Source organism: Pseudomonas sp. GD03842, assembly GCF_029841165.1.
GTDB lineage: Bacteria > Pseudomonadota > Gammaproteobacteria > Pseudomonadales > Pseudomonadaceae > Aquipseudomonas.
In genome coordinates this window covers 57,672-148,386 of record NZ_JAOCEA010000016.1, presented here as the reverse complement: position 1 = coordinate 148,386, position 90,715 = coordinate 57,672, and the positions used below count along the sequence as shown (strand labels likewise).

Annotated in this window: 88 protein-coding genes (1 of these 88 running past the window's edge); 39 read left to right on the top strand and 49 right to left on the bottom strand. The window is 62.3% G+C overall.

Annotated features, from left to right (window positions below; translation table 11 throughout):
• Positions 1-216 precede the first annotated feature (216 nt).
• From pepN to N5D61_RS21475, 8 genes are all read right to left on the bottom strand, one after another.
• Positions 217-2,895, bottom strand: a complete 2,679-nt coding sequence (gene pepN, locus N5D61_RS21510) for an aminopeptidase N (RefSeq protein WP_279894168.1) — start codon at positions 2,893-2,895, stop codon at positions 217-219.
• A gap of 10 nt (positions 2,896-2,905) precedes the next feature.
• The gene (locus tag N5D61_RS21505) at positions 2,906-3,736 is read right to left on the bottom strand and encodes a DUF2797 domain-containing protein (RefSeq protein ID WP_279894167.1); all 831 of its coding nucleotides are present in this window, start codon (positions 3,734-3,736) and stop codon (positions 2,906-2,908) included.
• The gene (locus tag N5D61_RS21500) at positions 3,733-3,993 is read right to left on the bottom strand and encodes a DUF1315 family protein (protein ID WP_108238776.1); all 261 of its coding nucleotides are present in this window, start codon (positions 3,991-3,993) and stop codon (positions 3,733-3,735) included. Before N5D61_RS21500 ends, N5D61_RS21505 begins: the two co-directional genes overlap by 4 nt.
• A gap of 78 nt (positions 3,994-4,071) precedes the next feature.
• A complete protein-coding gene (locus N5D61_RS21495; protein ID WP_108238777.1) occupies positions 4,072-4,995 on the bottom strand; it encodes a tetratricopeptide repeat protein in 924 nt (307 codons plus the stop codon).
• Positions 4,995-5,483: a hypothetical protein gene (locus N5D61_RS21490; protein ID WP_177411084.1), complete on the bottom strand. Its 489-nt coding sequence runs from the start codon at positions 5,481-5,483 to the stop codon at positions 4,995-4,997. Before N5D61_RS21490 ends, N5D61_RS21495 begins: the two co-directional genes overlap by 1 nt.
• Positions 5,480-6,829, bottom strand: coding sequence for an ATP-binding protein (locus N5D61_RS21485; protein ID WP_279894164.1), 1,350 nt, complete (start codon positions 6,827-6,829; stop codon positions 5,480-5,482). The genes N5D61_RS21490 and N5D61_RS21485 overlap by 4 nt, the downstream gene beginning before the upstream one ends.
• Positions 6,830-6,871: 42 nt before the next feature.
• Positions 6,872-7,843: a metallophosphoesterase gene (locus N5D61_RS21480; RefSeq protein WP_108238780.1), complete on the bottom strand. Its 972-nt coding sequence runs from the start codon at positions 7,841-7,843 to the stop codon at positions 6,872-6,874.
• Positions 7,843-8,733: an NAD(+) kinase gene (locus N5D61_RS21475; RefSeq protein ID WP_108238781.1), complete on the bottom strand. Its 891-nt coding sequence runs from the start codon at positions 8,731-8,733 to the stop codon at positions 7,843-7,845. The genes N5D61_RS21480 and N5D61_RS21475 overlap by 1 nt, the downstream gene beginning before the upstream one ends.
• Before the next feature lie 153 nt (positions 8,734-8,886).
• Between N5D61_RS21475 and N5D61_RS21470 the strand changes: the two genes are divergently transcribed.
• Positions 8,887-9,870 carry a DUF1853 family protein gene (locus N5D61_RS21470; RefSeq protein ID WP_279894163.1) on the top strand — a complete coding sequence of 328 codons (984 nt, stop codon included), beginning with the start codon at positions 8,887-8,889 and terminating at the stop codon, positions 9,868-9,870.
• On the opposite strand, the gene N5D61_RS21465 is transcribed toward N5D61_RS21470, so the two are convergent.
• The 3 genes from N5D61_RS21465 to N5D61_RS21455 form a co-directional block, all read right to left on the bottom strand.
• On the bottom strand, positions 9,833-11,116 hold the full coding sequence (locus N5D61_RS21465; protein ID WP_279894162.1) for an arsenic transporter: 1,284 nt from the start codon (positions 11,114-11,116) through the stop codon (positions 9,833-9,835). The two genes, N5D61_RS21470 and N5D61_RS21465, sit on opposite strands and share 38 nt — an antisense overlap.
• Positions 11,116-12,321: an MFS transporter gene (locus N5D61_RS21460; RefSeq protein ID WP_279894161.1), complete on the bottom strand. Its 1,206-nt coding sequence runs from the start codon at positions 12,319-12,321 to the stop codon at positions 11,116-11,118. Before N5D61_RS21460 ends, N5D61_RS21465 begins: the two co-directional genes overlap by 1 nt.
• Before the next feature lie 245 nt (positions 12,322-12,566).
• On the bottom strand, positions 12,567-13,907 hold the full coding sequence (locus N5D61_RS21455; RefSeq protein WP_108238785.1) for an MFS transporter: 1,341 nt from the start codon (positions 13,905-13,907) through the stop codon (positions 12,567-12,569).
• A gap of 77 nt (positions 13,908-13,984) precedes the next feature.
• Between N5D61_RS21455 and N5D61_RS21450 the strand changes: the two genes are divergently transcribed.
• Entirely contained in the window at positions 13,985-14,137 is a 153-nt protein-coding gene (locus N5D61_RS21450; RefSeq protein WP_279894160.1) for a hypothetical protein, read from the top strand.
• Here the strand turns inward: N5D61_RS21450 and N5D61_RS21445 are convergent.
• The 7 genes from N5D61_RS21445 to N5D61_RS21415 all read right to left on the bottom strand — a co-directional run bounded on the left by N5D61_RS21445 (position 14,134) and on the right by N5D61_RS21415 (position 21,074).
• Positions 14,134-15,030, bottom strand: coding sequence for a pyridoxal-phosphate dependent enzyme (locus tag N5D61_RS21445; RefSeq protein ID WP_279894159.1), 897 nt, complete (start codon positions 15,028-15,030; stop codon positions 14,134-14,136). The two genes, N5D61_RS21450 and N5D61_RS21445, sit on opposite strands and share 4 nt — an antisense overlap.
• A 148-nt stretch (positions 15,031-15,178) precedes the next feature.
• A complete protein-coding gene (locus tag N5D61_RS21440; RefSeq protein WP_279894158.1) occupies positions 15,179-17,218 on the bottom strand; it encodes an NADPH-dependent 2,4-dienoyl-CoA reductase in 2,040 nt (679 codons plus the stop codon).
• 175 nt (positions 17,219-17,393) lie between these two features.
• Positions 17,394-18,143 (bottom strand): YkgJ family cysteine cluster protein, encoded by a 750-nt coding sequence (locus N5D61_RS21435; protein WP_279894157.1) that lies wholly within the window; start codon positions 18,141-18,143, stop codon positions 17,394-17,396.
• 153 nt (positions 18,144-18,296) lie between these two features.
• Entirely contained in the window at positions 18,297-18,668 is a 372-nt protein-coding gene (locus N5D61_RS21430; protein WP_279894156.1) for a response regulator, read from the bottom strand.
• 3 nt (positions 18,669-18,671) lie between these two features.
• Positions 18,672-19,133 carry an AraC family transcriptional regulator gene (locus tag N5D61_RS21425; RefSeq protein ID WP_279894155.1) on the bottom strand — a complete coding sequence of 154 codons (462 nt, stop codon included), beginning with the start codon at positions 19,131-19,133 and terminating at the stop codon, positions 18,672-18,674.
• Positions 19,134-19,149: 16 nt separating this feature from the next.
• Entirely contained in the window at positions 19,150-19,791 is a 642-nt protein-coding gene (locus N5D61_RS21420; RefSeq protein ID WP_279894154.1) for a response regulator, read from the bottom strand.
• A gap of 296 nt (positions 19,792-20,087) precedes the next feature.
• Positions 20,088-21,074 carry a GlxA family transcriptional regulator gene (locus tag N5D61_RS21415; protein ID WP_108238791.1) on the bottom strand — a complete coding sequence of 329 codons (987 nt, stop codon included), beginning with the start codon at positions 21,072-21,074 and terminating at the stop codon, positions 20,088-20,090.
• Between the two features lie 454 nt (positions 21,075-21,528).
• On the opposite strand from N5D61_RS21415, the gene N5D61_RS21410 reads away from it, so the two are divergent.
• The 4 genes from N5D61_RS21410 to N5D61_RS21395 all read left to right on the top strand — a co-directional run bounded on the left by N5D61_RS21410 (position 21,529) and on the right by N5D61_RS21395 (position 25,686).
• Complete coding sequence (locus N5D61_RS21410) at positions 21,529-22,569, top strand: alcohol dehydrogenase catalytic domain-containing protein (RefSeq protein ID WP_108238792.1); 1,041 nt, start codon at positions 21,529-21,531, stop codon at positions 22,567-22,569.
• Between the two features lie 98 nt (positions 22,570-22,667).
• On the top strand, positions 22,668-23,204 hold the full coding sequence (locus N5D61_RS21405) for a carboxymuconolactone decarboxylase family protein (protein WP_108238793.1): 537 nt from the start codon (positions 22,668-22,670) through the stop codon (positions 23,202-23,204).
• A gap of 25 nt (positions 23,205-23,229) precedes the next feature.
• Complete coding sequence (locus N5D61_RS21400) at positions 23,230-24,030, top strand: alpha/beta fold hydrolase (protein WP_279894152.1); 801 nt, start codon at positions 23,230-23,232, stop codon at positions 24,028-24,030.
• Positions 24,031-24,093: 63 nt separating this feature from the next.
• Positions 24,094-25,686, top strand: a complete 1,593-nt coding sequence (locus N5D61_RS21395; RefSeq protein ID WP_108238795.1) for an ATP-binding protein — start codon at positions 24,094-24,096, stop codon at positions 25,684-25,686.
• Positions 25,687-25,740: 54 nt separating this feature from the next.
• On the opposite strand, the gene N5D61_RS21390 is transcribed toward N5D61_RS21395, so the two are convergent.
• Positions 25,741-26,838 (bottom strand): GNAT family N-acetyltransferase/peptidase C39 family protein, encoded by a 1,098-nt coding sequence (locus tag N5D61_RS21390; RefSeq protein ID WP_279894150.1) that lies wholly within the window; start codon positions 26,836-26,838, stop codon positions 25,741-25,743.
• Between the two features lie 94 nt (positions 26,839-26,932).
• On the opposite strand from N5D61_RS21390, the gene N5D61_RS21385 reads away from it, so the two are divergent.
• Genes N5D61_RS21385 through N5D61_RS21375 form a run of 3 tightly spaced genes read left to right on the top strand, consistent with a single transcriptional unit; the run spans position 26,933 to position 29,611 of the window.
• Entirely contained in the window at positions 26,933-28,513 is a 1,581-nt protein-coding gene (locus tag N5D61_RS21385) for a RimK family protein (RefSeq protein ID WP_279894149.1), read from the top strand.
• Positions 28,514-28,516: 3 nt separating this feature from the next.
• Positions 28,517-29,428 carry a magnesium transporter CorA family protein gene (locus tag N5D61_RS21380; RefSeq protein WP_108238900.1) on the top strand — a complete coding sequence of 304 codons (912 nt, stop codon included), beginning with the start codon at positions 28,517-28,519 and terminating at the stop codon, positions 29,426-29,428.
• A gap of 45 nt (positions 29,429-29,473) precedes the next feature.
• On the top strand, positions 29,474-29,611 hold the full coding sequence (locus tag N5D61_RS21375; protein WP_177411083.1) for a hypothetical protein: 138 nt from the start codon (positions 29,474-29,476) through the stop codon (positions 29,609-29,611).
• 45 nt (positions 29,612-29,656) lie between these two features.
• Here N5D61_RS21375 and N5D61_RS21370 read toward each other — a convergent pair whose 3' ends face one another.
• Positions 29,657-30,553: a LysR family transcriptional regulator gene (locus N5D61_RS21370; RefSeq protein ID WP_279894148.1), complete on the bottom strand. Its 897-nt coding sequence runs from the start codon at positions 30,551-30,553 to the stop codon at positions 29,657-29,659.
• Positions 30,554-30,777: 224 nt separating this feature from the next.
• Here N5D61_RS21370 and N5D61_RS21365 point away from each other — a divergent pair, with 224 nt between their 5' ends.
• Positions 30,778-31,404, top strand: a complete 627-nt coding sequence (locus tag N5D61_RS21365) for a hydrolase (RefSeq protein WP_279894147.1) — start codon at positions 30,778-30,780, stop codon at positions 31,402-31,404.
• Positions 31,405-31,467: 63 nt separating this feature from the next.
• On the opposite strand, the gene N5D61_RS21360 is transcribed toward N5D61_RS21365, so the two are convergent.
• The 6 genes from N5D61_RS21360 to N5D61_RS21335 all read right to left on the bottom strand — a co-directional run bounded on the left by N5D61_RS21360 (position 31,468) and on the right by N5D61_RS21335 (position 38,234).
• Entirely contained in the window at positions 31,468-32,052 is a 585-nt protein-coding gene (locus N5D61_RS21360) for a TetR/AcrR family transcriptional regulator (protein WP_279894146.1), read from the bottom strand.
• 46 nt (positions 32,053-32,098) lie between these two features.
• On the bottom strand, positions 32,099-33,121 hold the full coding sequence (locus N5D61_RS21355) for an XdhC family protein (RefSeq protein WP_108238801.1): 1,023 nt from the start codon (positions 33,119-33,121) through the stop codon (positions 32,099-32,101).
• Between the two features lie 9 nt (positions 33,122-33,130).
• Complete coding sequence (locus N5D61_RS21350) at positions 33,131-34,483, bottom strand: cytochrome c (protein WP_279894171.1); 1,353 nt, start codon at positions 34,481-34,483, stop codon at positions 33,131-33,133.
• A gap of 28 nt (positions 34,484-34,511) precedes the next feature.
• Entirely contained in the window at positions 34,512-36,764 is a 2,253-nt protein-coding gene (locus N5D61_RS21345) for a molybdopterin cofactor-binding domain-containing protein (protein WP_279894145.1), read from the bottom strand.
• The gene (locus tag N5D61_RS21340; RefSeq protein ID WP_108238804.1) at positions 36,764-37,216 is read right to left on the bottom strand and encodes a (2Fe-2S)-binding protein; all 453 of its coding nucleotides are present in this window, start codon (positions 37,214-37,216) and stop codon (positions 36,764-36,766) included. Before N5D61_RS21340 ends, N5D61_RS21345 begins: the two co-directional genes overlap by 1 nt.
• 85 nt (positions 37,217-37,301) lie before the next feature.
• Positions 37,302-38,234 (bottom strand): AraC family transcriptional regulator, encoded by a 933-nt coding sequence (locus N5D61_RS21335; protein ID WP_279894144.1) that lies wholly within the window; start codon positions 38,232-38,234, stop codon positions 37,302-37,304.
• A 300-nt stretch (positions 38,235-38,534) separates the two neighbouring features.
• On the opposite strand from N5D61_RS21335, the gene N5D61_RS21330 reads away from it, so the two are divergent.
• Entirely contained in the window at positions 38,535-38,837 is a 303-nt protein-coding gene (locus N5D61_RS21330; protein ID WP_279894143.1) for an RcnB family protein, read from the top strand.
• A gap of 87 nt (positions 38,838-38,924) precedes the next feature.
• Here the strand turns inward: N5D61_RS21330 and N5D61_RS21325 are convergent, their stop codons facing one another.
• Positions 38,925-39,185 carry a DUF1652 domain-containing protein gene (locus N5D61_RS21325; protein ID WP_108238807.1) on the bottom strand — a complete coding sequence of 87 codons (261 nt, stop codon included), beginning with the start codon at positions 39,183-39,185 and terminating at the stop codon, positions 38,925-38,927.
• Positions 39,186-39,360: 175 nt separating this feature from the next.
• Complete coding sequence (locus tag N5D61_RS21320; RefSeq protein ID WP_279894142.1) at positions 39,361-39,576, bottom strand: hypothetical protein; 216 nt, start codon at positions 39,574-39,576, stop codon at positions 39,361-39,363.
• Positions 39,577-39,801: 225 nt separating this feature from the next.
• Here N5D61_RS21320 and xth point away from each other — a divergent pair, with 225 nt between their 5' ends.
• Positions 39,802-40,587, top strand: coding sequence for an exodeoxyribonuclease III (gene xth / locus N5D61_RS21315; RefSeq protein ID WP_108238809.1), 786 nt, complete (start codon positions 39,802-39,804; stop codon positions 40,585-40,587).
• 19 nt (positions 40,588-40,606) lie between these two features.
• Here xth and N5D61_RS21310 read toward each other — a convergent pair whose 3' ends face one another.
• Both N5D61_RS21310 and N5D61_RS21305 read right to left on the bottom strand, forming a co-directional pair.
• Entirely contained in the window at positions 40,607-40,798 is a 192-nt protein-coding gene (locus N5D61_RS21310; RefSeq protein WP_279894141.1) for a hypothetical protein, read from the bottom strand.
• A gap of 233 nt (positions 40,799-41,031) precedes the next feature.
• Entirely contained in the window at positions 41,032-42,171 is a 1,140-nt protein-coding gene (locus tag N5D61_RS21305) for a glutathione-independent formaldehyde dehydrogenase (RefSeq protein WP_279894140.1), read from the bottom strand.
• A 249-nt stretch (positions 42,172-42,420) separates the two neighbouring features.
• Between N5D61_RS21305 and N5D61_RS21300 the strand changes: the two genes are divergently transcribed.
• A complete protein-coding gene (locus N5D61_RS21300; protein WP_279894138.1) occupies positions 42,421-44,994 on the top strand; it encodes an ATP-binding protein in 2,574 nt (857 codons plus the stop codon).
• 85 nt (positions 44,995-45,079) lie between these two features.
• On the opposite strand, the gene N5D61_RS21295 is transcribed toward N5D61_RS21300, so the two are convergent.
• Positions 45,080-48,346 carry a CHAT domain-containing protein gene (locus N5D61_RS21295; RefSeq protein ID WP_279894136.1) on the bottom strand — a complete coding sequence of 1,089 codons (3,267 nt, stop codon included), beginning with the start codon at positions 48,344-48,346 and terminating at the stop codon, positions 45,080-45,082.
• 577 nt (positions 48,347-48,923) lie between these two features.
• Between N5D61_RS21295 and N5D61_RS21290 the strand changes: the two genes are divergently transcribed.
• Both N5D61_RS21290 and N5D61_RS21285 read left to right on the top strand, forming a co-directional pair.
• Positions 48,924-50,339 (top strand): MFS transporter, encoded by a 1,416-nt coding sequence (locus N5D61_RS21290; RefSeq protein ID WP_108238813.1) that lies wholly within the window; start codon positions 48,924-48,926, stop codon positions 50,337-50,339.
• Positions 50,340-50,425: 86 nt separating this feature from the next.
• The gene (locus N5D61_RS21285) at positions 50,426-50,857 is read left to right on the top strand and encodes a nuclear transport factor 2 family protein (RefSeq protein WP_108238814.1); all 432 of its coding nucleotides are present in this window, start codon (positions 50,426-50,428) and stop codon (positions 50,855-50,857) included.
• A 123-nt stretch (positions 50,858-50,980) separates the two neighbouring features.
• Here the strand turns inward: N5D61_RS21285 and N5D61_RS21280 are convergent, their stop codons facing one another.
• From N5D61_RS21280 to N5D61_RS21270, 3 genes are all read right to left on the bottom strand, one after another.
• Positions 50,981-51,223, bottom strand: coding sequence for a hypothetical protein (locus tag N5D61_RS21280; RefSeq protein WP_108238815.1), 243 nt, complete (start codon positions 51,221-51,223; stop codon positions 50,981-50,983).
• A gap of 84 nt (positions 51,224-51,307) precedes the next feature.
• Positions 51,308-51,565: a hypothetical protein gene (locus N5D61_RS21275; RefSeq protein ID WP_279894135.1), complete on the bottom strand. Its 258-nt coding sequence runs from the start codon at positions 51,563-51,565 to the stop codon at positions 51,308-51,310.
• 13 nt (positions 51,566-51,578) lie between these two features.
• Positions 51,579-51,878 (bottom strand): hypothetical protein, encoded by a 300-nt coding sequence (locus tag N5D61_RS21270; RefSeq protein ID WP_108238817.1) that lies wholly within the window; start codon positions 51,876-51,878, stop codon positions 51,579-51,581.
• Between the two features lie 101 nt (positions 51,879-51,979).
• On the opposite strand from N5D61_RS21270, the gene N5D61_RS21265 reads away from it, so the two are divergent.
• The 4 genes from N5D61_RS21265 (at position 51,980) to N5D61_RS21250 (ending at position 55,023) form a co-directional block, all read left to right on the top strand.
• Complete coding sequence (locus N5D61_RS21265; RefSeq protein ID WP_279894134.1) at positions 51,980-52,426, top strand: hypothetical protein; 447 nt, start codon at positions 51,980-51,982, stop codon at positions 52,424-52,426.
• A 73-nt stretch (positions 52,427-52,499) separates the two neighbouring features.
• Entirely contained in the window at positions 52,500-53,408 is a 909-nt protein-coding gene (gene glsB, locus N5D61_RS21260) for a glutaminase B (protein ID WP_279894132.1), read from the top strand.
• 183 nt (positions 53,409-53,591) lie between these two features.
• Positions 53,592-54,371, top strand: a complete 780-nt coding sequence (locus N5D61_RS21255; protein WP_108238820.1) for an EAL domain-containing protein — start codon at positions 53,592-53,594, stop codon at positions 54,369-54,371.
• 115 nt (positions 54,372-54,486) lie between these two features.
• Entirely contained in the window at positions 54,487-55,023 is a 537-nt protein-coding gene (locus N5D61_RS21250; RefSeq protein ID WP_279894131.1) for a sterol desaturase family protein, read from the top strand.
• Here the strand turns inward: N5D61_RS21250 and N5D61_RS21245 are convergent.
• The 5 genes from N5D61_RS21245 to fni are packed head-to-tail and all read right to left on the bottom strand — an operon-like array spanning position 54,905 to position 60,879.
• Positions 54,905-55,906: a phytoene/squalene synthase family protein gene (locus tag N5D61_RS21245; protein ID WP_279894130.1), complete on the bottom strand. Its 1,002-nt coding sequence runs from the start codon at positions 55,904-55,906 to the stop codon at positions 54,905-54,907. The genes N5D61_RS21250 and N5D61_RS21245 overlap by 119 nt on opposite strands.
• On the bottom strand, positions 55,903-57,393 hold the full coding sequence (locus N5D61_RS21240; RefSeq protein ID WP_279894129.1) for a phytoene desaturase: 1,491 nt from the start codon (positions 57,391-57,393) through the stop codon (positions 55,903-55,905). Before N5D61_RS21240 ends, N5D61_RS21245 begins: the two co-directional genes overlap by 4 nt.
• Positions 57,390-58,556, bottom strand: a complete 1,167-nt coding sequence (gene crtY, locus N5D61_RS21235) for a lycopene beta-cyclase CrtY (protein ID WP_279894128.1) — start codon at positions 58,554-58,556, stop codon at positions 57,390-57,392. The genes N5D61_RS21240 and crtY overlap by 4 nt, the downstream gene beginning before the upstream one ends.
• Positions 58,553-59,827, bottom strand: a complete 1,275-nt coding sequence (locus N5D61_RS21230) for a glycosyltransferase (RefSeq protein ID WP_279894127.1) — start codon at positions 59,825-59,827, stop codon at positions 58,553-58,555. Before N5D61_RS21230 ends, crtY begins: the two co-directional genes overlap by 4 nt.
• Entirely contained in the window at positions 59,824-60,879 is a 1,056-nt protein-coding gene (fni, locus tag N5D61_RS21225; RefSeq protein WP_279894125.1) for a type 2 isopentenyl-diphosphate Delta-isomerase, read from the bottom strand. The genes N5D61_RS21230 and fni overlap by 4 nt, the downstream gene beginning before the upstream one ends.
• 199 nt (positions 60,880-61,078) lie before the next feature.
• Between fni and N5D61_RS21220 the strand changes: the two genes are divergently transcribed.
• Entirely contained in the window at positions 61,079-61,975 is an 897-nt protein-coding gene (locus N5D61_RS21220) for a polyprenyl synthetase family protein (protein ID WP_279894123.1), read from the top strand.
• An 8-nt stretch (positions 61,976-61,983) separates the two neighbouring features.
• Here N5D61_RS21220 and N5D61_RS21215 read toward each other — a convergent pair whose 3' ends face one another.
• The gene (locus N5D61_RS21215) at positions 61,984-62,451 is read right to left on the bottom strand and encodes a hypothetical protein (RefSeq protein WP_279894121.1); all 468 of its coding nucleotides are present in this window, start codon (positions 62,449-62,451) and stop codon (positions 61,984-61,986) included.
• A 331-nt stretch (positions 62,452-62,782) separates the two neighbouring features.
• Here N5D61_RS21215 and N5D61_RS21210 point away from each other — a divergent pair, with 331 nt between their 5' ends.
• The gene (locus N5D61_RS21210; protein ID WP_279894120.1) at positions 62,783-64,135 is read left to right on the top strand and encodes an APC family permease; all 1,353 of its coding nucleotides are present in this window, start codon (positions 62,783-62,785) and stop codon (positions 64,133-64,135) included.
• Positions 64,132-64,920: an OBAP family protein gene (locus N5D61_RS21205; RefSeq protein ID WP_279894119.1), complete on the top strand. Its 789-nt coding sequence runs from the start codon at positions 64,132-64,134 to the stop codon at positions 64,918-64,920. Before N5D61_RS21210 ends, N5D61_RS21205 begins: the two co-directional genes overlap by 4 nt.
• A 53-nt stretch (positions 64,921-64,973) precedes the next feature.
• Here the strand turns inward: N5D61_RS21205 and N5D61_RS21200 are convergent, their stop codons facing one another.
• Entirely contained in the window at positions 64,974-65,660 is a 687-nt protein-coding gene (locus N5D61_RS21200) for an SDR family oxidoreductase (RefSeq protein WP_279894118.1), read from the bottom strand.
• A gap of 240 nt (positions 65,661-65,900) precedes the next feature.
• Here N5D61_RS21200 and N5D61_RS21195 point away from each other — a divergent pair, with 240 nt between their 5' ends.
• Complete coding sequence (locus N5D61_RS21195) at positions 65,901-67,154, top strand: MFS transporter (protein ID WP_279894117.1); 1,254 nt, start codon at positions 65,901-65,903, stop codon at positions 67,152-67,154.
• Positions 67,155-67,220: 66 nt separating this feature from the next.
• Here N5D61_RS21195 and N5D61_RS21190 read toward each other — a convergent pair whose 3' ends face one another.
• Positions 67,221-68,567 (bottom strand): cation:proton antiporter, encoded by a 1,347-nt coding sequence (locus N5D61_RS21190; RefSeq protein WP_279894116.1) that lies wholly within the window; start codon positions 68,565-68,567, stop codon positions 67,221-67,223.
• A 297-nt stretch (positions 68,568-68,864) separates the two neighbouring features.
• Between N5D61_RS21190 and N5D61_RS21185 the strand changes: the two genes are divergently transcribed.
• Genes N5D61_RS21185 through N5D61_RS21160 form a run of 6 tightly spaced genes read left to right on the top strand, consistent with a single transcriptional unit; the run spans position 68,865 to position 74,306 of the window.
• Entirely contained in the window at positions 68,865-69,719 is an 855-nt protein-coding gene (locus N5D61_RS21185) for an STAS domain-containing protein (RefSeq protein ID WP_108238833.1), read from the top strand.
• 3 nt (positions 69,720-69,722) lie between these two features.
• Positions 69,723-70,085, top strand: a complete 363-nt coding sequence (locus N5D61_RS21180) for an STAS domain-containing protein (RefSeq protein ID WP_279894115.1) — start codon at positions 69,723-69,725, stop codon at positions 70,083-70,085.
• On the top strand, positions 70,082-70,486 hold the full coding sequence (locus tag N5D61_RS21175; RefSeq protein ID WP_108238835.1) for an anti-sigma regulatory factor: 405 nt from the start codon (positions 70,082-70,084) through the stop codon (positions 70,484-70,486). Before N5D61_RS21180 ends, N5D61_RS21175 begins: the two co-directional genes overlap by 4 nt.
• Positions 70,483-71,496 carry an ATP-binding protein/SpoIIE family protein phosphatase gene (locus N5D61_RS21170; RefSeq protein WP_279894170.1) on the top strand — a complete coding sequence of 338 codons (1,014 nt, stop codon included), beginning with the start codon at positions 70,483-70,485 and terminating at the stop codon, positions 71,494-71,496. The genes N5D61_RS21175 and N5D61_RS21170 overlap by 4 nt, the downstream gene beginning before the upstream one ends.
• The gene (locus N5D61_RS21165; RefSeq protein ID WP_108238836.1) at positions 71,483-72,355 is read left to right on the top strand and encodes an ATP-binding protein; all 873 of its coding nucleotides are present in this window, start codon (positions 71,483-71,485) and stop codon (positions 72,353-72,355) included. The genes N5D61_RS21170 and N5D61_RS21165 overlap by 14 nt, the downstream gene beginning before the upstream one ends.
• Positions 72,348-74,306 (top strand): response regulator, encoded by a 1,959-nt coding sequence (locus tag N5D61_RS21160; RefSeq protein ID WP_108238837.1) that lies wholly within the window; start codon positions 72,348-72,350, stop codon positions 74,304-74,306. The genes N5D61_RS21165 and N5D61_RS21160 overlap by 8 nt, the downstream gene beginning before the upstream one ends.
• A gap of 91 nt (positions 74,307-74,397) precedes the next feature.
• Here the strand turns inward: N5D61_RS21160 and N5D61_RS21155 are convergent, their stop codons facing one another.
• On the bottom strand, positions 74,398-75,255 hold the full coding sequence (locus N5D61_RS21155; protein WP_279894114.1) for an SDR family oxidoreductase: 858 nt from the start codon (positions 75,253-75,255) through the stop codon (positions 74,398-74,400).
• A 362-nt stretch (positions 75,256-75,617) separates the two neighbouring features.
• On the opposite strand from N5D61_RS21155, the gene N5D61_RS21150 reads away from it, so the two are divergent.
• The 4 genes from N5D61_RS21150 to N5D61_RS21135 are packed head-to-tail and all read left to right on the top strand — an operon-like array spanning position 75,618 to position 78,703.
• The gene (locus N5D61_RS21150) at positions 75,618-76,289 is read left to right on the top strand and encodes a glycosyltransferase (RefSeq protein ID WP_279894113.1); all 672 of its coding nucleotides are present in this window, start codon (positions 75,618-75,620) and stop codon (positions 76,287-76,289) included.
• A complete protein-coding gene (locus N5D61_RS21145; protein WP_279894112.1) occupies positions 76,286-77,320 on the top strand; it encodes an acyl-CoA/acyl-ACP dehydrogenase in 1,035 nt (344 codons plus the stop codon). The genes N5D61_RS21150 and N5D61_RS21145 overlap by 4 nt, the downstream gene beginning before the upstream one ends.
• Complete coding sequence (locus N5D61_RS21140; protein ID WP_279894111.1) at positions 77,308-78,099, top strand: PIG-L family deacetylase; 792 nt, start codon at positions 77,308-77,310, stop codon at positions 78,097-78,099. The genes N5D61_RS21145 and N5D61_RS21140 overlap by 13 nt, the downstream gene beginning before the upstream one ends.
• Entirely contained in the window at positions 78,086-78,703 is a 618-nt protein-coding gene (locus tag N5D61_RS21135; RefSeq protein ID WP_279894110.1) for an SAM-dependent methyltransferase, read from the top strand. The genes N5D61_RS21140 and N5D61_RS21135 overlap by 14 nt, the downstream gene beginning before the upstream one ends.
• Before the next feature lie 32 nt (positions 78,704-78,735).
• Here N5D61_RS21135 and N5D61_RS21130 read toward each other — a convergent pair whose 3' ends face one another.
• Positions 78,736-79,143 carry a helix-turn-helix domain-containing protein gene (locus tag N5D61_RS21130; protein WP_108238843.1) on the bottom strand — a complete coding sequence of 136 codons (408 nt, stop codon included), beginning with the start codon at positions 79,141-79,143 and terminating at the stop codon, positions 78,736-78,738.
• An 87-nt stretch (positions 79,144-79,230) separates the two neighbouring features.
• On the opposite strand from N5D61_RS21130, the gene N5D61_RS21125 reads away from it, so the two are divergent.
• Positions 79,231-79,962: an SDR family oxidoreductase gene (locus tag N5D61_RS21125; RefSeq protein WP_279894109.1), complete on the top strand. Its 732-nt coding sequence runs from the start codon at positions 79,231-79,233 to the stop codon at positions 79,960-79,962.
• Between the two features lie 184 nt (positions 79,963-80,146).
• On the opposite strand, the gene N5D61_RS21120 is transcribed toward N5D61_RS21125, so the two are convergent.
• Complete coding sequence (locus N5D61_RS21120) at positions 80,147-80,830, bottom strand: lipopolysaccharide kinase InaA family protein (protein ID WP_108238845.1); 684 nt, start codon at positions 80,828-80,830, stop codon at positions 80,147-80,149.
• A 150-nt stretch (positions 80,831-80,980) separates the two neighbouring features.
• Between N5D61_RS21120 and N5D61_RS21115 the strand changes: the two genes are divergently transcribed.
• Positions 80,981-81,973 carry an alpha/beta hydrolase gene (locus N5D61_RS21115; protein ID WP_279894107.1) on the top strand — a complete coding sequence of 331 codons (993 nt, stop codon included), beginning with the start codon at positions 80,981-80,983 and terminating at the stop codon, positions 81,971-81,973.
• A 153-nt stretch (positions 81,974-82,126) separates the two neighbouring features.
• Positions 82,127-82,789: a hypothetical protein gene (locus N5D61_RS21110; protein ID WP_279894105.1), complete on the top strand. Its 663-nt coding sequence runs from the start codon at positions 82,127-82,129 to the stop codon at positions 82,787-82,789.
• Positions 82,790-82,811: 22 nt separating this feature from the next.
• Here the strand turns inward: N5D61_RS21110 and N5D61_RS21105 are convergent, their stop codons facing one another.
• Positions 82,812-84,113 (bottom strand): aspartate aminotransferase family protein, encoded by a 1,302-nt coding sequence (locus N5D61_RS21105; RefSeq protein WP_279894104.1) that lies wholly within the window; start codon positions 84,111-84,113, stop codon positions 82,812-82,814.
• 101 nt (positions 84,114-84,214) lie between these two features.
• Here N5D61_RS21105 and N5D61_RS21100 point away from each other — a divergent pair, with 101 nt between their 5' ends.
• Entirely contained in the window at positions 84,215-85,114 is a 900-nt protein-coding gene (locus N5D61_RS21100; RefSeq protein ID WP_279894103.1) for a LysR substrate-binding domain-containing protein, read from the top strand.
• A gap of 54 nt (positions 85,115-85,168) precedes the next feature.
• Here the strand turns inward: N5D61_RS21100 and N5D61_RS21095 are convergent, their stop codons facing one another.
• Positions 85,169-86,335, bottom strand: a complete 1,167-nt coding sequence (locus N5D61_RS21095) for an MFS transporter (protein WP_279894102.1) — start codon at positions 86,333-86,335, stop codon at positions 85,169-85,171.
• A 94-nt stretch (positions 86,336-86,429) separates the two neighbouring features.
• On the opposite strand from N5D61_RS21095, the gene N5D61_RS21090 reads away from it, so the two are divergent.
• Complete coding sequence (locus N5D61_RS21090; RefSeq protein ID WP_279894101.1) at positions 86,430-87,323, top strand: LysR family transcriptional regulator; 894 nt, start codon at positions 86,430-86,432, stop codon at positions 87,321-87,323.
• Between the two features lie 127 nt (positions 87,324-87,450).
• Here N5D61_RS21090 and N5D61_RS21085 read toward each other — a convergent pair whose 3' ends face one another.
• Together N5D61_RS21085 and N5D61_RS21080 are read right to left on the bottom strand one after the other, a co-directional pair.
• Positions 87,451-89,025, bottom strand: a complete 1,575-nt coding sequence (locus N5D61_RS21085; RefSeq protein ID WP_279894100.1) for a hypothetical protein — start codon at positions 89,023-89,025, stop codon at positions 87,451-87,453.
• Positions 89,026-89,390: 365 nt separating this feature from the next.
• The gene (locus tag N5D61_RS21080) at positions 89,391-90,254 is read right to left on the bottom strand and encodes a LysR substrate-binding domain-containing protein (protein ID WP_108238852.1); all 864 of its coding nucleotides are present in this window, start codon (positions 90,252-90,254) and stop codon (positions 89,391-89,393) included.
• A gap of 99 nt (positions 90,255-90,353) precedes the next feature.
• Here N5D61_RS21080 and N5D61_RS21075 point away from each other — a divergent pair, with 99 nt between their 5' ends.
• Positions 90,354-90,715 carry the beginning of a DMT family transporter gene (locus tag N5D61_RS21075; RefSeq protein ID WP_279894099.1) on the top strand. 598 nt of this gene lie beyond the right edge of the window, so 362 of the gene's 960 nt are visible here — the first part of the coding sequence; the start codon lies at positions 90,354-90,356; the stop codon falls past the right edge of the window.

Here is a 90,715-nt window from a genome sequence, read left to right as displayed (position 1 = left end):
TTGGAACCGGGGACAGATCCGTTTGCGTGTGGGCTGGGACCTCGGTTTCGCTCCTTACGAGCGACTCCATTTTGTCTTGGCAAAATGGAGCAAATGGCTTTGGTCACTTTCCCCGAAAGGAAAGTGACCCGCTGTAAAAGCGGAATGGTGAATCAGCATCACCCTCGCCAACCGATCAACCCGCCGTCATCCATACCAGCCAATCAAGGCTGGCCATCACGCCAAGCTCTTACTCACCACCTCATACACGTCCGGCGACAACTGCCCGGAAGCACGGATGCGCTCCAGTTCCTCTTTCATCAGCACTTGACGTTTCTCGTCGTACTTGCGCCAGCGAGTCAACGGCGCCAGCTGCCGAGAGGCGATCTGTGGGTTGAAACCGTCCAGTTCAATCACCAGATCCGCCAGGAAACGGTAGCCCGACCCGTCCGCCGCATGGAAGTTGATCAGGTTCTGCCCAGCAAATGCACCGATCAACGCCCGCACCTTGTTCGGGTTCTTCAGCGTGAATGCAGGGTGTTGCATCAGCGCTTTCACACGCTCCAGACCACCGGGCAGCGTGCTGCCCGCCTGCACACTGAACCACTGATCCATGACGAGCGCGTTATCCTTGAAGTTCTCGGCAAATACCGCCAAGGCCTGGGCCTTCTCGGCTTCGAATGGAGAATTGACCAGCACGGCCAGCGCGGTCAGACGCTCGGTCATGTTGTCGGCGTTATCGAACTGTTCGATGGCAGCCGCCAGCACGTCCGGTTTGCCGTTCAACATCAGGTAAGACAGCGCGATGTTCTGCAGCGCCCGACGCGCGAAGTGCTCGGATTCAGCCACGTAAGGCGTTGCCTTGGACACCTCGCGGTTCGCTTGGTAGCGCTTCCACAGTGCGTCGCTCAGGCCATCGGCCAACTGCTGACGGGCGAACTCGCGGGCCGCGTGAATGGCATCGACATCCGCCACTTCGCTGATTTCAGTGAGATACGCTTCACCCGGCAGCGAGAGCATTTCTGCGACCATCGCCTGATCGAGGCTCTCGTCCGCCAGCACGGTGCCCAGCGCGGTGAGCAGGCGTTGATCCAGTACCAGCGGCTCGCCTTTCTGATGCTGGCCGATCAGTTCCTGCAGCACTTGGACCGACAACTGCTGCCCGGCGTCCCACCGATTGAAGCCATCAGTGTCGTGCTGCATCAGGAACATCAATTGGTCGCGGCTGTAGGGGAAGCTCAGTTTTACCGGCGCCGAGAAACCGCGCAGCAACGACGGCAGCGGCCGCTCGGCGATGTCAACGAAGGTCACCGTCTGTTCGGCTTCGCTGATGGCGATGACGCGAGACGTCCCCGCCGCCGCGGACTCACCCTGCAACCGCAACGGGATTTCCTGCCCTTGGGTATCCAGCAGCCCCAATGAAACCGGGATCACGAACGGCTTTTTCGCATCGCCCGGTTGCCCAGGCGTCGTGGGCGCCGTCTGACGGAAAGTCAGGCTGTAGGTGTGGGCGGCGGCGTCATAAGACTCCGTCACCGCCAGGCGTGGCGTACCGGCCTGGGAGTACCAGCGCTTGAATTGGGTCAGGTCGACACCGTTGGCGTCTTCCATGGCCTTGACGAAGTCGTCGCAGGTCACCGCTTGGCCGTCGTGGCGTTCGAAGTAAAGGTCGCTGCCCTTGCGGAAGCCTTCGGCGCCGAGCAGGGTATGGATCATACCGACCACTTCCGAACCCTTTTCGTACACGGTCAGGGTGTAGAAGTTGGAAATTTCGATGAAGCTGTCCGGGCGCACCGCGTGTGCCATGGGGCCGGCGTCTTCCGCGAACTGGTGGGTGCGCAGGTATGCCACGTCCTGGATGCGCTTGACGGTCGCCGAGTGCATGTCGGCGGAGAAACCGGCATCACGGAAAACGGTAAAACCTTCCTTCAGCGACAACTGGAACCAGTCGCGGCAGGTTACACGGTTGCCGGACCAGTTATGGAAGTACTCATGGGCGACGATCGCTTCGACCCGCTGGTGCGCCGCGTCCGTCGCCGTTTCGGCACGGGCCAGCACGGCGCTGGAGTTGAAGATGTTGAGGCCCTTGTTCTCCATGGCGCCCATGTTGAAGTCGTTGACGGCAACGATCATGAAAATGTCGAGATCGTATTCGCGGCCGTAGACTTCCTCGTCCCAACGCATGGATCTTTTCAGGCTGTCCATGGCGTGCTGGCATTTATCGATGTTTTCCTTCTCGACATAGATGCGCAGCGTGACCTTGCGCTCGCTCATCGTGACGAAGGTGTCCTCGATGCACCACAGGTCACCGGCCACCAGTGCGAAAAGGTACGCCGGTTTCTTGAACGGGTCTTCCCAGGTGATCCAGTGACGTTGCTCGCCCTCGGGCCCAGCATCGACCGGATTACCGTTGGACAGCAGGATCGGATAATCCTGTTTACTGGCGATGACCGTCGTCGTGAAGGTGCTCATGACATCCGGGCGGTCGAGGTAATAGGTGATCTTGCGGAAGCCCTCGGCCTCGCACTGGGTGCAGAACATCCCGCTGGACTTGTACAGGCCCTCCAGCGCGGTATTGGTTTCTGGATGGATCTTGACGCTGGTATCGAGCGTGAAGGCTTCAGCGGTGGGATGGACGGTCAGGCTGTCCGGCGTCAGTTGGTAGTCTTCGGAGGTGAGGTCCACGTCGGCCAGTTTGACCGACAGCAGCTCCAGCAGTTGACCATCGAGCACCAGCGGCGGCAGAGCGCCCCCCGGCAAGAGCCGGGCACGCTCCGGGTTGCGGCGCATGACCAACTGCGCGTGGACCAAGGTGTGGTCCTCGAACAATTCGAAGGTCAGGTGCGTCTCGTCGATGAGGTACTCAGGCGCCTGATAATCCTTCAGGTAGATCATTTTTGGCTGTTCGGTGCGCATGATGCTGTCCTTAGTGATGCACGGCGAGTTGATACGCCGTGTATTTGCGAATGTTGATCACGCCGGTGTCGAAGATCAGGTACTGGCCCTTGACGCCCAGCAGCGTGCCTTCGGCGATCGGGTCTTTATCGAGATTGAAGCTGACCACCTTGGTCGGGTAAGCCTCCACCGGGTAGCGGATCTCGATCGGCTCGACGTCGTCGAGCACCTGAATGGCTTGCAGGCCGAAGCGCTGCTGGAGCGTGCGCAGGCCTTCGGCGCAGGATTCGAACAACTGCTGACGGATGGCGGCCAGGTCAACCGCTGGGGCATCGCCTTTGAGCAGCGCTCGCCAGTTGGTACGGTCCGCCACCTGAGTGCGAAACAGGTCCTCGACGAACCCGGACTGCTGGCGGGTGGCGACCCGCACGATCGGCAATGCCTGGCTGGCGCCCTGATCCAGCCAGCGGGTCGGCAGTTGCGTGGCGCGGGTGATGCCGACTTTGACGCCCGAGGAGTTGGCGAGATAGACCACGTGCTCGGTCATGCAGAACTGCTGGCCCCACGACGGATCCCGACAGGTGCCTTGATCGTGGTGGCATCTTTCCGGGCTGACGATGCAGACGTCGCATTGCGCCAGTTTCTGCATGCACGGGTAGCAATACCCTTGGCTGAAACTGGTCTTGGTGCGTCGGCCGCAGTGGCTGCAATGAATGGCGCCCAGGTATTCCAGGCGTACGGTCTTGCCGATCAGCGGGTTGACCGGAATCTGCGCGTCACCCAGACGAAACGCATAGTGCACCTGCTCCGCATCGAGCCGCGCGGACATTTTGTTGACGGAGCCTCGGCCAATCTCGATCAATGGATGGCATCCGACTTGAAGAGGATGTTTGGAATCGGCGCCGACTTGGAGGCACATTCCTGCGGGCCCATGTAGCCGATGCGCTGCTCTTCCGGCACATTGCGCACTTCCCACGCGATGAGTGCCTGAAGGGACAGCTCACGTTGCTCCTGGGTCAGTTTGCGGCCATCGGACCACTTGCCGATTTCCACCGCCAGCTTGAGGCTTTCGTAAATGTCCGGCGTGATGTTTTCGATCATTTCAGCAAAAGATGACATGTGAACAACCTCTGATAAACGTCGCTGGTTCAACCAGCGCAATTATGACCTTTCGACACTGGGCATGATGCCAGCTCGTCAGAATTCCTTGGACAGTTTTACCTGCACCAGCTCCTTTTCCAGCAAACGACGGAAAATCTGCGGCGCGGCGAAGGTGTAGGCAGCGAAGGCCAGCCACACCCAGTCGACCAGTTGGGCCACTTGGGGGTGGCCCTGCGCGGCGAGCGTGATCACCACCACGCGGTAGGTGACGAACATGAACAGCAAGAGAATGATGGCCCGGGTGGCACTGCGTTCGTTCATCCAACTGTTGAAGCGCCACCAGGCTCCCAGAAAAAGACTGCTTCGCGCCTTCACCGCCGTGAGCAGGTGCAGCGCGGCAACGTTGTTGGCATTTTCCTGCAACGCCCAGATGGCGTGGTCGCGGGCGCCGCCGATGTCGCCTTCGCGCAGCAGCAGATGCCCCAGCACAATGACCGCGCCGGGGTGGCCCGGGGACGCCTGCAAAGCCTGCCGAGCGAATTGATAGGCCTGCTCCCAGTGGCGGCTGGCGCGGTGAAACTCGGCCATCGCCACCAGATTGGCGGCGTCGTCCGGGCCCAGTTCCAGCGCTTTTTCCAGCGGCTCACGGCTCTGTTTCAGACGCCCCGTCAATTGATACAGCTCGGCCAGGCAACGATGGTTCAACGGGTTGAGCGGCTCCATGTCGAGCAACTGCGCAAGATGCTCTTCGGCCAGCTTGAATTTGCGCTGGGCAATGGCCACCTGTGCCGCCGCATAGTGGGCCAAAGGCAACTGAGCATCGGCGGCCAGGGCGAGTTGCACTTCACGGCGAGCAGCATGCACACGCCGCATGTTCATCAGACAGATGGCCAGTAACCCGTGCGCCTCGGCCGAATCCGGGTCATTGGCCAGCAATTGTCGAAGGGCATCGATGGCCCCGTCGTTGTGATCGGCCTGCAGGCGCTGATAAGCCAACTGCAGCAGGTAATCGGTATTCATCAGCTCACCACCAGGTACCAGAGGGTGTAGGGCAACAACTTCACGACCATGCCTTTGAGCACGAAACCGCCGATCAGCGCCAGCGGCAGACCGAAGCGGCTCAACTCACCGCCGTAGTACTGGTAAATCTCGATGGTCTGGTTCTGCTGCATGTACAGCAGGTATCCAATGGTCAGTTTCCACACCACCAGAACCAGCAACGCGTACTGGACTTGCGCCTGGGTTGCCAGGTACCCCGCGCCTGCCAATTGCATGAGTGCCAGGCCGATGGCCACACTGCCCACGAGCGCCACACCGGCCAGGCAGATTTCACGCACACGCGTCGGGCTGCCGACGGCAATCGAATTGAACACGAACCACGGCAGGCCCAGCCAGGCACCGCCGAGCATCATGCCCAGCAGCGGCCAGAACGGCGAAACGGCCCATTTCGCCAACGCACCCGGACGCGGCTCGTCCTCGATGCGGTATCCCCCATAGCGCGCCATCAACGACCCTTCCCGTGCTTGTCGAGGAACGCCAACACTTCATCGTATTGATTGCCCTCGTTGGCGTAGCGGGCGTAGTTGCGGGCGGTGGTCAGCCACTCGAGCGTGGTGGCTCGCACTTCTTTCAACGCGTCCTTGAAGTGCGCGTCACAGATCACGCGCTCGGTGCCGCTGCTGAGCGAATCTTCGATGGCCCCGTCTGCAGCGGTCTCCACCAGCTCGCCCAAATCAGCGCCGGAGAAGCCGGAAGTGCTTTTCGCCAGGAACGCGAAGTCGATGTCATCGGCCATCGGCCGGTCTTTCATCATCATGCGCAACATGCTTTCCCGGGCTTCGCGATCAGGCGGCGGAACAAACAGCACCCGGTCGAACCGGCCGGGACGACGGAACGCCGAATCCACCGACCACGGCACGTTGGTCGCGGCCAGGATCAGCACGCCCTTGTTGTCCTGAGTGAAGCCGTCCATTTCCGAAAGGAACTGGCTGACCAGTTTGGAGGACGTCGATTCGCGCGTGTTGGCGCGCTTGCCACCCAGGGCCTCGACTTCATCGAAGAACATCACCGCTGGCGCCTTTGCCCGAGCCTGCTCGAACAGCGCATGAAGTTTGCGTTCCGACTCGCCGATGTACATGTCCAGCACGTCGGAAATGGCGATGTTGAAAAACGTCGCGTTGCACTCCCCCGCCGTGGCCCTGGCCAGGAGGGTCTTGCCGCAACCGGGAGGACCGTACAGCAGCACGCCTCCGCCGACCTTCTTGCGAAAGCGCTGGAAAAGGCCGGGCTTCTGGTAAGGCAGGATGATTTTCTTGTGAATGGTTTTTTTCAGATCTTCCAGACCGCCAATGTCGCTGAAGGTCACGGTCTGGTTGTCCGGCTCAAGCAACCGCACCACTTCGCTCTGATCGGTGTCGTCGTTGGAGATCACACGCAACCGCGGGCGCCCGTCGGCACGAGGCACCTCGGCCACCGAGGCATTCAGACGACGCGAGAACACCACATCCTCCAACGCCGGGTTGGCTTCGATCGCCGCACGGTATTCGACCTGCGCGTCCTTGAGGCGGTCCAGGTCGGCCAGCACCCGCGCCTTGAACAGCCGCGTGTGGGCGTCAGGCTCCTCGGCCAGCCGCAGCGCTCGGCTGGCATCGCCTGCCGCCAGGCACAACTTCGCCGCCGCCAGTTTCAGCGCGGGGGCCGAAGGCCATTGCTCCAGGTCGTCGGGCAACAGTTTCAGACCACGCGCGTGCTCACCGCGCTGGACGCTGGCGTCGATCAGCATCGTGAGCAGCGCGACGTTGCCGGGGGCTGCTTGCAGCGCAGCCTCCAGCTGGTCGAACGTCGAATCATCCATGGGGGGTCCTCGCAATCAAAGGGTACGGTGCTGCCGTGCGCATCAAAGTCGCTCAACCGGCCGTTCGACATCGACCCAGACAAACTTGGCCGGGTCAATGACGGTTTCCTGGTCCAGACGGTAAGCCACCAATTTGCCGTACAGCACGGCGCTGTAGTCCAGGCACGCCAGATTCGGGCGAATCGGCGCGGGGATTCCACTGCGCCAGTAATGCCCAACGAACAGCAACGGCTGATCGGGGCCATAGCGCAGCAAGGCGTTCTTTTCGGAGTCGGAGAGCGGGCGCTTGGCCACAGGCTCGGGCAAAGCGTCAGGCTGGAACACCACATCGCCATAGGTCTGGGGATCGTCTTCCCAGAACTTGGTACGAAACGACGCACGCGTGAGGCCGTCTCCACCGGTCAACGTCATGCCATGGGGCAGCCGCATGTCGGTGCCACGCAGCAGGCGGTCGAAAACGGCGCTGGCAAAACTGCCGGGCACCGCCGAGGCCTGAACGAAATGCTGATCGACACGGCCATCGCCGTGCGCGCTGCGCAGGGGCTCGATCAGGCTGGCGTCCCAGCAGGCATGGACCAGGCGAAAGCGCTCGGCGTCGATGAACAGCGGCAGTTCATAGAACCACGTGAGGAAGTCATTCCAGTCACCGGGATGGCCCTCGAACTGCGCCAGGGTTTCGCCCAACAGCCGTGCGTGGCGCGGCGTATGTTCACGCACGAACTGTTTGCCGCTCTCCGGTGGCGCCGGAGTGGCCCAGCCCAACGCGTTGAATTCGTGGTTGCCCATGATGCAGAACGCCTGACCGGCGACCACCATGTCGTGGACGATGTGCAGCGCCTCGCGAATGCGTGGGCCGCGGTCGATGATGTCGCCCAGGAACAGGGCGATGCGCTCGGGATGGCGCCAGACGCCTGCCTGAAAGCGGTAACCGAGGGTGTCGAGCAAGTGCTCAAGGGTCTGGGCACAACCATGCACGTCACCGATCAGATCGTAGCCACGCGCGGGATCGAGCATCAGTCGCCCCCGCCGCCAAGCCGACTGCCCCAACCGAGTTTGGTCCGGCAGACTTCGTAATAGTTGTGGTCCAGCGGGTGAATCAGACGCAGTTTTTGCGGTTTCTTTTTCACGGTCACGGTGTCACCCGGCGCGCAGGTGAAGTGGTTTTGTCCATCGCAGGAGACCTGGGGGTAGATCGTCATGTCCTTTGAGACAACGATTTTCAGCTCGCTGTTTCCATCGACGACGATTGGCCGACCGGACAGGGTGTGCGGGTACATCGGCACGATGACGATGGCGTCCAGCTTGGGGTGCATGATCGGGCCACCCGCCGACAAGGCGTAGGCGGTGGAGCCGGTCGGCGTCGCCACGATCAGCCCGTCGGCCTTCTGGCTGCAGACGAATTGACCGTCGATGTAGATTTCGAATTCGATCATCCGCGTAGATTTGCCGGGGTGCAGGACCACGTCGTTCAGCGCGTCGCCCTGGCCGATGGCCTCGCCGTGGCGACGGACTTCGGCTTGCAACAGGAATCGGTTTTCCACCAGGTAATGGCCGTCCAGCACCTCGGCCACCTTCACTTCCAGCTCATCGGGGCGGATGTCGGTCAGAAAGCCCAGACTGCCCCGGTTGATCCCCAGTACCGGCACATGGTGCTTGGCCAGGGCACGGGCCGCGCCGAGCAGGCTGCCGTCGCCGCCCACCACGATGACCATGTCGCAGACCTCGCCCAGCAGCTTGCGTGATGACGTTTGCAGGCCATGGCCAGGCAAGACCTCGGCAATGGTGTCTTCAAGGATCACATGCAGGTGCCGAGACATCAGGAATTTCTTGAGCCGGCGGACGGTCTCCAGGACCTGAGAGCTGCCCAGGCGACCAATGATGCCGATATTGCGAAACTGCTCCATGGGGCTCCTGCGGTGTTCATGCCGGTAAAGAACGCGATTATGGGCGATGGGGTCGATAGCGGCAAACCGACAAACGCCAACGCAGCGCCGCGACGCGGTTTTCGTGCATGAAAGGTGACTGTGAGCCATCGACGGTCCTGCTATTCTGCCGCGATGACGCCATTTCCAACCCTCACCGCCCTGCCCCGCCAACTGCGCACTGCACAGGTACGCGACCTGGCGTGGGTGATGGTTTCACCGCCCATGCTGAGCCTGACCGAATGGCCGCAACGCCATCCATTGGCAGGCAGCGACTGGGTCGAGGACCCGCAGGCGCTAACGGACTTTCTGCATCGCCTGGACCGCGATCCCCAGCCTTTGAGCCAGTGGCTCTCGCGCCGTTCCATCCGCCGACTGGGCCTGTATTACGAGCACTTGTGGCAGTTTGCGATCGAGCATGCCCCAGGCGTGGAGCTGGTGGCCGCCAACCTGCCGATTCGGGTCGCCCATCATACGCTCGGCGAACTGGACATGCTGGTGCGTGACAAGGGCGGCGTACACCATATCGAACTGGCGATCAAATTCTATCTCGGGCCCCAGCAGGCCGATGGGATTGACCCGATGAACTGGCTCGGCCCGGGCTCCCATGACCGGTTGGGCGCAAAACTGGCGCACCTCAACCAACATCAGTTGCCGATGTCGGGACGCCCGGAAAGCCGCGAGGCGCTGGCCGCATTAAGGATCGAGGAATTCCAGACACACCTGTGGATGGGCGGCTATTTGCTGTACCCCTGGCAAGGCGAATGCCGGTCGCCCGTCGGCGCGCACCCGGCCCACTTACGCGGGCAGTGGCTGCACCAAAAGGACTGGCCGGCGTTCATCGAGCAACGCTCGCCGCAACGCTGGCAATGGGTGCCTCGCGCCGAGTGGCTGGCCCCGGCTCGCGTCGAGGCACCTTGGCAGGGGGAAACCGTGGCGGCGTGGCTCCCCGCGTCAGATCCCCAGGCCCATGCGCAACTGATGGCGCGCCTGGCCCCCACGCCTGAGGGGCATTGGGAAGAAGCCGAGCGCGTCTTTGTGGTTCCGGATCACTGGCCTCTGGCGGCCGAACCCGGGCAGCTCACAGGCTCAGCCGCACCACCAGCGCCGCCAGGGTGATCAGCAGCACTGGCAAGGTCAACACGATGCCGACGCGAAAATAATAGCCCCAACCGATGCTCACGCCCTTGCGCGCCAGCACGTGCAGCCAGAGCAAGGTCGCCAGGCTGCCAATGGGCGTGATTTTCGGCCCCAGGTCGCTGCCGATCACGTTGGCGTAGATCATCGCTTCCTGCAGCGGGCCCTGCGCCTGGCTGGCATCGATCGACAGCAGCCCGATCAGCACCGTCGGCAGGTTGTTCATCACCGATGACAACAGGGCGGTCAGTACCCCGGTGCCCATGGCTGCGCCCCACAGCCCATAATCGGCGAAGCGGTCAAGCCATCCGGCCAGGTACGAGGTCATGCCGGCGTTGCGCAGCCCGTAGACCACCAGGTACATGCCCAAAGAGAAAATCACGATCTGCCACGGCGCTTCTTTCATCACCTTTCGCGTGGCGATGGTGTGCCCTTTCGCCGCGATGCCCAGCAGGATCGCCGCACAGACGGCCGAGATCGCGCTGATAGGGATGCCCAACGGCTCTAGCGCAAAGCACCCGATCAGCAGAATGACCAACACCCACCACCCGGCGATGAAGGTCGCCCGGTCGTGAATGGCCGTGGTCGGGTCCGCCAATTGCGCGGTGTCGAATGTGTCCGGAACATCGCGGCGGAAGAACAGCATCAGCACCGCCAGGGTCGCGGCGACGCTCACCAGATTGACCGGCACCATCACCGATGCATAGCGGTTGAAGCCAATGCCGAAGTAGTCCGCTGAAACGATATTGACCAGGTTCGACACCACCAGCGGCAGGCTCGCGGTGTCCGCGATGAAGCCGGCAGCCATGACGAAGGCCAGCGTGGTCGCGGGTGAAAACCGCAGCGCCAGCAGCATCGACATGACGATGGGGGTGAGGATCAGTGCGGCGCCGTCATTGGCGAACAGTGCCGAGACCAGCGCACCGAGCAGCACGATGAAGGCGAACAGACGCCTGCCGCTGCCCCTTCCCCAGCGCGCCACATGCAAGGCGGCCCAGTTGAAAAAGCCGGCCTCGTCCAGCAGCAGGCTGATGATGATCAGCGCAATGAAGGTGCCGGTCGCGTTCCAGATGATGTGCCAGACCTGCGGAATGTCCGTCAGGTGAACGACCCCGAACAGCAGCGCCAGCACCGCGCCGAACGTCGCACTCCAGCCGACGCCCAGCCCCTTGGGTTGCCAGATCACCAGGGTAATGGTGGCCAGAAAGATAAGAACCGCTGTCAGCATCAGTGTGTCGTCTTCGGAAGCAAAATGGCCAATATGCCCAGCAGCGGGAGGTACGAACAGAGGGTGTAGACAAACACGATGCCGTGAAGATCCGCGAGGTGACCAAGAAGGGCAGCGCCGATGCCGCCGAAGCCGAACATCAGGCCGAAGAAGATCCCGGCGATCATCCCGACATTGCCCGGTACCAGCTCTTGGGCATAGACCACGATGGCCGAGAACGCCGAGGCCAGGATGAAGCCGATGATCACGCTCAGCACACTGGTCCAGAACAAATCGGCATACGGCAAGGCAATAGTGAACGGCGCCACGCCTAGAATCGAAAACCAGATGACCGCTTTACGGCCAATCTTGTCGCCGATCGGACCGCCGAAGAACGTGCCGGCTGCGACGGCCGCCAGAAACATGAACAGGTGCAATTGCGAGCTGGCCACGCTGAGCTGGAATTTGTCGATCAGAAAGAAGGTGAAGTAACTGGTGAAACTGGCCATGTAGAAATACTTCGAGAAAACCAGTAACGCCAGCACCACCAAGGCGCTGGTGACACGCGCCCTGGAAAGGCCATGGGTCGCCGCCGTGCCGGCCTTGAGCTTGAACAGTGCCAAGTGTTTCTTGTACCAGCGGCTGATGGCGTACAGCAGCCCCACTGAGAACAGCGCGACCAGACCGAAATAGGCGATGTGCCCTTGACCAAACGGAATGATGATCGCGGCCGCCAACAATGGCCCTATGGCCGAGCCGCTGTTGCCCCCCACCTGGAAACTCGACTGCGCCAGACCGAAGCGGCCGCCGGAGGCCAGGCGCGCAATGCGCGATGCCTCAGGGTGGAAGGTCGAGGAACCGATGCCGATCAACCCGGCGGCCAGCAGAATGAGCGGGAAACTGCCCACCGTCGCCAGCATCAGCACCCCAGCCAGAATGCACAGCGAGCCCACTGGCAGCACCAGCGGGTTGGGGTGGCGGTCCGTGTAATAACCGACCCAGGGCTGAAGCAGCGAAGCGGTCACTTGAAACGTCAGGGTGATCAGGCCGACCTGGGTGAAACTCAGCCCGTAGCTGGCTTTGAGCATCGGGTAGATCGACGGCAGGATCGACTGGATCAGGTCATTGAGCAGGTGGGCCAGCGCCACGGCGCCGATGATGCGCATGACCAGCGGGCTGGATTGAGGGCGTGCAGGCGTCGCGGTCATGGGGCTGGGAACGGCCATCCGGGTCTTCCATCGAGAGGGAGAGGCGCCGCCCGCTAATTGGTTACAGAAGATGTCGGCGGCACAAAGGAGGGCCAATGTGCCATTTTTTGGGGCAGCTTGACCATGCCCTGACACAAATTTGTGAACGGCCCTTTGATCGGCTGACCGCTCACGGGTGCCGTGGTCGGACGCCGCCATTGGCGTCCCTTCCAGGCAGCGGCGTCGCTCAAGACACCACCGCCTGCAAACCCACCCGGAGCCGATCACGCGGCGGGCTGCATCCGATGACGCTGACCCAATGTGCCGTCCACTTCGTCCAGCGAGACCTTGCAGGTTTCGCGCAAGGCCAGTCCGCCCACCAGCCCCAGCAGGGCGATGGCAATCAGGTAGAACGCCGGGGCCAGGTTGCTGCCCGTCAGGCCAATCAGCCAGGTGGCCATCAGCGGTGCGGTCCCGCCGAAAATCGTGTAGGCCATGTTGTAGGTGATCGCCGAAGCGGTGTAGCGGGTGCGGGTCGGAAAGGTTTCCGAAAGCAGCGCGGCCGTCACCACGTTGCACAACACCGCGCCGGTGGCCAAAAGCATCACGCCCACGATTGAACCGGCGAACGAACCGGAGCTGGCCATGAGAAACGATGGGTACACCATGACAGCCAGCAGCACACAGGCGGTGATCACCGTGTTACGCCGCCCGACCTTGTCGGAAAACGCCCCCGCGACCGGGCACATTGCGGCAGCGAACAACAGCGCGATCAGCGACACCAGCAACGCCGTGGCGCGGCTCAGCCCCCCCGCCACTTGCAGGTAGGTCGCGAAATACGTGGTGAACATGTAAAACGACAGGGCCGTCAGGGAAATGAAGGCGCCCAACGCCAGAATCGCACCTCCATGGTGGCGCAGGGTGTCCTTCAGCGGCGAGTGGGCGACGGCGTGCTCTTCTTCGACCGCTTGAAACGCCGGCGTCTCGTCCAGTTTCCAACGCAGGTACAAGCCGACCAGCCCCAAGGGCGCGGCCACCAGGAAAGGCAGGCGCCAGCCCCAACTGCTCATGGCTTCAGTCGACAGCGAGGCTTCGAGCGCATAGGCGAAAATGGCTGCCGAGGCGAACGCGGCAAAGGTCGAGACGGGCACGAAACTGCCGTACCACGCGCGCTTGCCCCTTGGAGCGTGCTCCATCAGGTACGCGCACGCGCCGGCATATTCGCCGCCTGCGGAAAAACCTTGCGCGCATCGAATGACCGTCAACAGGATGGGAGCGGTGACGCCGATGGCGGCGTAAGTGGGCAGCACGCCGATCAGCGTCGTGGCGCCCGCCATCAGCAAAATGGTGAATGCCAGCGTACGCTTGCGGCCGATCCTGTCGCCCAGCATGCCGAAAAACAGACCACCCAGCGGGCGGAAGGCGAACGCCACCGCGAAGACGGCGAACGTCTTGAGCAAGGCGGCACTGGCATCGCCGCTGGGAAAGAATTCCTGGGCAATGGTGGTGGCGAGAAATCCGTACACCGCGAAATCGAACCACTCGACAAAATTGCCGATACTGGCCGCAACGATGACTTTTCTCAAAGTGGCAGGATCGACCTGCTCAGGGGTGGGAGTGGTCATGCATACCTCGGCGCGGGTGAAAAGAATCGATTATCGAGACAGCGCGTGAGCGGACCGACTCCAGATGAGTCGCCGACATGCTCAGAACCGACCTGTCGTCGCGTCTGGTGCGCAGGATTCGTGCCACCCCAGGCTCGGACCAGAAAGGTGCGCCGGTGGCACTGGCCGTAACGGCTGCCGGGCCGGGCCGAGGCAGGACTCGAAAGCTCCTCGTCGAGCTGAGTGGCTAGAGGGCGGCGATGGCCCGTCTGCCCTGCAGGCCGCCCGTGTGCACCAAGATCAGTCGGGTGCCCGCCGCAAACCGGCCCGCCTCGACAGCCAGCTTCAATGCCAGCAACGCCTTGCCGGTGTACAGGGGCTCCAGCGGAACACCACTTTGAGCCTCGCTGGTGGCGATGAATTCGAGCAATTGAGCATCGACTTTCGCGAACCCGCCCCGGCTGGCGTCGAGCAATTCGTACCGATCATCGAATGCAGCGCCCAACAGGCCGCGGACATTCTCGGCGACGCCGTGTCCTTCGGGCACCGCCATCGCGCCGTAGACCTTGCGCGGCCGGTCTTCAGCCAAGGCCAGCCCCGCCAGGGTGGTGCCCGTTCCGCAGGCCAGCCACCAGCCTTGGTAATCGTTCCAGCCCAACGCTCCAAGCCGGGCACGGGCCTGGTGCACGATGGGCGCGCAGCCCAGCGCGCCGTCCCTGCCCCCTCCGCCTTCGGGAACGGGATACAACCTCGGATAACGGGCTTGCCAGGGCAGCCAGAAGTCCGCTTCATGTCGCGCGCGATACCCTGCATAGCCGAGCCAATGCAAGGCCATCCCGAACCCTTCGAGGTCGCGAACGGTCGGGGTTTGCACGGGATGGCCGCGCAGCAGGCCGACGGTGGAAAAGCCCAGGCGCTGCCCCGCCGCTGCCAACGCATGCAGATGGTTGGAATGAGCGCCGCCCAGGCTCATGAGCCCATTGGCCCCTGCAAGCTTGGCGGCGTCGAGATGATGGCTGAGCTTGAACCACTTGTTGCCGCTGATGAGGGGGTCGATGAGGTCCAGGCGCAGGATCGCAACGTCGACCGCGGCGCGAGTGAGCCACGGAAGGGTGAGCAGGTGGAGTGGAGCTGGAGCGAACATGGCCTTCACCGCACGACGGGGCGTGCGAGTTTAGCGGGCTGCAGGGCTACCTGGAAACGGCTCGCTCGGGACTGCGAAGGATCACGCTCATTGACGCGGGTGGACGTGCACGCGTGCGGCGTCCACCCGAACCACCAGGGCACCCCGCCTACAGGGCCGCTGCCAGCCGCGACCCCTGGTTGATGGCACGCTTGGCATCCAGCTCCGCAGCCACGTCGGCGCCCCCGATCAGGTGCACGCTCTGCCCCGCCGCTTGCAAGCCCTCGTACAGCTCGCGCAACGGGTCCTGCCCGGCGCAGATCACCACGTTGTCTACGGCCAGGACTCTTTCCTCGCCCTCGGCGCCGATCCGGATATGCAGGCCCGCGTCGTCGATCTTCAGGTACTCCACGCTGTTGAGCATCTGCACCTTCTTGTTTTTGAGCCCCGTACGATGAATCCAGCCGGTGGTTTTACCCAGGCCATCGCCGACCTTGGACGCCTTGCGCTGTAACAGAAACACTTGGCGCGCCGGTGCGTGAGGGTGCGGCTGGATGCCGGCGACACCGCCGCGGGCCTTCAAACTGCCATCGATGCCCCACTCTTCCCAGAAGGCGTCGCGGTCCAGGCTGGTCGCTATTCCTTGGTGCACGAGGAATTCCGAGACGTCGAAACCGATGCCACCCGCACCGATCACCGCCACTGACGGCCCGACTGGCTTGCGCTGCAGGATCACGTCCAGGTAACTCAACACACTGGGGTGATCGATGCCCGGAATGGCGGGGACCCGAGGCGCGATCCCCGTGGCCAGAATCACTTCGTCGTAACCTTTGCCTGCGAGGTCCTCCACTGCCACCCGCGTATTCAAACGCACATCGACACCTGTGGTCTGCAATTTGCGACCGAAGTAGCGCAGGGTTTCGTAGAATTCTTCCTTGCCTGGGATGCGTTTGGCGATGTTGAACTGCCCACCGATCTCGGCGGCCGAGTCGAACAGCGTGACGTCGTGCCCGCGTTCCGCCGCCACGGTCGCGGCCGCAAGTCCGGCAGGGCCAGCACCGACGACGGCGATCTTTCTCGCCTGCTGGACCGGCAGGTAGTTGAGTTCCGTTTCGTGGCAGGCACGTGGATTGACCAGGCAACTGGTGAGCTTGCCGCCGAAGGTGTGGTCCAGACAGGCCTGGTTGCAGCCGATGCAGGTGTTGATCTCATCGGCGCGACCGGCAGCCGCCTTGTTGACGAAATCGGCGTCGGCGAGGAACGGGCGCGCCATGGACACCATGTCCGCGTCGCCCTCGGCCAGCACCTGCTCGGCCACCTCCGGGGTGTTGATGCGGTTGGTGGTAATGAGCGGGATCGACACCGACCCACGCATCTTCGCTGTGACCTTGGCAAATGCTGCACGCGGCACTTTGGTAGCGATGGTCGGAATACGCGCTTCGTGCCAGCCGATGCCGGTGTTGATGATCGTCGCACCGGCCTGCTCGATGGCCTGGGCCAACTGCACCACTTCTTCCCACGTGCTGCCGCCTTCGATCAGATCGAGCATCGACAAACGATAGATGATGATGAAATTCGGCCCGACCGCTTCTCGCACTCGGCGCACGATCGAGACCGGCAGGCGCATGCGGTTTTCATAACTGCCGCCCCATCGGTCAGTGCGATGGTTGGTGTGCGCTACCAGAAACTGGTTAATGAAATAGCCTTCCGAGCCCATGATTTCCACACCGTCGTATTCGGCGCGCTGGGCCAGGGTGGCGCAGGTCACGAAGTCTTGAATCTGCTTTTCGATGCCTTCTTCATCCAGCTCTCTGGGCTTGAAGGGGTTGATCGGCGCCTGAATGGCGCTGGGCGCGACCTGTTGAGGGCTGTAGGCATAACGCCCCGCGTGGAGGATCTGCATGCAGATCTTGCCACCGGCCTCATGCACGGCCCGGGTCACGATGCGATGGTGGTCGGCTTCTTCGGGCGTGGTCAGTTTGGCCGCCCCGGCATACACCCCACCCTCGGCATTGGGCGCGATGCCGCCCGTCACCATAAGCCCGACGCCGCCGCGGGCGCGCTCGGCAAAATACGCGGCCATGCGCTCGAAACCGCCGGGTTTTTCCTCGAGGCCAGTGTGCATCGACCCCATCAGGGTGCGGTTGCGCAGGGTGGTGAATCCCAGATCCAGCGGGGCCAGCAGGTGCGGGTACTGAGCGGCGGCCATACACAACTCCATCGAACGTCATCACGGAAAGCGCAGGCGCTCTGGGGGCCTGTCGCGTCGTCGGGGCCACTCTCGGGGTCCCGTTCATGGCGCAGACATTAACCACCACTCCGGTCACGCTCAATGACTCAAAGTGACAACTTGATGATCGAAATGCGCAGCAGACCGGCAATGCTTATGCCAGGCCGATAAACGCTCCTTGATGACTGGCGCTGGCGCTCAGTGCGATGCCAAGCCCGGCCAGTTGCGCCGCCAACTGCTCGTTCGACGTTTCGAACGCCCACTGCACCTGAGTCTCGGTCTGGCCGTCGGTGTCGGCCAGCGCCTGCAGCCATTGCTGCCCGTCCGGTAGCCAGGCGGTGTAGCCATTGCCTCGAATGGCGCTGACGTGGATGCCCAACCGTTCACAGATGGCCACTTTGCGAACGATGTCATCGCGATCGGCCTGGCGCGACCGTTCGATCAGCGCGCCCAGTACTGGGTCCACGCCTCGCTCTCGATGAATCAGGACGGGACCCTCGACCCAAACCTCCTCAGGACAGTCTTTGGCCTCGGGATTCAAGGTAATGGATGGATTGATTTCGGCGGGATAGATCCGGCATACCAGAGGCCGGCTTTCATACTGGCCGCAGCGGTTATCGTCCTGCAGGTATCGGCAGCGCCCGGGATTGAACGCGGCAAAGGTGATCATCACGCGGGGTTGCAGCGTTGCGCAGTGAACGGCGCGCGAACGTCTCATCAGGTGAGCGCGTTGGGCGCTGTCGAATCCGGGGCCGTCTTCGACAAAGCCGTCCACCAGAATGATCAGTTGGCCGCCGTCGGCGACCCACCGCACAGCCTCATTCAGGGTCAGCGGTATGTGATGATTCTGGCAACAACGGCCACAGCCGTTGCACTCGAACCGCACCTCGTTCGCTTCGTTCAACCCGTCACACTCCCGACCGAATATCCGCGGGATAGTAACCGAAGAGCGCGCAGGCGTTGAAAGGATTCTGCAACGGGAGCGGCAGCGGGGTGCCAATGAGCCCCGCGCGTATCTTTGACGCGGGATGCCATTTGGGCCAAGCCTGTTGAAGCGTCAGGCTTTCGTCACGACAGACTCAAGACAATCGATGATCAGTTGTGCGTCGTACGGTTTGCCCAGGAAACACAAGGCCCCGCCTGCGATGGCCGCTCTGCGCGCCGACTCCTTGGGATAGGCGGTGATGAACAGGATGGGCAGCGACCGTCCCTTGGCGAGCAGCGAGCGCTGCAAGGCCAACCCATCCATGCCGGGCATTTGTACGTCGGAGATCAGGCAATCGACATCCTCGGCATCGATCAGCGCGAGGAAATCTTCGGCGCTTGAGCATACACACGGCACATAGCCGAGCGAACGCACCAGGCTGGCCAGTGCCATGCGACAGGATTGATCGTCGTCGACGATGGCGATACGGGGTATGTGATCCACCCACTAGGCCTCTGGCTGGCATGCGTTGGACTGCCAGGATTTCGGACTGATGCCATTCAACTGCCTGAATACTCGGGTGAAGTAGGATTGATCCGAAAAACCGCATTCATGGGCCACCTGACAGATCGGCAATTTACGCTGGCGCAGCAGTGCTTCTGCCCGGCGGATCTGCTCCCTGCGAAACCAGTCATGCGGCGCCATCCCGGTGGCATTTTTGAAGGCGCGGGAAAAATGACTTCTGGAAATGGCACACTCCCTGGCGATCCACTCGATCGAGCAGCCCTGGGCCATGAGCCGAATCATCAGGTCCTTGGCCTTTTTGACGCGCCAGGGCGCCAATGACTCCTGAGGCCTTTTGAGGGGGCGATCGGCGGACGCATCCTGGGATGTGCCCGGTGCGCAGTGCCCCTGGGGCGCACGCACGGCATCGTGTAATGAGAATTCAAGGGCTGGCATTGCAGACATGTGCATGCTCTCCGCGCTACGACAGTTCCAGTTGACGACTCGCCCGCACCACGTCGGCGACGGTGCGCACGTGCATCTTTTTCATCATGTTGGCGCGATGAAGCTTGACCGTGATTTCGCTGACTTCCAGTTGGCTGGCGATCTGCTTATTGAGAAACCCGTTGGCGACCCCGCCCATGACTTGACGCTCTCGGGGAGTCAGGCATTCGAATCGCCTGCGCAACGCGTCTACAGCTTCCTGTTTTTGCAGGTACTCGGCGTATACCGCGAGCGCCCTGGCCACAGCGTCGATCAGATCCTGGGAGCTAAAGGGCTTGGTCAGGAAATCCACGGCCCCTGCTTTCATCGCACGGACCGACATGGGAATGTCGCCATAGCCGGTGATGAAAATGACCGGCAGGCGGCTGCCGGCGTCGCTCAAACGCCGTTGCAGATCGAACCCGCTGTAGCCTTGCAACCGAACATCCAGGATCAGGCAGGCCGCTTGCCCGGCCAGCGGGTGCAGGAACAGTTCCTCCGGGTCGCCCAGCGCCACGACGTGGTGGCCAACGGACCTGAGCAGGCTGGCCAGTGCACCGCTGAGCACCGGATCGTCGTCCACCACGAAGACGACCGGCTCGTCCATCCGGGTCGCCGTCGCAACCATCATGTTCTGCATGTCAATCTCCCCTGCCATCGCTGCTGTTGAAAACCCGGCAGAATGAGAAGAGAGTCCGTTCCTCGGCGGTTGAACTAACTTCGATATTCCATTCTGCCCACTTGATGTTCGAATCAAGTGCATATACGGATCGTACGGGGACACTTCAGTGGTGCAAGCGGATCAACAAGAACATCCGATAAGTCCGCATCCCTTACAGGATGCGGTGAACTTTGTACCGCGCGGGGCTCAAGGTCAATTCATACCTAAGGTTAGGTCTGATGCAACTAAAGGACTTACAGCAAACGTCATCGCCGTTATGAGCCGGAGACCGAAGACGCGTCGCTCACTGATTCATTCTCGCCCTCTCTGGCTTCACGCCGGAATGACTGGGGCGATACGCCAAGTTTGCGAATGAACACTTCGCGCAAATGACGCCGGTCGCGGAAGCCGGTTTCCCGCGCAATGATTTCCAGCGAGTGCTGACTGCGCTGAAGCATGTTGCGCGCCGTCTCCAGGCGAAGCTGTTCGACGGCCTTGGCCGGAGAGAGTCCGGTTTCGGACAGGAACACCCGGCGAAACTGACGTTCGCTCAGGTGCACGGTGCGAGCCAGGGCCTCGGCACTGAGGTCATCTTTCAGGTGAGATCGGGCGTAATCCAGCGCCGCCTGCACGCGGTCGGATTTGGGCGCGATGTTCAGCATTTCCGAATGCTGGGACTGCCCCCCGGAGCGTCGGTGATACATGACCAGCACCCGTGCCACCTTGTTCGCGATCTCGTGGCCCAGGTCCTTCTCGACCATCCCCAGGGCCAGGTCCATCGCGGCGGACAAGCCGGCGGAGGTCCAGATGGCGCCGTCATTGATGAAAATGGAATCCGCTTCCACGAGGGTCAAGGGGAACCGCTCCTTGAGAACGCTGGCGTAGGCCCAATGGGTCGTGACTTTCTTGCCATCGAGCAGCCCAGCCTCGGCCAATACGAAGGCCCCTGTGCACATCCCGCCCACCCGCTGCGCCTGCCCGGCGGCGCGCTGAATGAAGCCGAGTTCTTCGGCAGTGCTGACATGGCCGATTGGATCGACGATACCCGACACCATCCAGGTATCGGCCCGCGATTCGGGCGTCACAGGCTGAGTATTGACCGAGGCGCCGATCGATGACACGACCACGCCCCCCGACAACGAATAATTGGTGACCTGATAGACCTGCTCCCTGGCGACGACGTTGGCGAACTCGAACACCGACTGGGTGCCCAGTGCCATGACCTGAAATCCATCGGTCAGGAAGTAGCCGATTGTGTGCATGCCCCACTCCGTCCAGCGCCATGTCCGAAAACATGACCGTAAATGTCGTTTTATTTCGCGTCAACGCCCTGCACGATGCGCACGATGCGGTGCCGTCATCGAGAGGATGAATGGCGTCGCATCCTATAATGAATATCAGGTGACATCGAGGGCCTTTTATTCATTAACGCGAACGGCAAACTGCATTGATTGTTGTAGTGTGCCGCTGTGCGCCACTCATTATAAAAAGAGCGAGCCAAGTGCCGAGAAACCCTGTAATTCGCACCAAAATCCTATTCATCCCGTTCTTCTACTCGTACTAATGAACACCCAAGGGTCAACTAACGACGTTGCGGATGTCCCGTTGATCGCAGACTTTCTCTGTAGTCGATAACAAAGAGCCAAGGGCGATGACTGAGCAATCCACAAGTTCCCCTGCGCCGGTTCAATTCATCCTAATTGCGAGCGATCCATCATGACATCCCTGACCACCTATAAAGCCGTCGTCGCGACCGCCCCAGGCCAACTGGAACTCGTCGAGCGCCCGATTCCCACGCCAGGCCCTGGCCAAGTGCGCATCCGGATCGAAGCCTGCGGTGTGTGCCATTCCGACAGCGCCACGGTCGAGGGTTTCGCGGGCGTCCCATATCCCCGTGTCCCCGGCCACGAAGTGATTGGCCGCATCGAGGCACTCGGCGATGGCGTACCGAGCTGGCGTATCGGTCAACGGGTGGGCGTTGGCTTTCTGGCCGGTGAAGACGGCACCTGTCCGTCCTGCCGGCAAGGGGATCCCGTGACCTGCCAGAATCCGGTGATCACCGGCATGACCACCGATGGCGGTTATGCCGAAATCATGATTGCCGAGGCCCGTGGGCTGGTGAAGGTGCCTGAAGACCTGGACGCCGCTGAAGCCGCTCCGCTGCTGTGTGCCGGCCTCACGACCTTCAATGCGCTGCGCCATTCAGGTGCTCAGGCCGGTGATGTCGTGGCCATCCACGGGCTCGGCGGGCTCGGCCATCTGGGCGTGCAGTTCGCTCGCAAGATGGGTTTCCATACCGTGGCGATTGCGCGCGGCGCCAACAAGGCCGAGCTGGCCATGTCGCTGGGCGCTCACCGCTACATCGACGCGACAAGCGAGAACGTCGCCGAGGCGTTGCGTAGCCTGGGTGGGGCCAAAGTGGTGCTCGGCACTGCACCGACCGCACAAGGCATGGCGCAGACCATTCCCGGTCTGTCCCCTCGTGGGCAACTGGTGGTCGTGGCCGTGCCGGGCGAGCCCTTGGCCGTCAATGCCACAGACCTGATTTTCGGTGCGCGCTCGGTCAGCGGCGCCCTGACCGGCACGGTCATCGACAATGAGCAAACGCTGGCCTTCGCCAACCTGCAACAGATCCGGCCGCTGGTGGAAACCTTCCCGCTTGAACAGGCGCCGCAGGCCTACGCGCGGATGATGCGCGCCGACGTCAAGTTGCGCGCCGTGCTGGTCATGGGCGCGCAGACAGCGAACGCCAGTTGAACGTTGGCCAGGGCGCTACGTACAGCAGCGCCTTGGCCTGTAGGGTCACCCACCGGGACGGAACTGTCCCTTGCCCACACTGCTGCGGAGAGAAATCAATGCCTCGTTTCACTGCTATTCCCGCCGACCAAGCCACAGGCGCCACAGCCGAGACTTACGCCAGCATCAAGAAATCCGTAGGTAAGGTGCCGAACGCCTACGCGGCGCTCGCCAGCCTGGCGCCAGCCGCACTGCAGGCGATGCTCGCAGCCGATAAGGTGCTCGCCAGCGGCCCCTTGAGCAAACCGGACCAGGAAACCGTCAAGCTGGTCATCAGCGAACTGGCGGGCTGCGACTACTGCGTCGCTGCGCACAGCATGGTCGGCAAGCTAGTCGGCCTGTCTCCCGACACGCTGCACGCGATCCGTGACGGCGTAACGACCGGTGATGCCCGTCGAGATGCCCTGGTGTCATTCGTACGCCACCTGGCGCTCAATCCCGGCACGCTGCCGGAATCGCAGGTGCAGGCGCTGCAAGCGGTGGGCTACCAGGGCGAAGACATCGTGCACATCGGCCTGGCAATTTCGGTGATCACCTTTACCAACGTGTTCAACCGCATCAACGATACCGTCGTCGACTTTCCAAAACCCGAATAGCCGCCTTTGTGGCAAGGATGTCGTTTTGAACAGCCTCCTATCCTTTCTCCCGGCGGACCCCGAACTGCGTGCTGCGTGCGAAGCTTTCGCGATTCCGGAGCGCGTGCCGGCCTCTGCCGAAGAAGTGGCGTTCCTGGCCACGGGCAGGCGGACTTCCCTGACCTTGGATCGACAGGAGGTCGCCTACTGGACCTTCGGCGACGGCCCTCGCGTGCTGCTCATGCACGGCTGGTGCAGTCGTGGCTCGCACTTGGCCGGGTTCGTGGCGCCGCTGCTCGCAGCGGGTCGCAGCGTGGTGCTCTTCGATGCGCCAGGCCACGGCGACTCCGACGGGGCGGCTTCGAGCATGATCCACGCGGCGCGATGCGCCTTGAGCTTGGCCCAGGCGGGCGGCGGGTTCGAAGCGCTGATCGCCCACTCCGCCGGCTCGACCGCGGCGCTGTGGGCGCTGGCCAACGGCTTGTCGGTGCAAAAGAGTGTGCACCTGTGTGGGCCGAGTTCGATGAGACAGGTCGTCACCGGAACGGCACGCGCCCAGGGGCTCGAACAAGGGCTTGCATTGCGCTTTGAGGCGTGGGTCGAAACCTTCACCGGGGTCGACCTGGATTCGACAACGCTGTCGAGTTTGACTGCAAACCTTCATCATGCCGGGCTGATCATTCATGACAGCAGTGACCGAGTCGTCGACCTGTCTCAATCCAGGGCCTTGCAGGCGGCCTGGCCGGAAGCCAGATTGCAGGTGACAGAGGGACTGGGGCACCGTCGGATACTCGGGGATGCCCGGACCATCGCCAGCGCGGTCGCGTTTCTGGCGGGTGAGGCCTGAGCGCATGCCCGCCCGACACCCTACCGCAACACATCACCCTGACAGTGCGTGGAGAACAATCCCATGACGCCCCCCCTCTCACGTGCTGAGGCCGAGGTGTTCGAGCGTTTTCACGATGCGGTATTCGTGCGGGACATGGAAGGAACGATCCACTTCTGGAACTCGGCGTCCGCCGCGCTGTACGGATGGCCCTCGCACACCGCACTCGGCGCCAACGCGCGCACCTTGCTCAAATGCAAGCATGGCTGCGATGCGCATTCGACTGCCGATGCCCAGGTGCTCGCAGACGGCTACTGGGAAGGGGAATTGTCGCGACTGACCGGAAGCGGTGACCGCCGACTGGTGAACGCTCGCTGGTCCCTGCTCAAGGATGCTGGCGGCAACCCGGTCGGCATTCTGGAAACAGGCTATGACATTTCCTCGGCCAAGGACCTGGAGCGCCACCTCAAGGCCAGCGAGTACCGTTACCGCAACCTGTTTCAGGCCATGGCCGCGTCCTTCTGGGAGTTGGACTTCACTGCTGTCGGCCCCAAGATCCGGGCGCTGCTGGACGCCGGCGTGCGGGACCTGGAGCCGTATTTCCTGGCTCATCCCGAGGTCGTGCGCGACATGATGCAAAGCACTCGGGTGCTGGACCTGAACGACCACAGCCTGCGTTTGTTCGGGCGGGGCGACCGCAACGAAATGCTCGGAACGATCGACCGCTACTGGCCAGACGAAAGCATTCAGGTGTATGCCCGCTGCGTGGTCAAATCCCTCGCCGGCCTGCCCAACAACATTGAGGTCACACGGCTCAGAACCCTGGAAGGCAACGTGTTCGAATGCCTGTTCACTGCCTGCTTTTCCAAGGAAAACCTGGCCCGAGGGGTGATTCTGATCGGCATCATCGACCTCTCGGAACTGGCGGCGGCGCGCCACGCGCTGGAGATCATGCAAACCGAACTCGCCCATGTCGCGCGTATCTCGATACTCGGCGAGCTGAGCGCATCCATCACCCACGAAATCAAACAGCCGCTGACCTCGATTTCCACCTATGCCCAGGCGGCGCTGCGCTGGCTGAAACGCCCGCAGCCCGATCTTCAGGAAGTCGAAAATGCCCTGCTGCAGATCATCGGCGAAGCGCAACGGACCGATGACGTCATCGGCCGCATCCGTGCCATGGCACTGCGTCGCCCGGCTGAAGAGACGCAGGTGTCGCTCAACGAAGTGGTGCAGGATTCCCTGAAGTTCACCGACCATGAACTGCGCAAGCACTCCATTCGCCTGACCCTGGATCTGACCGGCGCGTTGCCGCCGGTAAGAGCGGACCGCGTATTGCTGCAGCAAGTCATCGTCAATCTGGTCATGAATGCCGCTCAGGCGATGGCCTCTGCCAACCGTTCACCCAGGGCATTGACGCTGCGCAGCGACTGTCCGGACGGTCGGCAACTGCGCATCGAAGTGCTGGACAGCGGGCCCGGAATTGCGCCGGGCCTGGAAGACAAGGTGTTCCAGAGTTTCTTCACCACCAAGAGCACCGGCATGGGTATGGGCTTACCGATCTGCCGTTCCATCATCGAGGCCGCTGGCGGCCAGATTCGCATGGCGAACCGGGAGGATGGCCAGTCCGGCGCACGGGTCACGGTCACGTTGCCGGGGCTTGCGGTGTCGGCGTGATCGCCCCGGTGGGGCCATTATCGACTGGCACACACGTGACGGAAGGCGCGAGGCTCACGAACGCCTGCGCAACATGACGGCGGCCCGAACCCTTCGGCGACCGAACACGGTCATGCGCTGAAATTCGCCGTGGCTGACCGGCAAGTGCTGGCAATCGAGGCCGCGCTTGTAGCGGCTGTGGTCCACATCGGGGTCGTGCAAGTAGACGAAGTCGTCATCGCAGCCGGTGATCAACACCCAATGTGGCGCCTTGAGGCGGGTGAATCGGTAGCTGCTGATCAGCACCACCGGCTTGAAGCCTTCGGCCAGGGCCCCACGGATATCCAGGGTGGAGGACAGCACCTGCTCCACCTGCGTCTCGCCCAGCGCCTGGGCGAAATTGTCTTCCACCAGCGTCATGATGGCTTTCTTCTCCAGGCTGCGAACACCCTCCAGAAACAGCGAGCCCGGCGCACTGACCACAAGCCGCACGTCGAACCCGCGCCGCCATGCCGCCAGCGCAAGACCTTGCGGACTGCAGCCGCCGTGGCCTGCGGTCATGAAGATGGTGGTCGCCTCCCGCCAGAGCTGGATTTCTTCAGGACGGCTCATCGAGCGTTGCGCGTCCAGGGCTGCCATGGCCATCAGCAGGCAGGCAGCGCCGCAGGTGAACTCGGTCGTCTGGGGGTAATACGGTACGTGGCGAGCGGGCGCCGGGGCGTCGCGCAACAGGCGCTTCTCGTAACGCAACGCTTCAGCGTGGTCTTCGTAATAGTCTTCGACGATCGCAAAGCGCTCAAAGCCGTTGGCCTCGTACAGGCTGATCGCGGCAGGGTTATCGGGGCGAACTTCCAACCGCAGCCAGGCGCAATTGCGAGCGAGCGCACAGGCCTGCGCCTCGTCCAACAAGCGCTGACCCAGGCCGTGCCCCCGCCAGGTTTGACTGACGGCAATCGAATAGAGCCGAGCCAGGGAAGTGCCGCGATGAAACAGCAACAGGGCGTATCCGGCCAGACAGTCCTGTGCCGTCACGACCATCAGGCAGGCATTCGCCCGGCTGACCATCCACTGGAAATTGCGCGGGCTCAACCGATCGAGGGTAAAACAGGCCTGCTCCAGTTCCACCAGAGCCTGCACATCGTCCATTGACGCAAAGCGAACATCAAAAAGCATGGCGACACCGTAATGTTTGAGTAACGAACCGGGACAGGGCCAAAGGCCCGTGATTTATTGAAGCGGCGTCTTCTTCAACACGGATCGATTACTCATGTCAGCGGTGCCAGCCAACGTGAACGCAGTATTGGACAAATCCGAACGTTCGACAATCTCTCTGGTCGAGGAACCTCCCAGTGCCCACCCTTCCGGCAGTCGACTGCTGATTCTGGTGGAGCGCAAAGAGGACTGGGCCGACTACTTGCCCAGCGAAAGCCTGATGCTGGCGCAGGACTACCTCGAACACAGCGATGATTTTCCCCATCGCACCCAGGTCATCAACCTGTGCCGTCATTACAAATACTTGGGGCAGGGTTACTACTGCTCGTTGCTCGCAGAAGCCCGTGGGCACAAGGTGTTTCCTTCGGTGAGAACGGTCAGCGAACTGGCCCGCAGAGCGCTGTACGGGGTCGGACTGGACGACCTGGAACGCACTCTGGAACGGGCGTTGGCCAACCACCCTTACGGCAGCACCGAGGCATTCACCCTGTCGCTGTACTTCGGCAAAGCCTCCATCGCCTCGCTGCAGGAAATTGGTCGCCAACTGTTCGAGATTTTCCCCTGCCCTATCCTGCTGGTGGAATTTCGTCGAGGCGAGACCTGGCAGATCGCGGGGATCAAAGCCGGTGCGCTGCATAGGCTGCGCGACGAACAGCAACACGTTTTCGCCGACGCGCTGGATGCCTTCAATCGCCGCACTTGGCGTCAGCCTGCCTCCCGCCGGGTGGCGCGTTACGATCTGGCCATCCTGCACGATCCGACCGAAACCCTGCCCCCTTCCAACCCTGAGGCGCTGGAACGTTTCATCCAGACCGGTCAACGGCTCGGCATCGATGTCGAGTTGATCGAGAAGAAGGATTACGCACGCCTGGCCGAGTTCGATGCGCTGTTCATCCGCGAAACGACGCGGGTGGACGATCACACCTACCGCTTTGCGAAAAAAGCCGAGCGCGAAGGCCTGGTGGTGATCGACGACCCCGCCTCGATTCTTCGCTGCACCAACAAGGTCTACCTCGCTGACTTGCTGAAACGCCGGGGGCTGGGCATGCCTGCCACGGAAATTCTCTACAAGGATCGCGCGCAGGAGCTGGAACACGTAGGGCGCCGCCTGGGCTTTCCGCTGGTGCTGAAGATCCCGGATGGTTGCTTCTCGCGCGGGGTGATCAAGGTCACCGACACCCCGGCCCTGATGGCCGCCGCCCACGAGCTGTTCGAGCACTCGGTGCTGCTGCTCGCCCAGGAATATTGCTACACCGAATACGACTGGCGAGTGGGTGTGCTCAACGGCGAAGCCCTCTACGCCTGTCAGTACTTCATGTCCAAGGGGCACTGGCAGATTTACAACCACAAGGCTGTCGCAGGCGAGGTCAACGGCCAGTGTCGCGCAGTGCCGGTGGAACAGGCGCCACCCGAGGTGGTGAAACTGGCCGTGGACACCGCCCGCCTGATCGGGGACGGGCTGTATGGCGTCGACCTCAAGCAGACCGGCGATCGGGTACTGGTCATCGAAGTGAACGACAACCCCAACCTGGACGCGGGCATCGAAGACGCTGTGTTGGGCGACGAGTTGTATCGCCGGGTGTTGCAGGCCTTCACCCAACGGCTGGAACGCAAACACCGCGGCCAGGCGTGGTGAATGATGATCGACGGCTATTGCATCGAATCCGGTGCGCTGCGCGCCGCGCCTGAAACTCACGCCGAAGTATGGCTGTGCACCGCACCGGACGCCCTTGAACAGAAGGCGTTGCAGGAACGGCTGGGCGTCGGCGCCCAAGCGATCGCCTCTTCACTGGACCCGGACGAAGTGGCCCGCATCGAAATCAAGCCCGATCACCTGTTCCTGATCTGGAAACGCCCGGAAAGCTTCGATGGCCGCGCCTTCAATGTGTCGTCGTTCGGCGTGGTGCTGAGTGAACGGCGCCTGGGGGTAATTTGCGCCAGCAATTCGCTGCTGTCGAGCCTGAACGAGGCGCCCGACCTGGCCGGCCCGCTGGATGTACTGATGGCGCTGTTGGCTGAAAGTGTTCACCACTACCTGGGGCATCTGCGGGTGGTGAAACACGTGGCCCGAGAGATTCAACAGCAATTCACCCAGACGATGGACAACCGGCAACTGGCGCAGATGTACAACCTCAGCGAAAGCCTCGTGTATTACGTCAACGCGATCCATGGCAACGGCACGGTGCTCACCCTGCTGCGCAGTCACGGCCAACGACACGGGTTCAGCGACCACCAGTTGCAGGTGCTCAACGACCTGATCATCGAAAACGAACAAAGCTATCAACAGGCCAGGATCCACGCGAAGGTGTTTGCCAACCTCATCGAATCGCGCGGCAACCTGGCCAACAACGGCATGAACCTCGCGCTGCGCAAGCTCACCCTGATCAACGTGGTGTTCCTGCCCTTGAACCTGATTGCCGGCATTGGCGGGATGTCGGAGTTCAGCATGATGACCGCCGGCGTGCCCTGGTGGATTTCGTTTCCGAGCCTGATCGTCGGCATGGCGCTTCTGGGCGCTGGCATGGTGGTCGCGCTGCGACGGATGGCGTGACCCGTCCTCTTTTTCAATTCTTCCCAAGGCATTCAGGAGTCAATGATGCACGCTTCAGATGTGGGTCTGGTCATGATGGGGGTGATTGCGGTGCTGGGCACCCTGATCAGTCTGTTGGACCATCGCATGCAGGACGAGCCGCCCGCGGCCAAACCTGTTGACGAGCGGGAAAGTCGTCGTTGAGCGCCAGCTCACCTCGGGCACATTCACTGGTCAGCCAGCGCTCCCCTAGCCCCCCACAGGCCTGGCGAAATGCGGCGACTGTCCAAAGGCCTCGATCAAGAACTCGGCGAGCGCCTGGATCTTGCGCGCGGGATGGGCACCGGGCGGGCGCACGATATACGCCCCTGCCGGGGGCGGCGGATACCGCGTCATGATCGGAACCAGTGCGCCAGACAGCAGGTGTTCATAAGTGAGGCAATCCGGCAGGTAGGCAATCCCCAGGCCTGCCTTGGCCGCTGCGACCAAGGCCACGCCGCTGTCAGCCTTGAACCGGCCCTGTGGGTGAACGGTCACCACGTTGGCGCCATCCTTGAACTGCCAGCGCTCGGTGCCCTGCATGAGGGCCTCGTGCGCGGGCACTTCATCCGGCGACTCCGGCTCGCCCCGCGCACTGATGTAGTCGGGGCTGGCGACCAGTTTGGTGTAGATCGGGCCAATTCCCCGGGCGATCAGATTGGAGTCGGCCAGGTAACCGACGCGAATCGCGCAATCGAACCCCTCGGCGATGAGGTCGACGAAGCGGTCGCTGTAGCACGTGTGGATGTGCAAGGCGGGGTGCCGCCGCGCCAGTTCCGCCAACATAGGTGCGAAATGGGTCGGCCCGAATGAAAGGGGCGCAGCGATGCGTAACCGGCCGCGAAGAGGCCCCTCCGGCAGGATCGTTTCGCGAGCGGCCTCGATTTCGGCGCAGATTCTGGCCGCGTGATCCCTGAACGCCGTCCCGGCCTCGGTCAGTGCCGCGCCCCGCGTCGTGCGAGCCAGCAACTGCACGCCCAGACCGGCCTCGAGGCGGGCGAGCCTGCGGCTGACCATGGATTTGGACACCCCGAGACGGACCGCCGCTGGCGAAATCCCCCCGGCGTCGGCGACTTCCACAAACGTCTGCAACTCGTCGATATCCACGCCAGCGTTCCTCTTTGTGCAACACAGCAAGGCTCGACATGCTACTACTGAGTCGAAGAATGCAACAGCACAATCCTGCTGCCTGATGGCTTCCCTCTCCGGGAGGCCGTTCGGGTATCGAGTTGATCTCGATTCGGCGAGGACAGACTCTGGCTCGTCCGTTTGCAACGGCGAGCGTACGGCCCGTCCCACACCTCGACAATAAATCCAAGCAGGAGCAGCACATGGCAAGCGAGACCATTCGCAACCCGTTGACCGATCATCTTTTGTCGCCGGAAAATTCGGCGCTGATCATCATCGATTACCAGCCCGTCCAGGTCTCTTCGATCCGCTCGATGCCGCGCGACGAACTGGTATTCAACATCACCAGCGTGGCCAAGGCAGCGCTCAACTACAACCTTCCGATCATTCACTCCACCGTCAACGTTGCGACAGGGCGTAACAAACCGCCGATCCTGGCGCTGCAGGAGGTATTGGGCCACCTGCCGACCTACGATCGAACGTCCATCAACAGTTGGGAAGACATCGAGTTCAAGCAGGCGGTCAAGGCTCTCGGCCGCCGCAAGCTCATCATCACCGCGCTCTGGACAGAAGCCTGCCTGGCGTTTCCAGCCCTCGACGCTTTGCAGGAAGGTTACGAGGTCTACGTACCGGTCGATGCCGTGGGTGGTACCTCGGTGGCCGCGCACGAAGCGGCGTTGCGTCGAATCGAGCAAGCGGGTGGGAAGCTGATCAGCCGCGTGCAGATGTACTGCGAGCTTCAACGTGACTGGGCAAGGGCATCGACGGTGCCGGGCTTCATGGGCGTCTTCGAAAACGCCGACGGGTTCAACGCGGAAAAATCCCTCTAAACGCGGCTCGATTCAGGCCAACCGAGCGCCAGGGGATGGGGTCGCGCACAGCGGCCCCCTCCCTCAACCGCTGGCGATCAGTCGCCCCACCAAGGGCTCGACGATCGTGCCGAACACCTTGGGATCTCCATACGCACGGGCCGAAAGCATGGCGCCGTGGACCGCCGCCATGAAGGCTTCGGCCTCCGTGCGGGCATCGTTGGACAGCACAAGGCGTCCACGCATCGCGCCACGTTCCAAGACCGACGTCAGCCAGGCACTCAATGAACGGAAATGCGCACGCACTTCGAGCACGATTTCCTGAGGCAATACCGGAATCTGGGTCGCCAGCAGCGCACATACGCAATAACCCTTGGCGGCATCGTCGATGCACCCCATCCAGTAACCGATGTAGGCGCGCAACTGATCGGCCGCATCCGGGCACTGGCGCTCGAGTTCGGCAATCCCGGCCTCCGCCTGCTGGCGATACTGCATCACGAGGGTGCGCACCAGGTCGACCTTGGTGGGGAAATGGTGGTGGATACTGGCCTTGCGGATACCGACGAATTCGGAAATATCGGCGTAGCTGAAACCGCTGTAGCCGCCCGCGACGATCAGCGAGCGGGCGCAGTCGAGAATATCGAAGTAAGTCGTAGAGTGCGTGTTCATGGGCGCACCCTACCTTCTAGTAGATCACCCGGTCAAGCCGTGCCGTTCAGCCGTCCGACATCACGTTTTCGCGCAGACGCTTGGCTTCGGCGACGTCAGTGGTGCGGGGAAGCTGGATGCCGTTCTTGGCCGCCAGAATTTCCGCCATGACGCTGACGGCGATCTCCGCCGGTGTCTTGCTGCCGATGTAAATGCCCATCGGGCCGTGCAGTCGGCGAAGCGAGGCGTCGGTCTCCCCGAAGTGCTCGATCAGACGTTCACGCCGCAGCTGGCTGTTACGCCGCGATCCGATGGCACCGATGTAGAACGCAGGGCTCTGCAACGCTTCCAGCAAAGCCAGGTCGTCCAGCTTGGGATCATGGCTCAAGGCGACGATGCAGGTGCGCAGATCGACGGCGAACTCGCGAACCACGTCATCCGGCATGCCTACCCGGCACTCGACCCCGGCAACGGCCCAGGTTTCGACGTACTCGGGGCGCGGGTCGCAGACCGTGACCTTGAAGCCATTGAACAGCGCCATCGTCGCCAGGTATTCGGCCAGCGCACCGGCACCGATCATCAACAATCGGTACCCCGGCCCCAGCGTGTTGAGCATGTGCTCACCATCGAAGCTGAATTGCTCCGGCTGGGCGCTGTGTTCGAGGGCAATCGCGTTGGTGTCCAGGCGTAACCGCCGTCGCACCAACTGACCTGTGTCGAGCCGCGCCAGCAGTTCATCGAGGGAGCGCCAGTCGGGGGTGAACTCGAGCACCAGTTCCAACGTGCCCCCGCAGGGCAAGCCGAAGCGATGGGCTTCGTCGGCACTGACGCCGTAGCGCACGACGTCAGGCTGACGGTCCGGCAGCCCGCTGCCACCATAGGCCGTGGTGTAACGGTGAATCAGATCGTCCTCGATGCAGCCACCGGACACACTGCCCACCACCCGCCCGTCGTTGCGCAGCGCCATCATCGATCCCACCGGCCGCGGCGAAGAGCCCCAGGTGCGGGCGACGGTTGCCAACAAGACCCGGTGGCCCGACGCGAGCCAGTCGCGCGCGGTGCGTAACACCAATAGATCGATGCTTTCCATCTGACGTCCTCAACGCATGTGCAGAATGATCGGGCTGCTGCTGGCCGGATCGGTGTGCTCTCGCAGTTTGCCAACCGATTGTGCATCCACCGCCGTGCCGTGATTGCCCCAAGTGGTGCGAATGAACGTCAGGACCTCAGCGATTTGCTGATCCGACAACTGCTCGCGAAACGCCGGCATGCGATAGGCATCCGGTACCCCTGCCGCGACCACCCGTTGCGAGCCGTTCAACGTGATGTTGATCGCTGAAGCCGCCTCCTTCGCCAGCGCCGAAGTGGCGCCCGCCAATGGGGGCATCGCCTCAGGCTGGCCCTGTCCGTCCACCCCGTGGCACGAAGCGCAGCGGGTAACATAAGTGTGAGCGCCGGGCGTGTCCAATCGTTCCACAGCGGAGACGGCCTGATACTGCCAAGGCGTGCCGTCACGCTGGCTATCTCCCGGCAGCGACTTGAGGTAGCGGGCAATGGCAGCAAGGTCGTTATCGCTCATGAACTGAGTAGAGTTGTTGAACGCTTCGGTCATCGAGCCGAACACCACGGCGTGCTGGTTGCGACCGGTTTTGAGGAACTGCACGATCTGCGCTTCGCTCCAGCGACCCAGCCCCGTGTTGGGGTCGTCCCGCAGGCTCGGCGCGTACCAGCCATCCAATAATGCACCGGCCAGGAACGGCTTGCCGGATTCATTCAGCGCCTTCTCATTGAATGCCAGGCCACGCGGCGTGTGGCAACTGCCACAGTGACCCGCGCCTTGCACCAGGTACGCGCCCCGATTCCACAGTTCATCCTGTCCGGACTTGGCCACATACGGCGTGGTGTCAGCGAACACACCATTCCACAGCGCGATCGGCCAGCGCAAATTCAAGGGCCATGGAATCGAGCTGGGGAGATTGACCTGCTTGACCGGCGCAACCCCTTTCATGAAGAAGGCGTACAGCGCACGCACATCGTCATCATTGAGCTTGGCATACGACGGATACGGCATTGCCGGATACAGGCGTCGGCCGCCCGGCGCGACACCGTGGCGCAGGGCCCGATCAAAATCGGCCAGGCTGTAACCGCCAATCCCGGTTTCTTTGTCCGGGGTGATGTTGGTGGCATGAATCGCCCCCAACGGAGTGGCCATTTCCAGGCCGCCTGCGAAAGGCGCGCCATTCGGCACGCTGTGGCAGGCCACGCAGTCGCTGAGCCGAGCGACGTACTCGCCACGGCTCACCAGGGCAGGGTCGATGTCGGCGACCGCAGTGGGATCGTTCTGCAACGACGAGGCGGGTTCACGGGTGACGTACCAGGCCAGCAGCATCGCCGCGACCAGGCACACCACGACCACTCCCCCAGCGGTTCTTGCGAATCGGCTGTTCTTCATAGGCATTGCTGTAGACGCTCCCTGCAGGTCAGGTAAAAGAATGTCGGCTCAGTGGCAGGCTGCGCACGCGCTGCCCGGTCAAGGTCGCCACCGCATTGGCCACGGCAGGCGCCACCGCAGGCAGCGGCGGTTCACCGATGCCGCCCATCTTTTCCCCACTCTCGACCACCTTCACATGCACCCGTGCCATGCGTGACGGCGGCAGGATCGGGTACAGGTCATAGTTGCGGCCTTTCGGTATGCCATTGACGTAAACCACCTCTTCCACCAGCGTCTGCGACAGCCCGAGTGCCACCGCACCATTGACCTGCGCCTCGACAATCGCCGGGTTGACGATGTTGCCAGGGTCAATGGCCTGCCAGATGTCATGCACCACGACCTGGCCGTCCTTGATGGACACTTCCGCGATCACCGCCGTCTGCGTCCCGAACGGTGACGCCATGGCGACCCCACGCGCACGCCGGGTGCCGTCCTCGGCGGTGAACGGTCCGCGCTTCCAGCCGCCCGACAGCTCGCCGACCGCGGTGAGCAAGGTGGTCAGGCGTGGGTTGTCGCGCAGCAGGTGCTTGCGCAACTCGAAGGGATCCTTGCCGCCCTTGTCTGCCAGTTCATCCAGGAACGACTCATAAAAGAAGTCGTTGAGTGAATTGCCCACGGAGCGCCAGTAACCCAGCATGACCGGGCCCTTGACGTAGATCTGCGCGATCCGTTTGTTGGGGATGGCGTACGATTTGCCCGCCAGGCCTTCGAGGGCGGTGGGGTCGATCTTGTCGCCCTGCTTGCCCGCCAGTGCTTCAGTTGGGCCTTCCGTCGCGCTCACCGCTTCGATTGCGACCGGCCAACCGTTTTCGTCCAGCGCTCCACGGAAATTGACCGCCGCGATGGGGCGCATTGCATCGCGCAAGAACTCTTCCTCGCGGCTCCAGATCAACTTCACCGGCCGGCCCACCGCCTTGGCCAACGCAATTGCCTGCGGGTAGGGGTTGGCCGATTCGTACAGGAAATGGCGTCCGAAAAACCCACCCAGCAGCGGCGAATGCAAGGTGATTTGCGCCGGGTCGAGCCCGGTGCGTTTGGCAATGTCCGCTCGGAACATGTCCGGCGCCTGGTTGGGCAACCAGATCTCCAGCGAGCCGTCGGCGTTGAACCGCGCCAACGCCGAGGACGGTTCAAGCTGGGCATGGTTCAGGTACTGGTTGTGATAAGTCGCTTCCACTGTCGATTTGGCCTTGGCCAGGACGCCCGCGACATCCCCCTCTTTCTCGTCGTCGCGTGCCGGGCTTTTTTCCGCGGCCAGACGCTGGACGTACGCGTCACTGGAAAAGTCGGCGGGCATCGTGCGCCCGCTCGCATTGGCCGGGGCCTCCTGCCAGTCGACCTGGATGGCTTCCACCGCCCGTTTGGCCGTCCACCAGCGCTCGGCAACGACCGCCACAGCGCCGGGCAACCGGTGCACCGAGTGCACGCCTTTCATGGCCTTGACCTGCTCTTCATTGCGCAGATTGCCCACGGTCATGCCCAGGCGCGGCGCATGCTGGACCGCCGCATGCAGCATGCCATCGACCTTCATGTCGATGCTGTACAGCGCTTTTCCGGTGGATTTGTCGTAGGCGTCGAGACGCTTGACCGGTTTGCCGATCCAGCGGAACTGGCTTGGGTCGCGCAGTTGCACACTGGCGGGGTCGGGCACAGGCAGGTCCATGGCCCGCTCGGCCAGTTCGCCGTAGGTCACTGAACGGCCGGAGGCCGCGTGCACCACTTTACCGGGCTCGGTGGACAGCTCGCTCACCGGCACGCCGAGCTTTTCCGCCCCGGCCTGGAGGAACATGGCGCGGGCCAAAGCGCCCATGCGCCGCATAGTCGGGTAACTCATGCGCACCGACATGCTGCCGCCGGTGATGCGCATGCCGTTTTCCATCACGTAATAGGCATCACCGGGTGGCGCGGCGTCGACGAAGAAATTCGCCGGATCGACATCCAGCTCTTCCCCAACGATCTGCGCCATGGCGGTGAAAGTGCCCTGCCCGCCCTCGATGAACGGGCAGCGCAAGTGCACGGTGTTGTCCGGGCGGACTTCCAGGAAGGCCGGGACTTGCGTGCCCCGCTCCGTCGCGTTGCCGGCCGCGGCGGCCTGCACACGGGAGGCGCCCAACGGCAAGCCAAAACCCAGCACCAGAGCGCCGAGCGCGGAACCGGTGAGAAAGCGACGGCGGGAGAAATTCACCGGCCCCGTCAGTGGTTGACCCAGCGCCTGCTCAATGGCATCAAGACGAGCGTTCATCAGGCTTCCCCCTTCGCCAGATCGTGCACGGCGGCATGAATAGCGTTATAGGTGCCGCAGCGACACAGGTTGACCATGGCCGCCTCGATCTGCGCGTCGCTGGGTTTGGGATTGTGTTTGAGCAGCGCCGTGGCCGCCATCACTTGACCGGACTGGCAGTAGCCACACTGGGCCACTTGCTGATCGACCCACGTTGCGACGACGCGCTTGCCGACCTCGTCCGACTCGATTGCCTCGATGGTGGTGATTTCACGCCCCACCACCCCGGCAACCGGCGTGACGCAGGAGCGCACCACGTTGCCGTCCACCAATACCGAGCACGCACCGCATTGCGCCAGGCCACAGCCATATTTGGTGCCGGTCATACCCAAATCGTCGCGAATCACCCACAGCAAGGGCGTGTCCGCATCCGTATCGACCTGATAGGTCTTCTGGTTGATTCGTAGTTCCATGGTTCACCCGCTGATCATCGGTTATGTTGCGTTTTGTCATTCGTGACCCGCGTCGAGGCGGATCATCGGTCATACGGATTGCGGCCTAGGCCGTTTCACTGTCCAGGGACGATTCATCGACCCGCTGGCCCCGCCGTTGGGCGATGTCCAGCCGGGGGGCCGCGCCGAACAGGCGACTGTATTCTCGGCTGAATTGCGAAGGGCTTTCATAGCCGACCGCGAAAGCGGCACGGGACACCTCGAGCCGTTCGCTGAGCATAAGGCGCCGCGCTTCATTCAGCCGCAGCCATTTCTGGTATTGCAGCGGGCTCATCGCGGTGAGCTGGCGAAAATGGTGGTGAAACGTGGGGGCGCTCATCTGCACCCGCGCGGCGAGCTCTTCGATACGCAGCGGCGCGGTGTAATTCAGCTTAAGCCAGTCGATGGCCTTGGCGATGCGGTAACCCTGTCCGTCCACGGCAGCGATTTGTCGCAAGCGAGCGGCCTGATCGCTGTGCAACAGGCGGTAGTGAATCTCCCGCAGCACCAGGGGCGCCAGCACTGGGATGGCTTGGGGTTCATCGAGCATTTCCAACAGCCGGGCAAGCGCCCCTTCCAGCACCGGCGACAAACGACCGATGCCCACCCCCGTCCCCGCAGCCCGCGCTTGGGGCGAGGGCGTGACGCCTGCGGCAATCACCTCGGTCAACAGGGTCACGTCGAGCTTGAGCACCAGTCCGACGCAGGGCTGCTCCGGGCTTGCAACGAGCACCTGACCGTTGGCAGGCAGATCCAGGGACGTCACCAGAAAATGCGACGGGTCATAGCTGTACGCTTCACCGCCGATCCACAATTGCTTCGCACCCCGTGCGACGAGAATCAGGCTCGGCTCGACCAGGCATGTCGCTGGCGGCACTGGCCGGTCGCGACGAAACAGCGCCAGCCCGGGGATCGACGTCTGGATGTCGCCCGGCTCGCGGATACGTGGGTCGATGAGCTTGGCCAGTGACGAGGCCTGGTGCACGCGGGGGTGAATCATCGTTCGAACTCCTTTGTGCAGACTCTAGTCTGCAATCCCGGCGTTTCCTATCCGTGCGCCTGCATTCTCAGAGGATTAGGCAAGCATTCCAGAGGATTGAACTACGGCTGGGTTGATCCGCATGAACGCACTGCAAGCCACTCGAGGAATCAGTATCGCCGGGCTGTAAGCCCTGCCACCCATCAATCGCGTTGAACGCCTGACAGCGGTTCCGATCCATTGAGACAGCGGTTCAACCCACGCGGCCGCACGTTGCGGACCGCAAGAACCCTTTCTCGCTCATCATCCTCGGGAGTTTCCATGAACTATAAAACCTACCTGACTGCGTTTTCGCTCGCGGCCCTGTGCGCTGTTTCCAGCATCAGCCAAGCGGCCGAGGAGCCCACCGTCAAGATGGACCGGCCTGGCGCGGGCGTTCGGGAGATCAAAAAGGGCGACAACGTGCCTGACGAGTATCAGCGTGAAAGTATGGCGATCAAGGACTGGAAAAGCCGCAAGCTGACAGCGCCAGGGGAGCATGAGCAATGGGTAGAGATCGGCGGTAAATACGCGCTGGTCAATATCCCGACGGGCACCATCAAAGAGATGGTCAACAAGAAATAGCGTCGTGGGTACACCACCCACAAGCTGCGGAGCTTTTGCGCAGCCGCGTGCCGCCTGCTGGTCAGGCGGCCTTCATTTCGCGATGGCTCAAGCGCGCCGGCCTGTCCTTCTGCTCTCTCTGCCGTGGGTTTGGGCGAATCGAGTACGCAGTTGAGCCACCAACTCGGCAATGGCCCGACTGTTGTCCAGCGATGCGGCATTGATTCCACCTGTCACCAGGTTGGCGCCGGTGGCGGGATCGACGAGCTCGATCGTCAGTTCATTGGAGGCGCTTGCCGTGCACCGGCATTCCAGAGGCAGGAAGCCCGATTCGATGATGTGACGCAGTTCAAGCAGAGAAATAGCCATCGCGATTGTCCTTGTTATGTCGGCAGTACAGCGTCAGGTTCATCCCTTGAAATCTTTCGGCCCGGCTCATCGGGCACCGTTCGGCCTTCCGCTGGCCTTTATCGATTATTTATGTACCCGCCGTAGCATGGATGCGCATTGATCGGCATCAACGCCCTGGGCGGGGGGGATTTTTTCAGCGCTGGGGTGGATGCTCCGAGGACACCGAGTTGTTGGCGTCTACGTCAGACATGTCCTCGTCCTCCAAAGCCGCCTCATCGTCCGGCTCGAGCGGAACATGGGCGTTCTCGGGCGCTGGATCGGGGATTACGTCCGGCCTGCCGGATTCGAGCGGTTCAATGGAGTCGACCGCGTTTTCGCTGCCACCGGGAATGCCTGTTGATGGGCTCATATACACCTCTTGGTTCAGGGTTGGGTCGTGCTTAAAAGTTTCGAATCACCCCCCGCCCCTGTCGTTCAACGAAGTTCCCGAACGGTCGTACCGAGCATGTTGCTAAACATGTCGCCAAAACTGTCCTAGCTTTGAGTCCTAGCTTTGAGTCCGAGCTTTCAGCCCGAACTTCGCCCTGCCCCGCCCCTCAGATGAGGAAGTGGGCCAGTTCGAGAGGTATACGCAATGGGAGCGCTGAAAATTGCCACATTCAACGTCAACGGTATTGGCGCGCGCCTTCCCAATCTGTTGCGGTGGCTGGAGCGTGAACAACCCGACATCGTCTGCCTGCAGGAGCTCAAGGCGCCAGACAAGGCCTTTCCTGCCCGGGAGATCGAGGCAGCGGGCTATGGCTCGCTCCACCTGGGTCAGCCTTCCTGGAACGGCGTTGCCATTCTGGCGCGCGACACTGAGCCCTTGCTGATCCGCAAGGGGCTGCCAGGGGAAGAAGCCGATACCCACGCACGCTACCTCGAAGCAGCGGCTCACGGTGTCATTGTCGCGTGCCTGTATTTGCCCAACGGCAACCCCCAGCCAGGGCCGAAGTTCGATTACAAACTCAGGTGGTTCGAACACCTGATCAAGCACGCCGAAACGTTGCAGGCGAGTGAACATCCCGTGGTCATGGCGGGCGACTTCAACGTGGTGCCCACTGACGACGACATTTACAACCCGCGTTCATGGCGCAAGGACGCTCTGCTGCAACCTGAAAGCCGCGAATGCTTTCAGCGGCTGCTGGCCCAAGGCTGGATCGACTCGGTCAGGCATCTGTATCCAGAGGAGCGCGTCTTCACATTTTGGGATTATTTCCGGCAGCACTGGCAAAAAAACTCCGGGCTGCGCATCGACCATCTGCTTCTCAACCCCGTACTTGCCCCGCGTCTCGAAGACGCCGGGGTGGACGCGTGGGTGCGGGGAGAAGCCCATGCGAGCGACCATGCGCCTACCTGGATCCGCCTCGAAGGGCTGTAGTGGTGGGTCGTCAAACGGGTCAGGGCTGACGCTCGAGCGTATCGGTCTCGGCGCTTGTCACAGCAGGGCCCAGCAAGCGGTAATAGCGCATGTGAAACCGCGACTCCTCCTCACGCCCCTCAAGTCGCGCACGCAGGGCCGTATCCAGATGCCACTGGCGAATGCGGCACAGGCTTTCGATCTGGCGTTTGGACCGGGTGCTGTCACTCATCGGGCTCTCCTTGCCTCAATTTTTGGGGAAGTCGGCGGACGGCTAGACACTTGCCTTCAGCCCGTCGCAGTCGTAGGAATGACCTAGGTCCGTTCGCGGCGGTTCAGCCACGACTTCAGCCGAGACGACGGATGGCGTTCCCCCTGCCTGCCTAGCGCCTCCGCCGCTTGCGAAAGGACCGACACGAGCAGGCGCCTCCAGGGTCGGCAGGCGCTTGCTCATGGCCTGAGCGATCAGGCGGCCGGTTTCAGGATGACCTTCGTCCACCCTTCATCCCGCGCATCGAAGTGCTTGTACGCATCAGGGCCTTCCTCCAATTTCAGGCTGTGCGAAATGATCTGCGAAGGCTGGGCGCGGCCATGGTGAATCAATGCTGCCAACCGCCGGTTGTAGGCTTTCACATTGGCCTGGCCGGTGCGTACCTGCTGACCCTTGAACCAGAACGTGCCGAAATCGAAGGCCATCTTGCCCTCCTTCGCCAGCGCGTTATTGGCGCCCGGATCCTGTGGAACGAACACGCCGACTGCGCCAATCCCGCCCGTGGCCTTGGTCGATGCCACGAGATTGTTCATGGTCAAGTGATTCGCTTCGTGCCCATGCCTGTCACAGCATTGGTAACCCACGCATTCACAGCCCCGGTCGGTGCCCCGCCCGTTGGTCAGATTGAGGATCTGCTCGACGGCCTCCTGCTCCAGACCGGAGATCGGGGTAGCGCCCATCTGCGCAGCGAGCTTGAGCCGGTCAGGATGGGTGTCGACCACGAACACTTGAGACGCCCCTTTGATCATCGCCGCATGGGCGGCCATGAGCCCTACCGGTCCGGCTCCGTAGATGGCAATCGTCTCGCCGGGCAGCAGACCGGCGAGCTCCGTGGCATGCCAGCCAGTGGGAAAGATGTCCGAGAGCAGGACGTAATCGTTTTCTTTTTCTTGCGCATCTTCAGGAAGCACCAGGCAATTGAAATCCGCGTAGGGCACGCGCAATAACTCGGCCTGCCCACCTTGGTACGGTCCCATGTCGGCGAACCCATAGGCGGCGCCCGCCGTTCCCGGATTGGCCGTCAGACAGAATCCCGTCAGCCCCTTTTCACAGTTCTCACAGAAACCGCAGCCGATGTTGAATGGCAGGCAGACGCGGTCGCCCACCTTGATTCGGTCGACACCCAGGCCGACCTCCACCACCTCCCCGAGGTTCTCATGCCCGAACACTCGGCCGGTTTCCATAGACGTGCGGCCTTCATACATATGCAGGTCAGAGCCACAGATGTTCGTGGTGGTGATGCGCACCACGACATCGGTGGGTTTTTCGATTTTCGCATCGGGCACGTTTTGCACGCTCACGTCGCGCGGCCCGTTGTAGACGATGGCTTTCATAAGACACTCCCGTTCAAACACCAAAAGGTTTGTCGGCTCACAAGGTATCTGTCCGGTGGGGGCGGCAATTGGGTCAACGATTCGTTCAGGCATATGACGAGTGGCGCTCTTTTTTTTTGGCCCCGCGGCGCAACCAAGTGAATTTGCATCGAAAGCGGGGATCTATGATCGGATTGATCGCCGGCCGTTTAAGAAATAAACGCCTTATGCGCCGCAACACTTCGCCATGAAAACGCACAAGGACTGAACATGGATTCGCTCAAACGTGACGACCACTCAACCGCTGAAAGCGACGTGTGGTTTTTGTCGGATACCAGCGAAGTCTCAAACCTTCTGCGCCGCTTGAGCGCGCAGGATTGCCCTCTCGGCGCGCCCGCTGCCTGGTCGAGAAGCCTGCAAACCCTGGTCGCGACGATGTTGCCGGTCAAGGCCCAGATCGTGCTGTTTTGGGGGCCGGATTATGTGGCGCTTTATAACGACGCCTACGCTCCGACCATTGGCGCAAAACACCCGCGAGCACTGGGGCGTCCTGCGGTCGAGAATTGGAGCGAGCTGTGGGACGACCTTGAGCCACTGTTGCGCGGCGTGCGTGAAACCGGGGAGACGTTCAGCGCGAAGGATCGCCCTTTCTATATTCAGCGCAGTGCCCGGGGCGAGGTCGTGTACTTCGATGTGTCCTATTCGGCGGTGCGCGCCGAAGACGGCTCGATCGGCGGCGTCCTGTGCATCGTCACCGAAACGACCCAACGTGTTCAATTCGAGGAACTGCAGGCATTTCTCGTGCAACTTGGGCACTCGTTCCCCGCGTTCGTCGAGCCGGAACAGATCGAAACCCACCTGCTGAATGCGTTGAGCGCCAAGTTGCGGCCGGGGATGCTGTGCCTGGGGCGTACGGAAGACAACGGCGGTACATTCTTGCCGGCGCAGGTTCACGAAGGGGGAAGGCTGTTGCGGCACTGCGTCATGCCGGCCTGGCATGGCGTGAACCTCCAAAGGCTGCGCACCGGTCAGGCGCTTTACTATTGGAACGATGATGTGCACGTTGACGAATCGGTGCACGCCCCCTTCTTCCTCGAACAGGCCATCCCCGCGCGAATCGACATTCCGTTACTGCGGGACGGCCGGCTGGCAGGCGTGCTGACCTTCAAACCCGACCCGGCGAACGAATTCGGCCCTCATCAACTTCGCCTGGCCATCGAAGCTGCGGGGCTGGCTTGGCTGTGGATGAACCACGCCAGTGCAGAGATGGCGGTGCGTGTCAGTTCACGTCAGCTTTCAGCGATGTTCGATCAGGCAAGCGCTGGCATCGCGGTCTGCGATGTGAGTTCGAAACTCGAGCGCATCAACGAGCGTTACTGCCAGATGCTGGGGTGCTCCGGCGATGCGACGACCTTGGGTAGCCTGGACCGTTTGATGCGAGGTGAGGCGTTCAGCCCCATGCGACCGGAATTCGAGCGCGCGCTTTACAGTGGCGTGCCGTTCGAAAGCACACAACGCTACCGACGCCAGGATGGAACGGACGTCTGGATTCAGAACCATGTCACCCCCATCAGAGACGGCCGCGACCGCTATTCCCGATTGCTGTGCGTAGGCATCGACGTCAGCGCCCGGATCGAGGCGGAGAACGAACTGCGGCGGTTGAACGATGAATTGGAACGGCGCGTCGGTGAAATGGTGGCCGAGCGCGAAAAAGCGCTGGCGCAGTTGCACGAGTCTCGAAAGATGGAAATGGTGGGGCAGATTGGCGGTGGCGTGGCCCATGACTTCAATAACTTGCTCACCCCCATCATCACCTCGATGGAGCTGATCAAGCGTCGCGTCACCGACGAACGGATCTCCCGGCTGGTGGACGGTGCCTTGCAAGCGGCGGACCGCGCGCGGGTCCTGGTGGGTCGCCTGCTGACCTTCGCTCGCAGGCAGACGCTCAGACCCGAACCGACCCAGCTTGCGCGGTTGATCCATGACTTGACCGACCTGATCGAGCGCTCTCTGGGCCCCACGATCCCAGTGACCCTGAACATCGATGCTGAGCTGCCCAATGTGTTGGTCGACGCCCACCAACTGGAGCTCGCCATCCTGAATCTCGCAGTGAATGCACGCGATGCCATGCCCCAGGGGGGACACTTGGTGATTTCGGCGACCCACGCGACCGACGCCGCGAGCAAAGGGCTGGCTGAAGGGGATTACGTCAAATTGTCCGTACAGGATAACGGCTGCGGAATGGCCGAGGACGTGCTGCGCAAGTGCGTGGAACCGTTTTACTCCACCAAGGGCGCTGGGAAAGGCACCGGGCTAGGCCTTTCCATGGTGCATGGGCTGGCGCTCCAATCGGGCGGTGCGTTCGATCTGACCTCTCGGCCTGGCGCTGGCACCACCGTCAGCCTCTGGTTACCGACCACCTGCGAAGCGGTGAGGCCCGAAGAGCATCCTCAGGTCGAGGCTCCGACGGCGCAGGCCAAAACCCATATTCTGTTGGTGGACGACGAAAACCTGGTCAGGCAAAGCACCGCATTGCTGCTGCGCGACTTGGGCTATCAGGTCACCGAGAGCAGCAGCGCCACCGAGGCGCTGGCAAAGGTCGCGGACGGCCTGCTGCCCGACCTGCTGTTGTCCGACCAGGTCATGGCGGATCGCTCGGGACTTCAATTGGCGCACCAATTGCGCGCGCAATTCCCGCACCTGCCTGTCCTGATCATCACCGGGTACACCCACATCGAACTGCCCCACGGTGAGGGGTTCGAACTGCTGACCAAACCCTTCAGCCGCGAGGACATCGCGTCGAGAATTCTTCATCTGCTGAAGGGGCGTGAAGCGGCGGGGTGAATGGCGCTGACACCGCGGATGCGACAACGCCTGGTGCTGCCGTCCGCCCTGATGCTACCCCCGCTTCATCCCCCTCACATCCGTCCTAGCTTGAAAGGCGCGCGTACGGATGGCCATAGACCGTATAGGCCAGCCACGAGGTGTCGAGGTCGCGCCGCGCCTGCTCACGTGCGGCGCGCAATGCATGACTGACATTCTGTCCTGTCTTCAGTTGCCCATAGAATTGCGACGCGAACCCCAGCGCAGGCCTGTCGCCAATCGACCAAAGCGTACCGACGAACAACCCCGCGCCGCGCTGGACGAAAGCCTGGGCCAGCCCGCCCGCCCCCGAGAGCGTTTTACCCGTCACCCCTGACTGGCAGGCATTCAGGAAGACCAGCGGCCGGTAACCGTCGAGCGCCAAATTGGCGTAAGTCTGTACGGACGCAACCGAAAGCAGCGCCGTCTTGTCACTGCCAGCCACATTCAGCAGCAGTCCGGCATTCCAGACTTGTTGATAATCCGTACTGCCATGGCAAGCGAAGTGCAGAGCGTCGAAATCTTCTCCTTTCGCACGCGCCAGCGCACTGAGCACCGGAGCGATTTCGTCGCCGATCGACACCGCACCAAACAGCTCGCCCAGCAAGGTCGCTTCCTGTTCGACGTTGGCCAGATTCAGCTTTGTATCGTGATAGCGAGGGATGCAATAAGCCGCCTTTCCTGTTCGCAATCTGAGCTTTGAAGGCGCGATGCCGACATTGCTCATCCAGCGCGTGAGGCCCAATTCGGCCAGAAACACACCACCGCTCAAGGGCGTCGGTTTGTCAGGGTCGACGACGTGCACGACCTCCCAGGGGATTGAAGGCTCATTGGCCACGACCTGAAAGCTACCGATCGCCGCGCGGTGCTGCCAGATGAGGCGACGCAGTTCCAGGGGGAACAACTCGTTGAACATCTGCACGCCCTCAGCGCGTACGCTTTGCATCAACTGCTCGAACACCTCCCCCGCCACCGCCCAGCAATTTTCCAGCTTCTTGTAGAGGGTTCCAATGTAGGCCTCCTTTTTGCTGGTGAAGTCCTGAGTCACGAACTCATGGTTGATTTCCAGATCGTCGCAGCGGGCGATGAACCTGAGCCGCCATCTGTCCGGGACACCTTCCTCTAAGATGCGAAGGTCGACCATGGGCGGGTCTTCCTGAGCGCTGTCGACAACCGATAACACGCTCAGGTTGCCCTTGGACACAAACACCGGCTGCAGAATCATGCGTGTCAGACGGCGGGCGCCCTGCAGCACGTCTACCCAAACCTCCGCCGGCCCCACAGCCATGCCCTTCAGCCCAAACGACAGCGTCTGGGGAGAACCTTTGCCAGGCGGCGCAATCGTCTCGTTGTCAGGGCCTTCTATGCGGCAATTGGTCCGCGGACGAATTTTGACATGCAAGAAAACATCGGGCTTCACGGCAACGATGTCGCTGACGTGGGTCTTGCCGGCGTCCTTGGCAATGTCCTCCAGCGAAAGCGTGACTTCAAGTTCTGCGGTTTCTCCTAACACCGGGGATTCCGGCAACGACGCGTTGACATAGCAGGTGGTCGGCGCCTCCTGCCCCTGCGGCGGCGCCATTCCAGGTGCAGGGGCAGGTGCCTCGCCCAGGGTATCGATGTCATTGGGCGACAAATCCCAGTCTCCGAAGGCGCCCCCTCGGTGAACAGGCGATTGATCCTCGATGTCGGCAACCGCATCGGCGAGCACCGGGCTTTCAAAAAAGGCGTGATCCAACTCAAGCGGAGTCGCCGCATCGCGCAGGGTGTGCGTCAACCCCTGCGACATGCCCAGCCAGTTGGAGAGTTGCTCGCACGTCCGGGCCTGAGCAAAGTACACGGTGTGGTAGATCAAATCCTTGTTGGCATAGGCGAAGACGGAAGTCTTGGGGAGAGTGGTTCCTTCACCAAACGTGGTCATTGACGCAGTGTCGACGACCAGATCGTTGTCCTCGTTCTTCCACAACCGGTCCGTCAGACGGTCAGCCAGGAACTCAGCCAGCGCCCTCGTCATACCGTTGCCGACATCGAATCGGTCTGGCTCGAAATTCGCGGTGATCGCCCGATAAGTGGCAGTCTGGGATGGATCCTCAACACCGTTCAGCCGCCGGACCGTCGCTCCGCTCGGTTCCATGGAAGCCAGGCCGGGGACCTTGCGTTCGTCGATCGCAACTTGTGCCAGCATCTGCATGAACTCGCCCAGCGTCTTGATTGCCAGGCTGACCAGCGGCGTCAGCAGGACGCTCCCCGTGATCGCCCCGACAGCCCGGGCACCGGCCATGACCACATTGGTATAGAAATCAATGAGGTCATGCCAGTTGGCCGGCTCGGCAAGGTGAGTGCCGGCGTTGGTGCAACCGACGAAGACGGTGTTGCGCAAGAGAATGTCGGGGCTGCTGCGGGGCAACAGCTCCCGTGCCCATACACGCCATACCAAACCGCCCCGGCTGAAGGCGACGCTGTCGACAATGGTGCCTCTTGGCAGCCCGCCGAGCACCAGCGCCATTGCCTGGGCATTGGTCTCGACATCCTCCGCCAGTGTCTTGTGGTCGAAGCCTATGACAGCGTCGTACTTTTGGTACGCCTGGCTGAGAAACTCGCGTCCGCTCTCATGCGCAGTGAGCGCGCCGAAACTGCCGGACGTCGAAGAGAAGGTGCCATGAATCAGCAGAAGTACCTGCAGGGTACCGCCTCGACCACGCGTGGGAAGCGTTTTACCCATCGGCACCCATTTAGCCGGGTCCATACCCTCTAACAAGACCAGCCCCGTGCGGTTGCCCGACTCGATGTGAGACACGATGGCATTGACGGTCTGGCCAGCGACGAACCTGAGCACCAGTACGCGGATCGGCTTGATCAATGTACCGATCACCCAGTCGGTCAAAGGCCCACGGCGCAGCGGTTGCGCTTCCCCCGGGTCGAGCGGTGTCAGCGTGAAGGTGCGGGTGGACTTTGCGCCACTGCGGGTCTGGGGATTAACCACGGGGTCCGGTTGCTGCCAGGCGAACACACCCCCCTCGCCCTCCAACAGAACCACAGCGAGCTCATCGGGATTGAGGTCGACGTCGACCCGTATGTGATCACCCAGATTCCGCTGGTCCCGAGCCTGCACATCACCGCTCAACGCCACGTCACTGCGGACCTCGAATCCAGCATCGCTCAGTGCCTCATGCAACGCATCTACCTGCCATTGCGAAGGAACCGTTGCGTTGCGCTGGGTCAACGGTGGGGCGGGGCTGGCGACTCCGCCGTGGACTTCAAGCAAGATATCCGCAGGTAAGTGAAAGGTGACGTCCAACTCAGTCGGCGAGCTCCCCGCTCTGACGGTGCGCATGATGTTCACTCCAACAGGTGGTTGTAGCTTCTGAAGTTCGTCCTTTGGCAGAAGCCCACAACCAGAAGCCCGGTGAAAATCGTGCCAGGAATCTGGGGCGTTTGCGTTTCGGTGGGTTGACCATTCCCCGTGCCGACGAGCGCAGGGTGATGGCGTTCATCCAGCATAGAAGCGCTTATCGACTTGCGCGAGCAATGACCACGCGTTTTCTGCGTGCAGCCGCAGCGCCTCGCCCTGAATGCCACCACAACATTGACAGCCCAAGGTCTCACTGGCTATAACTGCCTTGTTGTACGACAACATATGATTCAAAGCGACAACATTTCCAAAAAATAAAAACAGTGTCGGCCACCCCCATGAATCCAGACTGCTTGCTCATTAGCCCTAATCCCCGGCCTTTTCACGCTTTTTGGCGAAATGGCGAGCCTCCCGCAGTGAAGCCCCTGGCCAGCGCACTGCCGATTCCACCACCCTCCACTTGTTAGACGTCTGACTCCGAGAGTCTACTCGGGCCAATCTGCACATTCTCGGCACACGGCCGAGAGACCATCACACCTCCAAGAACAAGAGTGATGTCATGAACCTCAACGAGTCCACTCACCCGCAAAGCATGACCCAAGCGGCAACCCGTTCCATCGGCAAATACCGTTGGACGATCTGTGCGTTGCTGTTCTTCGCCACCACGGTCAATTATCTGGACCGCCAAGTGCTGAGCCTGCTGGCTCCGGACCTGTCCGCTCAATTCGGCTGGAGCAACACCGACTACGCCAACATCGCGTCGGTCTTCCAGTTTGTCTACGCCATCGCGATGGTCTTCGCAGGCCGAGTGGTCGACAAGATCGGGACGAAAACTGCCTACATGGTGGCCATTGGGGTCTGGTCGACGGGCGCTGTGATGCACGCCTTTGCGGTACCGCTGGGTCAAGGCATCGGTGCGATCGCCGGCGCGTTGGGCTTGGCGGCGATCCCGGTGTCCATCGCAGGTTTCATGTTGTCGCGGGCGGTGCTGGCGATCGGCGAAGCGGGCAACTTCCCCATCGCGATCAAAGCCACGGCCGAATACTTCCCCAAGAAAGAACGCTCATTCGCCACGGGCATCTTCAACTCCGGGGCCAATGTCGGGGCAATCGCTGCGCCCATCTGTGTGCCGCTCATCGCGGCGGCATGGGGTTGGGAAGCGGCTTTCATCGTGATTGGCCTGCTGGGTTTCGTCTGGCTGGGCTTCTGGCTGGCGCTGTACGAAAGACCGGATCAGCAAAAGCGCCTGACCGCCGACGAGTTGGCTTATATCCGCAGTGACGAAGCCGAATCCACCCAGCCCCTCCCGGCATCGAACGTGCCTGGCCGAAAGGTCTCGTGGTTCAAACTGCTCACCTATCGTCAGACTTGGGCCTTCGCGTTTGGCAAGTTCATGACCGACGGCGTGTGGTGGTTCTTCCTGTTCTGGCTCCCGACCTACCTGGCTGCGCAGTACGGAATGAAAGGTCCCTCCATCGTGATGCCGTTGTTCGTGCTGTACAGCATGACCATGGTCGGGAGTATCGGCGGTGGCTGGTTTCCCAGCTATTTCATGGCACGCGGCGACAAACCTTACGACGGCCGCATGAAGGCGATGCTGGTGATCGCGCTGTTCCCACTGCTGGTACTCCTGGCGCAACCGCTGGGCTACATCAGCTTCTGGGTGCCCGTCTTGCTGATCGGCATCGGCGCGTCCGCCCATCAGGCATGGTCCTGCAACATTTTCACCACGGTTTCCGACATGTTCCCGCAAAAAACCGTGGCCTCCGTGGTCGGCATCGGCGGCATGGCGGGTGGCCTGGGGGGCGTGGTCCTGACCAAGATCGGAGGCTGGGTATTCGACTATTACAAATCGATCAACGATATCCACACCGGCTACATGATCATGTTCGCCATCTGTGCACTGGCCTACCTGGTGGCCTGGGGCGTGATGAAGACGCTCGTCCCGCGCCATAAGGAAATCACGGACCTCTAAGGTGGCCTGCCCGACCGATTACACGGCAATGCCGTACCGACACGCGGGGGTGTTCTGCCCTCGACGACAACAAGAAGGAAAGAGCGATGACCCGATACAAACTGCTGCTGGGCTTTCTGGGCGTGTTTTCCGGATATGTGTTCGCCGCGCCGTCCGCCGACGAGCAAGCCGTGGCCAAGGCGGTCGACAACATGACCCAAGCGATGCTGCACAAGGACACCAAGGCCCTGAGCGCCCTGACGTCCGACAATGTCACCTACGGCCACTCCAGCGGCAAGATCCAGAACAAGGCTGAATTCATCGCCGACATCGAGACCGGACGCAGTGGGTTCAAGACACTGCAGATGTTGAACCAGAAAATCACCCTGGACGGCGACGTCGCCCTGGTGCGCAACCACTTTTCCGCACAGGCCGTGAACAGCGGCGTGGAAGTCCCCACCGAGATCGAGAACTTCCAGGTCTGGCAGAAGCAAAAAGGTCAGTGGTTGCTGATCGGACGACAAGCCTTCAAGTTCTGACATTCCGCCCCGTATGGACTGATCGGCAGTGAGCAGTCAGCCTCCCTGCCGGTGAGTGCGTGCATCCTGAGTCTCCCGGCACCGACACCTCAGATCGGCGTCCCCCATACTCACGTCCGCGGCTCACACCGCCGCATCACCGATTTGAACGATCCGCCCTGCCGAGATATCGCCCACGATGGCGCTGAGCCGACTTTCTTCGCGCTGGAACATCGCGATCATCCGCTGCAACGCCTGGGCATCCGGTTCATTGCCTGCCTGGCTCAACCGCTCGGCAATTCTGACCAGTTCTACCGCTGACCACTTGAGATCGGCTGCCAGACCTTGCAGGTCCCTGCGCAGCGTTTGCGTGGTGGTGTCCATCATGACGCTCCTGTTCATTTCTTCAGATGCATATCGGCAGCGAACCGAGAGGGTTGCATGTCCTTCGTCGGTTCGTAAACGCGAGGTTCACGCCTCGCGGCCTTGATCGCCTTCGCAGGGAGGGCGCGTGCCCTTCTGCTCGATGGCATGGCTGTACGCGGCGTCGGCGTAATCCAGCATTTCGTCGAGCTCGCTGGCCGTGATGATACCCAGCCTGGCCAACGCCATGGCATGCCCGGTGAGTTCGCCGCTCCAATGCTCAATCGCCAGCTCCCGACGCCCCTCGTGGTTCAACAATATGTTCCACAGTTCCAGCTCCCGGTCCCTGACCTGTTCATACCCCATGACGCTTCCTCCTTCAATCAACGGGCCTGCACCACCAGGACTGGGCATACCAGACCTCCCCTTCGAGCTGAATGCCGCTGAGGGTGAACCCCTCCCGCGCCATGGCCGACAGGCTCGCGTCGTAGAGCTCCGGCAGCAGCAGCTTGAAATCACCGTGGGTCGCCCTGAGGGTGGCGACGTTCGAGTGCCGGTGCAGGGGCTCGCACACACGGTTGGTGATGGTGAGCTCGCCGTGGATCACGGTCGTGCGTTTGGGCGGAACCATCGGCAGCGCCTTGCCGTTGCTGCGTCGGGGGGTGATGAGAAATTGCATCGAAGTCACTGCCGCTGTACTGTACACATATACAGTTAACTAGACCCCTGAGCGGTGGTCAATGCTGTATGGCATGAGTGGCGTAATGTGAGGTGACCAACATGTGTGGCGGTGTCGAAGCGAAGGACAAGAACCGAGCGTATGAGCCCGTGCGCGTCTACTTCCCCAATCCGATGGCTGCGCTGCCGGTGGTGTTGGAAGATGGTACGGATCTTGGGTGGGTACGCTGGGGGCGACGCAAGGAGCAGCCGGGCTGGGGCCCACAGGGCGGCTGGGCGAAGTATGAAACCATCGAGCGAGGCGGCTGGGAAAAGTATCACCCGCAACGTGCCATCGCGTTGGTCAGCCGCTTCATGGAAAAGGACGCTGAACGGGTGTCCCACTGGTTCGATATGAACGACGGCTATGGCCTTGAGTGCCTGGTGATCGGCGAGGCGCAGGAGCGACGGGTTTACGTGGTCACCCGCGCACCGCCTGCGGCGTACGAATGGCTGCACGACCGTTGGCCGGCAGTCACGCCGGTTCCTGGAAATGACCGTGAAATGTGATTTCGGCCGCTTGTCCCGCGTCAAGTGAGCTATTGCCCCCACCGCTGTCGGGGGACTGATGACAGGGCCCTCCATGCAAACGCTGTTGAACGACATTCTTGATGAAGTCCGTCCCTTGATCGGCAAGGGCAAAGTGGCTGACTACATACCCGCGCTGGCCGACGTACCGGCGCAGCAGCTAGGCATTGCCGTGTATGGCAATGATGGCAGCTACCACTGCGCAGGCGACGCGCTGGTGCCTTTTTCCATACAGAGCATCTCCAAGGTGTTCAGCCTGGTTCAAGCGATCGGCCACTCCGGCGAAGCCATCTGGGAACGCCTGGGCCACGAGCCCTCAGGCCAGCCGTTCAACTCGCTGGTGCAACTGGAGTTCGAGGGCGGACGGCCGCGTAATCCGTTCATCAATGCGGGCGCATTGGTCATTTGCGATATCAATCAATCGCGCTTTGCGGCGCCGACGTTGTCGATGCGCGATTTCGTGAGGCGCTTGTCGGGTAATCCTCACGTCTTGATGGACGCCCGGGTGGCCGACTCGGAGTACCAATTCCGCGCGCGCAACGCGGCGATGGCGTACCTGATGCAGTCGTTCGGCAACTTTCACAACGAAGTCGAGACGGTATTGCGCAGCTATTTCAGCTATTGCGCGCTGCGCATGAGCTGCCTGGACCTGGCTCGTGCATTCTGTTTCCTGGCCAACGACGGCTTCTGCAAGCACAGCGGTGAACAGATCCTGACGCGCCGCCAGACTCAGCAGGTGAATTCGATCATGGCCACCAGTGGGCTGTATGACGAGGCCGGAAATTTCGCCTACCGCGTGGGGTTGCCCGGCAAGAGCGGCGTAGGAGGCGGGATCGTCGCCATCGTACCCGGGCAGTTCAGCGTGTGCGTGTGGTCACCGGAGCTCAATGCAGCAGGCAATTCCCTCGCCGGAATGGCCGCGCTGGAATTGTTGAGTTCGCGCATTGGCTGGTCGGTGTTCTGAAGAGCGCCCCGGCTCTGTTCCGGGGCAAAGACAGCGCAGCGGGGGCGGGGCTGGTCGGTACTGTATGGAAAGACTCACCGTCGGATGACCATCTGCTTCTTCCACCCAGACTCCCATTTCCCTGTAAAATGGTTGCACTTGGCCATGAGCATGTCGTGCATGGTGGGGCTACCAGGACGACTTATGAGTGATCACAAACCGCAACGCAGTTTCACCTCGATCAGCTGCGCTGAATGCCGGAATCTGAGTGACCTGGGTTTCAACTTCACGATGGCCTTTCAGCCTATCTTCGACGTACGCACCGCGCAGCCGTGGGCCTATGAGGCGCTGGTGCGGGGCATCAACGGCGAATCGGCAATGAGCATCCTGGCCCAGGTCAATGACGATAACCGGTATCGCTTCGATCAGGCTTGCCGGGTCAAGGCGATCGAACTCGCGGCTCAATTGGGTTTGCCCGCGCTTGCGGACTGCAAGCTCAGCATCAACTTTCTGCCCAATGCCGTCTACCGGGCCGAAACCTGCATTCGCGCCACGCTGGAAGCCGCACGCGCCTTCAACTTTCCAACCGAGCGCCTGATGTTCGAGGTGACCGAAGGCGAGCGGGTGGACGACCCCGAGCATTTGAAAGCCATCTTCAATGAGTACGAGCGGCAGGGATTTACCACTGCCATCGACGATTTCGGATCGGGCTATTCGGGCCTCAACTTCCTGGCGATGTTTCAGCCCAATGTGTTGAAAATCGACATGGCGTTGACCCGGAACATCGACTCCGACCCGGTGCGCAAAGCCATTGTGGAGGGCATCGTGCTCGTCTCGAGAAGGCTGAACATCACGGTGGTCGCCGAAGGTATCGAAACCGCTGAAGAACGCGATTCGTTGCTGGTCCTGGGCGTCAACCTCATGCAAGGCTACTTGTTCGCCAGGCCACAGGTGGGCGCGTTGCCGAAGATGCTGGCCCAATAAAGCCCTGCACCTCTGAAGGCAGTGCCGCGAACCGTCATGCCCCCGCGTCGCAGGCATCGAGAACGTTTACTGACGAAACAGGGTCACAACAGCTGACTGCACAGGGGTGACGAGAATGATGGTAAATACGCTGGTGTTTCTGACCACGCTGATCGGCATGGAAGGATTTGCCTTCGTCGCCCATAAATACATCATGCATGGCTGGGGCTGGGGATGGCACCGCTCCCACCATGAGCCCAGAACGGGGTGGTTCGAGAAGAATGACCTGTATGCGGTGGTGTTCGCCGCTTTCGCCATCCTCCTCATCGCATTGGGCACCCAGGGCGTGCACCCGCTGGAATGGATCGGCGCCGGCATGACGGCCTATGGGTTTCTGTACTTTTTGGCCCACGACGGGCTGGTGCACAAGCGCTGGCCCTTGCGCTACGTGCCGCGCAACGGTTATTTGAAACGCCTCTACCAGGCGCATCTGATGCACCATGCCGTGGCGGGCAAGGAGCGGTGCGTATCGTTCGGTTTCCTGTATGCACCTTCTATTTCATCGCTTCGGGCTCAACTTCGGCGTTTGCATGGGGGGGCGCTGGAAAAGCGTGACGAGGACGCTGCCAACCGTCAGCAGGGCGGTCAGGCCAGCGACGGCCTCGGGAACTGACGGCGCGCCAAAGCCCGGTCACGACCAGCCGGAGCTTGTCAGGCTTCGACGTCGATACGCGGGTATCCCACGCCCGGCTGCCCCGCTCCTTCACCTTGACACCAATCTCCCGGTACACCCCGCTGGCCGTCGCCACTGCCCAGGCCGAGCGCCACGGCAAGGCCGTCAGACCGGCCTGGGCACTGGCGTAAAAAGGCTCGGCCAAGTCCACCAGGCGGCGGGCCAGCACGGCCAGCGCCGCTCGGTACTGGGGTTCGGCAAGGTGCTGCTCGGGAATCGACAGTTCACGCAACCAGTCGCCAGGCAGGTAGCAGCGGCCAACGCCTGCATCTTCAATGATGTCGCGAGCGATGTTGGTCAGTTGAAAGCCCATCCCCAGGTCGCAGGCGCGATCCAGAGTACGTTCATCGCGGACGCCCATGACCTGCGCCATCATCAGCCCGACAACGCCAGCCACGTGATAGCAGTAGTCGAGCGTGTCTTCGATGCGCTCGTAGCGCCGCTGCTGAACGTCCATGGCGAACCCGGCCAGGTGCTCCAACGCATAGGTCTCGCGAATGCCATGGCGGCGCACCACCTCGCGGAACGCGGCGAATGCTTGACTGTGGACGGGCAGCCCGGCGTACACCGCCTGGGTCTGGGCCACCAACGCCGCCAGTCGCGCGTTGACCTCTTCCTGTTCCACAGGCGCGGCCAGGTGCCCCGCCTCCTGGCCGTCGATCACGTCGTCGCAATGCCGACACCAGGCATAGAGCATGACTGCGCTACGCCGGGTGGCCGGGTCGAACAGGCGCGACGCGGCGGCGAAGCTTTTCGAGCCGACGGCAATGCTTCGGGTCGCATGATCGAGCAGGGCTTGGTCGTCATTTTCGGCAGCAATCATTGGCGCAAGTCCTCCAGCATGAGACCGGCGGTGGCCTTGGCGGACCCCACGACCCCCGGCACCCCTGCCCCGGGATGCGTGCCTGCCCCGACCAGGTAGACGTTGCCCAGCGCCGCATCGCGATTGTGCGGCCGGAACCAGGCGCTCTGGGTGAGGATCGGTTCGAGGGAAAATGCCGACCCGAGGTGTGCATTCAGCTCACTCTCGAAGTCCGCCGGCGTGAAGATCCGACACGTGACCAGATCCTCCCGCAGTCCGGGCATGTAGTGTTTCTCCAGGTAATCGAAAATCCGGTCACGGTAGCGCGGGCCTTCGATCGTCCAGTCGATGGGGGCATTGCCCAGGTGGGGTACCGGCGACAGCACGTAATGGCTCGAGCAGCCTGGCGGAGCAAGGCTGGGGTCCGTCACACAGGGCGCGTGAAGGTACAGCGAAAAATCTTCAGCCAGCGCCTGCCCGTTGAAAATGTCCTGGATCAGCGCTTGATAGCGTGGCCCGAAGCAGACGGTATGGTGCTGCAATTGAGGCTGCGGGCGCTTGAGGCCGAAGTGGATGACGAACAGTGAGTTACTGAAGCGCTTGCGCTTGAGCCGGGCACTTTCCTTCTCGCCGCGGGCGTGCCCACCGAGCAAGGTGGCGTAGGTGTGGACCACGTCTGCATTGGAGGCGACACAGTCGGCGGCGAACTGTCGGCCATCCGCCAGGTGTACCCCGGTGGCGCGGTTGCCGACGGTGTCGATGCGGGCCACGTCAGCGTTGAGTTCGATGCGCCCACCGATGTCCTCGAACAGGCGGACCAGCGCGTTGACCAGCGCCCCGGTGCCGCCCCTCGGAAACCAGACGCCCCACTCTCGCTCCAGGGCATGAATCAGGGTGTAGATGGACGACGTGGCGAACGGATTGCCACCCACCAGCAGGGAGTGAAACGAAAACGCCTGGCGCAGCTTGTCATCCTCGATGAAGGCCGAGACCTTGGCGTACACGCTGCGCCACGCCTGAAGCCGCGCCAGTTGCGGCCCGGCGGACAGCATGTCGCGGAACGACAGGAACGGGACGCTGCCCAGCTTGAGGTACCCTTCGCGGAACACGGCTTTGGAATAGGCGAGAAAACGCTGATAACCTGCAACGTCCCGCGAGTTGAACTGGGCGATTTGCCGATCGAGTGCGGCCTGGTCATTGGCGTAATCGAAGCTTGATCCGTCCTCCCAGCGCAGCTGATAGAACGGCGCGACAGGCAGCAGTTCGACGTAGTCGGCCATCGTTCGACCGGCGGCGGTGAACAATTCTTCGATGGCCGTCGGGTCGGTGATCACCGTAGGGCCCGCGTCGAAGGTAAAGCCCTGATCCTGGTAGACATAGGCGCGCCCGCCGGGCTTGTCGCGCTTTTCCAGCAGCGTCGTCTGTACCCCCGCCGCCTGCAGGCGGATCGCCAAGGCCAGCCCTCCGAATCCGGCGCCAATCACAATGGCTTTTTTTGCCTCGGTCATTCTCGATTCTCGTACTGTCTGGGGTGGTAACGGAACATCGCGCGAAGCGCCTCGTCAACTGGCACAGGTGGCTTGCCGGAGACAATCCGCAGCTTGTCGGCGAGGTTGCTCTGTTCGGCATAGAAACGTTGGATCAGGCCCTCGGGAAGCCCATAGAAACGCTGCATCACCTGCCAACGGTGATCGGGCCGCCCCGCCAGAAACAGCATGCGGTTGAGCAAGCGATAGAAGCGTTGGCGATGCCAGACCCGAGCGGCATGAGTCCGTATACCCTTGGCCAGGATCCTGGCGTCAAGCTGGCGCTGTTCGGCGATCCAATCGGCCAGGCGTACGGCATGGGGCAACGAGTAACCGGTGGTGCAGTGGAACAGGCCTGCGCGCAGACCCGATAACGGCTGGCCCTGGGTGTCGCTCCAGAACCGAGAGAAATCACCGGCCAGGGTGATCGGCAGCACCCCATGCTCCTCACGCAGGCAAGCCGCGACAGCCCAGCCCCGAGCCTCCACATACTCGGCGATGTGGCTGCGCAACTGTTCGGCGGACAATGCCTGGCGGTCCACATAGTGCGTATCTTCCACCAGCACCGTATCGGCACTGAACGGCAGGACATAGACGAATCGATACCCCTGGCCCTGGGGCACTCGGGCATCCATGATGATCGGCGCCTCCAGGCCATGGGGCGCGTGCAACTGCAGCAACTGCCCCAGGAACGCCTGACGACCCAACACCATCTGAGCACTGGCCTGAACGCCGCGTCCGTCGATCACCGCACGGGCCTGCAGAGACTCTCCATTGGCCAGCGACACGGAAGTCGGGCTGAGCCGAGTGATCGCCACGCCCGTGCGCAAGTCATCCCCCAACGCGGCCCCAATGACGTCGGCAAAGCGCTCGGAATCAATGCTGGCGTAGCCCGAAGACAGGCGCCGGGATCGATCGGGAAAATGGACGTCGTAACACGGCCACCGCTGCACCACCAGCGGAGCGATCCAGCGGTGTTGGGCCGGGTTCAGGTCGCCGTCGTGAAACGACCAGGTGTGGTTGCCGCCGATGCGCGGCTGCGCCTCGATGCACAGCACTCGCCATTCGGGACGCACGTGTTTCAAGCGCCAGGCGATCAGCCCGTTGGCCAGTCCTCCACCCGCCAGGATCAGGTCGTAGGTCATGGAATGGCCTCCACAGGCACAGGCTTGCCGGTCCGCACCACGGCTTCGACGATGTCGGCAGCCCGTGAAGTCCCCCCTGCCCGATCCAGCTCTGACGCCAGCCGATGCAACGCCTCTTTGGGGTGCTGCAACAAGTGGGTGAGCGCGGTGTGAATCGAGCCCGCTCGAGCCCGGCGACTGAGGCGCAAACCTATGCCCGCGTGGATGACCCGCGCGGCCACGCCCGGCTGGTCGAAGCCGATGGGCATCACCAGCACCGGCGTACAGGCCTTGACCGCATCCATCACGGTATTGAGCCCGCCATGGGTGATCGCGATATCGGCGTGTTCCAAGGCCCATTGCTGAGGAGCAAAATCGGTGACCCACGTCGCACCGCTGCGCCGTAGCCGCTCTTCTTGAGCCGTTCCAAGGCCGCCGCAGTGCGCGATCAACAGTTGAGCCTCGAGCCGGGCGCAGGCTTTGGCGATCTGTTGGAACATCCCCATTCGGCCACCCTGCAACGTCCCCAGGCTGGCGAACACGAAGGGGCGCTGCGGATCGATCGCCCATTGCCCCTGCGCCGGTGCATCGGAACTGCGCAAGGGCCCGACGGCGTGAAAGGTCGAAGGCAACTGCTGGCGAGGAAGGTCGAACCCGGTGATCGTCTGGCTGATCTGGGCGTAAGGCGACAGGCATTGGTGAAGACCGTCGCGGGGGGCGATGGCGAGTTGTTGGCAGGCTTGGCGAATGACCCCGCGCAAGGGCCACATCAGGCCATCGTAAACGCGCTGGCTGGCGACATACAGGCGACGGCTGCGCTCATCCTGGCCGTAGGCGAACGGCATCACAGGCAATGGGATGTCGGGCTCGCGGTTGACCGGCAATGCACAGGCCACCGACACGAACGGCATTCCTATGGCCTCGGCGACCAAACCGCCAGCGGCCTCCATCTGATCGCACAGCAACGCGTCGACCCCCGCGTGCGCGAGCGCCGTTGGCAGCTCGTGGCACAGCATCCGAGTGGTCCGGCATAAATCCCGGATCACGCCGCGCAAGCGCAGCGGGTTATTGGAGGTCGCCGCCCGCCGCAACACAGCGTCAAGGCTACCGGGTGGATGACTGACGGCGCCCAACGCATGAAACCCTATACGCGGGTCAGCCAGCCAACGCCGTGCGTCGGCCGGTTGGAAAAAGGTGACGCGGTGACCGCGGTCGATCAACGCCGAGGCAAGCGCCTGCAGCGCCTGGGAATGGCTGTAGAAAGCGGGCGCTACGACGCCGAAGTGGCTCATGGGAACAGCGACAGTGTCGGGTCGGCGGGCAGCAGACGCGCGCGGCGTAACGCCGCGAGATTGGCCGAACCGGTACAAAAACAGGCAATCCGAAGCTGCCGAATGACGATGCGGAAATGCTCGATGACCGCAGGCGTGGACAGCGTGGCTTCGCGCAGCACACCCGCCGCCTGACCGATGACATCGGCGCCCAGGCAGATCGCTTTGGCCGCGTCGACGCCGTTGCGAATCCCGCCCGAGGCGATCAGGGGCATCTGGGGCAATGCGCGGCGGACACTCTGCAGACTGATGGCGGTGGGGATGCCCCAACCGCTGAACGCTTCAGCCACTCGCCGGTCTTCGGCCCGTACCGCTCGAGCGGCTTCGACCGCCGCCCAACTGGTGCCCCCCAGGCCGGCCACATCGATCACCTGCACGCCCGCATCGGCCAGCGCCACCGCTACCGGCGCGGAGAGCCCGGCTCCTACCTCCTTGACGACCACTGGCACGCCCAGCATCTGGACCGTGCGTGCAATCGCCTCCAGCACACCGCTCCAGTTTCGGTCGCCTTCGGCCTGCACGGCTTCCTGCAAAGGGTTCAGGTGGATGATCAAGGCATCGGCATGCAGGCTGTCCACTGCTCGGCGCGCCAAGTCCAGGCCGTCACGCTCCAGCAATTGCGCCGCACCGATGTTGCCAAGCAAGGGAATGTCGGGCGCCAGCCGACGGAGTTCGCTCGTCAGCCCCTGGTCATTGCCACTTCTCAGTCCGACGCGTTGCGAGCCTACCCCCATGGCGATGCCCAGCTCCTGGGCGGCCTCGGCCAGATGCCGGTTGATGGCCGTTGCACGCTCGGCGCCCCCGGTCATCGAACTGATCAACAGCGGTGCGCGCAGCGTTTTCCCCACCAACGCACTGCTCAGATCGATCGCGTCGAGGTTCAACTCGGGCAAGGCACAGTGTTCGAATTGCAGCGCATCGAGCCCGGTGCCCCGGCCACGAGGACCCGCGCGTCGGTCGAGCACGATGTTCAAGTGGTCATCCTTGCGTCTACTCAAATCGCTATTGCTCATTACAAGCCCCGACTGGCTGGAATCATTTCGTATACGGCGTGGTCATTTCATGAGAAAACTTATACAAACGCCTCGACAGTACACGTTTTGTACAAGATTGGCTCAACTGAGGCACCTGCGTTGCGAAGTCGTTCCCCGACTTGTAGCGTGACAGGTCTACGCAACCGTTCCAGTCGCGACAGTAAAGGAAGATACCCCGATGAGTACGGACTCCGCTGCCATCCTCGACCTCGGCTTCACCGAGCGTCTTTCTGTGGTGCGCGCCGCCATCGAGCAGCGTCTCGATGAATTGCTCCCAGAGAGTGGCAACGAACGCGATCTGGTGGCGCTGGCGATGCGTGATTCAGCGCTCGCGCCCGGCAAGCGGATGCGCCCGGTGCTGCTCATGCTCATTGCACAGGGGCTTGGCCATGAAGGGACGGCGGCGCTGGATCTGGGTTGCGCGGTCGAGCTGATTCACGCGGCTTCACTGGTGCTGGACGACATGCCGTGCATGGACAACGCGTCTTTGCGGCGTGGCAAGCCAACGGTGCACCTGAAATTCGGCGAGGACGTGGCAATTCTGACTGCGGTGGCGCTGTTGAGCCGCGCGTTCGGCGTCATCGCATCGATCGCCGACCTGGCGCCGACGATCCGGACTCAACTGGTCGAGCTGGCCGCGAACGCGGTGGGCATGCAAGGGTTGGTGCGCGGCCAGTTTCTCGACCTGCGCGACGGGCAGCACAGCCGGAGTGCGGAAGACATCGCCATGACCAACGACCTCAAGACCGGTGTGCTGTTCGGTGCCATCGTCGACATGGCCTGGTTGATCAGCCACGGCGCCGAAAACGCCCGTGCCCCGCTGCAGAACTTTGCGATGGAACTGGGTCAGGCGTTCCAGATGTATGACGATCTGTGCGATGGCTGCAGCGACACCGGCAAGGACTCGGGCAAAGACCTCGGCAAGTCGACCTTCGTCTCGGTCTACGGCGAGGAAAAGGTCAAGGCCCAGTTGCACCTTCACCTGGCCAACGCCGAAACCCACCTGCGCCAGGTGTTCAATGACGTCCATATGATCGAGGGCTTCATGGCCATGGTGTTCAAGAAGCGGTTTTGATCAACCGTTCACGGCTGGGGGCGCTCGGCGATGGCCTGCTTAAGCGCCGCGCCATCAGTGAACCGCTTCTCCTGCACCACTGCGCCGCCCTTGAGCGCCAGCCATTGGACCGACTCCCGATCCCCGTTGTACTCACCGGCGACCCGGCCGTCGCGATCCAGCAGAATCCGGTAGTTGGCCGAGCGCATCGCAGGCACGGCCACCAGCTTGATGACTGACGGCATTTTTTCGATGTCCGCGACATAGATCATGTGGCGCGACTCCAGATAGCCTGCGGGCGCGTCCTCGATCGCCGCGTTGACCAATTTCGCCGCTGCCATGCTGCGCGCGACCAGCAGCACCTGAGCCTCGTCATCGAGGGTGTAGGCCTTGTCGTTCTGATCCAGCAATGTCCATTTCCGGACGGGCTGATGAGCGTTGTCGGCCAACGCGCTGAAACACAGGAAAGCCCCTGCCACGAGAACAAGTCGGCGCATTGTAAAGACCCTGGATAGCCAAAAGGACCTCCATCTTAAGGCAGCGAAGACCTTTTGGCCCGCCCGGATCGAGTGGGTGCCTGTCGGTGGTTCCTTGGCTTTCCCGCGATCGCGATTGCTGAGTCAGAACAGGGTTGTCTGACACGCCGCTGTCGCGGGCAAGCGCGCTCCTACAATCGACTTCGGATCTGCGCTGTCGCCCTGCACGTTGGGCGCCGGTTTTGAAAAATGCCGGAATCTTCCCATGTAGACACGATCTTCCTGATAGCCATGAAGTCAGGTAATGGCGTTCGCCGTTGCCGATTCATGCCACTCAAGCAGGGAGCACCGCATGCCAATGACACCCCCATCACCCCGGCCAGCCCTCAAGCGCGCCGTCACAGGTCCCATGCTGCTACTGTTCATTCTCGGCGATGTGCTCGGAGCTGGCGTCTACGCCCTGGCGGGCACTATTGCCGGTGAAGTGGGCGGGGCGATCTGGGTTCCCCTCCTGATTGCGCTGTGTTTTGCCTTGCTGACGGCCGGTTCCTACGCCGAACTGGTGACCAAATACCCCCATGCAGGCGCTTCAGCCGTGTTCGCGGGCAAAGCGTTCAACTCCCCGCTGATCGCCTTTCTGGTGGGATTCTGCATGCTGGCCGCAGGCGTCACCAGCGCAGCGGGCCTGTCGTTGGCGTTCGCCGGGGACTACCTTTCGGTATTCGTGCAGGTTTCGCCGCCCGTTGCGGCCCTGGTGTTTTTGGGGCTTATCGCACTGCTCAATGCCCGAGGGATCAAGGAATCCCTGTCGGCCAACGTGGTGATGACCCTGATCGAGGTGTCGGGGCTGCTGATCGTGATGGTGGCGGCCCTCTGGTTTTTCCGCACGGGTGAGGCTGATCTTTCACGGGCGTTGTCCTTCAAACCGGGGGTCAACCCTGCGCTGGCGGTGCTGAGCGCCGCGTTGCTGGCGTTCTATTCGTTTGTCGGCTTCGAGACATCCGCCAACCTCGCGGAGGAAATCCGCGATGTGCGCAGGACCTATCCTCGCGCGCTGTTCGGCGCGCTTTTGCTCGCAGGCGCCGTTTACATGGGGGTCGCCATAGCCGCTGCGTCGGTGATGCCTGTGGAGCGGTTGCTGACCTCCTCCGCGCCACTGCTCGAAGTGGTCAAAGCCTCGGGCTTGGGCGTCTCCCCACGCCTGTTCGCGTTCGTCGCGTTGGTGGCCGTGGCCAACGGCGCGTTGCTGACGATGATCATGTCGAGCCGACTGGCTTACGGAATGGCGCGCCAGGGATTGCTTCCACGCGCATTGACGCAGGTCTTCCCGCAGCGCCGCACCCCGGGCATGGCGATTCTCGCCACGTCGGTGGTTGCGGTGGCGCTGACACTGACAGGCTCCCTGCAGACGCTGGCGCAAACGGTAGTGCTGTTGCTGCTTTTCGTGTTCATCAGTACCAATCTGGCGGTCTTGGTCTTGCGCAAGGACAAGGTGCAGACGCCCCACTTCAGAGTGCCGACCTGGATGCCTGTGCTGGGCATCGTGTCCTGCCTGCTGCTGCTGAGCCAACAGAGCATGGGCACATGGCTGCGCGCCGGGGCCCTGATCCTGGTCGGCGTGGGGCTGCACGCGGTAGCACGGGCGGGCGGCGTGAAACCCCTCGCCCCTGCGGATATCGAACCGGCCCACGAGAAAACATCATGAACCTTCGTCATGCCGCGCACGGTCCTTCCCGCTTCAAACTGGCATACCTGAGCCTGGGCTTCGCTTCGCTGGCGGCGTGCGGATCTCACACGTCGCCTTCCCCCGTGGACGCTCCCGGCAAGCCCACCGCCCCCACGACCCAAGCCCTCGACACAGGCGCGCACCTGTTGCAAAGCCGACCGCCGATCGATCGACTGAATGCCTATCTGGACGGCTTCCATTTCTACAACGGCCACCAACAGGCGCAGATGGAGGCGCACCACTACTGTTCGGTGCTCAATGACGACGTGATCCAATGCGTCATCTTCGATGGCAACACCCAAGACGCGAAGCTGATGGGGGTGGAGTACATCGTCAGTGCCGCGCTTTTCGCCCGATTGCCCGAGGGGGAAAAGGCGCTCTGGCACAGCCACCGGCATGAAGTGACATCAGGGCAGTTGATCGCGCCGGGTATTCCCGAACCTGCCGAACATGCGCTGATGGAAAAGTTGGCGAGCACCTACGGCAAAACCTGGCACACCTGGCATACCGATCAGGACAAGACCCTTCCGCTGGGCATGCCGCAATTGATGATGGGCTTCGTCGCCGATGGTCAGGCCGATCCGCGCATGGTCCGCGAACGGGATCGCCGGTTTGGCGTCAGCAGTGATGCCAAGCGGGCCGCACGGTCAGACATCACGGCCCCTGAACCGCTCCCGGGCGTAGATGCCTGGCGTCAGGGCAACGTGATTCAGATCAATGACCCGACCGGCACGTCGCACGCGGGGCGCACGCAGGCCCCTTAGAACGGGCAGAGAGGCGCCAGCACAGGCGCCTTGACGTGCACCCGAGTCGGCGATCAAAACGAGGACGGATCGAAATACACCGGCTCGGAACTGGACAGTGTCGATTTGACCTGTACGGTGCCCTCATCGGCCAGGACTTCCAAGGCCCCGGCTTCCAACCCGGCATAGACTTTCCTGGCGACCAGATCAGGACTCGACTTGGGCATGTCGAACCCCTTGGTCATATCCGTGTCGAGGAAGCCCACATGCAGCGCGACGACCTGAGTCCCCTGGCTCTTCAACTGCAGGCGCAACGCGTTGGTCACGCTCCATGCCGCGGATTTCGACGCCGCGTACGCCGCCAGCATCGGAACACTCAGCCAGGTGGCGTCGGATAGCACATTGATGCATGCGCCCCCGCCATTCGCGGCGAGCACAGGGGCAAACGCCTGCGACACCCGAACGATCCCGAAGTAATTGGTCTCCATAAGCGTGCGCGACAGTTCGTCCATGTTCTGATCGAGCGGGCCGTTCATCAAACTGACGATGCCGGCGTTGTTCACCACCAGGGTGACGTCTTGGCACATCGCAGCGGCAGCCCGGACCGACGCATCGTCGGTCACGTCCAGTCTGACGGGGGTCAGACCGGGGACGTCAAAGCCCTCAGTATTGCGCATCCCCGCATAGACTTTCGAAGCGCCCAAGGCGTGAGCGGCTTTGGCGAATGCCAGGCCGAGGCCCCGGTGGCATGCGTGCCTCATGCAGGGCGGATGGCTCGGGAGACCGCCGCTGCCGAGCGAAAGCCCGCTCGCCCCTTCAAGGCTGCAAAAGCCACAGGGCTCGGAACACACGAATAAGCGCGTCTTATCACTCTCATTGATAAGTATTATCGAACCGCTCGCCTGTGGCGTGCGCCTGACTGAAACCTACAATCCTCGCCAGTTCGTCTCCCCGCTTCAGTGCCTGCTTTCAGGCCCCATCTCCCACTTGGAACCATGCCCATGCCAAGCGCCAGCCAGGCCTCCCAAGGCCGTCCCGACCATGATCAGCAAAACGTCAAACAGCAGTGGTTAGCCATCCTTTCCGTGGCCGTCGGCGCCTTTGCGCTGGTGACCAGTGAATTTCTTCCTGTCGGGGTACTCAACGATGTGGCCCGGGATCTGGGCATCAGCGCCGGCCATGCCGGTTTGATGGTGACCCTGCCCGGCATCATGGCCGCCCTCGCCGCGCCCCTGTTGTCAGTGGGCATCGGGGCACTGGACCGGCGTTTTCTGCTGATCGGCCTGACGCTGATCATGATCGTCGCCAACCTGACAGTGTCTTGGGCCAGCGATTTCAACCTGCTGTTGTTCGGGCGCGTGCTGCTGGGTATCAGCATCGGCGGGTTCTGGGCGACGGCCATTGCCCTGAGCGGGCGATTGGCACCGCGGGGCGTCAGCGTCGCGCAGGCGACCTCGATCATCATGGTCGGCGTGACCCTCGCCACGGTGCTGGGGGTGCCAGTCGGCACTTGGCTGAGTGAGCTGATGGGCTGGCGCATGACCTTTCTGGTGACCGCGCTGGTGGGCATACCGGTGTTGTTAGCGCAGCTCTTCCTGTTGCCACGCCTCAACCCCGACAAGGCCATTCGCATCAGCGACCTGCCCGCGCTGTTCATCAATCCGCAAGCGCGCGTGGGGTTGATCGCCGTGTTGCTGATCGGCCTGGCGCATTTCGCTGCCTACACCTACGTCGCGCCGTTCTTCAAGCACAACGCCGGGTTCGACGGGCCCACCATTGGCTCGTTGCTGCTGCTCTACGGGGTGGCTGGGGTGTTCGGCAATCTGTTCGCAGGCTTCGCCGCCAATCGCAGTGTGCGCCATACGTTGCTGCTGGTGGGCCTGATGATCGGCATCAGCACCGTCCTGTTCCCGTACTTCGCCACTCAGCTGACGGGGGCAGCGATGCTGATTGCGCTCTGGGGCTTTGCCTTTGGTGCCTTCCCAGCGTGCGCCAGCATCTGGATGTTCGTGGTCGCGCCGCAGGATGTCGAACGCGGCATGCCCCTGTTCGTCGCCATGTTTCAAGTGATCATCGCAGTGGGTTCATTCTTCGGCGGCCAGATCGTCGATCAGATGGGCAGTTCGGTGCTGATGAGCCTGGCCACGGCGCTGGTAGGCTGTGGCCTGGTGACCGTGCTGGTGCTGGGCCGCCACGTCAGTAACCACCTGGCCGGCGGTGCTGACGATCAACGCGCCGTCATCAGCCATCATTGATGACGACGTGCCCCGGCCCCTCGGATTCGCTTTGAAGGGGCCGAGCGCGTCAGACAGCCCTGCGCTTCACTCTCGACGCCAGTTTTTCCAGGCCTCATAGCGATTCAGCAAAGGCTGCACGCTGATGCCATGGATCACGATACTCAAGGCCACCACAGACAGCACCAAGTTCGTGCCCAGCGCCGCATCGCCTGCGCCCAGCCCATGATTGAGCGAATAGAACAGATAGTAGAGGCTGCCCACGCCCCTGATGCCAAACCAGCCGAGCAGACTTCTCTGCCGGAGATTCAACACCCCTTGGGAAGGCATCAAGACGCTGCTGACCGGTCGCAGAAACAGAAACAACGCGGCCGCCACCCATAGCGCCCGGATGTCCCAATGCTCCAGCACCACGACGCCGAGCAGGGTCACCAGAAACACCTCCAGCGCGCGTTCGACCAGGCTGCCGAACGCCAGCATGTCACCTAACATGATTCCGGCGGCGACCTGCGACGTACCGAGCGACCCGATATCGCCCTTGACCGCATGTTCGGGGGCCAGATGTTGGTGGCCGACCACCGGTTGCACCAAGTGCTCGGCAGCGGGTTCCTGAGGGTCGGACGACGTCTGCACTTCGGTCTGACGCAACCCCACCCCTGCGGCGAACACTGCCAGGAAGCCATAGCCATGCAATGCCTCGGCGACGACGTAGGCGATGGCGATCAACGCCAGCGCCAGATAATCGTTGGGTGATACGGTACTGTCGTCATGTTGCAGACGCAGGTATAGGGTGAGTTTTCCAAGGCCGCGCCCCAGCCAATAGCCACACAGCAACCCCGCCGAGACCGACCACAGCACGTCCCGCAGCAGCCAGTCGCTCAGCCAATCGCCTTGTGGGTTTCCCAGCAGCAGCAGGCCCAGCAGCACGAAAGGAAACGCCACGCCGTCATTCAGACCGGCCTCGCCGGAGAGGCTGAAGCGCACCGAGTCGGAATCCTGCGCGTCCATGACCTGCACCAGCGTCGCCAGCACAGGGTCGGTGGGCGCGAGCATGGCCCCGATCAGCACCGACAGGCCCCACCCCAGGCCTAGGCCCATGTGCAGCAGCACGCTGACGCCGCCGATACAGATCACCATGACCGGCCCCGCGAGCCAACTGGCGGCCCACCACCTGCGGTTCTGTAAAGGAAGGCGCAGTTTCAGTCCGGTGAAAAACAGCGAAAACAACACTGCGACTTCGGTGAGGTGCTCCATCCAATGGCTGGCCTGACCGATATCGAGGCGCAACAGGCCCAGGCCGGTCGTGCCAAGCCCCATGCCAAGGCACAGGCACACGACAGAAGACGTGACCGGAATCCAGCGCAGGTAGGAAGAGGACAGCGCGAGCAGCAACAGCACAGCGCCGAGCATGGCAAACCAGACTATAAAGGTCATCCGTCATGGAACCTGATCGAGTAATGAATTCCCTTTTCGACTGGCGGATGCGTGGCATCGTTGCAGGAATTATCGATACACGGCTGTCACGCCACCTGCCGCGTGAGCTGCTATCTTGACATCATCCCTCGCGAGGCGTATTTCGGTGCGTCGCTTCCTTACCTTGAAGGCGGCAGAGTGCAGGTCGAATCGCGTGAGCCGAACATCCCCGTGTTATCCGGATTTATTGAACCTATGGCCGACGCCAAGCTCTCTCAATGACTAAAAAGGCTTCCCGCCTCCCCAGGAGTCATCTACATGGCAGCACTGCATCAAAACACCCTGAACGCTATCGCCCGCTCCGAACAGCAGTTGTCGGAAAACTGGTGGGCGGCGCTCGAGGCCAGTGGCTCCACGCGTAACCTCAAAGCGGAAGACGTACGTCAGCAAATCGCCGAATTCCTGCAACTCGTTGTGTCTGCGCTGACAGGTGGCGCTTCGCAAACGATCAGCGCCAGCGAATGGAACGACACCCGGCTTTTCCTGGAAAAGCTTTCCAGTCAGAGAGCCCTGGCCGGACAGGATTCCGAGCAGACCGCTCAGTTCATTTTTGCCTTGAAAGGCCCGCTGTTCTCCATCCTGCAAGCGGAGTACCGTGACCAACCCGAGGTGCTGGCCGAGCAGCTCTGGGAAATCTCCCAACTGCTGGACTTGCTGGCCTTGCACACCATCCGCACCTTCCAGAAATCCCGCGAGGCCGTCATCAAACGACAGCAAGAAGAACTGTTGGAGCTTTCAACGCCGGTGGTCAAGCTGTGGGATGGCGTCCTGGCCCTGCCCATGATCGGCACGCTCGATTCCCAGCGCACCCAGATGGTCATGGAATCGTTGCTTCAGCGCATTGTCGACACTGGCTCGCAGATCGCGATCATCGACATTACCGGCGTGCCCACCGTGGACACCCTGGTTGCGCAGCACCTGCTCAAGACCGTGACCGCCATCCGACTGATGGGTGCCGATTGCATCATCAGTGGCGTGCGCCCACAGATCGCCCAGACCATCGTGCACCTCGGGCTCGATTTGCAAGGCGTGGTGACCAAGGCCAACCTTGCCGATGCGCTCGGCCTGGCCTTGCGTCGCCTGGGCCTGGCCGTCGCCAAGTCGTCGGTATAACCCATGGAACGGATACCGATTCTACAAATGGGGGACTTCCTGCTGGTCACCATTCAGGTCGACATGCACGACCAATTGGCGATGACATTGCAGGATGACCTCTCGGAACGGATCAGCAAGACCTCCGCGCGCGGCGTGCTGATCGACATTTCGGCGCTGGACATGGTGGATTCGTTCATTGGCCGAATGATCGGCATGATTTCCGGGCTGTCCCGCATCATGGATGCAGAGACCGTACTAGTGGGGATGCAACCGGCAGTGGCGATCACCCTCGTCGAACTGGGCATGACCCTGCCTGGTGTCAGCACCGCGCTGAATGTCGATCGTGGCATGGCCTTGCTCCGCGAGCGGGCATACCTCCAATGACCGTACAGAGCAGCGGCACCCAAGAGATTCGCATCGAACAGGATGTCGTGCTGGCTCGCCAGTTCGTCCGCAAGCTGGCTCAGGACAGCGGCATGCGCCTGATCGACCAGACCAAGCTGGTCACCGCCGTGTCGGAGCTCGCGCGCAACACCATCGTCTACGGCGGCGGTGGCGCCATGGATTGGGAAGTCCTCGAAGACGCCGGCCGCAACGGCCTGCGCCTGACATTTCGTGACGAGGGGCCCGGCATTCCGGACATCAAAATGGCGATGACCGATGGTTGGTCATCGGGCAAGGGTCTGGGCCTGGGCCTGACCGGCGCAAAACGCCTGGTGGACGATTTCGAACTGGACACGGCGCCGGGCAAAGGCACGCGAGTGATGATCGGAAAATGGACCTGACGCTCAATGGAAGCCTGACCCAGGTCTTGCGTATCGAAGACGACAGTCAGATCGGACACGCACGGCGAACTGCGCAGAAGCTGGCCGAGAGCCAGGGCTTCGACACCGTCGACGTCGGCCGGGTCGGCCTGGTGGTGACTGAGCTGGCCAGCAACATTCTCAAGCATGCCGTCCATGGCACCATTCATCTGCGCGTCCTGCCCGGCCCCTCTGAGGGGGTCGAAGTGCTCGCGGTGGACCGTGGCCCGGGCTTCGATCCGGCGCGGTGCCTGCCTGATGGTTTTTCGACTCGAGGCACGCAGGGCATCGGGCTCGGTGCCGCGCTGCGCCAGGCCCAGGTATTCGACGTGCACACGGACGCCCGAGGCTCGGTCGTGCTGGCGCGCTTTTACCCGCGCAACTCGGCCATCGAGGACCTTCGCTACGGCGTCAGTCAACATTCGCTCCACGACGACCCGGTCTGCGGCGACCTCTGGGCGGTCTGCATTCGTGACGAGAAATGCGTGGCGCTGGTCATCGATGGCCTGGGCCATGGTCCTGCGGCCGAACAAGCGGCGCGGGCAGGCGCCAGCGCTTTCCTGCGTCACCCCACCGACGAACCCGCCAGCCTGCTGGACGACATGCACCACGCCATGCGTGGCACCCGCGGCGGGGCCGTGGCAGTGGCTCATTACGACGGTGAGCACCGCCAGTTGCGCTTCAACGGCATCGGCAACATCGGCGCCCTGCTGGTCGGCGGTGAACGGCCCCGGGGCCTGCCATCGCATCCGGGCATCGTCGGCCTGCAATATCGACGGGTCGCCTCGGTGGCCTATCCTGACTGTGGTGGACAGTTGCTGATCCTCTACAGCGACGGCCTGCAGTCACGCTGGAATTTGCGTGACTACCCCGGCCTGACGTTTCGCCACCCGGCCATCATCGCTGCCGTGCTGCACCGCGACTATTGTCGGGGCAAGGACGACGTGACCGTACTGGTCATCGCACTGGAGAGCTCCCATGACAGGACCTGACACCCAAGAAACAGGCGGGGCGTCGGACGAAGTCGTGCGTTTGCGCGCCGAAGCGGACGCGCTGCGTGCCGAACTGGACGAGACCAATCAGGGCGTTCTGGCGTTGTATGCCGAACTGGACAACCAGGCGGAACAACTGCGCGAAGCTTCCGACCTGAAAAGCCGCTTCCTGTCTTACATGAGCCATGAGTTCCGCACCCCGCTGGGCTCGATTCTGAGCATCGCCAGCCTGCTGACCGATGAGCTGGATGGCCCGCTGAGCCCGGAGCAACACAAACAGGTCACGTACATCAGCACCTCCGCGCAAGAGCTGAGCGATATGGTCAACGACCTGCTGGACCTGGCCAAGATCGAAGCCGGCCGCATCTCCATCTCGCCCGCTTGGTTCGACATGCTGGATCTGTTTTCGGCGCTGCGGGGCATGTTCCGCCCCATCGTCGACACCTCGGCCGTCGACCTGATTTTCGAAGAGCCCGCCGGCTTGCCGCAGCTGTACACGGACGACAAGAAGCTGGCGCAGATACTGCGCAACTTCATTTCCAACTCACTCAAGTTTACCCAACGTGGCGAGGTGCGCATCTCGGCCGGGCTGGAGAATGACCGTGAAGTCCGTTTCGCCGTGAGCGACACCGGCATCGGCATTCCCGAAGAACTTCACGAAACCTTGTTCGAAGATTTCGTTCAAGTCGACTCACCGCTGCAGAAGCGGTTACGGGGCACCGGCCTGGGCTTGTCGCTGTGCAAGCGTTTTGCCGAGCTGTTGGGCGGCCGCGTGGGCCTGACCAGCCAGCCTGGCCAGGGTTCGACGTTTTACGTGATCATCCCCTTGGCGTTGGCGCAGGAGCAGGCAAATGCATAGAAACGCGCGTCTGCTCATCGTCGACGACAACGTCGCGACCCGCTACGCCCTGCGCCGTCGGATGGAACGGCACGGCTTCACCGTCGCCGACGTCGGGACCGGATCGGAAGGGTTGGCGCTGATCGCGGCCGACCTGCCCGACGCGCTGATCCTCGATGTCAACCTGCCGGACATGAGCGGCTTCGATATCGTGCGCCTCCTACGCTCGGTGCCTCGCACGGCGCTGCTGCCTGTCGTCCATGTCTCGGCGGCTTCGATTCAGTCCGGGGACATCGTCACGGGCCTGGAAGCCGGTGCCGATGCCTACCTCGTCCACCCGGTGGACCCAGACGTGTTGCTGGCCACGATCCGCACCTTGTTGAGGGTGCGCGACACGGAAAGCGCGCTGCGCGAAAGCGAGGACCGCTTCCGCGAAATCTTCGCCAACGTTGCCGCGCCGATCGCGGTAATGGGCGGCGACCTCAGTGTTCACGAATGCAATCAGGCGTTCGCCCGTCTGTTGGATGATTCACCTCCCGGCCAGCCGATGACACCGCTGTTCCGCGATGGGCAGGCGCTGCAACTGACAGGCCTGCGCGAAGCGATCAACACAGGCGAGCGCTGGCAAGGCACCTTGAGCCTCTGGGTCAGGGGTGACCTGCGCGAAACGGAGTGGCGCGTTTCGCCTTACCGCGCCAGCGGCGCGAGCCTGGTGTTCATTGAAGACGTGACCGAGCACCACCTGCGCGAGCAGTCCCATCAGCAAGCACTCAAGACGGTCAATCATCAACTGGCCCTTGAAGTCGCCGAACGCGCCAAAACGGAAGAACGGCTGCTGCAGGCACAGAAGATGGACGCCATCGGCAAGTTGACCGGCGGCATTGCGCATGACTTCAACAACTTGCTGACCGGCATCATCACAGGCCTGGAACTGATCAAGAAGCGCACGCTGGATGCACAGCCGCAGAAATTGCTCACCTATGCCGAAGCCGCGCTGTCATCGGCCAAAAGTGCAGCGAGCCTCACGCTTCGCCTGTTGGCGTTCGCCCGCCAGCAACCGCTCGATGCCCAACCTTGCGACGTCAACGCGCGCGTGCGCTCGCTGGAAGACCTGCTGAGCCGTACCATTGGCGAGCGCATCAGCCTGTCGCTGGAACTGACCTCACGCAACGCGATTGCGATGGTCGACACCGGTCAGTTGGAAAGTGCGATTCTCAACCTCGTCATCAATGCACGGGATGCGCTGCCCGATGGCGGCACCATTCGCATCAGTACATTCGAAACCTGTATGCGGGGAGATCTCCAACTCGCCGACGGCCCCTACATCGCCCTGACGGTTAAGGACGATGGCGTGGGTATCGATCCCCTTGTAATCGACAAAGTGTTCGACCCCTTCTACACCACAAAGCCTGTCGGTCAGGGCACTGGGCTGGGCTTGTCGACCATCTACGGTTTCGCCCGACAATCCGGTGGGGATGTCAGGCTGCGCAGCGTCTTGTCACAGGGCACCGAAGTGACGCTGATGCTGCCTGCCGCCGAGCAGCAATCCGTCGCGGAGCAGCCTCCTGCGGAACCCGCCTCGGCTGGCACCGGCGAACACATTCTGGTCGTTGAAGACACCGACTCGGTGCGCATGTTCGTGACCGAGGTGCTGACCGATGCGGGCTACCGTTGCAGCGCGGCGGCGGATGTCGAAACGGCGCTGGATATCCTGGGCCGGGACCCTTCCGTCGACCTGCTGCTGACCGACGTCGGCCTGCCGCGTATGAACGGGCGCGAATTGGCCGATGCAATGAGACACCAGCGTCCTGATGTACCCGTATTGTTCATGACCGGTTACGCCGAAAACGCGTTGAATCGTCAGGCCTTTCTCGGCGACCGAATGGACCTGATCACCAAGCCCTTCCAGATCCCCGAGTTACTGGGCAAGTTGAAAAGCGTGCTGAACGCCAACTCGGCTGAGGCTGGGTAAAGGCTCACGTCTTTGCAACTGAGCTTCGGCAACGCCCAAGGCGCGCGACCGCATCCTCCATGCAGCCGCGCGCAGGGCCCGAATCCCTCGATTAGAGAATCGGCTTGCCGCCCGTCACCGCGTACCGCGAACCGGAGATGTAGCTGCCCTCATCCGAGGCCAGCAGGACGTAAATCGGCGCCACTTCCACGGGCTGGCCCGGACGCCCCAGCGGGGTGGTCTCGCCGAAATGCTCCACTTCCTCGGTGGGCATGGTCGATACGATCAATGGCGTCCAGATCGGCCCAGGCGCGACGCTGTTGACCCGAATGCCCCGCGGCCCGAGCATCTGCGCCAGGCCGGCAGTGAAGTTGGCGATAGCGCCCTTGGTGGTGGCATACGGCAAAAGCGTGGGTTTGGGCGTGTCGGAATTGACCGAACTGGTGTTGATGATCGAACTGCCCGCTGCCATGTGCGGCAACGCGGCCTTGCACAGGCGAAACATTGCCGTGATGTTGATATCGAAGGTCTTGACCCATTCTTCATCGGTGATTTCTTCGATGGTTTCGTGGCTCATCTGGAACGCGGCGTTGTTCACCAGCACATCGATGCGCCCAAATGCATCGACGGTTTTCTGGACCACATCGGAGCAATGGGCCTTGTCCGCGAGGTCGCCCGGAATCAGAACACATTGCCGCCCCGCCTCTTCGACCCAGCGTGCGGTTTCCTTGGCGTCCTCGTGCTCGTCCAGGTACGAGATCGCGACGTCCGCGCCTTCGCGGGCAAATGCAATGGCCACGGCGCGGCCAATCCCGCTGTCAGCCCCGGTGATCAGCGCAATCTTGTTCGCCAGCCGACCGGACCCCTTGTAACGGTTCTCGCCACAATCCGGATAGGGCTCCATTCTGCCCTGGTCGCCTGGTACCGGCTGCTGTTGAGCCTTGAAAGGCGGTTTGGGGTAATCGGTCATGTCGTTCTCCTTGTGTAAGGTCACACGCAACGTGCATGCGTTATGGGTGGACTTGGCGAGCCGGCCAGGAGTTCGCACTCATTCATCCACTGCTCGATGAAACGTTCGCAGCGCGCCGATCATGCAAAAAGGCGGAACGATTCAAATGCAGATGCACTCCCACGCTGTGCCCTACCCCTTGAACCAAACCCATGTACCGAACCCATGAACCGCGCTTTTCGCAACCTGACAAACGCATGCCCGGCACTGCCGCTTGGACAGCCAAGCGGCATCTCGAAGTTGCCTGCGCGGGTGCACGAAAGCGATCAAACACCGGGTAACCGGTGTGTTCTTGACCCCACATTCCGCCACGAGGCTCAGCCATGATTGGTGTTGTCATCCCGGCTCACAACGAAGAACGCTACCTGGAGGCGTGCTTGCTCAGTGTCCTGACGGCCGCCGCGCATCCCACCCTGGCTGGGGAGCCTGTGAAAATTGTCGTGGTGCTGGACAGTTGCTCCGACGACTCTCTGGCCATCGCTCGGCGCTACCCGGTCGAAGTCGTCGAAGTGAGTGCGGGCAACGTGGGCGCCGCACGGGCCGCAGGGGCCCAGATCCTGATCGACGCCGACGCGCGGTGGCTGGCGTGCACCGACGCCGACAGCACCGTGCCGTTCGACTGGCTGGCTGCCCAACTGGCCCATCAGGCGGACGCGGTCTGTGGTGTCGTCGACGTAGACGATTGGAGCGAATACAGCACGGACGTGCGCCAGCGCTACGAAGCGGCCTATTCGGACCGCGACGATCATCGGCACATCCATGGCGCGAATCTGGGCGTGACGCGCGCAGCCTATGTGCTGGCGGGCGGTTTTCCGGCCATGCCCTGTCACGAAGACGTTCATCTGGTCCAGGCGCTTCAAGCGCTCGGCGCCAACATCGCCTGGAGCCGGTCGGTTCGCGTGCGCACCAGCGCGCGCATGGACTTCAAAGCACACGGAGGATTCGGAAGCTATCTGCAGACGCTCGCTGGCGGCCTGGAGGGAGGTGCGGCATGACCTCCCTCGACCCGTCGGCGCTCGAAACGCTGCTTCGGCCTGTGGCTGAGGCTGACACCCGCGATCACTCTGCCATGCAAATTGCCGAGGTGTTGCGCGCGCTGCATTCGGCTTCACTCGACCGGTTGCCCTTCCCCGGCGCCGGCGCCACGCTGGAGCGTTGGCAGCGACTGGCTCAGGTGGCAGCCGCCGACCTGTGCCTGGCCAAGCTCTACGAATCGCACACCGACGCGCTGGCCATTCTCCATGAATGCCAGGCGGACGTACCCCAAACGAAGGGGCTTTGGGCGGTCTGGGCGGCAGAACCGCCTGACGCCCGGGTGCGGATTACCGCCCAACACGGCCACGTGCTGCGCCTGAGCGGACGTAAGGCCTGGTGCTCCGGCGCGCGGCAGGTGGACCATGCGCTACTCACCGTATGGGACGACGCTCAACAGCCCCGTCTGGCGGCGATTGACCTTGACCGTCACGAAGGAAAAGCCATCGTCGACCAATGGCAGGCCGTCGGCATGGCCGCTACGCAAACCGTCGACCTCGAACTGACCGATTACCCTGCCGTGCTCGTGGGCGAACCGAGACAATACGTCAATCGCCCCGGCTTCTGGCACGGCGGCATCGGCATCGCGGCCTGCTGGTACGGAGCGGCGTTGGGCCTGGCGGGTCACCTGCATCGGCGCTGCCAGTCATCCCACGTTGACCCTCACGCCCTGGCGCACCTGGGCGCAGTGGACGCTGCACTGGCCGGCGCTCGCGAGCTGCTACGCGCCAGCGCTGCATGGATCGATGCCAATCCACATGCCGACGCATCACGTCAGGCGTTCCAGGCACGGGCCCAGGTCGAGTACGCCGTTCACCAAGTGACGGACCATGTGGGCCGAGCGCTGGGCGCCGCGCCGTTCTGCCGCAACGGCCATTTCGCTCGGCTGGCAGCGGACCTGCCGGTCTTCATGCGGCAGAGCCATGCGGAGCGCGATCTTGCACAACTGGGGCAATGGGCCGCGGCGGGGAGTGACGCCTCATGGATGCTGTGACCTTTGAAGAGAACCCGATCCAAGGGCCAGGCACGCCCCTCGCCGCATGGCGGCACTCCGGCGCTGTGGCCCGTACGCCCTGGATCGAGGCGCTCACGCTGCGCAACAACTTCGAACGCCTGGTGGTGGTAGCGCCGCACCCAGACGATGAAATTCTCGGTTGCAGCGCCCTGCTTCGGGCGATGGCGGGTGACGAGGCGCGCCTGGTGATGATCGCGGTCACCGATGGCGAAGCCAGTCACCCCGAATCGCTGGAGTGGACGCCGGAAGCCCTGCGGCGGCAACGTCCCGAGGAGAGCCGCCTCGCGTTGGATCGTCTGGGGTTGGACAGCGAGCGAGTCGTGTGGCATCGGCTGGGCCTTCCGGACAGCGCGGCCGCTTCCCGAATCGATCGGCTGGAGCAGCACCTGCGCGCCGTGTTGCAGCCTGGGGATGCCGTGCTCACGACGTGGCGTCATGATGGGCATTGCGACCACGACGCCACAGGCCAGGCATGCGCGCGGGTAGCGTCAGAACGAGGTCTGCCGTTGATCGAGGTGCCGGTCTGGGCCTGGCACTGGGCTGATCCGGAAGATGAACGGCTCCCCTGGGCGCACGCGCGCAAGATTGCGCTGGACCCGCCCACCCTGCAGAGCAAGCACGCCGCCATCGCCGCCCACGTCACCCAGTTGACTCCGCAGGGCACACAACCGGCTGTCTTGACCGAAGCCACCTTGCAACGGCTGCTACAGCCCTTCGAACTGGTGTTTTTGAGCAGGTGCTCCCATGACGGTGAATGAAGCCTATTTCGACCAACTCTTCACGGATAGCGATGACCCTTGGTCCTTTCGCACACGCTGGTACGAGCACCGCAAGCGCGCCTTGATCATGGCCACGCTGCCCCGCCAGCGCTACGACCGAATCTTCGAGCCCGCCTGCGCCAATGGCGAGCTGAGCGGGCTCCTTGCGCAACGGGCAAGGCACTTGCTCTGCCAGGACGTCAATGCGAAAGCCGTGAGCCTGGCCAGGGAGCGATTGAACGAATTTCCCCATGCCCGTGTCGAGCAGGCCACGCTACCGCGGGATTGGCCGCCAGGCGCCTTCGACCTGATCGTGCTCGGTGAGATTGGCTATTACCTGTCCACCGATCAATGGGACGCCGTCATTGACCAGACCCGCGCCAGCCTGACACCAGAAGGTGGCGTGCTGGCGTGCCACTGGCTACACCCCATCGACGGGTGCCCGCAGACAGGAGGGGCAGTTCATCGACGATTGCACCAACGGTTGGGCATGACGCGTCTGGTCGTTCACCAGGAGCAGGACTTCCTTCTCGAATACTGGACGGCGGCACCTTTCCATTTCGACCTCACGGAAACTTACCCAGCCTCCGGCCCCAGGGGTTGAGCAGCGTACCGGCGGCCAGGGAAGACGGGCGATTACGAGGTTTCGATCACCTCTTCGCGAGCGGCTTTCAGCGTGTCGAATGCGCGCTGCGCCTGCTCGACGGCCGACTGATACTCCACTGCCCATTCGAACAGCGCTGAAAACGGCTTCTGGAGTGAACAGCCCAGCGGCGTAATCGCATACTCCACCGCGATCGGCGATGACGTGATCACTGTTCTCGTCACCAGCCCGTTTCGTTCCAGCCGTCGCAGCGCTTCGGTCAACGCCTTGTGGGTGATGCCGCCCAGCCGTCGCTTGATGGCATTGAAACGCGACGGGCGGGTGCAAATCACCGTCAGGATCAGCACCGACCACTTGTTCGCGATCTGATCAAGAACCGGACGCGTCGCCAATACGTCGGCGAACACCTGTTCAGGGGGTGGGGTGAGTGTGGTTTCCATGGGTATACCTAGGCTCCTGAAAGTGCGTAATTGACACCAAGTATACGAAATATATCGTAATCCTCAGCCCACACTGGAGGATTACCCATGACAAAACTAGAGGGAAAAGTGGCCTTGGTCACTGGCGGCAACAGCGGTATCGGACTGGCAACTGCCAAGCGCTTCGTCGAGGAAGGTGCCACCGTTTTCATCACCGGCCGCAATCCGGACTCACTGAACAACGCGCTGGCCGAACTCGGTGAACGCGCCCAAGGCATCCACGCCGATGTCACCCACGAACAGGACTTGGCGTTGATCCTTCAGGCCATCGAACAGCACGCGGGGCGGTTGGACATTCTTGTGCTGAGCGCCGGAATTTCCGAGCACTCCCTGCTTTCGGAAACGTCCGCGGCGCATTTCGACAAGACGTTCGATACCAACGTGCGAGCGCCACTGTTCATTCTGAAAAGCCTGCTACCGCTGATGCCGCAAGGCGCCAGCGTAGTATTGATCGGGTCGATTGCCGGTTTCATCGGCACGGCAGGCTATGGCGTCTATGGCGCCAGTAAGGCTGCATTGCGGGCATACGCTCGAACCTGGACACGCGAGCTGGCCGAACGGGGCATCAGGGTCAACGTGGTCAGCCCGGGGCCGATCGACACGCCCATGTTCGCCGGCGCGTCCGAGGACGTCAGAAGGTCGCTGACCGACCTCATCCCGCTCCGGCGCCTCGGCAGGCCGGAAGAAGTCGCTGCGGCGACACTCTTCCTGGCCAGCGACGAGAGCAGCTACATCGCAGGTTCGGAACTGTGCATCGACGGCGGTATGGGTCAGGTGTGAAGTCAGAGCCTTGTTTCCGGCCCGCATTGAGGCCGGAGACAAAGCGTCGAGAGCCCTGACATGGGCGGATGGGGAACGTAACGGTATCGCCATCTAGAACCACGGGAGGTGAACGACGACGCAGGGGGGCGATGCGACTCAGGTGTCTTCTATCTCTGAGTCCGCGCTTCCCTGACCTTGCTCGCTAGGCGAAAGCGACCCCGCGGCCTAACGCCTTCTGATACTGCTCCAGAAAGAAACTCCATTGTGCGTCGCTCCAATAGGAGTGCCGGCGCAGTTGCGTCACGTCATGCCGCGCCGCCCGCATCACTGAATTTCTAGGGCGGGACTTTTCGAGATCCAACAACGCCAGGTCGAAGCGAACGTCTTGCTTGGCTGCATCGGCGTTGATGAAAATGTGCTTGGACCGCATGCACCCGTGCTGCTGACGTCCGCGGTGAAGCCTGGCGAGCAGTACGGCAAGGTTGTTCAGCAGCGTCAGGTGATCTTCCGGCGACAAATCCGCCTGGGCGTCATCGGCAAACCATGAATCGAGGTCCGTGAAGCCTTCGAGATTGCGCGTCACCAGAAGCCCTTGCCAAGTCCCGGACACTTTGCGAGCGCCATAGAAAATTGGCTGTGGGGCCTTGACGCCCAACGCCTGCAGCCTGTCCAGCGCGGCGCCTTCGCGCATCACGGTGGGGCGCCCGAACGGATAACGCAGGCTTCGGAACGTATGTCCCGTCTGCCGTTTTACATAAACGATCGATCCATCATGGACCACCCGCTGAACCCCGCTCGTCCCGCTACGGCGCACATTGGGCTCTTCTACCCACGGTCCGCTCGTGTTCCACCAACGATCAAAGTCTTGAGCGACAAGGCTACTCATTGTTTTAAATTCCTTTCGATGCCTGCTCGAGGGACCGGAATGCGCCCTCCACTACGCCATCAGCCCAGCGTTTTAGCATTATTTCCTTCACAATGCCTGTTTTCCTTTAGCAGGCTTTCAATTCCTCCGATCCATCCTCAGGAGCAGCCGATGAACGGTTCGAAACAGCCAGAAGGATTGCAACTGCCGGCACGCCGGGTGCCCTTCCCCGCGTCGGTCAGCAACGAAGCGCGCGCAGCACTGACTCGGCTGGTGAGCCCAGAGGGCGTGCCCTATAACGCAGGGCATGTCTTGCCCGACCTGACGGACCATGATGCATGGCGGGCGCTGCAACGGGCCATCGATGCCCAATATGACGCAAGGGTCGATGCCCGTGCCACCGACCTGCACTCAACGGTCGAAACGGTGCGGATCGGGCCGGCGACGGTGCATATCGCAACGCCAGCGGCGAGTTCATCATCTCCAGCGGCTTACCTGTATCTTCATGGCGGTGCGCTGATCAGCGGCGGCGGAAAGGCATGCCGCGAGACCGGACGCATCCTCGCCGATCGCCATCAGATTCGCTGCTACGCCATCGACTACCGAATGCCGCCCGACCACCCTTACCCGGCGGCACTGGACGATTGTCTGGCGACGTATGAGTACCTTCTGCCACGTTACAGTCGAATCATCGTCGGGGGCCAATCCGCAGGAGGCAACCTCGCCGCAGCGCTGGTTGCGCGTGCCCGTGACGCGGGGCTGCGGCTGCCGGACGGTTTGGTGCTGCTATCGCCTGAGGTCGACCTGACCGAGTCAGGCGACAGCTTCGCGGTCAACCGTCTCATTGACGTGCGGCTGCCGGATTCACTGATGGCGTGTAACCTTCTCTACGCCAATGGCGCAGACCTTTCCCATCCCTATCTGTCCCCGCTTTTTGCCGACCTCCATGGCTGGCCACCGAGTTTCCTGCAAGCCGGTACGCGGGACCTGTTTCTGTCCAACACGGTCCGCATGCATCGACGGCTCCGTCAGGCGGGCGTGGCCGCCGAGTTGCACGTCTTCGAGGCCATGCCGCACGGTGGGTTCGACATGGCCCCGGAAGACGAAGAACTGAATCAGGAGGTCGATCGTTTTATCCAGGCGACAGTGGCCAACCCAATCTGAAGCGCCTGGCCGCGTCCCAGAATAAGGTTGCATCACCGCCCTACCTTCTAGTAGGTTCGCCTTATGAAGGTTGGATGCCCGGCAGGTGTTTCATCCCGCGCCAACCGTATCGCGTGCTGGAAAAGTCGAATAACCCACAGGAAACCGACGACGATGAAGTGGCCTTCCATCAACGAAATCCGCGTCTTCACCCCACTGCCCGAGGGTTATGCATGGGATCTGCTAAGCCCCGCCGAAATCGCTACCGCCATTGAGTTTTTCAACACCTGGTTGCCGTCGATCACGGTCGGGTCGGCCAAGTCATTCCTCGACCCCGGGTTTTACGTTAAGGACGTGCTGGGGAGCGACCGAAGCAATACGCCGTTCCTCGTGGTCGTTGTCCGACACGCAGGTGAGATCGTCGCCATCGCAGCGTGGGAGAAGGTGGACGGCCCCGACATCATCTTCGGTCGGCTCGGCGCCGTTTCAGCGGCCCATCGCCACTCGAATCTGGCGGTCGCCGCTCAAGAACTGGGCACCCAAATGGGCCAACAAATGGGCGCCGGGTTGATCTACGGCATAGCGACTACCCACGCGCCCTACATGCAACGAGCATTGGAACGGGCGGGCTACATCGCCTCAGGCATCCTGCCTGGCTTTGATCGCGAAGAGCTGCAGCCCAGTGTGATTCGACGTGTCTTCGAGGTGATGTACGTGAAGCGACTCGCGCCCCACGAGGACTTTTTGACGCCCTCACGGGTGAACCTGACGCCAGCGGTCGCCAGGCTCTACGACGAGATTTTCAGCCAAGACCCGAGCTTTCTGCCTCCCCCATAAGCTCGCTTCATCGAGCCCTTCATCACAGCGCTTTGGCGATCGCCTTGCCCAATAGCTCCAGGCCAAGATCGATTTCGCTGTCACTGACCGTCAATGGCGGAGCGATGCGGAAGACGCCGCCCATGCCAGGCAACTGCACGATGTTCATGCTCAGGCCCAGGTTCATGCACTCCCGAGTGATCGCAGCACCCAGTTCGGGAGCGGGCAGTTTGCTTTGGCGATCGGCGACAATTTCCATCCCCAGCAACAGACCGCGCCCCCGCACGTCGCCTATGCAGTCGAAACGCTCCTGCAGCCCACGCAGCCCTTTTTCCAGATACGCGCCTGCCGTTTTCGCCCGCGCCACGAGACCGTCTCTTTGGACGATTTCCAACACTTTGAGGCCCACAGCGGCGGGCAGAGGATCGGACACGTGGGTGGTGTAGAACAGAAAACCCCGTTCGTGACATAACGCTTCGATAGGCGTGCTGGTGATGACCGCAGACAGCGGCAGCCCGGCGCCGAGGGTCTTCGATAACGTCAGAATGTCGGGAACCACACCGTCCCGCTCGAAGGCATACATCAGGCCGGTCCGGCCTATACCGGTTTGCGCTTCGTCGAGAATCAGCAACATGCCGCGTTCTTCGCACTTGCGCTTGAGGGCCGCCAGATAACCGAGGGGCAAGTCGATCAACCCACCGGAACTGAGGATCGGCTCAGCGATGAACGCTGCGAGGCTGCCGCTGGATTGGCGGTCGATCAGGGCGAAGGCGTAGTCCAACTCGCCTTGCCAGTCCATCTCACCCTGTTTTACGAAGTGGGGGCGATAAGGGTATGGCGCAGGGATGGCGAAGGACCCTACCGCTGCCGGACCGTAGCCTTTACGGCCTGCACTGTACGTCGCCGATGCCGCACCGCCCGTCATGCCGTGCCAGGACTGGGCGAAACCGACGACCTCATATTTGCCGGTCGCGAGCTTGGCCATTTTGATCGCCGCCTCGTTCGCTTCACCGCCGGTGCTCAGGAACATGCTCTTGCAGAGTGTCTGGGGCAGTGTCTGCGCCAGGGCCTGCGCCAGGTCGACCACGGGCCGGCTCAGCATTCCGCTGAACAGGTGATCCAGGTCGCGGATATGACCTTGCACCACTTCGCAGATCTCCGGGTGACCATGGCCGAGTAACGAACTCATCTGCCCGGACGTGAAATCGAGGATCGGCCGCTGGTCGGCGTCATAGACGAAGCTGCCCTTGGCGCGTTCGATGATCCGGGACTCGAACCGGCCGCCATAGCGAATCAGATGGCTCTGGGCCTTGTGCCAGAAGTGCGGGTCCACATTATTCGACACGTGAGTCTCTCCAAGAAGGTGGCCGGAGACGGACCCCGGCGGTCAGTGCGTTGGAGAGGAGTCTAGGCGCTTGAAATACTCAACCAAAACGAATAGTTCTTATGCTTGAATTCAGCAGAACTTATACCTCAAAGGGCATCACGTTGAACGCCTACCTCGACCTGGACCTGCTCCGCACCTTCGTCATGATTGCCGAGACCGGCGCGCTCAGCCGGGCGGCAGATCGCGTGGGCAGGACCCAGGCGGCCATCAGCATGCAAGTCAAGCGGCTGGAGGAAACCGTCAATCAACCCTTGTTGCTGCGCACGGGCCGTGGCGTTCTGCTGACTGCGCACGGCGACCGACTGCTCGCCCATGCGCAGAAGATCCTGCGGGCGCACGATGAAGCCATCGCCGAGATGTCTGGCCGAGGGTTGTCCGGGCACATCCGGCTGGGATGCCCGGATGATTATGCCGCTGTCTTTCTGCCACCGCTGCTGCGTGACTTCGCCGCTCGCCATCCGCAAGTCCTGGTCGAGGTGTACTGCGCCCCTACCCCGCGATTGCTCGAACGGCTGGACGACCATCTGCTGGACATCGCGATCATCTCCCTGCCGCAAAACGCTGCGAGCGATGCTGTCATCCGCTACGAACCCCTGGTCTGGGTGGGTGCGCGAGGCAGCGATGCACCGCAGATGACGCCCTTGCAACTGGCCCTTTCCAACCCGGACACGCTGGACCATCAGGCAGCCATCACCAGCCTGGAAGGCATCGGACGCCCGTTCCGTCTGGCCTATGCCAGCCAAAGCCTAACAGGGCTGATCGCCGTGGTACGTTCCGGGCAAGCCATTGCCGTACTGACGCAGACCGCCGTGCCTGCGGATTTGCATGTCCTGCCTGCTGACAGCGGGCTGCCGGTGCTACCCAACGTCGCGATTGCGTTGAAGACTGACCAACGCCAGCCGTCGAGCCTGGTGACCGCGCTGCGGGAGCATATCCGTTCGGCGCTGCCCTATCTCTGACGCGAAGCACCCGACGGCATCAGGCGCTGGCTGCCCGTTGCCGGGGACGCCCCGTCACACCAGCGCCGCAGCCGTGGCTCTGGAGCGCCAGGCAAACGCCAGGACCATCAACAGCCCCAGCCCCGCCATGGCGGCTCCGGCCAGGGAAACCGCCGGGTAACCAAGGCCGGCGTCGATCACGACGCCACCCACGGCGGCACCGATGGCGTTGCCGAGATTGAAGGCACCGATGTTCACCGCAGAAGCCAGGTTGGGCGCATCTTTTGCCGCTTCCATGACGCGCATCTGCAGTGGGGGAACCAGGGCAAAGCTGGCGATTCCCCAGATCAGGATCGCGATCGCGGCCGGAAGTGGCCACTGCATCAACACGGTGAAGGCGAGCAAGACGACGATCAGCACGCTCAGCGAGACGATCAGGGTGCGGTCGACCGAGCGGTCTGCGGCTTTGCCACCCCACACGTTACCCAGGGTCAATCCCACGCCGAACAGCACCAGCATCGCGGTGATGAAAGCAGTGGACGCGTGGGCCTCGGCGTTGAGCATCGGCGCGATGTAGGTGAAGACGGTAAACATCGCACCGGAGCCGACCACCGTCAGCGCCAAGGCGCCCAGTACCGGACCGCGACCCAGTACGCGGATTTCGGCCAGGGCGCCGCCGCTTTGCGGCAAAGGCAAATTGGGCAGCGCCCACCACAAAGCGAGCATCGCGATAACCCCAAGCAAGGTGATGCCCCCGAATGCGGTGCGCCAGCCAAACAGTTCGGCAAACCAGGTCGCCAGTGGCACACCGCCGATGGTCGCTACGGTCAGGCCAATGAACATGGAGGCGACCGCCCCGGCTCGTTTTTCCGGGGCGACCACGCTGGCGGCGACAACGGAGCCCACACCAAAGAACGCACCATGATTCAGTGAAGTGACCACCCTGGCGATCATGAGGCTTGAGTAATCGGTCGCCAGCGCCGACATCAAATTACCCAAGGTGAAAATGGCCATGAGCCCAATCAGCAGGTAACGACGGGGCACCCGGCCTGTGGTCAGGGTCATCAGCGGCGCGCCGATCAGTACGCCTAGCGCATAGGCACTGACCAGTAAGCCTGCGGCGGGAATGGAAACGCCGAGATCGGCAGCGATGCCCGGCAACATGCCCATGGGGGCGAACTCGGTGACGCCGATACCGAAGGCGCCCACGGCGAGTGAAACGAGCGGAGGGTTGATACGCATGGAAGGCTCCTTATCTGTGCCGCCAATGCTACAATCCGGCGATTTCAGGCAGTAGCCATGATTTCTGGCAATCACCTTTGCGTAGCGAGCACAAATGGACCTTAGCGGAAGGTCGGGGGAAATGGCCGTGTTCGCTGCGGTGGCACAGGAAGGCAGCCTGTCTGCCGCCGCCCGCGCGCTTGGACTGACACCCTCAGCCGTCAGCCGGATCATCGCCCGGACCGAACAACGTCTCGGTGCTCGCCTGCTGTTGCGCACCACTCGGGCCAGCACGTTTACCGCCGAGGGCGAGGCCTTCCTGCGCGGCGCCCGACGCATCCTGGCCGACATGGCCGAGGTCGAAGCAGCCATTGCCGAGCAAGGCGTACCCCGCGGCCGATTGCGGGTCAGTGCCGCCCTCGGCCATGGCCGAATGGCGATCGTTCCTCTGGTGGCGGCCTTCAGCGCCGACTACCCGAACATCGTCGTCGACCTCACGCTCGGTGACGAAGTGGTCGACATCCTCGGGGGCCAGGCCGACGTGGCCGTGCGCTTCGGTCATCTACCCGACAGCCCGCTGACTGCGAGAAGGATCGGCGGCACCGACCAAGTCGTGGTGGCCTCGCCTGACTACCTGCGGCGCCGGGGCATTCCCCAGGCACCTGAAGACCTGCTTCAACACAATTGCCTGCGCTTCAATTTCCGGCGTGCCGAACCGAATTGGCCGTTCATCCGGGATGCAAAGGTGTTTTCACTCAAGGTCAGCGGCAACATCGAATGCAGCAGCGGTGAAGCCCTCGCGCAGCTCGCCCGGGTAGGCGCCGGCATCGCGCGCATTGGCCGGTTCACCGTCAGCGAGGACCTGCAACACGGCGACCTGGTGCCGCTTCTGGAGGCCTTCAACCCTGGGGATGAGGAGCCTATTCATGCGGTATTCGTAGGCGGCACGACGATGCCGGCACGTGTCCGGCTATTCGTCGACTACCTGGTGACCCATCACCGGATCTAGGCATTTGCTCGGCATCCGGAAGGCACCCATCTGGTGCCCAACGTGGCCGATTCAAGCCCAGGCGTTGGGGCGGCAGCGCCCTCCTCAATGACCGCGACCCGCGCGCGCCCCCGATCGTCAGGCCCGCTCAAACCGGCGTTTGTGGCGGCGTGAAGTAGGCGGACTCATCGTCACCGGAATCACTTCCCGTCGCGGTGTAGTAGCTGGATGCGCCGTCGTCCGAGGCCTCGTCAGGCTGCACCGCAGGTTGGCGCTGGATGTCGGCAGGTGCCGCTGAAGCACGCGAACCGGGCCGCACCGCCTCTTCGGAAGATCTGCTGGCGATCGTTGACTGCGCCTGCTCGCCGTCCCGGCTGGTGCGACTGTTGACGGAGGCAGCGCTGAGAGAATGACGCGGTGTGTTATCCGCGCTCATGATGCGGTTGCTGGTCAGGCTGGTGCGCGGAAGCGAACTGGCGTCGGAAGCAGCCCGCTGAGACCGCTGACTGGACGATCTGCTGCTCCGACCAGTGGCCTCTTCAGCGACCTCCTCGGGCTCTTCGGGCACCGAGCGAACGGACGCTGTCTCACTGGCCGCCGGTTCGGCGGTGGTCTTGCCTCGCGACCTCAAATCATCGACCAGTTGGTCTGCAACCGCGACGCTCGCGGCGTTGCCACCGAACACCACCGCGCCGCCGACTGTGTTGATGGCGTGTTTGGCCAACGACCCCAGGGCCGGGTGGTTACTCAATGCATTGACGGCAGCACCTTTGCTGGCCTCCAACACGGTGAAGCCACCGGTCAACGTAGAGACGTTGGCGGCGCCGGCAGGGGTGAAGGTGCCTTTGGCCGTTCTCGAGATCGCCCCCAACGGATCGTTTATCAAGGTGCGGCCTGCGTCGGCCAATCGCCCGCCTGCATTGGCAAGGGGCGTACGCGCGGTTTTTGCTTCGCGCAATGCCTGGAAGGTGTCGAACCATTCGGTTTCGTCATTGAGGTCCTGCTTGGGCTCCGCATCCCGACGCCCCAACAGGAGCGCGGGACCACTGGTGTGCTGCTCGGTACGGCGATTGTGGGCCAGGTAGCCCGAACCGGCGCCCGCGGCCAGCCCGCCTGCGATGGCAATGGCGGTATCCACAATGGGTTCGGCCGCCGGAGCGACTTTCGCGAGCACCGGAGAAAGAACAGTCCTGGCGGTATTACGAACAGTGAAGGTCTGCGCTTCTTTTGCGTTTTCGATGGCCAGGTTCGCTTTGGTGTCGATGGTCGCCAACGCGGCGTTCAACGACTCGTGAAGTTTGTCCGAGGGGGCGTGCAGGTAATAGGCATCTTCTCGAAGTTTTTTGATGGAGGCGCCACCCACCTGATCCATTGCAGATGCCGTTGCGAGCGATATCGCCCCAATAGCAGCGGCTTTGGCGACCGGGTTCGGGATTTTCGCACCGATCCCCGTAATGGCGGGAATGGCGGCTTGAAGCGTCGACGCCACTGCAAACGGCACGCCGCCCACCGTGCCCGATCCGATGGACGCGTTACGGTCCATCTTCTCGCCTTTCTCCATGACCGATCGAAGTTCCTCGAACGAAATGTTCTCCTGCATCAGCTTGTTGACGCGGCTCTCAATGATCTGAGTGATCTCGCTGCGATGCGGTGATTCCGCGTCCAGGTGCTGCAGATAGGGCGCGAACTGCGTGCGCAGGTAGTCCGTCAGCAAATGCCTCATTTCGCGGGATTCGCTCGTTGCCGCTGCAGCCACCTGCCCCGATTGGGGATGACCCTGCGCCACGGAAGCGTGATCGCTGATCGCCGGCGACCCTGATCGGTCTTGAAGCTCTATGGAGGGTGGGGCACTGGGGGGTTGCTGGCCAGACACGCGCATGAAGAAGTCCTCTTGGTTACCGGAAAGCAGTCCGTCATCGCTGCTTTGCGCGATGGTTTCAACCCGCTGTGTGGCCGACCGCGCGGTTCCGGTTCCTCTAAAACGAGCGCTATTTGACGGTTGTGTTGCAGAAAGATGACTTTTTACACACCCGGTGCAGGTACTTGTCGATCACCTGGGCGCCGCTCACAGCCATGGGAAGCCCGGCGTCATTGAAAAAACCACTCATACAGCACTTTCCCACCGACACTTAACGGCGAATCGATGGGATACACCACGTAGTACCCTTTGCCCGTGATCAAAGTGCAGTCGAATAACTGAACCAGGCGGTGGCTTTCCAAATCCTCCTCTATCAGCCAGGGACTGGTCAGCACCAAGCCCTGGCCTCGCCTCGCGGCGTCGATGGCCAACTCGGACTGGTCGAAGCGTACACCGCCTGCCTTGCCAGAGAGGGATGCCCCCGATTGCGCAAGCCAACGAGACCAGTTCGCGTGGGATGTCGTGTGAATCAGCGTCGCACGGCGCAGGTCTTCCAGCGCAAACAGCTGAAGACGCTCTCGGTAATGGGGGCTGCAATAAACCCTCACCTCATCATTCAAAAGAAGGCGGCTGTGAAGCCTGTCATCCTGGCCGTCAAAGTGGCGAACTGCGAGGTCATAGGTGCCCGCACGCAGATCGACCGCCTCGGCGTTGGCGTTCAGGTGGAGCTGTAAGTCCGGCAGGTGCTGGATCAGGTCGGGCATGCGCCGCGCAAACCAGGTGCTGGCGAATGCCGGAGGCAGGCTCAGGGAAACCTCGAATACAGACGTACCACGCAGCCGGGCATGGATGTCATCCATTTGCGCCAAGGCAGGCTGGATCTGCTGCCAGTAGCGCACTGCTTCCTCGGTCGGTTGCAACTTGCGAACGCTGCGGATGAACAACTGCGCCCCGAGCCACCCCTCCAGTTTGCGCAGCTGTTGCCCCACGGCGCCGGGGGTCACGAACATCACATCGGCGGCCGCCTTTGCACTCCCCGTGCGCATGACGGCATCAAAACAAGCGATGGCCTTGAATGGCGTATCCGGTCGCATGGCGTAGTTTTTCTCTTGTATAGAGACAGAAGGGATGATTTGTAGCGCGCGAGCGGCGCCGAGACAATGGCTGAATCACAGGCCACAGGACAATCCACCGTGTCAGCGAGAAAACCAGTAGATGCCATTGCAGCCTTGGTCATGGTGACCCTGTGCCTGACGTGGGGGGCTCAACAGGTCGCGATAAAAGCCATCGCAGGGGCGGTAGACCCCATGATGCAAGTAGCGCTTCGCTCGGCGGTCGCCGCTGCCCTCGTCTGGCTGTTCGGTCGGGTCATCGCGCGGGAAGCCTGGCTGCCCCACCTCTGGCGTCGTTCAGGATTGGTGGTCGGCCTATTGTTCGCGGCGGAGTTTCTCTGCATTGCGCAAGGCTTGCGCTGGACGACGGCGTCGCACATGGCGGTGTTTCTCTACACCGCCCCCCTGTTCGCAGCCGTCGGGCTGCATGTGCGCCTGATTGA

Coding starts and splice junctions, on each gene's coding strand:
- N5D61_RS21440 (WP_279894158.1), bottom strand. CDS start 17,218: ATGGCCGCCGCTCAGTACCCGCACCTGCTGGCCCCGCTGGATCTGGGA.
- N5D61_RS21420 (WP_279894154.1), bottom strand. CDS start 19,791: ATGCAGAACATGATGGTTGCGACGGCGACCCGGATGGACGAGCCGGTC.
- N5D61_RS21340 (WP_108238804.1), bottom strand. CDS start 37,216: ATGGAACTACGAATCAACCAGAAGACCTATCAGGTCGATACGGATGCG.
- N5D61_RS21220 (WP_279894123.1), top strand. CDS start 61,079: ATGAGTACGGACTCCGCTGCCATCCTCGACCTCGGCTTCACCGAGCGT.
- N5D61_RS21455 (WP_108238785.1), bottom strand. CDS start 13,907: ATGACCACTCCCACCCCTGAGCAGGTCGATCCTGCCACTTTGAGAAAA.
- N5D61_RS21460 (WP_279894161.1), bottom strand. CDS start 12,321: ATGGCCGTTCCCAGCCCCATGACCGCGACGCCTGCACGCCCTCAATCC.
- N5D61_RS21330 (WP_279894143.1), top strand. CDS start 38,535: ATGAACTATAAAACCTACCTGACTGCGTTTTCGCTCGCGGCCCTGTGC.
- N5D61_RS21405 (WP_108238793.1), top strand. CDS start 22,668: ATGCCTCGTTTCACTGCTATTCCCGCCGACCAAGCCACAGGCGCCACA.
- N5D61_RS21385 (WP_279894149.1), top strand. CDS start 26,933: ATGTCAGCGGTGCCAGCCAACGTGAACGCAGTATTGGACAAATCCGAA.
- N5D61_RS21275 (WP_279894135.1), bottom strand. CDS start 51,565: ATGGGGTATGAACAGGTCAGGGACCGGGAGCTGGAACTGTGGAACATA.
- N5D61_RS21425 (WP_279894155.1), bottom strand. CDS start 19,133: ATGTCTGCAATGCCAGCCCTTGAATTCTCATTACACGATGCCGTGCGT.
- N5D61_RS21135 (WP_279894110.1), top strand. CDS start 78,086: ATGACGGTGAATGAAGCCTATTTCGACCAACTCTTCACGGATAGCGAT.
- N5D61_RS21290 (WP_108238813.1), top strand. CDS start 48,924: ATGAACCTCAACGAGTCCACTCACCCGCAAAGCATGACCCAAGCGGCA.
- N5D61_RS21335 (WP_279894144.1), bottom strand. CDS start 38,234: ATGATTCACCCCCGCGTGCACCAGGCCTCGTCACTGGCCAAGCTCATC.
- N5D61_RS21380 (WP_108238900.1), top strand. CDS start 28,517: ATGATCGACGGCTATTGCATCGAATCCGGTGCGCTGCGCGCCGCGCCT.
- crtY (WP_279894128.1), bottom strand. CDS start 58,556: ATGACCTACGACCTGATCCTGGCGGGTGGAGGACTGGCCAACGGGCTG.
- N5D61_RS21115 (WP_279894107.1), top strand. CDS start 80,981: ATGAACGGTTCGAAACAGCCAGAAGGATTGCAACTGCCGGCACGCCGG.
- N5D61_RS21375 (WP_177411083.1), top strand. CDS start 29,474: ATGCACGCTTCAGATGTGGGTCTGGTCATGATGGGGGTGATTGCGGTG.
- N5D61_RS21155 (WP_279894114.1), bottom strand. CDS start 75,255: ATGACCGATTACCCCAAACCGCCTTTCAAGGCTCAACAGCAGCCGGTA.
- N5D61_RS21230 (WP_279894127.1), bottom strand. CDS start 59,827: ATGAGCCACTTCGGCGTCGTAGCGCCCGCTTTCTACAGCCATTCCCAG.
- N5D61_RS21365 (WP_279894147.1), top strand. CDS start 30,778: ATGGCAAGCGAGACCATTCGCAACCCGTTGACCGATCATCTTTTGTCG.
- xth (WP_108238809.1), top strand. CDS start 39,802: ATGGGAGCGCTGAAAATTGCCACATTCAACGTCAACGGTATTGGCGCG.
- N5D61_RS21100 (WP_279894103.1), top strand. CDS start 84,215: ATGCTTGAATTCAGCAGAACTTATACCTCAAAGGGCATCACGTTGAAC.
- N5D61_RS21270 (WP_108238817.1), bottom strand. CDS start 51,878: ATGCAATTTCTCATCACCCCCCGACGCAGCAACGGCAAGGCGCTGCCG.
- N5D61_RS21185 (WP_108238833.1), top strand. CDS start 68,865: ATGGCAGCACTGCATCAAAACACCCTGAACGCTATCGCCCGCTCCGAA.
- N5D61_RS21240 (WP_279894129.1), bottom strand. CDS start 57,393: ATGACCGAGGCAAAAAAAGCCATTGTGATTGGCGCCGGATTCGGAGGG.
- N5D61_RS21360 (WP_279894146.1), bottom strand. CDS start 32,052: ATGAACACGCACTCTACGACTTACTTCGATATTCTCGACTGCGCCCGC.
- N5D61_RS21215 (WP_279894121.1), bottom strand. CDS start 62,451: ATGCGCCGACTTGTTCTCGTGGCAGGGGCTTTCCTGTGTTTCAGCGCG.
- N5D61_RS21295 (WP_279894136.1), bottom strand. CDS start 48,346: ATGCGCACCGTCAGAGCGGGGAGCTCGCCGACTGAGTTGGACGTCACC.
- N5D61_RS21305 (WP_279894140.1), bottom strand. CDS start 42,171: ATGAAAGCCATCGTCTACAACGGGCCGCGCGACGTGAGCGTGCAAAAC.
- N5D61_RS21485 (WP_279894164.1), bottom strand. CDS start 6,829: ATGGATGATTCGACGTTCGACCAGCTGGAGGCTGCGCTGCAAGCAGCC.
- N5D61_RS21125 (WP_279894109.1), top strand. CDS start 79,231: ATGACAAAACTAGAGGGAAAAGTGGCCTTGGTCACTGGCGGCAACAGC.
- N5D61_RS21465 (WP_279894162.1), bottom strand. CDS start 11,116: ATGCTGACAGCGGTTCTTATCTTTCTGGCCACCATTACCCTGGTGATC.
- N5D61_RS21350 (WP_279894171.1), bottom strand. CDS start 34,483: ATGAAGAACAGCCGATTCGCAAGAACCGCTGGGGGAGTGGTCGTGGTG.
- N5D61_RS21345 (WP_279894145.1), bottom strand. CDS start 36,764: ATGAACGCTCGTCTTGATGCCATTGAGCAGGCGCTGGGTCAACCACTG.
- N5D61_RS21265 (WP_279894134.1), top strand. CDS start 51,980: ATGTGTGGCGGTGTCGAAGCGAAGGACAAGAACCGAGCGTATGAGCCC.
- N5D61_RS21175 (WP_108238835.1), top strand. CDS start 70,082: ATGACCGTACAGAGCAGCGGCACCCAAGAGATTCGCATCGAACAGGAT.
- N5D61_RS21480 (WP_108238780.1), bottom strand. CDS start 7,843: ATGCTCGATCCCGCGCGTGGCTACGATCTGATCGGTGACGTGCATGGT.
- N5D61_RS21410 (WP_108238792.1), top strand. CDS start 21,529: ATGACATCCCTGACCACCTATAAAGCCGTCGTCGCGACCGCCCCAGGC.
- N5D61_RS21300 (WP_279894138.1), top strand. CDS start 42,421: ATGGATTCGCTCAAACGTGACGACCACTCAACCGCTGAAAGCGACGTG.
- N5D61_RS21140 (WP_279894111.1), top strand. CDS start 77,308: ATGGATGCTGTGACCTTTGAAGAGAACCCGATCCAAGGGCCAGGCACG.
- N5D61_RS21200 (WP_279894118.1), bottom strand. CDS start 65,660: ATGAGGCACGCATGCCACCGGGGCCTCGGCCTGGCATTCGCCAAAGCC.
- N5D61_RS21130 (WP_108238843.1), bottom strand. CDS start 79,143: ATGGAAACCACACTCACCCCACCCCCTGAACAGGTGTTCGCCGACGTA.
- pepN (WP_279894168.1), bottom strand. CDS start 2,895: ATGCGCACCGAACAGCCAAAAATGATCTACCTGAAGGATTATCAGGCG.
- N5D61_RS21395 (WP_108238795.1), top strand. CDS start 24,094: ATGACGCCCCCCCTCTCACGTGCTGAGGCCGAGGTGTTCGAGCGTTTT.
- N5D61_RS21445 (WP_279894159.1), bottom strand. CDS start 15,030: ATGTTCGCTCCAGCTCCACTCCACCTGCTCACCCTTCCGTGGCTCACT.
- N5D61_RS21205 (WP_279894119.1), top strand. CDS start 64,132: ATGAACCTTCGTCATGCCGCGCACGGTCCTTCCCGCTTCAAACTGGCA.
- N5D61_RS21095 (WP_279894102.1), bottom strand. CDS start 86,335: ATGCGTATCAACCCTCCGCTCGTTTCACTCGCCGTGGGCGCCTTCGGT.
- N5D61_RS21470 (WP_279894163.1), top strand. CDS start 8,887: ATGACGCCATTTCCAACCCTCACCGCCCTGCCCCGCCAACTGCGCACT.
- N5D61_RS21285 (WP_108238814.1), top strand. CDS start 50,426: ATGACCCGATACAAACTGCTGCTGGGCTTTCTGGGCGTGTTTTCCGGA.
- N5D61_RS21090 (WP_279894101.1), top strand. CDS start 86,430: ATGGACCTTAGCGGAAGGTCGGGGGAAATGGCCGTGTTCGCTGCGGTG.
- N5D61_RS21475 (WP_108238781.1), bottom strand. CDS start 8,733: ATGGAGCAGTTTCGCAATATCGGCATCATTGGTCGCCTGGGCAGCTCT.
- N5D61_RS21165 (WP_108238836.1), top strand. CDS start 71,483: ATGACAGGACCTGACACCCAAGAAACAGGCGGGGCGTCGGACGAAGTC.
- N5D61_RS21245 (WP_279894130.1), bottom strand. CDS start 55,906: ATGATTGCTGCCGAAAATGACGACCAAGCCCTGCTCGATCATGCGACC.
- N5D61_RS21085 (WP_279894100.1), bottom strand. CDS start 89,025: ATGAGGCATTTGCTGACGGACTACCTGCGCACGCAGTTCGCGCCCTAT.
- N5D61_RS21120 (WP_108238845.1), bottom strand. CDS start 80,830: ATGAGTAGCCTTGTCGCTCAAGACTTTGATCGTTGGTGGAACACGAGC.
- N5D61_RS21390 (WP_279894150.1), bottom strand. CDS start 26,838: ATGCTTTTTGATGTTCGCTTTGCGTCAATGGACGATGTGCAGGCTCTG.
- N5D61_RS21160 (WP_108238837.1), top strand. CDS start 72,348: ATGCATAGAAACGCGCGTCTGCTCATCGTCGACGACAACGTCGCGACC.
- N5D61_RS21250 (WP_279894131.1), top strand. CDS start 54,487: ATGATGGTAAATACGCTGGTGTTTCTGACCACGCTGATCGGCATGGAA.
- N5D61_RS21500 (WP_108238776.1), bottom strand. CDS start 3,993: ATGTCATCTTTTGCTGAAATGATCGAAAACATCACGCCGGACATTTAC.
- N5D61_RS21110 (WP_279894105.1), top strand. CDS start 82,127: ATGAAGTGGCCTTCCATCAACGAAATCCGCGTCTTCACCCCACTGCCC.
- N5D61_RS21180 (WP_279894115.1), top strand. CDS start 69,723: ATGGAACGGATACCGATTCTACAAATGGGGGACTTCCTGCTGGTCACC.
- N5D61_RS21415 (WP_108238791.1), bottom strand. CDS start 21,074: ATGCACACAATCGGCTACTTCCTGACCGATGGATTTCAGGTCATGGCA.
- fni (WP_279894125.1), bottom strand. CDS start 60,879: ATGAGCAATAGCGATTTGAGTAGACGCAAGGATGACCACTTGAACATC.
- N5D61_RS21355 (WP_108238801.1), bottom strand. CDS start 33,121: ATGGAAAGCATCGATCTATTGGTGTTACGCACCGCGCGCGACTGGCTC.
- N5D61_RS21190 (WP_279894116.1), bottom strand. CDS start 68,567: ATGACCTTTATAGTCTGGTTTGCCATGCTCGGCGCTGTGCTGTTGCTG.
- N5D61_RS21310 (WP_279894141.1), bottom strand. CDS start 40,798: ATGAGTGACAGCACCCGGTCCAAACGCCAGATCGAAAGCCTGTGCCGC.
- N5D61_RS21150 (WP_279894113.1), top strand. CDS start 75,618: ATGATTGGTGTTGTCATCCCGGCTCACAACGAAGAACGCTACCTGGAG.
- glsB (WP_279894132.1), top strand. CDS start 52,500: ATGCAAACGCTGTTGAACGACATTCTTGATGAAGTCCGTCCCTTGATC.
- N5D61_RS21210 (WP_279894120.1), top strand. CDS start 62,783: ATGCCAATGACACCCCCATCACCCCGGCCAGCCCTCAAGCGCGCCGTC.
- N5D61_RS21320 (WP_279894142.1), bottom strand. CDS start 39,576: ATGAGCCCATCAACAGGCATTCCCGGTGGCAGCGAAAACGCGGTCGAC.
- N5D61_RS21450 (WP_279894160.1), top strand. CDS start 13,985: ATGCTCAGAACCGACCTGTCGTCGCGTCTGGTGCGCAGGATTCGTGCC.
- N5D61_RS21280 (WP_108238815.1), bottom strand. CDS start 51,223: ATGATGGACACCACCACGCAAACGCTGCGCAGGGACCTGCAAGGTCTG.
- N5D61_RS21325 (WP_108238807.1), bottom strand. CDS start 39,185: ATGGCTATTTCTCTGCTTGAACTGCGTCACATCATCGAATCGGGCTTC.
- N5D61_RS21255 (WP_108238820.1), top strand. CDS start 53,592: ATGAGTGATCACAAACCGCAACGCAGTTTCACCTCGATCAGCTGCGCT.
- N5D61_RS21495 (WP_108238777.1), bottom strand. CDS start 4,995: ATGAATACCGATTACCTGCTGCAGTTGGCTTATCAGCGCCTGCAGGCC.
- N5D61_RS21145 (WP_279894112.1), top strand. CDS start 76,286: ATGACCTCCCTCGACCCGTCGGCGCTCGAAACGCTGCTTCGGCCTGTG.
- N5D61_RS21195 (WP_279894117.1), top strand. CDS start 65,901: ATGCCAAGCGCCAGCCAGGCCTCCCAAGGCCGTCCCGACCATGATCAG.
- N5D61_RS21080 (WP_108238852.1), bottom strand. CDS start 90,254: ATGCGACCGGATACGCCATTCAAGGCCATCGCTTGTTTTGATGCCGTC.